We start from the raw sequence: 95,050 nt of genomic DNA, 5'->3' as shown, positions 1-95,050 counted from the left end.
CGTTAGAAACCGAACTAGCCGCGGCGAAAAAACAGTTAGCCGAGCAGCAAGCCGCGCAAAATGCATTGTCAAAACAGTTCACGAGCAGTGAAAAACAGCAGGCGGACTTGCAGGCAAAACTCAGCCAGCAAGAGCAGAATTATGCCACCGCACAGGCGCAGCTGAAGCAAGCCAACGCAGACCTGTTGAAGTTACAAAAAGATGTTGAAAAACAAACAGCGCTAATAGGGCAAGCAAGTGACAAGCAAGTTAAAGAGCTAACAATAGACTTAAATAAACAGATTGCCCTATTGAAGCAAAAAGAATCAGCTTTAGCTAAGTTAGAATCTGAGAAAAAATCAATTAATGATGCCCTTACTGCCCAAGAAAATGAGAAGAGAAAACTTGAGCAGCAAAATCAGCAATTTGTTAAGCAAACTAAGTCTCAAGAAGACAAAATTAGCAAACTTGAAAGTGATATAGCGGCTAAAACAAAGAAACAGTCTGAGGTTGAGCAAAAACTGGCAGACACAAATAAGCTTTTTGGTGATTTAAAAACGACTTCTCAGAAAGAATTAGCATTAGCACAAGAGAAATTGAAAAAATTACAAACAGAGTTAGATTCGCGTAAATCCATTTCGAGTGATGAAACTTTAAAATCACAAATTATGGAGTTGAATCGACTGATAACTCAACTACAAGATGAAAATGATGCATTAAAAGCGAGAAGTGGATCAAAACCGAATACAAGTTTGGCAGGGCGAGTTCCGCCTAGCAAAGATTTAAAAGCGATCGCCGCAGAAAATGCGAAGAAAAACCAAAAGATTATTGAACAAATTACTGCTCAAAAATACAGTAAGCTCGATAACAACACTTACTATAAAATCATGCAAGCAGGCTCACCGATAAAAGACGTCAAAAATAAAGATGTGACTTTTATTATGAGAGAGCAATTAACAGATGGTAAGGTTACAGTATTGTACACCGATCAAAACCCTGTCACATTGCCTTATAATCAGTTACCTGCACCACTAAATTCCTTTGTAGAACGCGCAGGGGAAGGGGGAATGGTTAAAGTCTATATTAAACCTGAAGGTGGATATGGCGTTGAAGGTATACCTGGTGAAGTACCACCAAACTCAATGTCAATTATTGATCTAAAAATAATCAAAGCAAAATAATATCGCTTTTATTTAAGCTTCTCTTAAAGGTAGTTTGTCACTAAAAGGCGGATTACCTTTTTTATGATGCATTAATCTGAAAGAAGTATAAGAAGTATAAGAAGTATAAGAAGTATAAGAAGTATAAGAAGTATAAGAAGTATAAGAAGTATAAGAAGTATAAGAAGTATAAGAAGTTTAGGTGAATACTTAAAAGGAGGAGAGCCGCTTGCCGTTCTGCCAGATTATAGTTAAAGCCTAAACTTCTATAACTGACAGGGCATGAGTTCGAATATTACTGAGCGGTTAAGCTGCTATTCTTGACCGACTCGGAGTGTATCCAAATCGTTTTCGATAAGTTTGAGTGAAGTAGGATTGACTTGAAAAGCCTGCTTCCATTGAAATTTCAACAATGCTCATTGTCGTGTTAATTAATAATTGGTGTGCATACATAATACGTTTTTCACTTATCCATGAACGTGGTGATGTTGCATAAACGGTATTGAACAGTTCTTTAAACGTTGTTAACCCCATACCAAAAGTACGTGCAAACTCACTTAATCTCCACTCTTTAAGGTAATTATTTTCCATAAATAATTGTAAACGCTCTACTTGACGACTACTCAGCTGTCTAAAATTAGATAACAGTAATGCACCTTGTTCACTGTAGCTTAGCAATAATAATAATTCACTCACTCGAAGTGAGAAGATGACGTCAGGGTATTCATTATTGATAAATGCATTTAAGCTTATTTTGATATCGTTAATGAGAGGTGATGTATTAAATTTAATAATATCGCATGATGAGCCTTCATTACGGTCTATTTCGCTTAACTCAGCACCATGGTTGGAGATAAAGTTACGCAAAAATTTATCATCTAAGGGAACCCAAAGTAATTTGCAACTGGTTGTGTCAATGAGCTCTAATGAGTATGCGCCTTGTTTGTGATATAAAATATCGCCTTCATTTAAACGTTGTGAATTAGCAGGCGTTTCTAGTAACACAGAGCCCTGTTCTACGAGCAAAAGCCCTTTGGTTTCTAAATCGATAATGTGATGAGCTGCGTTACTATTAATGTTTATTTGTTTAATCACGTATTGGCTTGGTGAATTTACTACTTGCATGACGATACCTTTATTAATTGTATAAAATATAACTTCAAAATAAAATGTTTAGCAATTTCCATCTGGTGATATAAAGCATGGATGTTATTAGTATGTTTGAAATTATATAAATCGATTAATTATGTGTCACATTGTAATTCTAAATATAAATAAATGTTTCCAAATATACTTTTTTCGATCTTTTTCTGCCAATAGATCGGTATTTTCTGATTTAAAATAACCAATTTTTTTGATTGTACTGATAATTTGTATTTGTTTGGGTTATTATTCTTATATAATAAATTTAGTCGGACATTAATATGTTATCGTTTTTTACGCATGAATCGTGTTTTTTTTCGACTTTTTGCTCACCAGTCATTTTTTGTATAGTAATGTGAATTTTAGCTATGTTAATGGTGATACTAAAATTCGTTAAAACTATCATTTATTAATTATATTAATGTAATTAATAATTATTAACTTGAGTTATTTGTTTTAATAATCGAAGCGATTAATTAAATTAATCAAAGGTGGGTGAAATTGCAGTTTGAATGTGATTTATATCTCATTTCTAAATTGATAGGTTTGTGTGATAGCTCTGATAGGTATTTCAAATATATATTTTGATAAATAGTTCTCATCAGTTATTAATTTTCTCTTGTCGTTATTCAATCTACCCGTGTTTATTATTTCTCCTTATCTTGTATTTTTCCTCTAGTCCCTAGCCTCTAGTAGAGAGTTAAGCTAGGGCAATGGTTTTACCTATTGTGATTCTTGCTTTTGTTCCGCACGCTTATTGACTTTGGCGGGTAAATCAGGGACAGGTTTACGATCATCAAGTAAATGGCGTATAGCGAGTATCGGGTGATGGATTAGCATTTTAGGTCCAGCCCAGCGCATAACTAGTTTCATTTGTTCTCGCATTTTAGGTTGGTAGCAGTGGATTGGACATTGTTTACAGGCAGGTTTCTCTTCTCCATATCGGCATTTTTCTAGCCTATTAACGGCATAGGAAAATAATTTTTGATAAAAATCAGGAGATTCTAGTGGTGCAGGATAGGCTTTCTCATAGATTTTTATCATTTTCTCAATCGTTTTAATTTCACGATGAATGCGTTTGCCAACCATAGAAAGTCCTTAGAGAATTAAAACATATATTTAATATACAATTTTAAGAAGTGAATAGTTAGCTAATGATGATTTATTCGTGTTTTTATTGATGGGGCTCAATAAAATGGTGAATTTTTCGACGCAATAAAAAGAGGGTAATTTTTTACCCTCTTTTATTAGAGTGAAAAACCACTTAGCTAAGACTAAATGAATCAATATAATATCGTCATTTTTAGGATGTTAGCTAAGCTTGTGATTTTCGTTATGTGAGAAAAACACCTGATACCGTTATCGTGATAAGCTATTGACTCGAGAGCATTATCTTTCGCATTTCATCTTTAAGATGTAATTTTTCTTTTTTTAGCTTAGCGACATGCTCATTGTAACCAGCTCCAGAAGGGCCTTCTAATTTACTGATTTCTTTGTCGAGTTGATGGTGTTTTTCATAAAGAGTCTGAAAACGGGGATGTGTAGAGATTAATTTTGAAACTAAATCTTGATCTGCTGATAACATACTACCTCCTCAGAATGTATTAAGCCTCAGATTCAGTATAAACAGTGCGTACATTTTGTACATCCAAATAGCTTGTAATTTACATAATTTTTATTAGTTTTATGATCCTTCTACTAGAATTAAGTCGTATTACATTGCTTTACCTGAGTTATCTCTATTTTTGTAATTAAGAATCATCTATAGTGATAATGACGATGTAAATGACTTAATATGTATAAAAGTCTGGTTTTAAAAATTAGTTTTATGTTCTTAAATAGGAATAAATAATGAAAAAAGCGATTTTATCTGTCATGGCAGCGGCACTAATTTCATCTTGTGCAGTAGCAACGGAAGATTTGGAAAAGATCGCGCCATATCCAAAAGCTGAATCGGGTATGACTCGTCATGTAATTGAATTAACCAAGCAACAAAATGAAAATGACTTTATGGTTGAGCTAGTTATTGGAAAAACGATCAAAGCAGATTGTAACCGCCAATGGTTTATGGGTGACCTAGACAAAAAGACATTAGAAGGTTGGGGTTATGATTATTATAAACTCGACGAAGTAAAAGGCCCTGCGTCTACCATGATGGGGTGTTCTGAGCCGGCAAAAGACCGTTTTGTGACAACTCAGTTAGGTGATGATGCATTTGTGCGTTATAACAGCAAGCTACCAATTGTGGTTTACGCTCCGAAAGATATGCAAGTGAAATATCGTATCTGGTCTACAGACGATAAATTAATTGATTCAGTTAATAAATAAATATTCAGGAAAATGCCGCATCTAGCGGCATTTTTTATAGAAACTAATTTAGCGAATAACAAATACGGATGTTTTCGCATGGCGCACAATAGCGGATGCTGTGGAGCCTAATAGGTAGGTTGAAGTGCTTGGGTGATGAGAGCCCACAACTATCAGGTCTGCACCAATTTCTTGCGCATAATCCAAAATTTCGTCTTTGGCGGAACCAATACCCACTTTGCAGTTAATGCGTTCATCAGCAACTTTAATGTCTTTAATGACCTCTTCTAATGCACGCATTGCGAGCACTGAGCGTTCTGCTGAATCTTTGTTGCTTTCTGGTAAGGCAGCAATTTCAATACCAAAAAATAATTCAAGACTTGGAATAACGGATAGAAAATGAATTTCGGCTGAGCTTAGTTGCGCTAGTGCCTCAACGTGTTTGATGATCTCTTGGTTCAACTCATCTTCTAACAAATCAATAGGAACTAGGATTTTTTTATACATAGCGACCTCATTTTCGTGTTATTTGAAATTAATTACAAAGGCTTATCTTCAATATATCATAAGTTAAATGGAAAGTAATAAATGCTATAACGTGCGCATTTATCACTTGGAGTTAAGGTGAATATAATTAATTATCTGAAAACAAAGAACAATTATTATCAAGCCACCTTTTGTTTACAATTATTAGTGAGACTTTTAACAGGAACTATGCGATTATTGAGTTTGACTGTCATTAACCAATTGATTTAAAAGGTTTATTTGAATGATAATTATTTTGTTTTTCATTAAAGAATACATCATATGAATATGAATAATGCCTCGACCAAGAAAAAAAGTGAGTTCGAGTTACAGCAAATAAAATTTAATGCAGCGAAAAAAAGTACACTCATCAGTGTCGTTGTTAATACACTCTTATCCATTTGGCAGATAATTATTGGTGTTATTTCGCATTCTTCTGGATTGATTGCTGATGGTATCCATACCTTGTCTGATTTAATTGCAGATTTTGTTGTATTAATCGCGAATAAAAAAAGTCATAAAAAACCTGATGAAGATCACCCCTATGGCCATTTTCGTTATGAAAATGGTGCCTCATTAATATTAGGAATAATTTTATTAATTGTTGGTGTGGGGATGGTTTGGTCTGCTATTGAAAAGCTACTGAACCCTGACTTAATTCCTGAGGTACATACTATTGCTTTGGTCGCTGCATTGATCGCTTTAGTGGCAAAAGAAGGTTTATTTAGATATATGCTGCATGTTGCGAACAAAGTGAATTCGAGTATGTTAGTTGCAAATGCTTGGCATGCGCGCTCTGATGCCGCTTCTTCATTAGTTGTTGCCATTGGTATTATTGGGAGTTTATGCGGTTTACGTATTTTTGACCCTATTGCAGCCCTTATTGTGGGGACTTTTGTTTTTCGCATGGGGTTCAAATTTACGAATCAATCGATGCAAGACTTAATGGATAAAGGTGCGAATGAGGAAACCTTGCAGGAAATTCGTTCTATTTTAGATAATATCGGTGAGTTATCGGGATATCACGATTTAAAAACGCGTAAGTCCGGTGATTTTTTGTTAGTAGACGTGCATCTAGAGTTGGATGGAAATATGAGTATTACTGTTGGTCATGAGATTGCGGTGAATGTACGTAAAAAGTTGATGGAAAACCCATTAATTTTAGATGTTATGACTCACCTTGACCCGTATGACAAAGACGTTAAGCATTAATTATACGCTTATTGTATTTTTCGATTAGCACCGAGCTTAAACGTGGCTCGGTTTTTTATTGCAAGTTATTATGCAAAATCGACTCATTAATTATTGCACCCAGTTGATAACAAGGCGAAAATTAATTACTGTTTCAAGATGGCACAATGTAGTATTTGTTCAAAGCATAGGACAAATGTAGCAAACTCAACAAATTGCTCTCTAGTGATTATTGAATGATTGAGGAAAAAATGCGGTTAACTCAAGAACAATGTCAGACATTTCGTGCTCCAAAGGTAATTGCCCTTACGAATCAAAATGGTATGAAGGTTATTCTCAGTAGCTTAGGAGCTAGTTGGCTTAGCTGTATACTTCCATTAACAACAGGAAAGCGAGATGTTGTTTTGGGTTCACCCAATATGGCGAAACAGATGGAGCAAGGGGTATACCTTGGTTCGATAGTCGAGCGAGTAGCTAATCGTATAAATAACTCTCAATTTACGCTAAATAAGCAACATTATCAGGTAAAAGGTAACCAAAGCGTACATTGCCTTTATGGTGAAAAACATAATTTTAGCCACCGTATATGGGGTATTTTTCAACCAACTCCACAGAAAGCTATTTTTTCTTTGGCGTCCCCTGCTGGCGAACAAGGTTTTCCGAGCCCGCTAGACGTTGAAGTGAGTTATGAACTTACAGAAGATAATCAAATCGTTATCCATCATAACTACCAAGCTACCGAGGCTTGCCCTGTTAACCTTGCGAATCACATCTATTTTAACTTAGCAGGGGAGGATTCGGTCAGAACGGCTTTAGAGCATGATTTATATATTGATGCAGACCAATATTTGCCAACAGATATAGACGGTATTCCAACGGGGGAATGGCATAATGTTGCAGAAACAAATTTTGATTTTCGCCAAAGTAAGCGAATTGGCCGAGATTTTTTACAAGATGATGTACAGCGCCATGTTGGGGGTTATGACCATGCGTTTATATTGAACAACGCATTAACTGATGGTGAGCAGACAGTCGCAACCCTCAGCGCACCAAGTGGTGATGTGTGCCTCAATATCGCCACCACGCAGCCTGCATTACATGTGTACAGCGGAAATAATCTGTTTGCAACGCCGGGGAAAACTCGAACGTATGTCCCTTATTCAGGGGTAGTGATGGCAACTCAACTTCCAATAGACGCCATTAATCATCCGGAGTGGGGTACGCGATACAGCTCGATTGCGCTTCCTCAGCAAGTGTATCGAAGCCAAACTCGTTACCAATTTATTTTCTAATCTAGCTGGTGAATATTCAGCGCCTCTATATCAAGGCGCTGAATTGAATCACTGGTTAATAATTGTTTTAGACTTAAATAACAAACAAATCCAGATATTCATTGACGGGCATTTTTTCGAGCATGGGTTTATCGAGAGAGGCTTTTAGAATTCGAATTTGTTGGGCTTCCGGGAATTGTCTTGCTAAATTAATTCTAAACTTATTCAATAACAATGGCATACCTTCTTTGCGGCGGCGTTTGTGGCCAACAGGGTATTCGATAACAACTTCATCAAGCACTTGCCCATCTTTCAATGTGATGGTTAACCCATTGCTAATCGAACGTTTTTCAGGGTCATGATAATCTCGAGTAAACTGTGCATCTTCGGTGCAATGCATTTTTGCACGTAATGCATCAATACGCGCATCTTTGGCAATATTGTCTTCATAATCAGCAGCGGTTAAACGACCAAAAATTAATGGAATAGCAACCATATATTGGATGCAATGATCCCTATCTGCCGGGTTATTTAATGGGCCTTTTTTATCAATGATACGAATGCAAGCCTCATGGGTACGAATGGCAATAGACTCAATATCTTGTGCCGATTTCCCTAATTTTTCAAGGGTTTGATAGAGTTGTAAAGCTGCTTCCACCGCTGTTTGGGAATGAAACTCAGCAGGGAAAGAAATCTTAAACAACACATTTTCCATGACGTATGAACCATAAGGGCGTTGAAAACGCAGTGGTTGTCCATTAAATAAAACATCGTAGAAGCCCCAAGTTTTGGCGGTTAGCGCCGTTGGGTAGCCCATTTCTCCTTTTTGAGCCATTAAAGCCAACCGCACCGCTCGGGATGTGGCATCTCCGGCTGCCCATGATTTACGAGACCCTGTATTGGGGCTGTGGCGGTAAGTACGCAAGCTGTGGCCATCAATCCATGCTTGGGAAACGGCACTGAGAATTTGCTCTCTCTCCAGCCCTAATAAGTGTGCAACAACTGCAGTTGAGGCTACTTTGACTAAAATGACATGATCGAGCCCAACTTGGTTAAAGGCGTTTTCTAACGCAATACAACCTTGAATTTCATGTGCTTTAATTAATGCGGTCAAAACATCTCTAATGACTAGTGGTGGTTTTCCTTTAGCAATGTTTTCACGTGAAAGCCAGTCAGCCGTCGCCAAAATACCGCCAAGGTTATCAGATGGATGGCCCCATTCGGCAGCAAGCCAAGTGTCATTAAAATCGAGCCAGCGGCACATGGTGCCAAGATTAAAAGCACCTTGCACAGGATCTAATTGAAATTGTGTGCCTGGGATTTTTGTGCCATTTGGCACAATTGTTCCTGGCACAATAGGCCCTAATAATTTTTTACATGCAGGGTATTCAAGGGATTCCATACCGCAACCCAGCGTGTCGAGCAGGCAATGATAAGCTGTATCATAGGCGAGGTCAGAAATAATCGGGTAATCCATTACATAATCAACAATATCGCTGATCACTTTATCAAATTCAATTTGTTGCGAACGCACGGTTTGTGTTGTCATTAGGCTACCTTTTAACGCTGTTTTATAGGAGTAAACAATTGATTTTCAGGGCCAATATAGTTGGCTGAAGGGCGAATAATTTTGTTATCTTGTCGCTGCTCAATAATATGAGCTGACCAGCCAGCAGTACGTGCCATAACAAATAACGGGGTAAACATAGCGGTGGGGATGCCCATCAGGTGATAAGCCACAGCAGAAAACCAATCTAAGTTGGGAAACATGTTTTTTTCACGTTTCATCACGGACTCAATGCGATCCGCAACGGTATAAAGATGCCGGTTTAAGCTTTGTTCTGATAACTGTAAAGCAACAGATTTGATAATCGGATGGCGAGGGTCTGCGAGGGTATAAACTGGGTGGCCAAAACCAATGATAACCTCACTATTTTTAATACGTGCTGTAATATCGTGTTCCGCTTCGTCCATCGAGGCATAACGTTGCTGAATTTCTAATGAAACTTCATTTGCACCGCCATGTTTTGGACCACGCAGCGCGGCAATTGCCCCTGTCATCGCTGAGTAAAAATCCGTACCTGTCCCAGCAATAACCCTTGCTGCAAATGTGGATGCGTTAAATTCATGTTCCGCATATAAAATTGCCGTAATATGCATGAATTTTTCCCATTGAGCAGGGGGTTTTTTACCGTGTAATAGGTGTAAGAAATGCGCGCCAATCGAATCATCATCTGTTTGGGTTTCAATACGTCGTCCATGGTGGCTAAAGTGGTACCAGTACAACAATATCGACCCTAATGACGCTAATAGGCGATCAGCGATATCTCTAGCGCCAGAAAAAGGATGCGATTCTTTTTCTGGTAAAACACAGCCCATCATTGATACGCCCGTACGCATGACATCCATCGGGTGCGCGTTAGCGGGTATTGATTCTAACGTCTGCTTAACGCTTGCCGGTAACCCTCTAAAGGATTGCAGTTTTTCTTTGTATGCAACGAGTTCAGTTGCCGTAGGGAGCCTTTCATGGATGAGCAAATGTGCGATTTCTTCAAATTCACATTGTGTCGCTAAGTCATGAATATCAAACCCGCGATAATGCAGGTCATTACCATTACGCCCAACGGTACAAAGTGCCGTGTTTCCAGCAGCTACACCAGAAAGTGCAACTGATTTTTTAGGTTTAAATTGAGGTGCTTCAGTGCGACTAAGTTGTTCATTCATCATTTATTCCTTGTAGGGGACTGAGGTAATGCAACTTTTGATAATAATAAGTAATTAAAAAATTAAGGTTTTTTCTGCGAAAATAATGCATCCAATTTTTGCTCATAATCGTAATAATGAATACTTTGATACAGCTCTTCTCGAGTTTGCATCAGCGGAATGACACTTTTTTGCGTGCCTTCTTTACGTAATGTTGTATAAACCTGTTCAGCCGCTTTATTCATGGCGCGAAATGCAGAAAGTGGATATAGCGCGATGGCAATGCCAACACTGCGTAATTCATCAAGAGTAAATAGTGGGGTTTGGCCAAATTCGGTTAAATTGGCCAGTACGGGAGCAGAGGTGTTGCTTGTAAATTTTTGATACATAGAGAGTTCTGTAATAGCTTCTGGGAAAAGCATGTCCGCACCTGCGTCTAAGTAAGCTTGTGCGCGTTCCAGTGCGGCATCAATGCCTTCTACCGCTAATGCATCAGTTCGAGCCATAATGACAAAACTGTCATCGGTTCGTGCATCAACAGCTGCTTTGATGCGGTCGACCATTTCTTGTGTCGAAACAATTTCTTTATTAGGGCGATGACCACAACGTTTGGCACCCACTTGGTCTTCAATATGTAACCCTGCAGCACCTGCTTTACAAAAGGATTTCACGGTACGGGCAACGTTAAAAGCGGAAGGGCCAAAGCCAATATCGGCGTCAACCATTAGCGGTAAGTCACAGACGTCGGTAATGCGTCGAATATCAATTAAAACATCATCTAACGTTGAAATACCTAAGTCAGGCATACCTAATGACCCTGCGGCGACGCCACCTCCAGATAAATAAATAGCTTTATAGCCAGCTTGTTTTGCAAGGAGTGCGTGGTTGGCATTGATAGTTCCAACAAGCTGCAATGGAGACTCTTGCTTGATAGCCTCGCGAAATTTGTGTCCTGCACTAAATGATGACATAGCGGCCTCATAAAATGTTAATCAGTTGTAATGAGATTAGGGTAGCAATAGCCATATAGCAATTGGCGTGCCAACCTTAAATTAAGAGATGCAGGAATATAAATATATTAAAAATCAATTAGATATTTATTTTCCTGATTTGTGATAGAAAAAACAAAGCTAAAATAATCAGTTGGAATGTTTCAATGAAACAATATATTGTTAAGTGAAACTGAAATGAAACATGGTGAGAAGGTATGGCGATGATGGAAAAACCGATTATTTGGACGGTTTCAGTGTCCCGATTATTTACACTATTTCGAGATATCAGCCCTGAATTTAGTGAACAAGCTGACATCACGCCACTTAATCTTGGTTTTGAGCAGGCGGTAGAGGCCGTTCGCCAGCGCTTACAGGATGGGCACTGTGACGCTATTATAAGTGCGGGCTCTAATGGGGCTTATTTAAAAAGCCATGTTTCAGTGCCGGTTATTATCGTGAAAATCAGCGGGTTTGATGTTATGCAAGCATTAGCCAAAGCACGTGAAATTAGCGATAAAATTGGGATCATCAATTATAAAAAGCCACTTTCATCATTAGATGAATTTCAGCAGCGTTTTGGTTTGCAAATTGAACAGCGTAGCTATATTACCGCAGAGGATGCGAAAGCTCAGCTTAAAGCTCTGAAAGCTTTGGGGATCTCCGTTGTGGTGGGCGCTGGGTTAATCATGGACTTAGCAGATGAAATGGGTATGACAGGGGTTTTTGTCTATTCCACACAAACCATACGGCAAGCATTTTCAGATGCTATCGAATTAAGCCAGATGCAGAGGCGTGAAAACCATTCGCAAGACAAATATCTCCCCCCTAACTCTGCAAAAGTTCGTTATACCATTAATGATCTGATTGGTTCGTCGTTACAGATGGAGCGTGTTAGGCAAACCATTATGTTGTATGCGCGCTCTGATGCAACGGTATTGGTTCAAGGTGCGAGTGGAACAGGGAAAGAGATGGTGGCGCAAGCAACTCATCACGAATACACCTTATTTAATCAACATAAGCGCAGCAAACAACAAATGCCTTTTGTGGCTGTGAACTGCGGGGCGATACCTGAAACATTATTAGAAGCCGAATTATTTGGCTATGAAGAAGGTGCCTTTACGGGTTCTCGCCGTGGTGGCCGAGCCGGGTTGTTTGAACTAGCGAATGGGGGAACACTATTTTTAGATGAAATTGGTGAAATGCCTATCGCATTACAAACAAAGTTATTACGAGTGCTCGAAGAGCGTTCGGTAGTGCGAGTTGGCGGCTATAAACCGTTACAAGTGAATGTTCGGGTCATTTGCGCAACCCACTGCGATTTAGACTGTTGGGTAAAAGAAGGGCGCTTTCGAGCTGATCTATTTTATCGGCTCGGCGTGCTAAGAATGCGAGTACCAGCGCTAAATGAACGTGGCGATGATATTTTTGTATTAGCAGAGCGGCTGCTTAAATTAGCTTTTGCAGGCTTAAGGTTACCGTTACCATCCTTTCGTGTACAACAACTTATTGAATGTAAAAATTTTTTTCTTGAGTATTCATGGCCCGGTAATGTTCGAGAACTCAGAAACTTAATGGAGCGAGTTGCGCTGTATTGCAGTGCTTACCCAGAAAAAGCGATTACAACACAAATGCTAATAAGTTTATCCCCAGAAAGGCAGGGTAGTGACCACGAGGACGTCGTAATAAAAGATAAATCACATGAATCGTTAGAAGACGTAATGGCAAGATTTAATGGGGACCGTAAAGCGGTGGCCGAGTATTTAGGGATTAGCAGGACTACGCTGTGGCGCCGACTTTCTTCCCATTCTTCCAGACCAAATTCTCGTATTGAACCAAGGATGAGTAAGAATTGATATTTTTACGCATTTTCCTAATTCGATTTAGGGTGTATTTTCATGAAGCTTTAATGAATCCCCATTAATTTTTAAATAAAAAGAAAAAATAAGGGGTAACAAACAAAAAAAGTGAAATAAATTGTTTTAGTAAATTGAGCAAGGCGAATTTGCTTCATCAATCAGCTTATGCAGCAGGAGAAAACAATAAATAATTTTTTTTGTGATTAAGTACTTTTTAGGTGTCTTGTATTTAGTTTAAGTTGTGTCTAAAAGTAACAGAGGTAATTTTACTTTTTGTTTTTATAACTAATTGTTTTTTAAATGATTAGTTCGTTTTTCTTGCCATTTTTGATCTGGATTCGTCTACGTGAGAAATGTGATTTTTCTCACATAAATTATTTTGTTAGTCACCATTAGATTTTCTCATTTTAACTTCGTGATTGAACGTTCTATATTGCGCTCAAATTAGTCTTATCTTTGTTTTTTTACTACTGCACTAATCGCCGAAATGTGTTCTTTTTTAGGAACACAATGTTGTCGTATTCTACGATGTAGTTGCAGCGCATATTATTTATTTTGTTAGTTGGAGAGTGGGGCGTGAATCAGTCCACTACTATCATGCGCAAACGCGACAATGCATTCGTTCCTGTTGCAGGGTTAACGATTTTTGCTATTGCATCGGGTTATTTAATGAGCTTAATCCCATTATCGATGGGAAGCTTTGGTATTGATACCCAATATGCCGGCTGGTTAGCGAGCGCGTATTATATTGGTTTATTAATTGGCTCAATGTTAATTGAACCTATTATTGCCAAAATAGGCCATCGTCTTGCATTTATTGGTTTTTTATTGATGCTTGCCGCAACAGTTATCGTACTGCCATGGACGCCAACCATTGAAGCTTGGTTGCCAAACCGCTTAATTGCAGGGGTTGCGGTGGCGGGTATTTTTGTGGTTGTCGAGTCTTGGTTATTGATTGGCGATAATCCGAAAGAGCGTGCTAAACGTTTAAGTTTTTATATGACGTCATTGTATGGCGGAACAACACTTGGTCAGCTTGCTATTGGTGTCATTGGAACCCATGGTGCCTATCCATTTATGGTGGTATTAGGGTTATTATTATTAGCGGTAATGCCACCATTATTAGTACGCCAAGGTCAGCCAGAAAGTGGTTCTCATCAGAAACTCTCATTGAAAAAAATTGCTCGTTTAAGTAAACCTGCAATTATTGGCTGTATGGTTTCTGGTATTACCATGGGAACTATCTATGGGTTAATGCCGTTATCATTGAAAAAAGACCAATTCACCACTGACCAAGTCGGTGTGTTGATGGCTTCAATTATTCTTGGTGGGATGTTAATACAGCCAGTTGTTAGCAAATTATCTATCTTAATGAGTAAAACCTTGTTGCTTGCAATGGTTTCATTATTAGGTGTTTTTGCGATGGGTGTTATTTATATTTCGAGTGATTATTTGGTGATGATCGTCGCTTTAGCGTTACTCGGTATGTCAACTTTTGCCTTATACCCGGTAGCGATAACGTTGGCGTGTGATAGCCTAGATTCCTCCTATATTGTTGCTGCAACTCAGGTGATGCTGTTTAGTTATAGTATCGGTTCAGCAATGGGGCCTATCGCCGCTGGGACATTTTTAGGCCAACATAATGGTTTAGTGAATTTCTTCTTTATTGTGCTGTTAGTAACTGCAATTTATATGTTAATTGCCAGCTTACGTCGTAAAGCCAGTGTGTTAGCAAATTAATTTTATCAACAAATAAAACCAATAAATAAAAGGCTCTGTGAATTATCGCAGAGCCTTTTTTGTATTCTAATTATTTCTTTTTATGCACGGTTGAAGGTGCCAGTTGTGCTTCAATGGGGGAATGCCTAGTGTTACGTACAATACGTTGTTCCCAAAGCTCCCCTAATTTGAAATCCCATGACAGCGGTGATATTTCTGTTCTACCTGCATTTGGGGCGAAAGTGAGTTCACTGAAATACAACGTATTTTCATCAGACATCAAAAAATCAGCTCGGCAATAATCAAAAGGCGTGACGAGTATTTCTGCTAACCGTAACATTTCTTTGAATAATGGTGGTTCAGATACGGGTTCTAACATGTTTGGGTAACCAAAAGTCACGGGTTGTAACTGCCAGTTGATATCATAAACATTAATAAATTCATTACCGAGTTCATCGGTGTAGTCAATTTCGGCATAGACAGGCTTACCGGAAAAACAATGGATCCTACATGTTTCTGGTACTAATTTGCGGTTTTTATTCGTAAATAAATCAATATATTCCTCGCAAATAATCTGTGGTGGAATATTTTTATAATGACGTTCACGAGTAATATAATAGAGATTTTTAATTAAATGAAAATCCAATTTATTTTTGGCTTTTTGCCAGTCAAACTGATCTTTGTCTGTACAAATAATACTACTACCACTGTCATGGCTGCATTTTAAAACAAAGCGTTCCGGTAAGTTATTGATATTTATTTCATCAGTATTTTTATATGTTTTGATAATAGGAACTAAATATTCATTACCTATAGTTCGAGCAATATAATCCCTAACCGCAATTTTATCTGCAAATTGGGTGTAATAAGGATTCTTATCACGCAACATTCTAAAATTTACCTTTTCATTAAAGCTTTTTGGAACTTTAAAGTCAGGGCGGTAATTGAGTTTTTTAGTAAATTTATTAGTGAGATATGTTTTGTCACTCATAATAAGTGTACGTAATTTTTTTATAAAATACTCTGCTTTTTTCATGCGAGCGCCAACCATTCTAAAATTGTAGTGTGTAAATGAAATCTAATTTTTATTTGATTATATTTTTTATAACTTAAATAAAGCATCAATAAATGTGATGGCCAATTTAATAATTCCTTAATAAATAAAAAGTAAACAGAAGATAAATAATGCTCATTTTGTTAATAATAGCCGGATACCTGTCCGTTTTTATATCAATAATTAAATCAATCGTTTTAATTATTCGTCATTAATATTAAGGGTATTGCTTATTTAAAGTGTAACAAAGACAAGGGAGATAGACCTTAAGGGTTTATTTAGATCATTGCCTCTAAACCAATGGGTTTAGAGGCTGTATTTGAGAAGGTTGCTATTTTTTAAATTACGAAGATTGTTATTGTAGTGGTGGCTGTCCCATTTGTTTTAAAAATCGTATTTGAGCTGCAACGAGTTGTTTGTAATCAATACAACGGTATGGCATATCATACTGTTGGGCCAATTTGGCTAAGATGTGTGCTAGAGCAGGGTAATGGCGATGGTGCCAATTAGGGAAAAGATGATGTGTAAGGTGGTAATTTAATCCCCCAGTTAAGCGCCATAAAAAATGGGGGGTTGGTAGCCAGTCACAAGCCGTGACAAAATTATGGTGGTACCAGCCATGCTTAATTTGTTTATCCTCAGGTGCAGTAAAAAACTGTGTCTCTGCCCAATGTGTTCCTAATAATAAATAAATTACAAAAATGGAAGCAACCATTTGGCTCAACAAGTACGTAATAAATATTGCAGTTAAGCTGATCCCATGATGGTGAGCCACTATCAATGGGATACCAAGCATCAATATTAAGTGGCCTATCTTGCTACCTAAAAATAACCCCCAACCCAGTTTACCTTCTAAAACTTTCTGTGTTTTTAAGCGTGTTTTCCCCGTTCGATCAGACCAATCAAACACCAGAGCTATCCATGTGAGTGACAATGATGCGACGAAAGGCCAGTAAATATGCTGATATTTCATAAAAGGTCGCCAACGCTGAAAGGGTGTTTGGCGGAATATGCCATTTTCTTCAGTGTCTAAATCATAGTGTTCGATGTTGGCATAATGATGGTGATAATGAACGTGGCGTGTGCGCCAAAATTCCGGTTCTAATCCTAAGGGTAATGTAACTAAACGGCCAAATAACCGATTTTTCCAGCTGGATTTAAATAAGGTATTATGGCAGGCGTCATGTTGGCCAATCACATTTAATAGCATGATGAATAAGACAAATACAAAATAGGACAATATATAAACTGTGGTAGATGTTGTAATGAGAATTGGAAGATAACTCAGAACAGCAACAATAAACAAGACTCCAATTGCAGCAAGGTCAGCTAGGCTGGCATACATGTGGTCGTGCTTAGTTTGCAGATATTCCTGACTTGCTTGTTTTAATGCGGTATGAAATTGTTGTTCGTTAGCATTGGCGAACTTGAGTTCGAATTTGGTGTGATGCATGCGATTCTCATTTGAGGTTATCTTTTTTATATTCAAAGAGTATATCTTTACTCAGTAAACCGTCGTAAACAAATATGAAAGGAGGTGGGAGTTTAGGCTTATTCTGAATCAGATATTATCGAAAAAATTAAATCTCGAAAATTTAAATGAGTCTTTTTGATGAAAATAGGTAGAAATTAACATTAATGCGGATAAACGATTAAATATGAGATATGGATTAATTAAATTGATATGTTGTTCTATGAAGCATCTTGTAATAATACGTATTGTTTACCTGATGAAGTATGGAAACTGGCTACATCCTTGTAGAATAATCCTTTGATATTAAAGTATCAGGGAAAAATGTGTCTGTCTGTAATAAATCATGTAAAAAAATATTATTAACTTAATACTCATCATTAATAATAAATGATTGTTATCATTTTAGGCAGGTTTGTTTTAATTACTCGTTATATTTGTTTCACCTAAGCCAAATTAGGAGCTTACCTATATTAATAATGTGCCAAAATGATGAAATAGTCATAGGTAAATTATTTTTTGAATTAGGAATTTGACATGAAAAAAATACTGTTAATAATTTTATCAACACTGATTATTCCAGTATCCGCTCAAGCAGGTTATAAATATTATGGTTGTGATAAAAAATCTATCAATTAGAAAAACAGCTAAAATATGCCAAAATGCACGGTAACCAAAATAGAGTCATGGGGTTAGAGCGTGCTATTTCAAATGTACAAAATAACTGCTATGACCATTATTCCGGAGCCACAGGCCCAACTAAATTAAATCACCGATATAGTTTTACTGAAACGGATCATTTAGAGCAGCAGATAGAAGCGTTACAAGATGAAATTGAGCGTTTAAAAGCCGCAAAAAACTAGCTTAATAAGTAATATTAAAATCAAATATTATTTGTAAACGAAAACCGTATTGGATGAATTTAGCGCTATTGCCACTTGTCATCATTATTGTGATATTTACTTTAATTGTTGTTTGGCTATAGCGCATTGAATTAATTAATGAAATAATAAGTTAATGTCGTTATCTTAATACAATATGTCTTCTTATGGTTATTCGTCCTCATCAGCACTGGTTTTTTCGGTTATTCGACTGGCATGGTTCTGTGCTGTCAAAAATAACATTTCGGCTTTCTCTAAATATAATGATATCTATCGTAGCAGTACTCAGTTTTCAATGGTACGAACGATTAGGTATACATTTAACGATTGCCCCTTTTAGCTTACTGGGGATTGCCATCGCAATCTTCCTCGGTTTTCGTAATAATGCCTGTTACAGCCGCTTGATTGAGGCGCGAACGCTTTGGGCTTCGTTATTAATTAATCAAAGAAATATTTTAAGGAATATTAAAGGGTTGTTGCCTAATGACCAGTCAGCTCAAAAGGAGTTTGCGAATCTGTTGATTGCTTTTGGTTGGAGCCTTAAACATGAACTAAGAAAAACCAGTCCAATCATTGACTTGTACCGGTTATTACCTCGAAATATTTTTGATGAGGTTATCCGAAGTCCGTTTCCCACTAGCCGAATATTGTTGCAGATTGGCCTAAAGGTGGGGGAATTACGTGATAAAAAAGTCATCAGCGATGTACTCTTTCAAGCCATTAATAAAGATATTAATGCATTATCGGACGTACTTGGTGGCTGTGAACGTATTTCGAATACGCCGATCCCGTTTGCGTATACGTTAATTTTACAGCGAACAGTCTATCTATTTTGTTCGTTACTTCCTTTTGCATTAGTCGTAGACCTACATTTTATGACGCCATTTGTTTCTGTTTTTATTTCTTATACCTTCTTAGCGTGGGATGCATTAGCAGAAGAACTCGAAGATCCTTTTGGGATTGCTGCAAATGATTTACCGCTTAATGCTATTTGTAATAGTATTGAACGTAATGCATTGGATATGTTAGATATTCAACCACTTCCCCCTCAATATCAGCCAGATAGATACTTTAACTTGTTGTAGCGTAAATCTATTTCTTATTGAAGACAGTAGAGCGTGATATTCACGTTTTACTGTTTAACCTTTCTACCTAATATTATTTTGTCTTTTTTGGTCATGAAAATAAGCAATTCTGTACAGATAATCCTATAGATACTATACTCCCCCTATGTATGCTAAAGAGGCTTAAATATGCCACATTCCCCAAAGGAAAAAAAAGCAGTTCTTACTCGGGTTAGAAAGCTGAAAGGGCAATTGCTTGCCTTGGAGTCGGCTTTAGAAGATGAAGTTGAATGTGCTGCCATTTTACAACAAATTGCTGCTATTCGTGGTGCAGTTAATGGTTTGATGGCAGGGGTATTAGAAAGTCATTTACGAGAAGGGCTTCAAGAGTCTGCGACAACACAGTTGCAAAAAGACTCAGTAGACGATGCTATCTCATTAATTCGTACCTATTTGCGGTAAATAAGGAAGGAATAACGATGAAATCACGTGCAGCAGTCGCATTTGGCCCAGGTGAGCCATTAAAAATTGTCGAAATTGATGTGATGCCACCAAAAGCTGGGGAAGTGTTAGTTAAAATTAGCCATACGGGTGTTTGTCATACTGATGCTTTTACATTGTCAGGAGATGACCCGGAAGGTTTGTTTCCTGTGGTATTAGGGCATGAAGGTGCAGGTGTTGTTGTCGAAGTCGGTGAAGGTGTTACCAGTGTTAGTGTGGGTGATCATGTCATTCCACTTTATACGGCAGAATGTGGGAAATGTGTTTTTTGCGAATCAGGTAAAACAAACTTGTGTGTCTCTGTCAGAGAAACACAAGGTAAAGGTGTGATGCCAGATGGAACAACACGTTTTTCTTATAATGGCCAGCCAGTTTATCATTACATGGGCTGCTCAACATTCAGTGAATATACCGTTGTTGCCGAAGTCTCTTTGGCAAAAATTAACCCTCAAGCCAACCATGAAGAAGTTTGTTTATTAGGCTGTGGTGTGACAACCGGCATTGGCGCGGTACATAATACAGCTAAAGTACAAGAAGGTGACTCAGTTGCTGTTTTTGGACTCGGTGGTATTGGTCTGGCAGTTATTCAAGGGGCAAGGCAAGCAAAAGCTGGCCGTATTATTGCTATCGATACTAACCCCTCTAAGTTTGAATTAGCACGTCAATTTGGTGCAACAGAGTGTTTGAACCCTAATGATTTTGATAAGCCGATTCAACAGGTTCTGATTGAGAAAACCCAGTGGGGTGTTGACCATACCTTTGAATGTATTGGTAATGTGAATGTTATGCGTGCCGCACTTGAAAGTGCACATCGCGGATGGGGCCAATCGATTATCATTGGTGTCGCAGGAGCAGGGCAAGAAATTTCAACTCGTCCATTCCAATTAGTGACAGGGCGTTCATGGCGCGGTACGGCATTTGGTGGTGTGAAAGGCCGTAGCCAATTGCCAAAAATGGTTGAAGATGCCATGAAGGGGGATATTGAACTGTCTCCGTTTGTGACGCATACATTGCCATTAGACAGTATTAATGACGCATTTGATTTAATGCATGAAGGTAAATCAATCCGCACCGTTATTCACTACGATTAAGGAGTCTTTGATGGAGAGAATTGAACGCCATGCGTGTTTTGGGGGCTGGCAGGATGTTTATCAACATCAATCTACTGTGCTTGGCTGTGAAATGAAATTCGCAGCCTATCTACCGCCACAAGCGAAAACAGTCAACTGCCCAGTGATTTATTGGTTATCAGGGTTAACCTGTAATGAGCAAAATTTTATCACTAAGGCGGGAGCCCAACAATTTGCGGCAAAATATGGCGTGATCCTTATTGCACCGGATACCAGCCCTCGCGGTACTGAGGTCGCTGATGACGAGGCCTATGATTTAGGGCAAGGTGCAGGTTTTTATGTGAATGCGCAGGAAGCTCCGTGGAGTAATCATTACAAAATGTATGATTATATTGTGTCTGAGCTACCTGATTTAGTCGAAACACATTTACCTGTATCAGAAAAACGCTCTATTTTTGGCCATTCCATGGGTGGGCACGGGGCTTTAATGATTGGCCTACGCAATACTGGTCGATATTGTAGTTTATCTGCATTTTCTCCGATTGTTGCTCCAACCCAGGTTCCTTGGGGACAAAAAGCGTTTATGGCTTATTTGGGTGAAGATACTATGGGTTGGTCTCAATATGACACCGTTGAATTGCTCGAAAAGGCTGAGGCTATTCCACCTATTTTAGTGGATGTCGGTACTGCAGATCCTTTTTATCAAGAGCAACTAAAACCCGAGTTATTTGCGGATATTTGTGATAAAAAACAATTTGAATATTGTTTGAATCTGCGTGATGGGTATGATCACAGTTACTACTTTATTAGTAGTTTCATTGGTGAACATATTGCATTTCATGCACTATATTTAAGCGATAATAACTAAATATCATAAAGTGAGGCCACTAATTGGTTTCACTTTGCTATTTCCATTATTTTATCGTAATAATGCTCAAGTCACTATTCGACCACCCCATGAGAGAGCTTGCTGATTGCTTTAATCGCGCTGATTGCGACATCTTTATTTGGGTCATTACATAATTCAAGTAGGCGGTTAATCGTAATATGTTGTTTCAGCCGTATTTTGCAATCACCTAAAGCGGATATAGCAGCTATTTTTACATCATCATTTTTTCTTTTTGTTAAATCAAGTAATGTATTTATAACTTTGTTATCCATTTATTATCCTGCTAATAGGTATTAATAAATGAATTAAAACTCATTTATTTTTAAGAGGTTAATTTCAATGTTTAAGATGCTACTAGAAGAAGGTGTTTATTAATATCAAAAAACACAACTAATCTGGGTATGGTGTGGTTGAGCTAGCGTATGAATAGGTAGTAAACATTATTACCTATTCATATTTAGTGACTAGAGAGATAGAGAAAGTTAAATAAGTTTAATTAATAAACTTTATTTTAAGAAGAATATTGATAAAAAGATATTGTTTATATATTAAAAATGGTCGGAGAGTTTACTTAGCGCTTTTATTGCAGACACTGCGACATCTTTATTTGGGTCTTTACAGAGTTCAAGTAAGCGGTTGATTGCATTTTGTTGTTCAACGGTTACTTTATAATCTCCTAAGGCAGAAATAGCTGCAATTTTAACATCATCATTTCCACGATGCGTTAACTCAATTAATGTTTCGATAATATTGTTTTCCATGTAAACCCTTTGAAATACCTGCGCGATGCTTAGGTATTCTAAGTGAAATTACTTGAGATTTATTTTTGAAATTTACGAATTTATTAACAGATTATATAGATTTTACACTTTTTTGGGCTAATAACTATTTTATTAACTGAAGTGCATCAAGAGAGTAATTACTATTAAAAGACATTGATAACATATTAAAATAGGTATGATTTAATAATTCTTTATTAAGGTAAGAATATTAAAGTACTTTACCCTTAAAGTGCGTTGAATAAAGTACTTTTTAGATCTTAGTTAGTGACGTAAATAAACGTGAGGTGTGTTATTTTCTGGGTGTTGAGTAACACCTAGGTCAGCTTGATACCATTGAGTTAAATTTTCAGTTGTTAAAACTTCAATAGGGGAACCTTGAGCAACAAGCTTTCCATCATGAATTAATAACACTTTATCTGCATACAGAGCGGTTAAGTTAAGGTCATGCAATACACAGCAAACACCTAATGGTCGTTGACGCGTCAGTTGATGCAGTAACCGCAAGCTATGCTGTTGGTGGTATAAATCAAGTGCTGAAGTGGGTTCATCAAGAAATAAACAAGCGGGTTGAGCTGTCGGTTGCCATAATTGTGCTAATACTCGTGCTAATTGAACGCGTTGTTGCTCCCCCCCTGAAAGTTGGCGGTAATCCCGCTGCCGTAGTGATTGGCAACTGGTTTGTGTTAACGCTTCATCAATGGCAGTATTTTTATATTCAGAACCGTAAGGGGTTCTCCCCATAGCAACGACATCTTCAACAGTAAAAGCAAATTGTAAATGGCTATGTTGCTTCATGACGGCACGTTTTCGCGCTAATTCGTTATGATCCCAGTCAATCATCGCTCGGCCTTCAATAAAGCACGAGCCATGAGTTGGGGTGTTATAACCAGTTAGTAATTTTAATAGGCTGGATTTCCCTGCGCCATTTGGCCCAATGATCGCGACAAATTCCCCTTGCTCAATAGATAAACTCACATTATCTATCAGTGTCTTTTCACTGATTTTATAAGATAAATTTTGTGCTTCTAACAATAACGGTTTGGTTTGCATATTTAGATCCTCCCTGCAGGCTGTCGCAAAATGAGCCATAAGAAGTAGGGGCCACCAATCAAGCCTGTCAGCAAGCCAACAGGGATTTCAGCAGGTGCAACTGCAGTCCTCGCTACTGTATCAGCGATCAATAATAACCCCGCACCGACGATAGCTGAACCAGGAATGAGCCAACGATGGTCTGGACCGAGTGTCATACGAATAAGATGCGGAACGACGAGACCCACAAAACCAATAACCCCGCTCATCGCAACAGCACAACCGACTAACATAGCGCTGAGGAATAATAAAATAAATTTGGTTCGTTCAACATTAAGCCCAAGGTAATGTGCATCTTCATCCCCTAATTGCAGAATGTTGAGCTTATTTCCCTGCATTAGGCAGATAACACAAATAGGAAGAATAACTGAAGCGGCAATAGTCAGTGACGTCCAGTCAACATTACCGAGTGTACCCATCATCCATAAACTAAATGTTCTTAGCTGTTGATCATTGCTGATATAACTAAGAACACCGATGAATGACATGCACAGTGCATTGATTGCGATACCCGCGAGAAGTAATTTTGCGAGGTTGCCATTTGATGAACGATTTAAGCTAAAAATAATAAAAGAAACGGTTAGGCTACCAATAAAAGCAGCGGCAACATGGCCATAACCTTGCATCACAGTCGGTAATGAAACAGAGAAAACGATAAATGCAGCAACGGATAAAGCTGCACCACTACTGATACCGAGTAAGCTAGGGTCGGCAAGTGGATTACGAAATAACCCTTGCATAATGGCACCAGACACTGCCAAGGCAAGGCCAACTAAGATGGCAATTAACACTCGAGGAAGGCGAATATTCAGCCATATCTGCCAATCCGAGTCTGTGGCAGAAGCCTGCCACAGTGCTTTTAATGAAAAGTTCATTGCGCCTGCATTCGACGCGATGAGAACTAAACCACCAAGTGCTAACAATAAAACGATAATCACCAAAAATGGGTTTTTAAAGCGACTCATTGGGATTTTTCTAATGCCTCACGTAGTTGTTGCATGACTTTAGGCGTACCTAAACTGAAGGTGAGCATACCGACATCATCAACAACCAAAAGCGCTTTATTTTTCCCTGCGGGGGTCATTGACATTCCTTGTAAGTTCCACACTTTTTCTATCCCGCCTAATGATTTAACCCCTTCCTGAGTAAAAATGATTAAATCAGGCTGGCTTGATAGCAAACCCTCTTGGGATAAAGGACGGTAGCTGTTGAAGCTGCTCATGGCATTTTTTGCACCGATTGCGTTAATCACGCTATCTGCTGCAGTGTGCTTTCCTGCGGCTAATGGTAGAACGCCGCCATGGCTCATAATGAACAGGACTTTTTTATCGATAGGTGCCGTATTTATTTGGCTAAGTTGTTGGTTAAATTGATTAACCAATTGTTTTCCTTGCTCTGTTTTACCAACTACATTAGCGATAGTGGTAATTTTTTCTGGAATGGCTTCTAAACTGGGTTTCCCTGTCACCTTAATAATTTTTACGCCACTTTTTTCGATTTGCGAGAGAGCCATTGAGGGTTTAGCTAACTCACTCGCAAGTACTAAAGTCGGACGCATTGACAACACGCCTTCCGCATTAAGCATACGCATATAGCCCACGTCAGGGAGCTTGGTCGCTTGCTCAGGATGAAGACTGGTGCTGTCACGGGCAACGAGCTGTTCTTGTGCTCCGAGTGCATACACAATTTCAGTCACATCACCACCTAAGGTAACGATACGTTCTGCTGCATAAGAACTAACAGAGATAAACAGCGTTGATAAGATTAGAAGCCATTGTTTCATAATAAGTTACCTAGGTTTAAATGCGTGGTAATGCGGTGACTTGTTGGCGCCATTGCTCTTGCTCTGGAGTCCCTTCCGTACGCTGCCCATACATTTGTGCAATTTGATTTCCTTGGTTATCGAAGACTTCAAGGCTTGTCACATGGCCATCTTGCGTTGGCTTACGTGTAACCCAGCATTCGGCGATACCATTTTCAATCATGTGCAAGGTGAAATCAGGATTGAAAATATTTAGCCACTTTAAGTCTGAACCTTCACTTTGATATGGCATGATTTTTTTGATTTCACCAGTGAAAATTTGCACACATCCGCGGTTGCCCACAAAAATCATAATTTCGTTTTGATCTTTGAACGCAGTGTTAATCAGCTGATTGAAGGAATCATTAGGCACTTTCCAAGCCAAATCATCACTGACCGCGGCGAAAACTTGCTGGCGGCTGAGGTTATTTTTCTTCAGGAGAACAAAAAATTGGTGAACATCTGTCATGTTGCGCCATTGTTGTTCTAGCTGTTGTTTTAGCTCTTCACTAACGGGTTGGTTGGTAAATGGAGTGGCTGCTTCATGGATGAGTTCCGGGTTATTCTGGGTAGCATATTTTTCAATCAGTGCTTGCCATGCCGCCATATCCGTTTCATCGGTGGTGTAAACTTTATGTAGTGCATCACCTTGTTTATCAAAGAATTGAATACTATGGCGTTCACCGTGTTTGCTGTCTTCGGTTAACGCAAAAATGGCATCCCAATGACTAAAGAACATCCGTAAATCAAGGGCGCGTGGGTTTAAAATTAAGCCGCCATGTGGGCTAAATGTCGCATTGTCATAACGGCCAACTTGCTCATGAACAACATATTCGTTGCGTGTAATCGCTTTCACTTTTCCAACAGTAGCTAATTCTGTCAATAAAGTGGGGGCGTCGACGTTTAAACGAACAGCTTTGTCGTGACCAACACGACTATGCAGCAGTTGAGCTTCAGATACATTTAAATAGGCGGCGAGATCGCGAGCGTATTTGGCTTTGTTCTCTGTTTTTGCTTGTTGGTAACGCTCGTAAAGTGCTGAATTCACGTTTATCTCCTTAATATTGTGTGAATTACCATTGGAAGCTGACAAGCAGCTTGGCATTACGTCCATCTTGAGGAATGCCTTGTGATGAGTAATATTCTTTGTCAAAGGCATTACCTAATACGACACTGGTTCCTAACCCTTTGAGCTGCCCGTCACCTTGGTAGCTGACGTAGAAGTCATGTACGGCATAGCCGGCTTGTTGTTCAGCTTTAGAGGCTTTATTGAAGTCAGTATGGCGCGTAAACTCGCCTAACCAGCCCACTGAAAAACCGCTATTGGCAACAGGAATAGAGAGGTTACTGGTGAATGACTCTGGTTTGATGGAAGTGATTGATTCACCGTTATATTCGTTTTTGCCCGTGGTACGGTTATAGGCTAAGTTCCATCTGAAATAGTCTGTTTTATAATCCAAAGATGCATCTACGCCCCAAATTTTGGCGCGTTTTGTGTTGATTGATGTGGTGTAATTGTTTTCTGGATTTCTAAAATCAGGCTCAGGGGTGACATAGGTATTGATATAGTCTTTGGCTTTGGTATCAAAGTAGCTGGCTTTGAATTGCAGGTTGTCTCTTTCCATTAATAAGTCATTGAAACGCAGGCCAAATCCATATTCCGCAGTACGGGTGCTTTCAGGTTTTAAATTTGGATTTGGACGCCATTTATTAAAGATTGGCCCTATTGGGAAATGGACTTCATCGTTGTACATCTCCATCATGGTTGGCGCGCGGAAGGCTTCAGAGTACGATGCAAACAACATTGACCACTCTGTTGGTGTGATGCTGACCGCCCCTTTAGATGACCATTTGCCTTCTTTGGTTTCATCATTACCTTTGGCTTTCGATTTGTAATGGTCATAGCGCGTGCCGACAATAAATGAAACAGGCAAATCTTTTAGGCTAATTTCATCTTGTAAAAATCCAGATGCAAAGGTGATTTCTGCATCAGGGAACTGGGTTGTGTTGGCATAAGGTGTCTGTTTTTGCTGATAAGCTTCACTGCCATACGTTAAGTTATGGGCAGCGAGAGGGAAATCATAGAAATTGGTTTTGTTATCAACCTTCATCCCATAAGTTTTCTGTGTCCTGCCCTCGTAAGGGGTGCCTTGACCTTTAGCCGTAATATTGACCTCAGAATAATAGGGCGTCACTGTCAGGTTAAGCCAATCTTGCGAAGATGGCTTTAAGTTGTAAGTGGCTTGCGCATCGCGTTGACGCGTTGTGCGGTTCACTTTTAAGTTTTTACTGGTACTGGTGATTTGTTGTGGGTTTTTCGGCTCATTGGCATCGTTATTATAATAACGCACTTGGCCAGAAAGCTTTTGTGCATCATCGATTTGCCATGTACCTTTCGCCAGCAGGTTACCGATGGTTTCTTTGTTTTTCATGTCATCGCCATTACTCATGCGGACATTACCAGTTTCTTTTGTCACAAAGCTGAATAACCCATCAAGGTCATCACTACGGCCAAATGCGGTACCACCGAAACCGAAGCTATGATCGCTTGTAGCGGCTTCGGTAAAGACACGGAAACCATGGTCTTGGCCTTCACGCAACAAGTCTTTGGCATCAACCGTTTCCCAAGCAATCACACCACCCATAGCACCGCTGCCATAAAGCAAGGCTGAAGGGCCACGGATGATTTCAACTTGCTTAATCAGAGCCGGGTCGATAAACGTGCCATTAACATGGCCTGTATCTGTGCCTTGGCGAATACCATCAACTAAAGTCAAAATGCCGCGTCGATCAAACCCGCGCATATAAATATCTTGCCCATTCGCTCGGCTGGTACCGGTGACGCCAATTCCAGGGACTTTGCGTAAAATATCATTGACCGTGCTGGCCGTTTTTGTTTCAGGTGAATCGTTTTTAATCACGGTAACCATCATCGGAGTTTCGAAGCTGTCACGTTCGCTACCTGTGGCATAGACGGTCATCACATCATGATGATTTTTTTTTGGTGTTGGTTCTGTTGTTTGTGCTTGAGCACTTGCTATCACGCCTAAAATGGCACTGGTCAGGACTGACATTCGCAAAACAGGGGACATAATTGTGATACTCCATATAGTTTTTATCTGTATTAAGCAGAGTGAATTCGCATTAATTGATGACGATGCGTTGGTCTGGAGGACCTGAATTCGGTATGACACAGGAAAAATTGCATGTAAGCAGTGTCTGAACATAGCAAGAGGAGTGAACACATAATGAAAGTATAAAGCTGAGGTAATAGCAGACTACTGGTTTGTGTTCAGCAGGGCTATTTGGGATTTTGCACATGAAAGCGACCGCTGTGCGATAGTAAAGTATCGAGTGACTATCCTTGCTAATTCGATATTTAGCGGTACAAATGTGGAATACAGACGTCAGTTTAAACTCCATAAGAAACCTTTTCCTATGTTTAGATTAAGCTGGCTGCCTGGATAATTGACCTAGGTGGCTTGCGAATTAAGTTTTGGTGCGACTTACTTTGGGTTCGGTTTTACTTAGTTAAGATCAACTTACCTGTACGCGTTTGTCTCAATTGATAAAGTTCGCCATTATGTTGAATTGAGACCTTACCGGCAGGGCCCAATAACTGTTGGCTTTCTATCACGTCAGTTTTAACGGTTTGCTTTGCCGTTTCGACGGTATTTTCTGCAACTGGGGCTGTCATATTATTTACCATACTCAGTTTGTTGATAATCGAAATGATATTGAGAATGATTATCTTTAGAATGATTACTAATATCAAGCAATTTTCACAATCAAACAACAAAAGAACCACAAACAACTGAGTTCGTACGAAAAAACAGCATTAATCTAGTGGAACCCCACTGACAAGGCTATAATTGAATTTCTCCATTCATTGCATGGGTGAATAAAATGAAAATATTACTGTTAGGCGCGACAGGGCTTGTGGGAAGTCATGTTTTATCATTGGCTCTGGCAGACTCTCGTGTGACTCAGGTGATAGCGCCAACACGACATGCATTAGTAAAACATGAGAAATTACAAGCACCTATTGTAGATTTTAATCATTTCCCTGATGGGGCTGGATTATGGGAAGTTGATGCGGTGATTTGTGCGCTGGGTTCAACTCTCAAAGCTGCAGGGTCGAAAGCGGCATTTCGTCAAGTAGACTACACTTATCCTTTAGCCTGTGCAAAGCTGGCCAAAAAATGGCACTGCCCGACATTTGTGTTGACTTCTGCTTTGGGGTCAAATGCGAAGTCACCTTTTTTTTATAGCCGAGTAAAGGGGCAGCTCGAACAAGACTTAATGTCACTGGGTTTTGACTCTTTAACTTTGGTTCGGCCGAATGTGATTAGTGGTGACCGCCAAACAGCGCGTTTGGGTGAAGTCATTGTGATCCGTATTATTTCTTTTCTATCATCTATACTGCCAGCTAGTTGCCAAGTTAGCCCCGCAACAAATATTGCGAAAGCATTATTTGAGGCCGCTGTGGCTCCCTCTAAAGGGGTTCATGTTATTTCATCTAAACAGCTGATATAACACTGAGTCGTTCATTTTTGTTTGGGGTGTTATAGGAAATAGATAAAAATATTTATTTTTTGATGGAGGTAACATTTTGTAATAAAACTGTAACGCAATTGTAATAATTAAGTGTTTTTGCTTATTGTTGCAGCTAAATTATTGTCATATTTTTGCCTGCTTGTACTTTTAGCCGGGGTTGAATATGTCAATATTTAAAGAACAACCAGATATACCAGTAACCATGTCGAAATCTGAAATCGACGCTAAATATAAATACTGGCGATTACACTTAATGATTGTCAGTTATATTGGTTATGCCGTTTTTTATTTCACACGCAAAAGCTTCAATTTTGTAATGCCTGAAATGCTAGTTGATTTAGGGATTACAAAAGCCGATATAGGGATGGTTGGAACTGCATTTTACCTGACTTATGGGGCATCTAAATTCCTTTCTGGCATCATCGGTGACCGTTCAAATCCACGATATTTTATGGGGATCGGTTTGATAGCGACAGGGGTGGTAAACATCCTGTTCGGCTTAACGTCCTCAATCAGTATGTTTATTGTCTTGTGGATGGTGAATGCGTTTTTCCAAGGTTGGGGTTGGCCGCCTTGTGCCAAAATACTTAACACATGGTATTCACGTAATGAACGTGGGCTCTGGTGGGCTATTTGGAATACATCACATAATATTGGAGGTGCAATAATTCCAATTTTATCCGGTGGTGTTGCGTTAGCGCTTGGCTGGCGTTACGGGATGATCATACCAGGAATTATTGCCATTGTGATTGGTATTGGATTATGTATTTTATTACGTGATAGACCACGGACAATGGGGCTGCCTACGGTTGGTGAATGGCGAAATGACCTTGAAGAATTAAAATATGAAGCCAAAGGGGCGGGTTTGCCTTTAGGCAAAATATTGAACGAATATATCTTTAAAAATAAAGTGTTATGGGTTCTCGCTCTTTCTTATGCGGTGATTTATATCGTCAGAACAGGGATAAATGACTGGGCAAACTTGTATTTAATTGAAGAGCACGGTTTTAATTTGTTGTCGGCAAATGCGGTCGTCATGATGTTTGAAATTGGCGGTTTTTTTGGTGCTATTGTTGCAGGATGGGGTTCCGATTTAATCTTTAAAGGCAATCGTGCGCAAATGAATGTCATTTATGCGCTCGGGATTATTATCACTTCATTCTGTTTATGGATAGTTCCAGTTGATAACGAATATGTGTTTTCTTTCTTGTTCTTTATGACAGGATTCTTCATTTTTGGCCCTCAATTTTTGATTGCCATGGCAGCTGCTGAAAATTCACATAAAAATGCCGCTGGGGCTTCAACAGGGTTTGTCAGCTTATTTGCCTATATTGGGGCATCAATCGCAGGGTATCCATTATCAATCGTGATTGAAAAATACCAATGGAATGGTTTTTATTCCTTACTGTTAGCTTTATCTATTTTCTTAATTTTACTGTTAATTATTGCAATGGTAATGACGAAGAAAAAAGTCAGCGTAGAAGGTTGATTCTTCTATAGCGTTATACTAAACCAAGCCTACGATAGTCGGCTTGGTTGCTTGCAAACCTACCTCTGAATTTGTGCTAATAAACCCGATTACTTACATCGCCGCCCATCTAAGGGGCGGCTTTTTACTTAACTTGCAGCCAAATATTATTTTCATACTCAAAATGGATAGCTTTATATTTTTGTGTAAACGTTTACACTAATCGAGATGGATCACAGAATCCTATTGAAACTCGTTGCTATAATTCGTGGTAACGACAGGTTTGAAGGTGAAGTTATGTTTAAGCAGTATTGAGGGAGAAGATAAATGCAACAGGATCAACGATTGATGATAGGGCTGTGGGTGGCTGCGGATAGCAATCAAATATCCCCAATGGTGATGAAGTTGAGGAGACAGATAAGATGAATACAATGCCATTTAACCCTTCTGATTGCCCCCATCGTCGCTATAACCCATTAACGGGCCAATGGGTGTTAGTGTCTCCCCATCGAGCAAAACGTCCATGGAGTGGTAAAGATGAAAAGCCATCAATAGAAGATTTACCTCAGTATGATGCACATTGCTTTCTTTGCCCGGGTAATACAAGGGTTTCAGGGGAGGTCAATCCTAACTACCAAGGGACTTATGTATTCCAAAATGACCATGGTGCGTTATTAGCACAACCCTGTGCCCAGCCTGATAATCAATCTGAGTTGTTTCAATCACAATCGGTTAGTGGTGTTAGCCGAGTAATCTGTTTCTCTCCGGACCACAGTAAAACACTGCCAGAGCTGTCTGTGCCTGAACTTGAAGGTGTCATCGAAACATGGCAGCAACAAATCGTCGAATTAAGTGAACGCTATGCTTGGGTTCAAGTTTTTGAAAATAAAGGGGAAATAATGGGGTGTTCTCAACCTCATCCTCATGGGCAAATTTGGGCGAGTGATTTTTTACCCAATGAAATTGCCCGTAAGGACCACTTCCTCTCGCAATATTATCAACGTCATGGCCGTAATTTATTAATTGATTATATTCAAGCAGAACAACAAGATGGCTCACGGATTGTTGTCGAAACTCAAGAATGGATTGCACTTGTTCCTTATTGGGCGGCTTGGCCATTTGAGACATTGTTACTACCCAAACGACATATTCGCCGCATGGATGAAATGAATGAAGCCATTCGTGCAGACCTTGCTATAGCGCTAAAAAAACTCACAAGTCGCTACGATAACCTATTTCATTGTTCTTTCCCTTATTCAATGGGATGGCACTTTGCGCCTTTTATGAATGAAAGCCAAAGTATCGAACATTGGCAATTACATGCTTTATTTTATCCGCCATTACTGCGTTCAGCGACAGTGAAAAAGTTCATGGTGGGGTATGAAATGTTAGCGGAAACCCAGAGAGACCTCACGCCAGAGCAAGCGGCACAACGTTTACGTGATGTGAGTGACTGCCACTATAAACAAAGTTAAATCGCTAGATAATTTACCAAATTATAATTAACTTGGTTGTTTGCCAGGTTAACCAAATGACGTATTAAGGATAATTAAAAATGGAAACGTTAAAGCAAACTGTTGCCACATCGTTTGAAAAAACCTTTGGTTATCAACCTGAAATATATGTTCAAGCGCCAGGACGAGTAAATATCATCGGCGAGCATACAGACTATAATGATGGTTTTGTTTTGCCTTGTGCGATTGATTACCAAACAATGACTGCAGCGGCAAAACGTGATGATCGCATTATCCGAGTTGTTGCGGCTGACTACCATAATGAGTGCGATGAATTCAGTTTGGATAGTGATATTACATTTTTGCCTGAAAAAATGTGGGCGAACTATATACGTGGTGTAGTGAAGTTTCTCTTACAAAGAGGGTTTTCGTTTAATGGTTGCGATATTGCAGTCAGTGGAAACGTTCCGCAGGGTGCGGGATTAAGCTCTTCAGCCTCACTAGAAGTTGTAATTGGACAAACACTTAAGGCCTTGTATCAATTAGATATTAGTCAACAAGATATCGCGCTGAATGGCCAACAAGCTGAAAACCAATTTGTTGGTTGTAACTGCGGCATTATGGACCAACTGATTTCAGCTTGTGGGGATGCTGGCCATGCTTTACTTATTGATTGCCGCAGTTTGGCGTTATTTCCTATTTCCATACCTGATGATTTGGTTGTGATGATAATCAATTCAAACAAGCAACGAGGCTTAGTTGGGAGTGAATACAATACACGCCGCCAACAATGTGAAGAAGCTGCCAATTTGTTTGGAGTGAAAGCGTTGCGCGATGTCACATTTGATGATTTTTTGCAGCAGCAACACCAATTATCTCCTGTCGTTGCTAAGCGAGCCAAACATGTGATCAGTGAGAACGAGCGTACTTTGGCGGCAGCAAAAGCATTAACGCAAAATGATTTATTGCAACTAAGCGAATTAATGGCGCAGTCACATATTTCCATGCGTGATGATTTTGAAATCACAGTTAAAGAAATTGATACTTTAGTGGATATCGTTAAGTCCGTTTTAGGTGTTCAAGGTGGGGTACGTATGACCGGAGGGGGCTTTGGCGGCTGTGTGGTTGCGGTGATGCAGCAGCAATGTGTTCAACCAGTGATTGACGCGGTAGAAGCGCAATACCAGAAAGCGACAGGTTTACAAGCCGATATTTATGTATGCCAACCTAGCTCAGGTGCGAGTGTGGTGCGTTAAAAGCAAATCAACACATTGAGAAGTTGAAATAACATGATGTTTACTCAAGAAAAAAATCAGACATTAGGTTCACCCAAAGTCGTCGTGTTAACCAACAAAAATGATATGGAAATTACCCTGACAAGTTTAGGGGCAAGTTGGCTAAGTTGTATTTTACCACTAGCGAGTGAGAAGCGAGACGTTATCCTAGGTTCACCAAACATGGATAAACAGAAGGAACAAGACGTGTATTTGGGGGCGACAGTGGGACGCGTGGCTAACCGTATCGCGAATGCACGCTTTTCTATTCATGGTGAAAATTATTTAGTATCAGCCAATCAAGGGGCGAATTGCTTACATGGTGGGAAAGATAATTTTAGCTATCGAGTTTGGGCAATTTCACAGACTAGTGCTCAACAGGTTATTTTTTCACTTATTTCGCCAGATGGTGACCAAGGTTTTCCTGGGGAACTGAACGTTGAGGTGAGTTATGAATTAACGGATGAAAACCAAGTGATTATCCGCTATAAACACCAAACTACAAAGAGCTGCCCTGTGAACCTAAGCAATCATGCTTATTTTAATTTGGCGGGTGAAGGTAGTGAAAAAACAGCTCTAGATCACGCTCTTACGATTTACAGTGATTGTTATTTACCGACAGATAAAACAGGGATCCCCAGTGGAGAGTGGCGTAATGTGACTGGCGGCAATTTTGATTTTCGCCAAAGCAAACTCATTGGCCGTGATTTTATCCAAGATAACGACCAAGTTTCTGCTGGGGGATATGATCACACATTTATTCTCGAAACATCTCGTATTGATGGGCGGCAAACGGTGGCATCGCTGTGTGCTCCTGAAGGGGACGTAAAAATGAATATTTCTACAACAATGCCCTCTATGCAGCTTTATACAGGGAATTATTTGATTTCAGTTGCGGGTAAAACAAAATCGTATACGCCTTTTTCTGGTGTTGCATTTGAAACGCAATTTCCACCCGATGCAGTTAATCACCCTGAATGGGGGGAGCGATACAGCCCGATTTCACAGCCTAATCAAATATATTGTAGTGAAACGTGTTATCAATTTATTTTTTAAGCCTACTGTTGATTAACACCGCTGAAATGCGGTGTTTTGTTTTTCTATACTATGCATTGATGAGTTTTAGCTAAATAATTTTAATATGCGCTACGCCATTGTTTTTAATTCTAGCTCATTGTTTAATAAGCCATCCTAATTGTAGAGGTACACGATGGCGACAATCAAAGATGTGGCAAAAGAAGCAGGTGTTTCTGTTGCAACTGTTTCACGGGTGATTAATCAATCACCTAAGGCAAGCCAAGCTTCTATTGCATCCGTAAAAAAGGCAATGAATAAGCTAGGGTATCGCCCAAATGCGGCGGCTCGCGCGTTAGTGAACCAAAGCTCAAATACAATTGGGGTGCTCGTTAACGATGTGTCAGACCCATTTTTCGGTGTTATGGTTAAAGCTGTTGATGCGGTAGCCCATAAAAATGGTAAACATATCTTGATTTGTAACGGTTATCATAATGCAAAGGAAGAGCGCCAATCTATTGAGCTGTTGATTAACAACCGCTGTGATGCATTGGTCATTCACTCTAAAGCCCTTGATGATGCAGAACTACTCCAATATGCGAACGAAGTCCCGAGTATGGTACTGATCAACCGCCATATTGATGAGATTGCAACCCGCTGTATTTCATTAAATAATTACAAAGGTGCCTATTTAGCGACGGAACACCTCATTCGACATGGGCACACTAAAATTGCGTACATCTCTTCAAATCACCAAATTGAGGATGCGATACAACGTTTGCAAGGCTATCGAGACGCATTAAAAAATAATGGTATTCAACTATCTGATAGCTATGTTGAATATGGTACTCCTTATGGGGAAGGCGGCGAGCAAGCGATGACTAACTTGCTGATAAAATCACTCGAAATCACTGCGGTCGTTGGCTACAACGATTTTATGGCAGCAGGGGCTATTGCGGTATTAGATGAAAATGAAATTCACTCACCAGAACAGGTTTCGGTTATTGGTTTTGACGATGTATTGATTGCCCGCTATATCCATCCACGTTTAACAACGATTCGTTATCCCATTCAAATGATGGCAGAAAAAGCCACTCAGTTAGCACTTTCTTTAGCAAGAGGGGAAAAAACGACAGGTGAAAGTTTAATTTACTCACCGACACTGGTTCAACGTAATTCAGTTAGGCCTTTGCACGCCCAGTGATTTTATAGGCATAAAATTACCGCATTCTGTGTAAACGTTTTCATTGATATTTGATGAGCTTCACGGAACTATCAAAAAATAGATTACTTTCCTGTAATTCGTCTTCGTTCTTCTCTGAAAATTTGCATTAAAATCTGTTATTTAATCCACTAAGTTAACATTATTGAGGATATTGTGAAAATATGTGATTCATTTAACGGTGATATCTTGTGGTAACGTTTACACTTGCTTCGTTATCATTTGGCGAAGGAATTTGATTATGCAAACTGAAGGGGTTGGGTTAAGCACATTAGATTACGGAATATTCATTCTGTATGTGCTTATCATTATTAGTGTGGGTCTTTGGGTTTCTCGAGATAAAAAAGGGCAAAAAAAAGGTACAAAAGACTATTTTCTGGCAGGAAAAACATTACCTTGGTGGGCTATAGGTTCTTCACTGATTGCGGCAAATATCTCTGCAGAGCAATTTATTGGTATGTCTGGCTCTGGATTTTCAATTGGTTTAGCCATCGCATCCTATGAATGGATGGCGGCACTAACACTGATTATTGTCGCAAAATACTTTATGCCCGTATTTATCGATAAAGGTATTTTTACCATTCCAGAATTTGTTGAAAAACGCTTTAATAAAACATTAAAAACGATCTTAGCTGTATTCTGGTTAGCATTATTTATCTTTGTTAATTTAACTTCAGTTCTCTATTTAGGGTCGTTAGCATTACAGACAATCCTAGGTATTCCAATGCATTATGCTATTTTTGGTTTAGCATTATTTGCTGTGATTTATTCTCTTTATGGCGGGCTATCTGCGGTTGCATGGACAGATGTCGTACAAGTTTTCTTTTTAATTTTAGGCGGTTTTTTAACCACAATAATGGCGGTGAGCTATATTGGCGGTGATGCAGGTTTATTCGCGGGGATGAGCCGTATGGCAAGTGAAGCACCTGCACATTTTGAAATGATTTTAAGCCAAGACAACCCGCAATTTAGCAATTTACCCGGTATTGCCGTATTAATTGGCGGACTATGGGTTGCCAATTTATATTACTGGGGCTTCAACCAATATATTATTCAACGTGCATTAGCGGCCAAATCTATTAATGAAGCACAAAAAGGCTTGGTTTTTGCGGCATTTCTCAAACTGATTGTCCCAATCCTTGTTGTTGTACCGGGTATTGCAGCATTTGTGATTGTTTCTGACCCTGCATTACTGGCGGGATTAGGAACGATGGCACAAGAACATATGCCAACACTGGCACAAGCGGACAAAGCTTACCCATGGTTAACACAATTCTTACCTGTCGGCGCTAAAGGGGTCGTATTTGCGGCATTAGCTGCGGCTATTGTCTCTTCTTTAGCTTCTATGCTGAACTCAGTGGCAACTATTTTCACTATGGATATCTACAAAGAATATATTGCTCCGTCAACCGCGGACCATAAATTAGTGAATGTCGGGCGGATCAGCGCGGTTGTTGCGTTAATTGTGGCATGTTTTATCGCACCATTATTAGGTAACATTGGACAGGCTTTCCAATATATTCAAGAGTATACGGGGTTAGTTAGCCCTGGTATTTTAGCGGTATTCTTACTAGGTTTATTTTGGAAGAAAACCAATGCAAAAGGCGCGATTATCGGTGTGCTGCTCTCAATTCCGTTTGCATTATTCTTAAAACTGATGCCGTTAGGTATGCCATTCCTTGACCAAATGATGTACACCTTCTTCTTTACTGCGGTCGTGATTGGTTTAATTAGCCTGACAACGGCAAAAGAAGATGACTGTGAGGGGGCAATTATTTTAACGTCGGAGACCTTTAAAACATCGACAGGTTTCAATATCGCATCCTACGCAATTATGGTTATCTTGTGCGTGTTATATGCGTTGTTCTGGTAGCGCAATATTTCTAACAACCTGATAATTAAATGATAGCACTAGGCGGGAAGGAACACTCCCGCCTTATTTTTTGCATTTATTAACTTAAATAATGAGCTAACATTAATATCGCAATCATTTTCGTTATTCTCGCCTAATAATATCCCTTTCTTATGTATGATTAATTGTGTCTAAATTGATTTTTTTAATAACTATTTGTTATAAGTAAATATGCCAAATTGATTTTAATTTGACTTATTTTTAGGAATAATACTGAGACTTATTATTATTATCATTGGAACTATTTTGTGAAAAATTTAGGTTTATTTCGTTTACATCAGGTTGCCATTTTCACCTTGTTAGCGCTGGCTGTTCAAAACCAATCCATGGCAAATGAACAAAATAGCGACAAACAAGACTCTTTCGTTGTCAGTGCACAAGCACTCAAAGTGAATACTGCGCTGCAAGAAACGCCAAAATCAGTTTCGATTATTACCGAACAAGATTTGACCATACATGCTCCGCAAAAAATTGATGAAGCACTTCGTTATACCTCAGGGGTTGTTGCACAGCCTTATGGAGCTGATAATGATACTGATTGGTTCAAAGTCCGCGGTTTTGATGCTGCAACCTATTTAGATAATAGCCGGTTATATCGAGATGGCTATTATACTTGGTTGCTTGAACCTTATGGGTTGGAAAGTATTGAAGTCGTGAAGGGGTCATCAGCTGTTCTCTTTGGCGAATCCACTCCTGGAGGCGCTGTTAATTTAGTAACGAAAAAACCATCTATTAATGCTAAAAATGAAATATTTTTAGAAGCGGGTAATAACGATCACCAAGCGCTAGGTTTTGATCTTTCTACGGCATCAGCGGATGTAGGTGCCCGCTACCGTTTAGTGGGAACGATGAAAAAATCGGATGGGGAACTCAAAGACACAGATAATAAACGTATTTATCTGGCGCCAAGTGCGGCATTTGACTTGTCTGACCAAACTGTACTTACGTTAATGGGAACGTATCTGCACGATGATGGTACGCCCACGAATCCTTTTTTCCCCGCAGCGGGAACATTAATTCACTCTAATTATGGCAAAATTAAACCATCAACCAATTTAGGTGAGCCTGATTACGATAAATATAAGCGAACTCAGTTTTCAGTGGGTTATTTATTAGAACATCAATTTAATGATGAGTGGCGTTTTGCGCAGCGTGTGAATTACGGTTACAACGACCTAACACTCAGAAGCGTTTACGCCTTCTTTAATGCAGATCCTGCTGTGCAAGAATTGGAGCGAGGTGTTGTTTTTCGCGATGGTAAAAACCAAAGTTTTAGCTTAGATAACAATATTGTCGGTGAATGGGATAGTGAGCGGTTTGAAAATACTTTACTTACGGGTATTGAATTTCAATATCATCAAACCAAAGGTGATGAACAGGATAATTATGCTTTTGGTAAAATTAACCCGTGGAAGCCAGTTTATGGACACTATACCCCACTAGACCCATCTAATAATATTCATCGCACTATTGATAAAACACAAACTAGTATTTATTCACAATACCAAACAAAGCTTGATAGCAAATGGATTGGGGTCATTGGCGCACGTTATGATTGGGTAAAAACTGAAAATAAAGCACATAAAAAAGCAGAAGATGAGTCTAGAAACGATGGGCAGATGAGTTTAAATGCGGGTTTAATGTATATCGCTGACAATGGCATTTCACCTTATTTAAATTACTCTCAATCTTTTGAAGTTCAATCGACGATCGACCCAACCACCCAAAAACTGTATAAACCACTTAAAGGTGAGCAATTTGAAGCAGGTATCAAATATACGCCTTATTTTATGGATGGTTATTGGAATATTGCTTGGTTCGATATCGAACAAAAAAATGCGTTAGTGACCAATCCCAAGACTTTTATTGCAACTCAAACGGGTAAGGTGACTTCACAAGGTATAGAAACAGAGCTCTTCGCAAGTGTTACTGATAATTGGGATATCAAAGCGACATACACTTATACCAATGCGCAAACAGATAATACGGGAGGAAAAGGACGCAAGCAGGCTGGCATTATCCCCAAACATATGGCGACTGCCTGGACTGACTACGAAATTCCAATCATGAGTAACCAGTCGTTAAAACTCGGAACTGGTATTCGCTATTATGGTCAATCAAAAGACAACCCAGCGAGCAGCAACCGTTCTGTTCCTAGTGCGACGCTCTGGGATATGGCCGCGATATATCAATTATCGAATAATTGGCAGTTCCAGTTTAATATGAATAACATCCTCAATAAAGAGTATGTTTCATCTTGTGATTACTGGTGCTACTACGGCCAATCGCGTTCATTTGTGTTACAAACAAAGTACACTTGGTAATTTTAAAAAAGGCATGCTAATAACCTTGGCATGCCTTGAGTCCTTTCTATGTTTCGATTAGCAAATATTAATATCGTTCGTGATCATCGTTCTATTTTATCTATAGATTCGCTAAATATACCGACAACAGAACTCACAGTGGTTCTTGGTCATAATGGTTCAGGAAAATCTACACTGGTTAATCTCCTTTCAGGGCAGATGGCACCGGATAGCGGACAAATCGATTTAAATGGCACGAGTCTTTCTCTATATAAAACGAAAGAATTAGCGCAGAAAATCGCGTATTTACCACAAAAACTGCCAGCCTCAGCGGGGCTGTCTGTGAAAGAACTTGTACGGTTAGGCCGCTTTCCGTGGCGAGGTGCACTTGGTCGCTGGCAAGCTGACGATGAAATTATTATCCAGCAAGCAATGGAAAAAGCGGGGGTTGAGGGGTTTTCTTCGAGCTTAGCGGACAATTTATCTGGTGGAGAGCGCCAGCGCGCATGGGTTGCGATGTTACTTGCTCAACAATCACCGGTTTTAATACTGGATGAACCGACTTCAGCATTAGATATTCACCATCAATACCAGTTAATGAATTTATTGAGTGAGCTTAATATAGTTCATGGGATTGGTGTGATTGTGATCCTTCATGACCTCAACCTTTCTTTACGCTATGCAACACACATAGTGGCATTAAAAAAAGGGAAAATAGAATTTGAGGGAAAAAGTATTCTTCTTCATGATGAAGCAAGGCTATCGTCACTCTACGATACCCCGATTAAGTTAATACCACACCCTAATTTTCCAGAATCAGAACATCATAGGGTTGCTATCGTATGCGCTTAAAAATCAATTTGCTTGGCCTTATTTTATTAACAAGTACATTATTATGCTCATTTTATATACGGGCTTATTCCGTCACGGACAGTCGTGGCATTATCGAATTCAATTCGCCGCCTCAGCGTGTTGTGGTTTTAGATTGGGATTTACTGGAGCAGCTATTAACCCTTGAAGTCACACCTGTTGGGGCCACGGAATTAGAGAGTTACCAGCAATGGGTTGTTGACCCAGTTGTTCCTTCTTCAGTCAAAGAGGTAGGAACCCGGGCTGAGCCTAATTTAGAGCAAATTGCCGCATTGAAACCTGATGTTATTATTGCAAGTAGCGCGCAAGAAGATTTACTGCCTTTATTGGAAAAAATAGCGCCAGTCGTTTATTTATCAAATTTTGCACGCCAAGATGACTCAGGGCTTGTAGCCATTGCGCATTTTAAAACGTTGGCTCACTTATTTAACAAAACCTCTTTTGCCGATGAATATTTAGTGAAAATGGATAAACGTTTTGCTGAATTAAGATCACAGCTTGAACGAGCTTTTTCCACGAAACCAAATGTTGCTGTTATCCGGTTTTCAAGTTTAAGCACTATTTTTCTTTATACTGAGAACTCAACGCTAAATTATGTTCTTGAACAGCTTGCATTAAAGCCCGCTATTTTAGTTCCCGCACGTGCTTGGGGAATAGAACAGAGACGAATAAATTCATTACAGTTTATTAATGATGGGTACGTGTTATATATCAAACCATTTGTAGAAGAAAAAAAACTAAATGATTCTATTTTATGGCAGTCGATGCCCTTTGTTAAACAAGGGCGGATAAATAGTGTTCGTCCCGTTTGGAATTATGGTGGTGTATTTTCCTTGCAATTAATGGCGGAAGCATTAACAGAAAGCTTATTACAGGTTGCTCCTCATAATGACAACTAAACAGTACTCAATACTATTTTTTGTATTAATGGTGTTTGCGCTGATTAATCTTCAGCTCGAACCTGGGGTTATACTCAGTCAGCAATTATTTTTAATTATTCATCCTGCTTCAGCCGATACGTTTGCTGATTATTTTTATTTATATGGCCAATTACCACGCCTTGCTATGGCATTATTAGTGGGCGCGACTTTTGGTTTATTGGGCAGTTTGATGCAGCAATTAACACAAAATAATCTTACTTCACCACTGACATTAGGTTCATCATCCGGTGCTTGGTTAGCATTAGTGGTAGTCAATATTTGGTTTAGTAATGAGATTGGGTTATATCAAACGCTAGCTGCGATGGTGGGAGCATTACTTGCATTTGGGTTGGTAATATTAATTGCAGGTATTCGCAATATGACAGGCATTCCGTTAGTTGTTTCGGGAATGGTCATCAATATTTTGTTTGGTGCTATAGCGACTGCATTAATTACATTAAATTCTCAATTTGCACAAAACATTTTTATGTGGGGAGCTGGAAATCTAGCGCAAGATGGCTGGCAAAAAGTGGTTGGTTTATTACCTTTATTGTTCCCTATCATTATTATTATCTGTTTTGCACCTCGTATTTTGACATTATTGAAATTAGGTCATGAGGGGGCTAAAGCTCGTGGCTTATCCGTTTTACCTACTTTCTTGTTTTTTATTGTTTTAGCATCTTGGTTAGTGGCGGCGACTATTTCAACTGTAGGGGTTATTAGTTTTATTGGTTTATTAGCCCCAAATATAGTACGGCGAATGGGTAATATGAGTGCAAGGCAAGAGTTATTAAACAGTGCAGTTGTAGGCGCTATTTTATTGCTTCTTGCAGACAGCGGGGCTATCGCACTAACAAACTACCTTAATATTGTGGTTCCTACGGGGGTAATGACTGCTGCTATTGGTGCTCCTTTATTGATCTGGTTTAGCCGCCGAGCAATGACAGCCCAAGATCAATTATCGATAGGTCTATTACCAACAAAAATAATACTTTCCAAAACCACGGTATGTATTCTTATTTTATTGTTAGCAAGTGGAGTTGTATTTTCACTTTGCTTACAAACGAATGGTGAACAATATTATTGGCAACTGCCATCAAGTTTTCAATGGGATATTAAATGGCCTCGTTTATTAGCGGCTATATTCTCTGGCTTAGCATTGAGTATTGCAGGCGTTTTATTACAAAGAATTATTTATAACCCGTTGGCCAGCCCAGATATTTTAGGGGTTTCTTCAGGTGCTACAGCGGCACTTGTTCTATTTAGTTTACTATTAGGCACTGCTATTCAAACCTCATTTTGGGGTATTGCTTTAATCGGGAGCCTGATTGTATTAGGGATATTGTTGTACCTAGGTAAGCGACACCAATACGCACCAGCAAGCTTAATTTTGACAGGGATCTGCCTAACGGCAACGTTAGAAGCTTTTGTTCAGTTCTTTTTAGCTCAAGGTACATTGAGTAGCTATCGGATATTATTATGGCTTTCAGGGTCAACTTATCGTGTGGAAGGGCAACAGGCCATTATTTTTTCAATCAGTATTGTTGTGTTAGCTATATTAGCGATCACGTTAAATCGTTGGCTAGTTTTATTATCAATTAGTCGGTCATTTGCACAGGGAAGAGGACTAAATTCACAATTAGCGACTATATTGCTATTAATCTTAGTTGCATTATTGTGTGCTTTTGTCACTTCTACTGTTGGCCCTATTGCATTTCTTGGTTTAGTTGCACCCCATATGGCTTTTTTAGTTGGCGCTAAAAAGGCGAAACAACAACTTATTATTAGTGGGTTGATCGGCAGTATATTAATGGTTTGGGCAGATTGGTTAGGACAAATTATTATTTATCCAACACAGATAGCTGCTGGAATATTTGTCGCCATTTTAGGTGGCGGGTATTTTTTATTGCTGATGGCGATGAATAAAATCAAGTCATAATTTATGGTGTAAATATGGCTAACCAAATCGCTACTCAAAAAGACCTAACTAATATTGATAAGTCAGGTCATATCGCTAGGGCTATAAAAAAAGATAAATACGAAAAGAAAATAGTAGTATTTATCTTATCCGTATTATTTCAATACCACAGCCCCAGAATGGCAGTAAAAAGGTGAGTTAAGTTGAGCCACGCTCAATTAATTGCCATTCGAGGATTTCATGGCTGTCATCGAGTTGCGGGTGCTTAATTTTATTGAGTAGCAGTTGAACGCTACGGATGCCAAATTGATGCATCGGCTGTACAATAGTACTTAATGGCGGCGTGGTTACTTCACCGAAGGGCACGCCATCAAACCCTAACACGGCAATATCATTGGGAATATGCAACCCCTGCTGATGTAAAACACTCATTGCACCGCCTGCGATGACATCAGAAATCGCGAATACAGCATCGGGTTTGGGCGCATTTTGCAGTAACTTTTCCATGGCTTTCGCCCCTGCGGTGTAATCTAATTCTTCTACATACTCGATTTTACAATACTCAAAGCCAAGTTCAGTGAGTGCTTTTCGATACCCTTGTTCCCGTTGTTGCGAATAGAGGTAACGCATATCACTGTTAATTAATGCAATGCGTTGGCAATTTTTCGCTGCTAAATGATAAACGCCAGCGCTAGCGGCTTGTGAATTATCAATAGTAACCGAAGAAGCACGAAATTCTGGATCCCCCTCACCACACTGCACCCACGGAAAATCGCCAATCATATCCGTAAGCCCTGGCAAACAACTCACTGCATCCATAGTGATGACGCCATCAACAACCTTACCTCTGAGTAAACTCAGATAAGCGGATTCACGTGTTGGATTGGATTCAGAATTACATAACAAAATATGATAGCCGTGGCGTTCCGCTTCTTCTTCAATACCTCGTACAACTAGTGAACAAAAGGGGTTAGTGATATTAGACACCAACACCAATAGCATACGACTACGGGAGGTGCGTAGTTGGCGCGCTAATAAATTAGGCTGATAATTACACTGAGCGATGGCGGCGAGAACTTTATCGCGAGTTGCGGGTTTGACAATATGTTGATCATTCAATACCCGTGAAACCGTTGCGGCAGAGACTCCTGCGATTTTCGCCACTTTTTCTATCGACATTGTTCACTTTTCCTTTTGTCTATTGCCATGCACAGTATGCAACATCGTGATGAAAAGTACGATTGATACAAGCAACTTGTGATGCAGATTGCAAATTTATCTTTTAGGTCATTATTGAACCATTCAGCTAGTTGCTGAAAGAAACAATTTGGCTATATTTTATAAATGAAATCGATTTCAGTAAAAATGTAATCGATTTCATTTTGGAATTTAGCTGCCATTTAGCAAAAAGCCTCATTTTATAAACAATAAAACATGAGAGGTAATGAATGGATATACAACTACAGCTTGCGAAATACACTGATCGGAGTGAAGTCGCGCATTTGATTTATCACTCAACGAATGTCTGGTATCAGCAACATGGTTTAGGCGCAATATTTCAGTCTGCGCCTGAAGAGTGCCATTTATTTGTTGATGTATACCAACAACTTGATCCTGACTACCACTGGGTAGCCCGTGATCCACAACTTAATATTCTTGGCTCGTGTTTTTTTCACCCACGAGAAACCCATTTGGGCCTTGGGATTATGAATGTCCATCCCGATGCATTCGGACAGGGTATTGCAAAGAAATTATTGTCCAAAGCGGATGAATTAGCAGGAAATTTACCCATTCGCTTAATTTCAAGTGCTCTGAATTTAGACTCTTATTCTCTTTATCGCCGTGGCGGTTTTACACCTTATGCAATATACCAAGACATGGTGATTTCAGTACCCGAGCAAGGCGTAAATCTCCCTCGTTTGACCGAAGGAATTGTACGAGATGCTCGAACCGAAGACTTACCAGCTATTTTACAATTGGAAGCGGATTTATTAGGTATTAGCCGTCAGCGGGATATTGAATATTTTTTGAATGACACTAGTGGGTTATGGCGAATTGCAGTCTGGGAGCATAACCAGTGCATCGAAGGTTATCTTGCCTCTATCGCACACCCCGCATCGAGGATGCTAGGACCCGGCTGCAGCTATCGTGATGAGGTAGCACTGGATTTACTCGGTTGGATGTTAGACAAACATCATCGTGGTGCGATGCCAGTCGTTTTAGTTCCCGTAGAGCGAAATGCACTGTGCCAAGCACTATTGCGATGGGGCGGTCGAATTTGTGAACTGCATCTTGCGCAAGCCAAAGGTTATGCGCAGAAACCAAGCGGCGTAGTTATGCCGTCCTTTTTACCTGAAAGTGGCTAATAAAAAATAGAAATTATTGGGGGTCTTATGGGTACAAATAGTCTTGCTCAAGGCGGTAAAAATACTGTCCATGTATGGGTAGTACCGCGATTGGCGTTAATGATGTTCCTTCAATTTTTTGTGTGGGGGGCATGGTATGTCACGCTAGGGGTTGTCATGGGGAAATATGGTTTATCAGCAATTATTGGTGATGCCTATTCGACAGGGCCTATCGCCTCTATTTTATCTCCTTTTGTACTAGGGATGGTGGTTGACCGTTTCTTTGCATCACAAAAAGTGCTTGGTGTACTGCATCTCGTCGGTGCCGCTTTATTATGGATGATCCCAAGTTACTTTACGGGGGATCATAGCGGTCTGTTATGGATAATCTTTGGTTATATGCTTTGCTATATGCCAACTATTGCTCTTAGTAACAACGTTGCCTTTTATAGTTTACCGAACAGTGAGAAAGCGTTCCCAGTTGTGCGTGCATTCGGTACATTCGGTTGGATTGTTGCGGGGTTGATTGTCGGTTCAACAGGGTTATCAGATAGTACAGAAATTTTCACCTTGGCGGCAGCGGCTTCGTTGGTACTGGCGATTTACAGCTTTACATTACCACACACGCCAGCACCAGAACGAGGTAAGCCCGTAGCAATGCGCGACTTGTTATGTGCGGATGCGTTTGCCATGCTCAAGCAACGTCATTTTTTAGTTTTCATCATTTGCGCAATGCTGATCTCCATCCCATTGGCGGCTTATTATGCCTATGCGGCGCCATTTGTTGCAGCGACAGGGTTTACTAACGTTGGTGGCGTGATGTCTTTAGGGCAGATGTCAGAACTGTTCTTTATGTTATTGATACCCTTCTTCTTTGCACGTCTTGGCATTAAAGTGATGTTACTCATTGGGATGCTGTCTTGGTGCTTACGTTATGTCATGTTTGCCTTAGGGATCGCTGAAGAACTGCGCTGGATGATTTATATCGGCATTTTCTTACATGGTATGTGTTATGACTTCTTCTTTGTTATTGGTTTTATCTATACAGACAAAGTTGCTGGCGAGAAAGTAAAAGGGCAGGCGCAGAGCTTGCTGGTTTTGTTCACCTATGGCGTGGGGATGTTAATTGGTTCACAAATCAGTGGCATGCTGTTCAATAGCATTGTTACAACAGAAGGTGCAGCGGCTCTGCCACAATGGCAAAGTTTCTGGTGGTACCCAGCGATAGGTGCGTTACTGATAGCCGCATTGTTCTTCTTCACGTTCAATTATAAAGAAAAGCCGGTGGAGGGGAAATAAGATGGCTAATTTACGCGTCTTAGTCGTTGGTTGCGGCAATATGGGAGCCTCTCATGCAGAGGCTTACCACCGAATGGAAGGGGTTGATATCTGCGGGCTGGTGGCTCGTGGCCATTCAAAAAACACTCTCAATGAACATTTAGGTGGTGAATATGCCACGTTTGATAATTACGAACAGGCATTAAAAGCAACGCAACCAGATGCGGTTTGCTTAACGACATACCCTGATACGCATGAAGCTTATGCATTGCTAGCACTCAAGGCTGGCTGTCATGTGTTTATTGAAAAGCCGTTAGCCACTACGGTTGAAGGGGCTAAGCGTGTCATTGCTGCGGCTAAACAAGCCCATCGACAAGTGGTGGTCGGTTATATTTTGCGTCATCACCCATCGTGGCAACAATTCATTCATCTAGCTCATGAGCTGGGTAAGCCATTAGTGATGAGAATGAATTTGAATCAACAAAGCCATGGTCAGATGTGGAATGTACACCGTAACCTGATGCAATCACTATCACCGATAGTTGACTGCGGCGTTCATTATTTAGATGTGATGTGCCAAATGACTCAAGCTCAACCAGTGAGTGTCAGCGCTATTGGCGCAAGATTGACCGATGAATTACCAGACAATATGTATAACTATGGTCAATTACAGGTTCGTTTTGATGATGGCTCAGTGGGTTGGTATGAGGCGGCTTGGGGGCCAATGATCAGCGAAACGGCGTATTTTATCAAAGATGTCATAGGCCCTCGCGGTGCGGTTTCGATAATGGCTCGGCATGGAGAAGGAAATAGTGACAATGTCGATGGGCACACACGCACTGACTCTTTACGTATTCACTATGCAGAGCTTGGTAAAAACAATGCCTTTAAGCATCCTGACCGTTGGGTTGACTGCCAAGACGAACCAGACCATTTGGCGCTGTGCCTAAGTGAACAACATTATTTTATTCAAGCGATTACGGAACAATTTTCATTAGAACAGCATCTACAAGACGCACTCAATAGCTTGCGAATTGTTCTTGCTGCGGATGAAGCTGTGCGTACACAGCGCACCGTGATTTTAGGGAGTGAGTCATGAAAACAATCCAAGGCCCCGGTATCTTTCTGGCACAATTTATTGGCGAAAAAGCCCCTTTTAACTCATTAGAAGGCCTCGCTGAATGGGCATCAAGCCTAGGTTTTACCCATATCCAAGTGCCAACGATCGACCCACATATCTTTGATTTAGATTTGGCAGCCACAAGCCAAACTTATTGCGATGAGCTGGTTGCCATGTTACAGCAATATGGTATTCAGATCAGTGAGTTATCGACTCATATACAAGGCCAATTAATTGCGGTACATCCAGCGTATGACACGGTTTTTGATGGTTTTGCCCCTGTGAGCGTCAGAGGCAATCCTCAAAAGCGCCAGCAATGGGCGGCAGAGCAACTCATCAAAGCGGCAAAAGCCTCGCAGCGCCTAAAACTAACTACGCACGTGACTTTCTCAGGCGCGCTGGCGTGGCCTTATTTTTACCCTTGGCCACCCCACAATGCACAGCTATTTGATGAAGCATTTGCTGAACTTGCGTTGCGTTGGTTGCCTATTCTGAATGTGTTTGACGAGTGTGGCATCGATGTATGTTACGAGTTGCATCCAGGGGAGGACTTACACGACGGCGTGACATTTGAGCGTTTTCTCGGCCTTGTCGATAACCACCCGCGTTGCCATATTCTCTACGATCCAAGCCATTTATTGCTCCAGCAGATGGATTATCTTGCGTTTATTGATTGCTATCACCAACGCATTCGCGCATTTCATGTCAAAGATGCGGAATATTCACCAAATGGCCGAAGCGGTGTCTATGGCGGCTATCAATCATGGGTTGAGCGCGCAGGGCGTTTTCGTTCGTTAGGGGATGGCCAGATTGATTTTGTCTCTATTTTCAGCAAATTAACCCAGTACGGTTTTTCCGGTGTTGCCACAATGGAATGGGAGTGTTGCCTTAAATCTCCAAATGCCGGGGCGAAAGAGGGAGCTGATTTTATCGCCAATCATATTATTCCAGTGGTTGATCATGCTTTTGATGATTTTGCAGCGGTAGATACTAATCTTCAACAAATCAAACTATTACTTGGGATCGTGAGTGATAAATAAAGGATAAGGCGATGAGACTAAAGTTGGGAATGGTTGGAGGCGGCGAAGGTGCATTTATTGGTGCTGTACATCGATTAGCAGCTCGTATGGATGATGAGTTTGAGTTAGTCGCAGGTGCGTTTTCTTCAAACGAGCAAAATTGTCAACGTACAGGGCAACGGCTGCACCTTGCGCCTGAACGATGCTACGCTAGCTATCAGCAAATGGCGCAAAGCGAGGCGGCACGTGATGATGGTATTGATGTGGTTGCGATTGTCGCGCCTAATCACCTGCATGCCCCTATTGCCGTTGAATTTTTGCGTTCAGGTATCGACGTGATCTGTGATAAACCATTGTGTACATCATACTCAGAAGCTTTGCAGCTTGCCGATGTTGTGCGAGAAACGGGTAGGCAACTGATTCTCACACATAATTACAGTGCTTATCCGCTAATTCGCGAAGCGCGCAGCCGGATATTAGCAGGTGAACTAGGCGAAATTCGTTATATTGAAGTGGAGTATTTGCAGCAGTGGCTAGCAACACGATTAGAGGAAACTGAAAACAAGCAGGCGAGCTGGCGTACCGATCCACAAAAAGCGGGAGCGGGCTGTATCGGTGATATCGGTACTCATGCGTGGCAGTTAGCTTCATTTGTCACAGGGATGCTACCAGAGGCCATTTGTGCTGAACTCACATCAATGATCCCTGGAAGAGTGCTAGATGATGATGTGCGTGTGCAAATGCGTTATCACAACGGAGCAAAAGGGCGTCTATGGGCGAGCCAAGTGGCTTGTGGTGAAGAAAACGGGTTGAGACTGCGCATATATGGCAGTCAAGGGAGTCTTACATTTTCCCAAGAAAATCCTAACCAATTATGGTTAAAACCATTTGATTCACCCATGTTTTGTGTGACGCGGGGATCAATGTCTCAATGGGCGGAAAACCGTGCGATGTCAAGGGTTCCGGCCGGGCATCCTGAAGGATATTTAGAAGGTTTTGCTCAGGTTTATCGTGAGGCGGCAACTCGTTTACGCGAGGGTAGCGGTGCATCACCGTTATTACCAGGTATTGAAACTGGCCTACAGGGAATGGCATTTATTGATGCCGCAAAACGTAGCCATGATAACAGCGGCCAATGGATTGATTTTACGCAATATCGTTGCTCATCATAATCTCTGCAATGAATGGTCTGAGGCTAATGAGTTGGTATAATCTCGTTAATTACAGCTACAGCCTCTGTGTAATATCAGAGGCTGTAATAATGATTTTTTTCTTTGTAATACGGATAGGCAAAAGCATCGGGGGGGAGTGAACCGGAAAGCTATACTACGTGATAGCATCAGTTAAAAGGAGAGGCATTCTCTCCTAGTGATGTTACACCACCAGCATGGTGTAACAAAAAGTGTTTCAATGTCGGTATGTATCTTGTTACGTGTGCAACTTAATGTCGTTATTTAATCTATTCTTGTTGAATAATTTCGACACTCAATGAGTAATTGATTTAGAGAACAACTGGATAATAACAATTCCCAGTGCAATGCATGCTAGACCAATTAATGCTGGAAAATCAAGTTTTTGTTTATAAACAAAAAATGATAATGCTGAAACAAGAAATATTCCCGCTCCAGCCCATATCGCATAGGCGATACCAATATTCATACTTTTTACAACTTGGGATAATCCATAAAAAGAAATGGCATAACCAATAACGACAATAATACTGGGTACCAACTTAGTAAACCCATCAGACGCCTTCATCATGGTTGTCGCGGTTGTTTCAGCTATGATAGACACCATTAAGATTGCGTACACTTTCAGCATAAAAACCTCTTTAACTTATTTAGCAAACATTCCAAAATGACAATTTTAAACGATGTTTGAGATAAAAATACCTAATGGCTATGAAACTCTACGCCTAAGTAAGCGTTTATACCAAGGGACTGGAACTGGGTGTACAATAGCCCGCAAAGCACGTGCATAATCCATAATTAATCCAGGGGTCCATGCCATCATCAGTGCACGCCGACGAATTTGAGCCGCAATCCATAATTCTGGCATACAAAGTACATTTAATATTCCGATAAAATCACTTCTCTTTTGCATAGACAAAACACCATCTAATGCAGCTTCTAAACCATATGCAACACTGCTGGAACAGTTTTGGTATGTTAGGTTATAAATAGGATACTGGCGATATTTTTCCCAAAAACTCAATAAAGAAGCATAGTTATAAACATTGAAAACAATCTGTCTGTCAGATTCACACCATTCTGATGCTTCAGCTTGATAATTAGGCAAGAAACGCCCTGGAACGTTATTATCAGCGGTTGCTTTTAGTAGCCTGAAAAATTCTGAAGGAGAGCGATCAATATCTTCTTCAGGGTATAAGCTGATATAGAGGTGCGGATAGAGTTCTAGAGATGCATGCCCCGTAGAGATTACTCCCTCAGAATCAACAGCCGCAATATAACGATTAATAATTGGCCGTGGTACAGGGCGTTGGTTCGCGGAGCCTTCGGGGGTCCAGATATGAACAGTCAAAATAGTATCTTGTTCAGTTTCTCTATTTAAAGGGGAAGATTGTGGGCTCTCTGTTATTGGTCGCATTGCTCCTTTTTTCTTAAACGACACAGGTAAAGGACGCATCAGTTCAAATATGGATGTTCCTCGTTGGATATGACGGGCTCGAAATGCTAACTTCAGGCATCCAAATCCACTTCCTATCATCAAAAAGCCAATGAAAAAAGAAATTGTTGCTTGGTGATGGGTAAACAAAAAAAAAGCAAACAGCATTTCAATGACGCCCCATAATAGGATTAATTGCCATCCAGGAAAACGTACGATCCAAGCTGATGCAACAACAAATAATCCGGTAATAAAAAAAACAAAACCGAACATCGCTGACAATAATACATTGCTATATGTTTGATTAATTAAGATAACCAATGCACAGAACAAAAATAGACCACCTTTAAAGAAAAGTATCGTTTTTTGTGTTCCAATTCCGCTTGAAGCGACACTTAAAGTGATCAGACTTTCAAGTAACAGTAGAATACCAAACAAATGTATTGGAAAAAAAAGAATACCATCAACACCATCAATGAAAATAAATATACCAATAAAACACCAAAGGAGCCCAATCCCCCAGAGGTAATGTGCTTTTCCTCTGATAAATTCGGCACCGAAAAGTAATAATGCAATTTGTAGCATCACTTATCCTTTGTTATTACATCAATTTTAGGATACTTCACCCAAAATAAACCAATTCCCAACAATCATTACTGGCTTGTTATGACTAAAAATAACACTTCCACGATCTTCTATATTCCACCAACGACCTTCTTTATCTTTCAGACAAAAGGTTATTATTGGAAGAGTGGTCTGAGCTTGCTCTTGTTCCCAATGTCGAGCGAGTTTTTCTCGGTCGTCAGGGTGAATAGATTCCATAATTTGCCTTAAATCGGAAAGGGTTATTAAATCAGCCTTCGGATATGAACAATCTGTGCTTCCCCATTCTATAGCACCATTATCTAGATTAAGTTGATATACTAGGTGCTGCGGTTTATAAGCTCCTTGTGTGTCATCAATTCTATGAGTACTTCGAGCGACAACTCGTAAAAAAACCATTAATAATGATATTACGGTCAAATATCCCTGTATTAACCACAGTGACTCATGGCGAAATAGGCCATGAAGATAAAAAGGCCCATGCTGATTACGCGTGTAATAGATTGTAATAGTGGCAAGTATTAATAGTGCTATTGATCCTCCTCTGTTTCCCCACAGCATAGACAGGGTAACAGCAAGCAAAATAGGGATACAGAGTAGCGATAATTTAGCAGTATTACGATGATGATGAAAATAGGAATGGTATACCTGTATCGCAGTATCATTGAATATTAATATAGTGCTAATAATAAGAAGAATAAAAACAATACTTCCCCAAACTATATTAATTTTGAAAGAAGGCACCACCTTTTTGAAATGGGTATTAATTAGCCCCATAATCACTGTTGTCGCAAAGATGTTGCCAGTAATATCAGCAATAAAACCATCCCAAAAAATATCATTAAGTGATGTATTATCAAGCCAATACAAACTGATAGAAAATAGAACTGCATCTGCAAAACTGACAATTATTGTTGCCGATAGCCATAACAATATTAGTTGCAGATCATCTCCTCGCTGAGCATACCTACGGACAATCCAAGCAATAGCAATACAAGAAAGTACTGCTAGAGCGGCATATATAAGTGAAAGGGTGATTTGCTCACTATCAAAGCCATTCAGAATCAAGTTTAATACAATGAAGCCAACCAGTAACGGTAGCCATTGGCGTTTGTGCATACATAAAAAAGCGGTTGTTGCGACCCCCGCAGGAAACCAAACAACAGAAATATCTGAATTCTCTGGTGTAAGTATTTCGGAGATTTCACCTGTTACGTAATAAAGTAATAGCCATCCTATTATTACGATTAACGTGGTTTTATTTGATAGTAAAGATGTTTTCATAGTTTATTTCAGGTTATGCATCATAAAGTTATGTTTGGCCTTATCTTAACGCGTAAAGGTCTACATCATTTCTCTTTTCAAAAAATATCAAAATGATATCTTGAGGTATAGCTATTATTATATTTTTTCCTGTATTTTTAGACACTTTTTATTTTATTATGAGTTCGGCGCTGTAGGTACTTCAATGAACATTACGCACCTAGAAAAAGCCAATAGCACACCTAATCTAAATTTCTTAAAAATAAAACACGGCTTGTTGTTTTCATAGACAGCTATTCGTGAAAGATACCCACGTCATATAAAGCAGTAGCCGAGCAATAATGGCAAAAATTGAGCGTGTCCACCACAATTAAAAATAGCTAACAAGAGTTAGGTATTTTTTAGACATTACCATGAGATAACACTATAAAAATACTAAAATAAGTATCTGACAGCAAATACAACTTCTTGAGATTTAAGGTGTGCTTTTATTTGCTCGTCTTGTAAGCCTCGAGTATTAGCAAATCGGTTCATGCCACTTTCGATTTTACCTAGAGCTACATAACAATACATCGCCGCACATCAAACTGTTAGAGCATACTACCTTAAAAAATCCCGGCAACATCTGATAGCTGCTTGAGCCATTATGGCTGTTAAGTAGGATAATTTCAGTGACTTGTATGCCTGTAATTTGGTCATGTCGCCGAAGTCGTAACATATGTTTGGTGTGCTCTCGGCGGCTGACATCACGCCCCCGAGTTTGGCAAGCAAAGAACGGATAAAAGCCTTCTTTTTGCAGGCTGTCTAACAAGGTGATGGTTGGAATGTAAGTATAACGTTCACTGCAAGAATCGTGTTTTTCTTCAGAAAATACACTCGGTACAGTACGGAATAACTCTTTAAACCTGTTGTCCTATCACTGACCCACCAAATTTGGTGGGCTGGCGGGAGTTGAACCCGCATCTGGAATATCTTAACCTATTGTTATATAAATGATTATTAGATAAATATTACCCTGCGCATGATTTGCGGCTTAACCGTAGTCCTAGCAGTGGCTATTTAATGTCTATTCTCTTTAAAATCGAGGTGTTACCGTCGTACTCTTTTAAGTATGCTCCGTAGTGCCTAAATAGCATTTTAGGGCCTTTATGTCCCATCTGTGAAGCCAGCCAAAATAGGTTAACGCCGTTACTAATATGCTTAATCGCAAATGTGTGTCGCGTTTGGTACGGGTTTCTATATCGTACACCAGCTTTCTTTAATGTTGGTACCCATGCTTTTTTTCGAATTGCATCTGCACCAGCCCATGCTTTATTTGTTTTTGGATCTTCGAAAATGGTTTCATTTTTTAAAAAAGTAAATGACTTTTGATTGTTAAGTGCAGTCATGGCATCTTCGTTCAATTCCACGATCCGCGTTCCTGCTTTTGTTTTTGTACCTTTAATGACTCCAACAACACTAGCTGCTTGTACATGAGCAGTCCTGCCTATGAAATCAATATCGCCCCAGCTAAGCGCACATAATTCAGAACTACGTAGCCCGGTATTAATTGCAAACTGGAATAAATTTTTCCATTGGTCATATCTTACTGCGCTATATATGGCAGTTACTTCCTCTGGCGTTAAAGGATCCACAATGTAGTCACTATCTGATGGACTACTTTTAGATTGATATCTTGATGCTGTTACCATATTTGCAGGATTGGATGTAATTAAACCATCGGTTACAGCTTCATCTAATGCACTACGTAAAAATGACAGCTGGTTTCTAATTGTCTTTAATGATGTTTTTTGTTTTTGGATCCATGTTTTTAATATGCCGGGCGTCAAATCTACCACTGATAAATCATGCAGTGTAGAAAGGGCACTTTTACATTTTTTATAGCCACCAATTGTGGAAGGGGATAAACCTCTGGTTTCACAAATATCTAAATATTCGTCCAGATATTCATTTATATTTCTTCCTTTATGTTTATTTCCAAATATTTTTAATTTTGATGATTTAGGAAAATACTCAACATAAGAAAAAATACCTTTTTCAATTTTGTTATATATTTCTCCTAATAAGCGTTCTGCATATTTTATATTTTTAGGGTTAACTTCAAGATTAGATAGGGGCTCTCTACAGTGAACCCCTTTAAATGTAAATGAAATATTGATTGTTTCCCCTGACTTATGTTTTCGGATCATTACTCCGCGAGGGAGGATTTGTTTTGTCTGGCCCATTTATTGACTTCCTTTATATCAATCCAGCGTTCTTTTACGCCTTCAATTTTCAATACGTGAACTCCCTCATGCCAGACTAGCCTTTGTAACCGCTTATTGATTGCATCTGTTGTTTCGCCAAATAACTCGCAGTACTTTGAAATTGGCAAGCATTCAACTGAAAGGCTTGTATTCATAATTATCTCCACATCTGCCGCATACAGATTTAAAAATTCAACCATAGGCATTCAGTTCGAATACCAGTACCTCTACCTGCAGAAATTCTTGAGTCTTTAGTTACTTTCCTCCACGTTGAGAATTCACTGTTGTATAAATCAGAGTTGTAACCGCTAATTAAAACTTTGCCGTTAATTTGTTTTACTGTATTAATTAGCTCCTGGTGTTGTTCATTGGTCATTTCAAAGTTGTAGTATCGATTTCCTTTTACTCGAGTATCAGAAACGTAAGGTGGATCTAAATAAAACAGTGTGTCATTTGAATCGTGTTGCTTTATTAATTCCACAGCTGTTTTATTTTCAATAATCACACCCTGCAGGCGCTGGCAAACAGCACTTAGATTTTCAGGATATTTGGCCCATAAGTGAGAGGACAGGGCATATTTTCTTTTGCTATCCGAGCGAAAGCCCGATGTACCACCAAGACCAGAAGCAGAGCCAAACCCCATACAGGCACGAACGACCATTCTTCTGGCTTTTTCTACTGGGTCGGTAGTGGGTTCGCTGGCCAGTTTAAATTCGTCACGTGAATAGGGTGTCAATTGGCAAGCTAATTGAAGTTTTTCATTCAGCTCAGTATCACGCAATACAGTGAATAAATTAACTACCTCGCTATCTAGATCATTGTAGACCTCAGCATAACTACGCTCTTTACGCATAAGAACGCTGGCGGCACCACCAAAAGGCTCAACATAGCAACGATGATCTGGAAAGTGGCCTATCACCCAAGGGGCAAGTCGAAACTTGCCGCCGTGGTAGCGAATAACTGGGTGTTTAATGTTGCTCATCTACTTCGTCCCATTCACACCAAGCACACTCTCCATCAGCTTCAACTACACCAGTATGTTTGCAATTTTCACAGGTAACTTTATCTCCAGCGTAAAGCCAATATTCACGCCCATTTTCAGTTTGGACTTGTGCTGATGCATGCCAACACTTTGGACATTCCCCAAGCCATTGGATTTTATTTAAAGTTTTCATATCAGCCACCTACACAATAATTCTGTAAACTGAGTTAACTGTTTGTATATAACCATCAGCAAGATAAGTATCGATATTGATCACCCGGGATGTTTGTATTGTTGCGCCGTTATAGAAACGGTTTTTTTTATCGTTGAATATTTTCCCGTAAGCCCCGTGGCGGTGTATTTCTTCAACATGAAGATCCGCATCGAATTCAGGCATAATTCCAGTTAGTTGGTTATAGCGGTGAATAAACATCGTATGCGCTTGAATGGGTAGCAGAGGATTTACAGCGATAAGGTCACTTGGCGGTACCCCATCTAAAATGGGCCAAAAATTATCGCCATCAACCTCTAGATCTCGACGCTCAGTTGCTAACACTGTTAGGTCTGCATAGTGAACTACATCACTGATAGCTCTTGGTATATCCCATTTGTAGCAAATGACTTTCTGAACATTTTTTTCAATCACTTTATATTCTGGTAACAGAGCTTTTAATGGGCTAGGTAAGTCTTTGCAATAAGCTTCTGATGCATCGTGTAGTAATGCTTCCAGCGCATATTCTGGTGGTACAATTTGACTCACATAAACGGAATGCTGAGCAACAGAATAGAATTGGCTAATTTGCCCGGCAAAACGACATTCATTAGATAAACCCTGAGCAATATCATTAATATCGATATCATCCGCACTTATATTGATAAAATTAAAATGTTTGCCAGTAAAAGTTGAAATATAAGACATAATTACCCCACACAATAAATAGCGCCACCAGTTCAGCGGCGCATAAATTAATTAAGCTGAAAAATTACCAATGAATGTTTCGATCTGAGAGCCTTCAAATTTAGAAGCAAGTAGATCACGAAATTCCTGCGCCATTTGCTCTTCTAAATTTTCAAGTTGAACAATACGAAGAACTAATGCTGGCGTATCGTGTGAAGTTAAAATGCTATAGCGAAGTTTAATTGCGCGTTCTTGCAATTCTTCATATGGAGTACATTTGAACTCAAAAGCAGCTGGCATAATGTCTTTGCTTTTTGCTTCGACGTTTTCCATAATTGATTTCTTAGCCGAAAAATCGCTATCTTCATGATCGGATGAACGGCTTGATTCAATAGTAATTCGACGAACAGCACCAATAGCCTGCTTAATATCGAGAACATTACCTTCAGCGTCGAAAGCCAATAGGAAATCGCGCCAATCTTCCAACCACTCAGCAAGTTCTTTTTGTCCTTGTTTACGCCCATTAATGGATAGAACAGCGGAAAAAGGGGATGTTTTTTTCAGGCCAATTACAGCAGAGTTATCTGCGTGACCAGGAGCTGCAATAGTACCGAGATTAAAGATAGTTTTTGCACTCATATCTTCAGCATTGATAAAACAACGAACACCAGGAGTATCAGCATAACCAACGCTATATTTTACGAAGTCGCTAATGCTTGTGGTTTTTAGTGCACCACGGAAGCGATAACGGCCTACTTGATAGCTTTCTAGGCTAACAATTTCAAGCCCATCAGGTTTGGCAACAGCAGGGCAAGGCATATTTTCCACAACACCCAAACGAACACCCGAAATAGCTAGTTCTGTAATTTGGGAAATAGCATCACCATTTAATTGAGACATAAAAGCTCCTACTTATTTAATAAAGTATTTTTAAAGATTGAGTTTTAAATAAAAAAGAAATTAATTAACTTGTTTTAATTTCCCGTCAGGTTCGCCTTTAATTGAAAAAAGCTGTCCCTGATCTTCTTGCATAATCGAAAGCTTGCCGCCTTTATTTACGTACATAGGCGTTTCAGTAGTATCCTCTTCCGATCTTTTACCCTTTGGTGTTGGTGCAGTAAACTTAAGTTTATGTTGGATTAATACTCGCTTTTCTTCGATTGAATTATTCATTCGAGAGATATCCATTTCAATAATAACTTTTCCTTTCCCTGCGTGATTTATAACACCTAGTGCAACATCATTTAATACAGCTGCAACTTTATTTTCAAATATCCCTGCATCTAACTCACCTAAAAATTCAGGTATATTTGTTTTCCTATCTTCACTCATGAGTAGATCCTCATAATTAGGTTATTACTCCACAAATAAGACCGCTAATAATAATTAAAACATATTACCTAGTATGGACTGATTAAATATCAGCGGTCTTATGTGTGATGTAAAAAGGGTGGCTACTGAATAGAACATTATCATCAACCTCGTAGTGTGGAAGATTCAGGTCGCCACCAAAACAATCAATAACTACTTACTAGCACTGGCATTATTTCTTTCAGCTAAAATACGTTGATAAATTTCTTCACGATGTACTGATACATCTTCGGGGGCAGCGACACCAATCCGCACTTGGTTTCCTTTGACCCCTAAGATTTTAATTTTAATATCATCGCCGATCATGACTTCTTCACTGACTCGGCGGGTTAAAATAAGCATTCCCATACTAAGCACTCCACACAATAAGTTGATTAGTTGGCAGTAACTAAGCCAAGGCCCGCATTGCAGATTTCAGTTTGCTCGTAAATATCATCTTCGGTTTTTTCAAGCTTACTTTTCAATTCAGCGTAGTAAGAATTAAGTTCTTCAAGCTTTTTAAGTGCAGCGGCCTTCTCCAAAATCCACGCGTGAATTTCCTCAGTAGACATTGGATTGTTAAAAGTGATGATTGGATTGGTTGAATTGGCTTGCATTGAATACCCCCTAAGTTGTCTTTGATATAAATCTAATCCAGCTTAGGGGTTGTGTCAATTAAAAAACTAAATAATCTTAGATTTTTTGCTTGGGAGGGTTAGAGTTCAAACTGAACACTTCTGACGACACCTACTATTTCACAGTTTCCATTGATAGGGATACTTGGATATCTGGGGTTTAAAGGAAGTAAAAATCTGCTCGGACCATCTATTACTAATTTCTTAACGGTTACTTCATTAGAGCCTGATAATCTTGCAACAACAAACTTTCCACTAATAGGTTCTACGTTCGGGTCAACAATAATATGTGCTCCCTCCGGTATTGATGGCATCCCTAATGGGTTGGTCATCGAATCACCCTTTACTATTAACGAAAACGCCATAGGCGATACCTTCATGCTAGTTTCAATATATTCTAGGTCGTCATTAAATATTTCTTCTGGTGGGTAATCAGTAAACATCCCAGCTTGAACGTAAGAAAGCACAGGTATTCTTTGGATTGTAGTAACTATAGCATCAGCATCTCTGGTTGGTATGCCATATAGTATGTAAGCTTCTGATGTATTAAAATATTTTGCCAGCTTAATTAATGCTTCTCCATTGGGTAAGTTAAGATCTCTTTCCCAGTAACCAACAGCTACGTCAGAGACACCACAAAACTTCCCTAAATCTTTCTGGGATGTTTTGGATATTTTTCTCATTTTTTTAATTCTTTCTCCTACCGTTTCCATTAGCTCTCCATTAGTCATTAAAAACCTAAGTTATCTTATTTTTTATTGACCAACATAAAATTCGGCTTTATTATCTAAGTATTCTTAGTGTAAGGGGGTCGTATGACAACAAATCAAGTTGAAAAATATTTCGGAAGCGGGACTAAATGTGGGGAGGTGATCAATCTTGCACTATTTGAAAAGGGATTGAGACAGGCTGGACGCCTTGAGATTACTGAGTTGGCGAGGATTTATTGATTTTGCACTAAAGAATACAGATTGATTTATTTTATGTTTTTTTGCATTCTATTCTGCATGGTAATGATCATATTTTATGAGAGTTTAAACATCGTTTAAATAACATTAAAAGTATTCACCAGGCAAGATAACGCATCACCCAACCTGGTTTTTTATCGGATTAGTTACGATGTCTTCCTGACTCCCATCAGAAGCCCCCTCTCTAATTTGCTTGGCTAAGCGGATGGCTCTATCAAATTCACTTGGCGATAAATTGGCAAACTCAAAAATCAATTCAAGTGTGGATTCAACCCCTTTTCTGGCAAGTACTACAGCTAAGCGCGCTCTCTCTTCGTTAGTTAAAAATGATAACATTTCATGCAGTTGGTCATTTTCTGGTGTTTTTGGTATTTCATCTGTTAATTTATCACTCTTTCCTAATAACCATTCTATTGTCACTCCTTCATTGTTAGCTATCCTCTGCAACACGCTATCACGAGGTGTTGGTGGGTTCTCAACATTCTTAAAATAACTATTAAGAGTATTCACATTTATCCCCCAAGCTCTAGCAGCGGCGCTTCTGGATGGATGACCTTTGATTAACTGAGCGATACGTTCAATAGTTGGTTCTTTTCCTTTTTCGTGAAAAGTACCTTCTGGTTCTTTTTTCATTATTGGTTCTTTCCTTTTTAATGCATTGATAAATAAAGAAATTATAAATAACACTAATAAATCACCAAAAATACCTTGATTTGGTATTTTTGGTGATCAATAATCTATCCATACAGATACTCGTGTGAATGTTCGCACGGATAACTTTATAGGGTAATTCAATGATGAAAAAAAATGAAGTGAAACAATCTGATTGGCACCCTGCGGATATCAAAGCTGAAATTTCAAAGCGTGGGTTTACTTTTCGTGATTTGTCTATCGCGGCAGGTTATGCGCCAGATTCATTAAAAGGCGTTTTAAGAGCACCAAGTGTTCCTTATGAAAAAATCATTTCAGATGTTATCGGGGTTCCGGCTGAGGAAATCTGGCCTAGCCGTTACGAGTTACGTAAGCGCGGTCAGATGAATAAGGTGTCTTGATATGTACGTTGTCGTAAAGGAATTAATGGGCATACCTGGAATACCTTCGACAGCGAAAGGTATTCGTCAGAACTTAGATAAAGTTGCTAACGGTACTAGCTTAAAGCGTAAGCGTGAAGGCACTAACGCATTTGAATATCACATTGATTGTTTGCCAGAGGCTGCGCAGGAAGTTATCAAACAACGTCATTTTAATGCAGTTCTTGAGCAGAAAAAAACGGATAACGCACTCGAAAAAACGGTATCAAATACCAGTGTTAAACCCGTTGATGAGTTGGCTTTAATGCGCCAGTGCCCTGCATTGTTAGAGCGTGAGGTTTCATCGTTAACCGCAGATCAAAAAAGCATTGCTGACGCGAGAGCGACATTAGCCTTAGAAGTGCTTTCTTTGATTTATGCAGGCGATACACGCATTGGGGCGGTGACACGTATCTCTGAACAGTCCCGAAAAGGTGTTTTGCCTCAGACGTTACAGCAAGCTGCGGATAATGCGAACGCGCGTAAAGGGACAACCCGCCGAGGTGTCAGTGTCCGCTCTTTACAGGAATGGGTCACGTTGTATCAGAGTACCAATAATGGTGATGAGCGATTGGCGTTACTGGCACCCGGTCACCATAAAGAGACACGTCCTGAGCAGGTCTCATGGCTACCGATGTTCTTATCACATCATCGTAATGTGAATGGTCCATCGTTGATGGCAGCGTACCGCACATTCACCGAAGAGTGGCAGGAGCATTATGCAGACCAGCCTACTATGTTGGATGTTATGCCCTCTTATTATGCTGTTCGCCGCGTCATGGATAAATTACCAAAACGCGAACGAGCACGAGGACGCGTGACAGGTTCGGCAGCTCGCGCATTAGAAACTTATCAAAAGCGTGACTGGTCACAGATGCCAGTAAATGGTTGTTGGATATCAGATGGTAAGTCCATGAATATGAAAGTGGCTCATCCTATTCACGGACGCCCATTTACACCTGAATTAACGTTGGTTTTAGATGGTCGGACACGCTTTCTTGTGGGGTGGAGTTTGGACTTATCAGAGAACGTGATCGCCGTTGCATCGGCTTATCGCCACGGTATGAAATACCACGGCAAGCCATTATTTACCTATTCAGATAATGGTGGTGGTGAGAAAAATAAAACGTTAGATGCTGATATCACGGGTATTTTTCCACGCTTAGGTATTAAGCATATGACGGGTATCCCGGGTAATCCACAAGCACGTGGGATTATTGAGCGTCTCAATGCGGTCATCCCCCGTCGAGTTGCTCAGCAGTTTCAAACTTACAATGGATTAGGTGCAGATAGAGAACATGTGCGTATTACCAGCCGTCGTATTGAGTCTGCTGTAAAAGCTATCGAGAGCAATAAAGAACTTAATCCAGTGCAAAAAGGTGCATTAGCTAAGCTTCCAAGTTGGCAGCAGTTACTTGATGCAATTGAGGTCGAAGTACAGCGTTACAACTATGAGCATGAGCACAGCGAGTTACCTAAACGCAACGGTCGCCATTTAACCCCTGCGGCTTACCGCGAAGAAGTGTTAGCTGCTGAAGGCGATGAAATTGAATATCTCACTGAAATTGAATTACGTGAGATGTTTATGCCTGAAGTTATTAGAAAGGCACAGCGCGGTTGGATTGAATTTAATAACAACGAGTATTTTGCCGAAGACTTGATCCTCGTTGATGGCGACGAAGTTCGTGTGGCTTATGACATTCATGATGCGAAAGAAGTCATTATTCGCAAACTGGATGGAACCTATGTCTGCACTGCAATATGGAACGGTAACAAAGTGGCCGCAGTACCAACTACACAAATGGATAAAGCCATTGAAGACCGTCGTAAACGCCGTATGACTCGTGTAGAAGACAAGATACGTGAGATTGAGGCTGAGGCTCGCCCACTAATTGACACTAAGCCTACGCCTGATTTTGGTGGCTTTATTCCTACGGATGAACCTATCACGACACCAAGAAAACCGATTACGTTTTTACAATCTGAATATGAATACTTATCTGCGAAAGCAGGTAACCAATAACGGAGGTTTACGATGTCTATCGTTAATGAACTTACCACGATGATGAATAACAAAGGCTGGTCACAAGCTCAAGCGGCTCGCGGTATAGGAGTCAGTACGGCAGTAATTAATCAGTTTTTGCAAAATAAGTATAACGGCGATGTTAATGCGGTAGAAGAAAAAGTCCGTCAGTTCATATCTCGTGAACAAGAGCGTGATAAATCACGTCGTATTAAGCCTGTCTATGTTGATACGTTAATGGCACGTAAAGGGCGTGATGTTATCCGTATGGCGCACATGGATAGTGATATTAACGTTATCTATGGTGATGCAGGTATGGGTAAAACCATGATTATTCGTCAGTACGCCAAAGAAAATTTAAATGCAGTGCTTATCGAAGCTGACCCAGGTTATACCGCTCGTGTTGTTTTGGAGGAGTTGTGCAACAAATTGGGTTTAAGTAAGCGTGGCAACATGCACGAATTGAGCGAATCCATTATACAAAATCTGCGTGATTCTGGTCGTATTATCTTAGTCGATGAAGCTGAAAACTTACCCTACCGCGCCTTAGAAACCTTGCGCCGTATCCATGATAAATCAGGGGTTGGTATTGTGCTCGCAGGTATGCCTCGCTTGATTCTTAACTTAAAAGGTAAACGCGGAGAGTACAAGCAATTGTACAGCCGTGTGGGTTTTGCTTTACGTATGGGGGAATCACTCCCCGAGGATGATATTACCAACATGATCACCGCGATGTTGCCCGAAGCGTCCGAACCAGAAGTATTAAATGCCCTTTATAAAGCGTGTAAAGGTAATGCTCGCCGTTTGTTTAAGTTCTTACGCGGGATATCTAATGGTAGCCAAATTAGTGGTCAACCTATTGATGTTCAAATGGTTCATGAATTCTCAGAAATGCTGATTAATTAGGTGGCTACATGACTAAATCTATTACTCAAAGGTTAGACAGTGCAATAAGCAGCATTAGCCACTTTAGAGGGCAAGCAAGTTGCACTGCTGAAGAGCGAACCAGTTTTCACGTTTCACATTTAGATGAGTTAATTGATTTATTTACCGAAGCTAAAGCCGAAATTGAAAAGCTTCAATCAGTTAAAAAGCAATGAGGTACTACATGAATATCACTATTACGGCTGAAAACCAATCCATTGTCTCTGACTTGCTACGTGCAGGCTCAGTGGCGCAGAACTTAGAGCAGCAAGGCGTCACCATATTGAGTGTGATCACCCGTCAAGGTAAGCCTTGCATTCACGTAGCCCGAAACAGCTATTGTGATGCACTCATTCAGGAAGGTAAGGCGTCTTACCAATATTTTAATAGTCATAAGGGTAAACAAGGCGTGTTCGATACCGAAGGTTGCCGTGTTTACTGGTCTGAATCAATACATTAGGAGGGATTATGGCTGTACAAATTACAATCAACATTACAGAGAATAACAATGGCACAATGAATTATGAAATTATCGGCAGCCATACAGGGCGTGGCGCAACAGACAATGAAATCGACATTGCAAAAAGAATGTCTCTTGGTATCAAAAAAGCAATCGAAGCAATGAAACTAACAAATAAGGGGAAAAGCAATGCACACTAATCCAAAACAATTTACACAACATGAAGTAATCGAGAACTACTGGCGCGATGCGAAAGGCATTTTAACCCCTATTGATTTAATTAAGCCCATCGATATGCAGCGTGACGCATTGGTTGGTGAATTAGTCACTCAAGCTCAACAAATCAGTGAGTTATTACGTCAATTTAAAATTGCTGCTTTCGGTGATATTGAAGCATTCATCGCACTGTCGGCAGAACAATTCGGCGTTAATGTAGGGGGTAAAAAAGGCAATGTCACACTGTATTCATTCGATGGCCGTTACAAAATCCAACGCGCAATACAAGACCGTATTGCCTTTGATGAACGTTTACAAGCGGCTAAAGCATTGATTGATGAATGCTTAAAGGATTGGGTGCAAGGTGCAAAACCTGAAATCCATTCCATTATTGACCAGGCCTTTGCCGTTGATAAAGAAGGCAATATTAATACAGGTGCTGTGCTTTCATTACGCCGCTTAGATATTAAAGATACGCGCTGGATTGGCGCGATGGAGGCGATTGGGGAAGCGATTCAAGTCGTTGGTAGCCGTCAGTATGTCCGTATTTATGAGCGCGTTGGTGATAGTGATCAGTATGCCCCTATTTCACTTGATATTGCGGGAGTGTGATATGTCATTTATTCATTATGCAACAAGCGCAGCGATTGCAGAACGTAAAGAATTATTTGCTGAAGCACATAAAAATTGGGTTGATGCTGTCCGCCTAGCACGTAAAGAAGTAAATCGCAGATGGGCGGAATGTCGTGCTGATTACTGTCTCAAATCGTCTGGAGGTCATCGTGTCCAAGCTAACAGCCAAACAATTTAATGAAAAATACCTTGTTGGTCACACCTTCATTTATCAACGTAGTCGCTTTTTACGAGGAGGCCCTACAGTGAGAACATTAGGTAGAGCTAAAGATGAAGGCGAAAGAACCATTGTAGAAATCGATATTGAACCTTATTACATCGATATTGATACATTAAACTGCTAAATAATGTAACTCACTAAAAAACTTAACCTTTTAATTAATGGCGTAAACCCGCAGAGGCTGGCTTACGCCTAAATTCAGATAATGAGGTATTTATGCTTAATAATAACGCATCAACTCATAATATGATTCAACCGAAATTCATTATTACAGCAACACCTGTTTGTTATGTTCGTCCATTCACACCATTAACACCACAAATTGATGTTTCAAGAGAGCGCTCCAGTGAGTTTTGTGAGCCACTTTTTATTGCGTTAAGCGCTGATGATATTCAATTATCTAATGACTATATTCGTGAATTACAAGCTCAAGGCGTTGATAAGTTAGCAGAATCGTTACAATCCATTCTCGACTCTCTACCTGATCGTGATTACATGGGAAAGGTAAAGTCGGCATTAAGAGATGAAATTTTCAATTGCCGTGATTTTGCTAAGGAGCTTCGTAATCACATTGCCAAATCAAATCTGTGCGATAGCTGTAATGATTGGCCTCGTGGTGGTTGTTCTTCTACGTGTTCAGCATATGGTAAGGAGTCTCACCATGAGTAATAAAGAGCGTTATTTACAGAAAATCAAAAAGCTACTGAATAAGGCACGAAATAATAGCAGCTCTGAAGAGGCAGCAACCGCACTGCGCATGGCACAAAAAATGATGCAAGAGCACGGATTGAGTGAATCCGATGTGTCATTGAGTGAAGTGACCAAGTGTGAAACCCATAAAGTGCCATCAAGTGCGCAGAAGCCGCCTCGATACATGTCGTATTTACTGCATGTGGTTTGTTATGCGTTCGGTGTACGCCATTACTATAGCTGGCGTGGTTCTCGTCGTGTGGTTGTGTTCTATGGTATTGATGAACGCCCTCAAATTGCAAGTTATGCCTTCGAAGTGCTCTCTCGTCAGATTACCAAAGGCCGTAATGAGTACCGTAATAGTCTACATAAAAACACCAAGCCCAGTAAGAAAACTGACCTTGCTGATACTTGGTGTGAAGCCTGGGTAAATGGTGTTTGGCAAGCGGTATGTGAATTTGCCATCCCTGAAGACGAAGATAAGAAAATGGACGCGTTCCATGAGCGTCTAAAAGAAAAATACAACGCTAGCAGTGTAACTGTGCGTGAAACTCAGAAACACAAACAATCAGACCAAGCCGCATATGACGGCTATCAAGCGGGTAAAAAAGTACGTTTATCTCACGGTGTTGATGGTCACAGTTACCGCTATCAAGGTGAATTACCAAAGGTACTCGGTCATGACTAATTTAAGAGCACCTTCACAAGCAGCGGCGCGTAAGCGTCGCCAGCGTGCTAATCAGCGCAAAGATGGTTTGCACCGCATGGAGTTCACTTTTACTGACTTAGAAAAAGAGGCTCTTGATTATCTTTGCGTAAATCGTAACCCAGGCCGTGAACCTTATGACCGTAACGAATTGGTTTCATTGCTCTTACTGTGCAACCTTGAGCATCTCAAGCGTCAGCAAGCCAAGTTAGGCATTTGTCCGCATTGTAAAGAGCAAATGCCTAACCATTGCAAAGGATTATTTATCGGTCAATCTAATTGCTGGTTAACCCGTGATGCGCGTCAGCTCAACTTAACCAACGTGACTGGTCACGCAAACTTAGAGGAGACAAATTAATGACATTCCCTAATGCAAAGATATTAATTGGTATCATCAAGGCGGCTCAACAGTACCTTAAATTAGATGATGAAACCTATCGCAGTATCCTTGTTCGTATGACAGGTAAAAATTCCGCTAAAAAGCTAACGTTAGATGAATTGAGCCAAGTTCGTGATTATCTCCATGACCAAGGTTATCCGCGCAAAAGTAAGCGTAAATACGGGCGTCGCCCTAATGTCCCCGCAACAAGGGAAGTTATTTTGAGTAAAATTGAGGCGTTACTTTCTGAAGCAAAACGCCCCTGGTCATATGCAGAAGCAATGGCTAAACATATGTTTAAGCGTGAAAAAATAGAGTGGTTAACGTTTGATGAGTTGTCTAACTTAATGAAAGCCTTAATTATTGATGCTAAACGGAGGGCGAAAAATGGATCTCAAAACCGTTGAGCATTTACTCCCTGAAACATTACGGCATATTGCGGGGTTAATTGGGTATCCAGACACACTAAAATTAATCGAAGTCTTTGGCGGGACAACGTTTGTTTTCACGAAGACAACGGATACAGAACGCTTTAAGCAACTATTACATGTTATTGGTGAGCATAATTCAGTCACGCTTCAATCTCATTTTTGTGGTACTGAAATTTATATTCCTAATGCTTCAGCCGCCATGCGTGAATGGCGTAACCAACGATTTATCAGTGAATATAACGCCCTTTTAAAGGGCGGTTTATCTGGGGTTAAAGCCGTTATAAAACTGTGTCCTAAGTTTGGTTTTAGCGATCGCCATGCGTGGGACTTATTATCACGCTATAAACAATCTGCTATCCTAACCGCAAGACAACCGAATTTATTTTAGGAGTTAATCTTTATGAGTAACGGAAGCAATATCGACACATCTAAACTTGGCTATAACTCTAGTCAAAGAAAAAGAGCTATATTGATTGTGATTGTTATTCTTACGTTCTTTGGGGTTGGTTTTTATTATAATTCAACAGTTGGTTCATTACCTAAATGTAATTCCACTAAAGTAATGAATGCGTTAGAAGATATGTTAATACCTGGAACAACTGTTAAAAATCCTGAGCAATATGATTTAGATACTGACAGTGTAACTCGATTTTGTCGAGTTACACTAAATGACCAAATTTATAGTTATAAAGTAAATTGGTATAGTGAAAACAAAGATAAAATCATTGTTAGTTTTCAATAACCACTGAACCCCTTCAACACGTCAAGCCCCAATAAAAATGAAATACTGAACACCTTCCTTTTGGAGGGTGTTTTCATTTTAGGGGGTAACATGCAAACCACGATTGATGAAGCCGAACTTGCACGGCTCGAAACGCTCTTACCAGATTCAGCTAAACAGCTTATTGATGTTATTGGTTATAACGCCACATCACGACTCATTAGCCGCTTTGGTGGTGTTACATTAGCAGGTGTCAGTGGTGAGGCCGCAGAGCGCACGGGGGGCGTTCATCGCCTATTGCGCGAAGTGTTAAGCGAAGACGAATGTATGCAGCTCTTGCATTACATTGGTAAAACAGCATTTTATATCCCACGGTGTGAAGAAGCTTTTCGCCAAATCCGCAATCAACGCTTTATTAAAGAGTTGCTAACGTTGGGCGAACAAGGCCGTTCACGTCGTCAAGCCATGGCGCTATTGTGTCCTAAGTATGGCTTTAGTGATCGCATTGGGTGGAAGCTATTGCGTGACCTTGATGCAGAAGAAGCCGCACAAAACCGTTTATTTGATTGATATTCGAGTGTGATTTATGACACACTAAAAACCCCCTTTCGGGTTTGGTAGCTAACTGCTGAACCCCTTCAAACACTCTCTATTTCCCCATCTCCTTATACTCAAACTCTCTTATTTTTGATTGGGTTTTTCGTCCATTTCCCTCGGTTTTTTGGAGGCTGTTATGTGAGCGTGAGGAGGTTGCCATGAACCCGATCTCTTTCCTTGAAAAGGACAGATGCATGGATGAAAAGATAACCCAGTTCATCACTCAAATATCGTATTGGTTCGCTGGATTGGGTTTATTTTTTAGTGGCTTGTCATTGTATGAGTGGGGATTTCTCATTGGTGTGTTTGCCAGTGTGCTGCTTGGGACATTGACCTACCTATTGAATCGCCGAGAGCAAAAACGCCGAACGCGTATTTTAGAGAACTATTTCTCGAATAAACCCGTTTCTCATGAGGATGCCGAAAAGCTGATTGAAGCATCCATCAAATCCCCCAAGGATTTATAACATGGATATGAAGCAGCGTTATCTGACTGCCGCCGTTGTGGCATTGATTGTGGGTGGAGCCAGTGAAAGCCAGATATTTGACCAGTTTATCAAAGAAAAAGAAGGTAACTTCACCACCGCTTATCAAGATGCAGGCGGAATTTGGACAGTGTGCCAAGGCGTTACTCGTATCGATGGCCGTCCCGTAAAACCTCGTGAAAAGCTGACTGAGGCACAATGCGCACGCTTAAATGCTATTGAGCGAGATAAAGCCATTGCCTGGGTGAAAAAACATGTTCCTGTGTCACTCACACCGCCTCAAATCGCAGGTATTGCTTCATTTTGCCCTTATAACATCGGTGCGGGTAAATGCTTTTCATCCACCTTCTACCGCAAGTTACAGGCGGGTGACATCGAGAGAGCCTGTAAAGAGATCCCACGTTGGGTATTTGATGGTGGGAAAGACTGTCGTAAAACTCAAGGTCAGCCTGGTGGTTGCTACGGCCAAGTTATACGCCGTAACCAAGAAGCTGAACTGTTGTGTTGGGAGTTAATGCAGGTGAATACCGCAGGGGCAACACCATGAACTCAATCACAGAAAACACATTAACCCGCTCATTGAAAATTGCCCTTATTGTGGGGGCGTGGCTGTTATTTGCAGCGGGTGCATTTGCGGGTGTCATGCTGGCGCGTTATCACTACAACACCATTATTCAGACTAACCAAGCGACGCATGCCAGCCAGTTAAAGGCTATCTCGGATGAGGCATCCGCCGCAACACGTCAAGCTATGTTACGCATGGAAGACGCCCAGCGCGAAAAAGCCCGATTAGATACGTATTACACACAGGAGCTAGCTCGTGAAAAAGCCCAATCTCAAGCCTTGCGTGATGATTTGTCTACTGGCCGTCGTCGGTTGCAGTTCGCCCGCGCCGACCTTGCAACCTGTCAGCTCACCGCAAGCCACCATTCCAGCGCCCGCACCGTGGGCGATGGAGCCGAAATCCAATTCTCTGTTGAAGCTGGACTCCTTGTTGAAGATATCCGAGCCGATATCAAACGAGATCAGGACAAACTCGACTACTTACAAGGCTATGTAAAAGACGTCGTTAAAGAGTGCCGCAGAGAGGTCACACCATGAAGATGACACCGTTATTACGGCGCTGTATGCCCGTGTTAGTTGTTGCCGCTCTTCTGGTGTACTTGGTTATTTTCCTGAGTACAGGGTTTTGGTTACGTGTTGTCAGTACCTGTGACCGCGCGCAAGCCCTCAGTAATCGACCCACTTATTTAGACGGCCTTGTTTGCCGTTATCACGATACCCATGAGGCTATCAAGCCTCCATCCTCAAGGAGTTTGCGATGAAAAAACGCCCACAACAGGGACGTAAAAAAGACGTTTTACTGTCCATTAACAGCCAATTAAGTCGGATTGAACATCGAATTGAACGTCAAATGGAAAACATGGATGAACAAATTGATCTCATCCGAGAAGAAGCGACCAATGGGGCTATTCGTCGTGGTTATGTGGCAGGCGCTATTTCAGGTGGTGTCACCGCCTGTGTGGTCAGCACGGCGCTGATTTTAATCCGCGCGAAAATGGGCTTGTAATTATGGCGTATCCGCAAGAGACACGCGATAAGTTACGGCGCGCTTACATCTTTAGCCAGCTTTCTCTGGAAGTCGCAGCGAGTCAAATTGGCGTGGCCTTTGTGACCGCACGACGCTGGAAGAAGGAAGCCCAAGATAAAAATGACGATTGGGACAAAATGCGTGCCGCGCACATGTTAGCAGGTGGTGGTGTCGAAGATGCAGGCCGTGCGGTATTGATGAGCCTTGTTGTGCAATGTCAAGCCGTGACAGAGCAAATCAATACAAACCCTGATATTCCTGCCGAGAAGCGTGTTGAGCTGTTGGCAAGCCTTGCAGATGCCTTTAATAAAGCCACGTCCGCCAGTAAAAAAATACTGCCTGAAACGGATAAATTGGCAACGGCCATCGATGTGATCCAACGGTTCGGGCAGTTTATCAGTGATAAGTACCCACAACACAATGTGGTGTTTGTGGAAATTTTAGAAGCTTTTGCCGAAGAATTGGAGCGTGCATATGGATGAAATTAAAGAACAAATAAAAAACTATCAATATCAAATACGTGGTTTTGTTGCGACGGAAGCAACCGAAGAGGAAAAGCACTTGTTAGCGGAAGCAGAAAAAGAAACACAAGTGTTCATTACTCAGTTACAGGAGCGCTACCCTAATTATTTAGGTTTAATGGGCGGTGCTATTGCGGTTCTTGATACGATGATGAGTTGGGAACAGGCGTAATGGCAAAAAAGGTTTCCTTAAAAGCGTTTAAAGCCTCATTACAGGACTACATCACTGAACTGCGCCAAACCATTGAGGCAGAGTGTTTGGGCTTTGATGCTGACCCCGAGGCGGCTGAGGCAAGGCGGTCGCAAGTGGCGGATGCTGAGAACGGCTACAGTTTCTTTGTGGAAACCTATTTCCCGCATTATGTGCGTCACCACTCCCGCAGTCAGTTGCATGATTATCTTTTTAGTCGTTTACCTGCGATTGTGGCCAGTTCAGATGCCGAAAGTGACGCCATCGCCGCACCGCGTGGTGAGGCTAAATCGACGCTGGTGAGTCAACTCTTCACGCTGTGGTGCATTATTCGTGAGTTGAAAAAATACCCTGTCATCATTATGGACAGTATCGACCAAGCGTACCCCATGCTCGAAGCCATTAAAGCCGAACTGGAATATAACCCACGACTGAAAAATGATTACCCTGATATTTGCGGTCAAGGGCGTACCTGGCAGATGGGGACTATCGTCACACGCAATAATATCAAAGTGACGGTTGCGGGTAGCGGTAAAAAATTGCGGGGGTTGCGACATGGCCCATATCGCCCTGACTTAGTGGTACTCGATGACATCGAAAACGATGAGATGGTGCGTAACCCTGAGCAGCGCGAAAAACTGCATAACTGGTTAAAAAAGACAGTGATGCCACTCGGTGAAGCTGGGGGTAAAACCGACATCGTTTACATCGGAACTATCTTGCACTATGACTCGGTACTTTCTCGTACCCTCAATAATGCCATGTGGCGGACGGCACGGTTTAAAGCCATTCTCCAGATGCCTGCCAATATGAAGTTGTGGGATGAATGGGAAACCTTGATCCACAATAAACAAATTGAGGAAGCTGAGCGCTTCTACCATGAGAATGAACCTTTAATGTTAGAAGGTTCGATAGTCTCTTGGGCGGCACGTCCACTGTTAACCCTCATGAAAATTCGTGCGCGTGATGGTCATGATACGTTTGACTCCGAATACCAAAATGACCCCGTGAGCGGTGAAGATGCGATTTTTGCCAGTTGCATTACCTTTTGGTCTAACCATCTCTCCGATTGGATTTTTTACGGGGCATGTGACCCAAGCCTCGGTAAGCAGAATAAAACCCGTGACCCGTCAGCCTTGCTCGTGGGCGGATTCAATCGCATGACAGGTATCCTTGATGTGGTTGAGGCAGATATCAAACGGCGTTTACCTGACCGTATTATCTCTGATGTGATTGACTATCAGCGCGAATACGGCTGTTTAACGTGGGCGTTTGAGTCCATCGCTTTCCAAGAGTTTTTACGTACCGAATTAGTGAAGCGTTCTGCGATGTTGGGGATACCCGTTCCTGCTATCCCTGTCATTCCAAACAGTGATAAAGCCCTGCGCATTGAGTCATTACAACCTCATATGGTCAATGGGCTTATTCGTTTACACGCAACACAACACACGCTGATTGACCAACTGAGACACTTTCCCAAGGCTGACCATGATGATGGTCCTGATGCCTTACACATGCTTTGGTCTTTGGCGGTTTCTCGTGCAGGTAACACCGATATTCAAACTCGCCCCCGCCGACCTGAAGGCCGACGCTTTGGGTCGGGTGCTTGGTAGGAATTTATTATGTCAAAAATTGTGGATATACACGGTAACCCGCTACAACGTGAAGTTTTTAAAACGTCACAAACCGTAAAATTAGCACGGATGAGTCGCATTTATCCTGATCATCCCTCACGTGGACTCACTATCCGTAAGCTTCCGCGTATCTTACAAGCGGCTGAACGGGGTGACTTGAGTGCGCAGGCCTGCCTGTTTGGGGATATGGTCGAGCGTGACGGCCATATCTTTGCCGAAATGGAAAAGCGCAAGAATGCGTTATTAACGCTGGATTGGTCGATTGAGCCACCGAAAAATGCCACCAAAGCCGAGCTAGACATGACCGCGAACGTGCAAGCCTGGTTTGATGCGATGCCCGAAATTGAAGACATTATCCTCAATGGGATGGAAGCGGTAGGGCATGGGTTTAGTTGCCAAGAATTGGAATGGGATCGCCTTGATAACACGTGGTTACCCAAAGCCTTGCACCTACGCCCCCATTATTGGTTCCGTACCTTGCCTGAGCAACGCGACGAAATTCGCCTTAACACCGATGAAATGAACGGCTCGGAGTTATGGCCGTTTGGTTGGCTGGTGCATCGTCACAATGCCCGAAGTGGGTTTATTGCCACCAGTGGGTTATTCCGCGTTCTCGTCTGGCCGTACCTGTTTAAAAACTTTTCGTTGCGTGATTTTGCCGAATTCTTAGAGATTTATGGCTTGCCTGCACGGATTGCCAAATACCCTGCGGGCACGTCCGATGAGGACAAAGATAAACTGTTAGATGCACTGGTTAACTTGGGACATGACGCGGTTGCAACGGTTCAACAAGGGACAGACATCAACTTTGAGAGCGCCGCAGGGGGTGGCTCTGACCCGTTCATGGAAATGATTGCTTGGGCTGAACGGACACAATCCAAAGTGATTTTAGGAGGGACATTAACCTCACAGGCGGACGGAAAAAGCTCTACCAATGCCCTCGGTAATGTGCATAACGAAGTACGCCACGATTTAAAAACCGCCGATGCTCGCCAGCTTGAAGGCATGTTTCGCCAGCTTATTCAAATGTTATTGGCACTCAATGGCTATCAAGACGTGAATCCGCGTCGTTTACCGCGTTTTGTGTTTGATACCCGTGAAGCGGTTGATTTACCGCAGTTTGCTGATGCGGTGGGTAAGTTGGTAGCCGCAGGTGTGGAGAGTATCCCTGTTTCTTGGGTGCATAAGAAAGCCGCTATTCCGCAAGCCCAAAAGGATGAACCTGTATTGCAAGCGCGCCAAGCCCTGCCGTTGTTACCCACACCATTAAGCTATGGTCGTTCACGTCACGGTTTGGGCGTGCTGAGTCAAACGGTAGAAGCAGACGGAATAGATCCAGCACAAATCACCCTCGATAATGCACCGCCGCAGTCTGACACCATTGGGGCAGCTATGAGCCAACTCTTAACGCCCATGGTCGCCGCACTCAAGCAAGGTCAAAGTGTGGATGAGGCCATGAATATTATTGCGCAAAGTTACCCGCTCTTGGATGACAGCACGCTTCAAACGTTATTGAGCCAGGCTATCTTTGTGGCGGATGTATGGGGACGTCTCCATGCCGACAGCTAAACAAGCGGTAGATTTGCGCTACGCCATGAGCCTCCCCCCTGCGGAGGCGATTGCTTACTTTGAAAGTAAGGGCTATATACTGGGTTATCACCACTATGATATTGAAGCGCAAGCCCACGCCAAAGCGTTTACCGTGGCGGGTGTACTCAAATTGGATATCTTGCACGATATTCGCCAAGCGTTAAACGAAGCCCTTGAAAAGGGGGAGACCTATGCCGACTTTGAACGACGCCTCATCCCCATTCTTGAACAAAAAGGCTGGCTCGGGAAAGGTTTGGTTGCGGATAGGGATACGGGAGAGCTGCACGGCAAGCGTTTAACGCCACGTCGATTAGACACGATATTTCAAACCAATCTGCAATCGTCGTACATGGCAGGACGTTACAAGCAGCAAATGGCAACCGTCGAGGAGCGCCCTTATTGGGAGCGCGTGGGGATTATGGATAATCGTATTCGTCCTTCTCATGCGGCACTCAATGGGTTTATTGCCCGCTATGACGATCCGATTTGGCAAACCATTTATCCGCCCGATGGTTATCGCTGTCGCTGCCGTGTGCGCACGCGCAGTGCTGAAGATGTTGAGCGTTTGGGGTTGATGGTGCAATCCTCTGAGGGGCGCTTGGTAGACGTTGAACAAGAGTATGGCGTACCAGGTGAAACCCGTACCGTCACAGGCTTTAAAAATCCCAAAGACGGGCAAGTGTATACGCCTGACCCTGGTTTTGGTTTTAATCCTGGACAAGTCAGCTATCAACCTGAATTAGATAAATACCCCCCAACGGCCGCGAGTCAATACATCACAGGCTCACTCACAGGCGCGGACTTTCGTTTAGGGTATCAAGAGGCGGTCAATGCCACACAACCTAACCCTGCACAACGTTATCCCATTGCCGCGCGTCCTCAATCTTCCGCACCCAATACAGAGGCATTTTATGTTGATGCGCCCACCATTAAGGCACTCGCCCAACAGGATATCACGCAAGTCGATTACTTATTTGTACAGCAAATTATTGAATCACCTCAAAAAATGCGGTTGGGTGAGGATGGGGTTCAATACTATGCAACGCAACACGAAAAGCGTTGGTGGGTCGTTGAAGTTAAAGATAATCAATTGCAGCGTGTCACCACGCAAACCGACTTTTGAGGTTAATATGATCACCGTCAAAATTGATACACGCGAATACGAAGCCGCACTGCAAAAACTGGTCGAAGGTATCGAAAGTCGCGCACCATTGATGCGCAAATTAGCCGGAATGATGGCGGATGCGGTAGAGGAAAACTTCGCACAAGAAGGTCGCCCCGCGTGGTTGGGGTGGAGTCCCGCTTATGCTCGCCGTCGAGCAGGCGGGAGAATACTGCAAGACAGTGGGCGATTAGCCAGCAGCATCGGTCAATACAGTGATAATGACAGTGCCGTCGTGGGCACCAATGTAAAGTATGCGCGTATCCATCAAGAAGGTGGTGAGATTAATATTCCTGCACGCAGTCAGCAAGCCTATTATCGGCAGCGTAAAGACGGCACCGTCGGTAATCGTTTTGTCCGTAAGTCGCGCAGCAACTTCAGTCAATACCACACGTTACCCGCCTATAAAATCAAAATCCCAGCGCGACCTTTCTTGCAATTGGACGAGTGGGATCAGTACCGTATGACGTTAACAGTGGAAGATTATTTAAGCCGACTGATTGAGTAAGATAAAATAACGCCTGTAAGACGCTGTGAGCCGTTTTAATTGTTTTGAGTGTCATTGTTCGTGGTTGGATGTTTAAAACGTTTTTAAACGGGGTTTAAATGCGTTATCGTAGAGATTGCATTGTAAGCCCTCAGTCATTTTACTTTTCTCGCTTTATCACCGAGTGCTGAACCTCTTCACACACTCCCCCTTATTGGCAGTTGTTATGCTGCCCACATGAAAAAATACATTGCTGCTTGTGTCGCTGAAATTCTCAGCCAAAACCTTAACGAAATCCAGCTCTTCCCCGCTGGCGAGTTTCGTGCTGTCGATGGTCGCCCGTTTGAATGTGACCACTGGCTCATGACCCGTGAACTCGCTGACGTTTTAATTGCGCAAGTCGCAGCCCGTCAAACACCTTACGTGATTGATTATGAACACCAGACGTTGCGTGCCGCGACCAATGGACAGCCTGCGCCCGCAGCGGGTTGGTTTACGGCGTTGGAATGGCGCGAAGGCGATGGGCTGTATGCCATTAATGTGGAATGGACGGACGCGGCAGCAGCGGCCATTACCGCCAAAGAGTACCGCTTTATTTCCCCTGTCTTTAATTACGACAAAAACGGTCATGTGACAGTGCTGCTCCATGCTGCCCTGACTAACACCCCCGCAGTAGATGGTATGGATGAAGTGATGCTTGCCGCTGCTTCTCAGTTTGCTGCACTTTCTCAACCCACCGAAGAGGATCTCACTGTGGATGAAGAACTCATCAAAGAGCTACTCAGTAATCTGCGTTGGATGCTGAATTTGCCAGCTACCGCCACGGCAGAAGACATCAAAACGGAACTGCAAAAAGCGATTGACTTGATTTCAAATGGTCAAGGTACGACCGTCGCTGCCAATCAAAGCCTCGTGGATTTACTCAAAGGCAAAGAAACCTTGATTGCTGACCTGTCCAGTAAAGCCTACGACCCAACCAAACATGTACCACTTGCAGGCTATCTTGAACTGCAAGCGAAGTACAACGAAGCGTTGAACGCAGGTCAGCAACAGGAAGTGAGTGGTCTGATCCAGGCCGCGCTCAGTGATGGGCGTCTCAACACGGCCATGAAAGATTGGGCGGAAGACTTAGGGCGTAAAGACCCTGACGCACTTAAAGGTTATCTCGAAAAAGCTACCCCGATTGCGGCATTAACACAACTGCAATCCAAGGGTAAAGCACCCGCAGGCGCAGAGCAAAGTACCACTGTGACCACGGAGCTGACCGAAGACCAGTTGGCGATTTGCAGCCAATTCGGGCTTGACCCCGAAGAATTTAAAAAACAGTTGGGAGAGTAACTCATGACCCAAGATAGAAATACCCCTCACCGTGACGGTGAATTGTTTGCGGTACGTTGCGCTGCTGCCGTGCGTATCTATGGCGGGCACATTGTGTGCGCCAATGCCGACGGGTTTGCTGTCCCTGGTGCACCCGGTTTAACTGTGCTGGGTGTCTCGGATGATTTTGCCGATAACCGCGACGGTGAACAAGGCGATATCAGTGTGATGGTGCGTCGCCAAAAAGCCTTTTGTTTAGGCAACGATACGGCTAAGCCTGTCACGCAAGCCCATGTAGGCAAATTGTGTGATGTGAAAGACTCTGTGACGGTGTGTGAGGCTGGAGAAGCCACGACTACCCCTGCGGGTCGTGTGTTGGAAGTCACCGAAGATGGTGTCTGGGTCACGATGGGTTAATTAGGAAAATACTATGATTGTGAATAAAGCCAATATCAGCGCGTTATTTGTCAGTATTAATATGACATTTAACAATGCATTAAAGGATGCGCCTTCAACCTGGCAAAAAATCGCCATGAAAGTGCCGTCTACGGGGAAATCGGAAGATTACAGCTGGTTATCCAACTTCCCTGCGATGAAACGTTGGGTCGGTGAAAAAGTGATTAAATCACTCTCCGCCCATAAATACACCATCGAAAATGACGACTGGGAAGCCACGATTGAGGTCGACCGTAACGACATTGAAGATGACAGTACAGGTAAATACGCGGTTCAAGCCAAAGGTGCGGGTCGCTCTGCGGGCATGTTGGCTGACGAAATTGTCTATGAAGTGCTTAACCTCGGTTTTGAACGCCCGTGTTATGACGGCCAATACTTCTTTGATACTGACCACCCTGTAGGTAAAAACTCGGTTTCCAATAAAGGGACGAAAAAACTCTCCATTACAACACAGGCAGCCGCCATGGCGTCTTATGGTGCAGCACGAACCGCTTTGCGTAACATGAAAGACGACGAAGGTCGCCCACTGGATGTGAACCCGAATATTTTACTGGTTCCCCCTGCGCTGGAAGATATTGCAAACGCCCTCATGACGGCTGACCGTTTGGAAGATGGCAAGGTCAATATCTACAAAGGTACTGCTGAAGTCGTGGTCTCGGCGCGTATCACCTCAGATACGGCATGGTTCTTACTGGATACCACCCAAGCCGTTTTACCGATTATCTACCAAGAGCGCAAAGCGCCTGTGCTGGTTGAGCAAACCGACATGAACAGTGACGGCGTCTTTAAGCGCAAAAAATTCCTGTTCGGTGCCGAAGCACGTGCCGCAGGGGGCTATGGTTTTTGGCAATTAGCCTACGGCTCAACAGGGAGTGATGCGTAATGCCGATTATTATTACTGCAAAAGTGAATGGGTTTCGTCGCTGTGGGATTGCGCACAGTGACACTGCAACGGAGTACCCAGACGACCACTTCACCAAAGACCAGCTAAACGTGCTGCAATCTGAACCGATGCTCGTGGTCTCAGTAGGTGAAGTGGGTACAGAAAAAAAGCAGCCTGATGCTGGCGCGGAGAAGCAAATTGCGGCACTGCAAGCGGAAGTGAAGCGCCTGACTGAGGAAAATCAAGCCTTACACGCAGAGCTTGCTCTCTTAAAAACGCCTAATGCGTCCGCAGAGCCATCCGAAAATAAAAAATCGGATGATAAAGCCGCACCGAAAGGCAAGTAAGGGAGCCTGCTATGTACGCCACACAAGATGACATGCTGAAAGCGTTTGGTGAGCGTGAGTGCGTGAGCCTCACTGATGAAGCCATGACAGGACAAATCAATGCTGAGGTGATGGTTTATGCGCTGGAACGCGCGAGCAGTGAAATTGACGGTTATCTTGTGGGGCGTTATGTGCTCCCCTTTGCTGATGGTGCTCGTATATTAACAGGGCGATGCTGTGACATTGCCCGTTACCATCTGGCAACAACGTATAAGATGTCCAGGCCTGAAATCCAGACTCGCTATGACGATGCTATTCGTTTTTTTGAACGCGTGGCCGAAGGTAAAATTAGTCTGGGGCGTTCCGATAACGGTCAAGTGATCAAGTCGTCTTCACAAATGAAATTTGGAAGCAGTCAACGTCAGTTTGGCCGTGACTCAACGCGCGGAGGTGCATTTTGATCACTCAAATCGAAAGCAGCATCATTCAACGTCTAACACTTGGCATGGGGCGTATGTTACGTGAAGTTGCCAGCTACAGCGGTGAACTCGATGTGGATATGGGCAATATCATCCGTGCGTTTCCGGCAGCTTGGGTGACGTTCGGCGGGATCACAAACAGCAAATACACCAGTACCAGCCGTCAGAAAGTGATTGTGACAGGTAAATTTGTGGTCATGGTGGGTGATTATAACACGCGCAGTGACGCTGCAAGCCGGACAGGTGGTGTCAACCTCAATGAGGTTGGCACGTATCGACATATACACGGTGTTCGTCGCTTGTTAACCGGGCAGGATTTAGGGCTGACCATCGACCCATTGATGCCTGGTGTTGTCAGGACGCTTTACAACACGCAAGTCAATGAGCGTGCGCTGTCAATTTTTGCGTGTGAGTTTGAAACCCGTTGGCATGAGCAGGTTCTCGCGAATGGCGCTTGGCCTGAATTTACCAGCAACCCTGACGAAGCCGATAACCTTTTTAATCTTTATCGCGGCAAGCTTCAACAGCCCGACCCTGATTTGTTGCGTGTCGGATTGCACTATGACCCACCGGGTGTTGGCAGTGCTGAAGCGCCTGCGGACTTAGTGCCGACAAGGAAACCCACACCATGAATACACTGTTAGTGAAAGCCGCACCCACGTTACGGGTGTCATTTGAATATCAGCACCGTCGCTATATTACCGATGGTGAGGCGGTCTCTGTGCCAGACACCGCTTATTACCGCCGCCTACTGACTAACGGTGATTTAGTCTTGGTGAGCAAGAAAGCCACAAACAAAGGACAAAAATCATGACGGTAACCTTTGATACCATTCCGGGTAGCATTCGCAAACCTGGGAAATATTTTGAATTTAATACGCGTATGGCAACGCGCACGCTGCCAGGCAACCCCCAAACGCTTTTAATCATTGCGTCAATGTTATCGACGGCGCAGGCATCGCCATTAATGCCCCTTGATATCTATGATGATGACGCGGCCGCCGTTGCCTTTGGCGCGGGTTCGTTAGCGCACATCATGGCAAAAGCCGCGATTGATGCAAACCCCTATTTACAATTGCAGGTCATTGGTATTGAAGAGGCGGCCGCAGGTAAAAAAGCCAGTGCCACCTTGACTATCACCGCGCCTGCCACACGGGGTGGCACGCTCTCACTGTTCGTGTGTGGTGAACGCCTCGATATCCCTGTTGAAACAGCAGATACGGTATCTGTGCTTAATCAGGCGGTTGTAGATATTGTCAATGCGAATACTCACTTGCCTGTGGTCGCTGCGCTGACAGGCGAAGCCAATGGCACCGTGACGCTCACAGCACGTCAATCGGGTGATTGGGGTAATGATATTGTCATTGATGTGCAATCGACGGCCAAAGGGGTTACGGCTGCGGTCACCGCGATGGTCGGCGGTGAAAATAATGCCGATATTCAACCTGCACTTGATGCCGTATTTGCGGCAGGTCATAACATTATTTCTATTCCATTTAGTGATAAAGCCTCGCTGTTAAAATTACGTACCCATTTAGAAAAAGTCAGTGGTGCCATGGAGCAACGCGGCGCAATTGGTACGGCTGGCTGGACAGGCACGCTCAGTACAGGAACCACTCTCGCCAGTGATATTAATGATGGTCGGACATCAATCGCATGGTATCCAGGCTCGGTAAAATTACCGTGTCAAATCAGTGCAGCGTATGGTGCTGTGATTGCTTCGGAAGAAGACCCAGCGCGTCCACTCAATACCCTTGAATTGAAAGGGTTAGATATTGCCCCTGTGACCAAACGCGCGGGACGCAATGAGCAAGAAAACGCCTTACATAACGGCTTAACCCCACTTGAAGTGGGCGCAGGTAACCGAGTGCAGATTGTGCGCGCCATTACTACGTATACCCGCAATGTGGAAGGCGTTGAAGATACCGCGCTACTGGATTTAACCACTATTCGCACCTTGGATTATACCCGTAAAGCGTGCCGTGAGCGCATTTCGCAACGCTTTCCACGCGACAAGCTCAATGAGCGCACGCGCGTAAAAGTCCGCTCTGAGCTGTTGGATGTGCTGATTAAACTCGAAGAGGAAGAAATCCTCGAAAATGTGGAAGAAAACAAAGGGCTATTGTTGGTTGAGCGTGACGGTAAAGACCCTAACCGCCTGAATGCCGCTATCCCTGCCGATGTTGTCAATGGCTTGCATGTGTTTGCGGGTCGCATTGACTTGTTCGTCTAAGGAGAACACTGATGTTAGAAGAATATGCAGGTGCGATTGTTTTAGAAATTGACGGCCGCGAAGTGGAAGTTACCGACATGGATGTGCAAGAAGTCACAGGTCGCAAACTTGTCAAAACCATGAACAAAACAGGACGTGCCAAGGGTTTTATGCGCGGTATAGCTACCTATGAACTGTCTATTTCTGTTGTGATCCCTTTAAACGGTGATATGGATTGGGGCGCGATTGAAGGCTCGAAGCTGACCCAATACCCGATTAGTGGCTCTGGGGGTAAGCGTATCTCATACCTTGACTGTTTTGTGACAGAGGTCGGGGAAAAATATTCCACCGATAACGAAGCAAAACGTGACTTAAAACTGAATGCATTGCGTAAGGTGATTGAATAATGGCAGAGGTAAAACCCCTGATGTTACTGGATGGGATTGACCACGACGGTAGGCGTCACTTGAACTTTGCCGTCAAAATCCCTGTCATGCGTGACGTTTATGATGCGCTTGATGAAACTGAGGAGGCCTGTGGTTCAACAGAAACCAAAGGCGCTGACCTCTATTATCGCATGGCACTCACTAAACGCGCACTCACCCAACTGGGCGATATCTCATTGGAGGATATCACCACGGATTTCCTACTGGATAACCTCACCAGTATGGATTATGACGTGATTGACAGTGCGATTGATGATGCAAAAAAAAAGCGGAGAACCGAGAACAGCGACGAGACAGCTTCCGAACCGTTGTCTTAGCCCTCGGTAAGTACGGCTTTACTGAGCAACAATGCCTTTCTATGAGCCGTCCTGCCTTGGACGGCTATCTCAATGCTTTAAACCGCCTGCATGGTGGCAAGTCAACATCAACAAAATCGAAAACGACACGCGTCAAGTCTCGCCGTCAACGTAAGCAAAAATCCAAACGAGGTTAACCATGGCGAAAGAATTTAAGTTATCAATGGTGCTGTCTGCGCGTGATGCGGCATCTAAAGTGATCACAAAATTGATGCGCGACAGCACCAAAGAGAGCCAGAATGCTGAAAAAGCCCAAGAGAAGCTCGGTAAGCGTCAACGCACCACCGCCGAAGAAGGCATACGCCAAAATCGGGCATTAGGGGAAGAAGTCAGACGCCAAAACCGTGCCCGTGAAACTCTTGGTATCCGTGCAGAGCGCGCCATACAGCGCGAAATTCAACAAACAGTTGCAGCTTATAACCGCCTTGCCCGTAGTGGCACACTCTCCATTGATGAGCAATCCCGTGCTTATTCACGTATGCGACAACGTGTAGGTGAGCTAAAAACCGAAATGCAAGGTATGAATAAACTGGCTCGCTTATCTGATATTGGTGGTAGCTTGACTCAAATCGGTGGAGCGATGATTGCGGGTGGAGTGGCCTATGCTAGACCCGTAGAAAACAGAATGTCATATGAAGAGCGTTTAGCTTATATGAGTAATACAGCTTTCAGTGATCGTGATGCTAAAGGGCGAGTCGCGGGTATCAATGAGCTTGACCAATTGGTAAGGGTAGCAGTAACAGAAGGTGGAGGCACGAAAGAAAGTGCAGCTGACTTACTCGATAAAATGTTAGCTAAAGGCGTTTTTAGTCAAGATGATATTGTTAGGCTCCTTCCTGACTTACAAGCCTATGCCACAATGTCACAAGTTAATGGTGAAGAGCTATCTACTGTTATTGAAGCGTTAAAAGACTATGGTATTAGTGACCCTGACCAAGTTATTAAAGCCTTAGATATGAGCATCAAAGCAGGTCAAGAAGGTGCTTTTGAATTTACTAATATGGCAAGGTGGCTTCCGAAGCAGCTCGCCAGTGCTAAGGTTCTTGGGTATGGAGGTTTAGATGATTACGCTAAGTTACTGTCATATAACCAAGGCGCCATGGCAACCGCAGGCTCTCAAGATGAAGCGGGAAATAACTTATCTAATCTCTTATCTAAATTAATTAGCAGTGACTTAGTAAGCACGGCCAAAGGCATTAAAGTTGATGGTTATGGTATCGATATCACCAAAACACTTTTAAACGCAAAGGAAAAAGGTATTGACCCAGTGACTGCGGTAGTTAGGTTAACTGATAAAATTGCAGCACAAAATCCAGAGTTTAGTCGCCTTCAAGCGGAAATAGCTAAAACCAAAGATAATTCTCCAGAACGAAAAATCTTACTTGAAGCTCAGAATCGTATACTTGAAGGCTCCGCCGTTGGTCAATTAATTACTGACCAACAGGCTAGAATGGCGCTTCTTGCTATGCGATCACGTCAAGCTTATGTCAAAGAGGTCGAAACTGAAGTCAATAAACAGCAATATGCAGCTCCTGGTCAAGGAGAAGGTGCAATACAAAAAGAAGTATTATTTAGTTTAAACTCATTTAGGTTACAACAAGCAAAAAACCAAGCAGAATTTGCGGAAATAGACTCAGTAAAACCAGTTACTGATGCGTTAGGTAATTTAGCTGATAAGTTTACTGATTTTAGCAAAGAATTTCCTACCTTAACGACCGCAGCTATGGGAGCTAAAACGGCTATTGAAGCCATGACGCAAGCCGCTGTTGCTTTTGCTGCATTAAAATTTTTATTTGGTGGTGGGTCAGGCTTGGGCGGGGTCTTAGGTGGCAAAGGAACACCTAAGCCTGGCATGTTTAATCCTATTGGTGGCGCGGGAACAGGTGGGCTTCCTGTGCATGTTACCAACTGGCGAGAGAGTGGTTTTAATTCTCAAGATAAAAGCTTATTGGCTAAATTTGGAACTTATGCAACTGCAATAATTGATATAGAAAATAGTGATATTGTTAAAGAAAATTTAAAATCACTACAAGATAAACATGCAAAGCAGTTCGCAGATGAAGGTTTAGAGGGGGCGAAATATCCTTATTTACCTGCGGGTATCGATATTTGGCTACAAAAACGTGATCAACGTTTAGAAGATAATCCAATCAAAGTTAGCCCATACTTAACTGGGGAATCCGCGTCACCTTTTATTAAGAATGAGCGAGCTATCGATAAAGATGTGATCACCTTTGACACCTTAGAAAAATCTGGTGTGCTTCAACCTTTACTCGATTTAACACAAGCCCTCAAAAATCCACCGCCACCACCCGTGATAGAAGTGCGCAGCGTGGTTGAACTTGACGGCCAGCAAGTGGCAGAGTCGGTCAACCGTGTCAATGGTCAAGATGCAGGGCGCACTACGGGAGGCATGTTCCCATGAGTTGGCAAACCGATTTACAAAACGCCTCATTTCGTGGGGTGACCTTTGATGTGTACAACACCAAAGACAGCATATCCCGTGAGGTTGCAACCCATGAATACCCCTTTATTGATGGCGGTGATGTCATGGATTTGGGGCGCAAACCGCGTAATTTTCGCATCAGTGCCGTATTTTGGGGCGACAATTATAAACGCGATATGGATAACCTCATTGCGGTGCTCGATGAGTCAGGCAAAGGCGAGTTAATTCATCCTGTCCACGGCTCTATTCCGCAGGCTCAATGCATTGAGTACAGTATCGGTCATGAGGCTGAAAATGTGGATAGCTGTAGCCTAGAGTTAGTTTTCCTCGAAGGGAACACTGGTACACAACTCGCACAAGCGCACCCTGAGCAGCTTGGTGATGATATTTTTGACAAAATCAATCAACTCTCCGAGCGCATGAGTGACCTGTTTGAGCAAGTGATGGCTCCCGTGAATAAAGGTGTTAGGTATCTTGCAAAAGGTAAAGCTGCATTGTCTGGCATGATGAATACGTTAATTATCATGCGCGGTGATTTTAATGGCGCATTCAGTGACGGCGTGAATTATCTCAGTTATCCACGCGCTTTTATCAATGATTTGCAATCAGTTTTAGACGTTCGCACCAGTGCCGTAGGCGATTTGCTTAATTTAAAATTCCCGGGTGTGATTAATACTCAGCAATCCAATGGCTATAAAGGCTATAGCTCGCCGTTTATGACCTCAAATACCCCACAAAATGGCTATCTTCCCAATGCCTCGCAGACCATCAATGTGGAGCAAGGGGTAAATGCGACCACGTTATTATCGGCATGGAGTGATAGCGTTGCGGTGGTTGATGAATTGGTCAGTTTACCTGTTGCATTAGTGCAAGAAGAACGCGCGGCCACCGTCCCCATGCCAAGTAATGCACAGCCTGCCGATGTGCAGGATTTGGTGGTGCTCTATCAAGTGATGGCCGTAGCTGAAATTGCGGCCATTACCACACAAGTGCTTGCAGACCCTGTCCAACCTAACCAAATGTCACCTGCTGATATTGAGTTGATGGTCAATGAGGTAAGGACATTAGCATTACAAGCTATCATCACGCTACGCACGGATTACCAACCTCGCACACAATCGGTCAGCTCTGATGCCGAGCCTATCGGTTTATTGTGGCAAGGCGTCGTGTCATCCCTCAAAGAGGTTGCGCTAGGGGTACAAACCTTGGGGCTACGTGTTATTGAGAAACGCCCACCATTGACCCGTAAGACCCTCACTGCGCCTGCTAACTTTCATTTACTCGCCCACACCTGGTATGGCGATTATCGTCGCGCTACCGAACTGCACCGTTTAAATCCACAGGTTCGCAATCCAAACTTCCTGCAAGTCGGAGATATCATCAATGCCTACGCCCGATAATACCGAGTTAAAAGATAAAATTACCCTGCTAATTGGGGGCACATCACACAGTGATTGGCAAAACTACCGCATTGACAGTGATTTTTTAAAAGCGGCCGATGCCTGGCAATTATCCCTTGGGTTACCCGAGGGGAATTTTCCTGCGGATGCGGTAAGAGGTGCGCCCGTTAAAGTGAAAATTAATGATGATGTGGTGCTATCAGGCCGTGTTGATACCGTAGCACGTGATGTTTCCCGTCGTGGTGTGACGTTAAGCCTATCGGGTCGTGATGATTCCGCGATTTTAGTCGATTGCGCTGCGCCTATCTTTAGCGCTCGTCAATTGAGTCTCGATGAGGTGATTGCCAGCATTGTACGGCCATTAGGGATTAAAAAAATCCGTATTCAAGCCGATGGTGTCACCCGTAATGACCGCGTGCATATTGAACCTGGCGAGCGTGCGTGGGATTCACTCATGAAAGCGGCGGCAGGACGCGGTTTACATCCGTGGTTCGATCCAGATGGAACCTTGGTCATAGGTGGCCCTGATTATAATCAACCGCCTGTTGCAGACCTCATCATGCGCCGTGATGGACAAGGTAATAACCTGATATCACTGTCCGATAGCCGCAATATTCAAGGCTGTTTTTCAGAGTTAATGGTATTGGCTCAAAGCCATGCAACCACGACTAGCAATAAAAAATTACCGATTAGACCTGTTGATGTGAGTCGGTCTGCTCCCCAAGCCTTTTCTGTCAGTGTTGATGCCTCAGATGATACTGATGACACGGCGGCCGTTTCGAGCACATCGGGTCAACACAGTATGAAAATTAAGTTTTCCGATCCAACCGTACCGTATTATCGCCCGCAAATTTTGACCTCGGGCGATGTTGATAATCAAGAGCAGCTCCAGTACCGCGCCAAAAAAGCCATGGCTGATGCTCGCTTATCGGGTCTTGATATTGTGGCGGAGGTGTATGGTCACCGCACTCCGAATGGTGAGTTATGGACACCAGGGCAACGCGTACACATTCAAAGTGAGTTACACGGTATTGATGATATCTTTTTTTTAATGGGTCGCACGTTTATTGGGGGGCGCCCAGGTGGTGCAGTAACGCAATTGCGCTTTAAAGAAGATGCAGTCTGGATCCCCGACGCTTTCCCGAAACAGAAAAAAGGTAAAAAAGGCAGTAAAAAGAAAGGAAAAGACCAAATTAGACCTGTTGATGTTAGTGGAGGTCAATAAATGATGTGGAGCCAAATTAATCAACGTATTAACCAAGCCTTAAACGGCATTCGAATGGCGTTTAGAGCGGTATTAAATGCCACGGATAGTGAAGGCAAAGTCCAAACCATGCAAGGTGAAGGTTTATCGGGTGAATCATTACAAGGTCAGGAAATCTTTCAACATTATGGCTTTACCTCTCGCCCTCTACCAGGCACAGAAGCCATTATACTGCCATTAGGTGGACGTTCCTCTCATGGTATTGTCATTGCCACTGAGCATGGCGCTTATCGCCTTGCGGGGCTGGAATCGGGCGAAGTTGCCTTGTATACCGACGAAGGGGCTAAAATTGTGTTAAAACGGGGGCGTATTATTGATGTTGAATGCGACCTTTATCGGGTTAACTGCAAACAGTATGAAGTCAATGCAGAAGATAAAGCTGATTTTAACACTCCTATGGTCACCACCAGTGAGCAGCTTACCGCCATGCAACAAATCACGGGCAATGGCGGTATGGCAATTAAAGGTGGTAAAGGGGCTAACTTTGAGGGTAATATCACGCAGACGTCAGGCAACTATCAAACTGACGGTGATGTTCAAGCCGGTGACATTTCTCTGACTGGTCATAAACATCCAAATGGCAATAATGGTGCCGATACGGGTAAATCAAAACCCTAACTCCCCTCATATAAAGTGCTGAACCTCTTCACACACTAATCATTTACCCATGCTGCGATACTGCGCAGCATGGACAGAGCACTCGATACATCAACTGGCGATTACGCTGGAACCCGAACCAATACCCTCTCTAATGCCGTTTACTTGCGTCTAATGACCCCACTCGGCAGTTGGTGGGCTGACCGTTCCTTGGGTTCCCGATTACATGAATTGACGCGTGAAAAAGATGTTTCTCGCGTGTATGTACTCGCTCGTCAATATGCCGAACAAGCGTTGCAGCCCTTACTTGATGATGGCCGTGCGCTTTCGATTCAGGTGACCGTCCATCGTGATGGCCTAAAACGGGCAGTATTGTGGATTGAGATCATCGATGCAGGTAACCAAACTCAAAACTTTAAACATACAGTGAGGATTGCCTAATGTTTATTACGCCTACATTTGAGCAAATCCGCGATACCTTACTCAATGACCTCAAAAACCAGCTTCCCGATGCGGATATTGGCACGGATAGCGATTATTTTGTGCGTGCCTCTTCCGTTGCCAGTGTTGCTGAGGGAATTTATCAGCACCAAAGCTGGATTGTGCGCCAAATCTTTCCTGATACAGCGGATAGCGACTATTTAGAACTTCATGCACGGACACGTAATTTAACCCGTAAACCTGCAACAACCGCAAAAGGGATAGCTGTGATCACAGGCGCACAAGGTGCGGTATTGCCTGCGGGGAGTCAAATTCGGGGCGATAATGTGTCTTGTTTTACAACCGCAGAGGTCACTTTACCTGAAAATGCTCAGGCTACCGTCACTATCCAAGCCAGTCAATCAGGCACAATCAGTAATTTATCCAAGCCCACCACAGGCGAACTGGTCAATGCACCGATGGGCGTTAACAGTTTAGTGGCAATTAATCAGCTCTCGGGTGGTACAGATATTGAGGCTGACGCCAGTCTATTAGCGCGTTTACTCGATATTATTCGACGTCCACCCGCAGGGGGCAATAAATACGACTATCGTCGTTGGGCGCTAGAAGTACCTGGTGTCACAAATGCGTTTGTTTATCCTCTACGTCGTGGCTTGGGAACGGTTGATATTGCGATCACCTCTGCCGACGGTCTGCCTTCTCGTGACATTATCGAAGCGACCCAAGCCCATATTGATGATGTTCGACCCGTCACGGCCAAAAATTCCTATGTGGTAGCACCTACACTACGAAACGTCGATTTTGAGGTTGAGGTCACCCTCGAAGGCATCAGCTTAGAAGCTGCGATTGCGCAAGTTGATAGCGAAATTCAAGCCGTAATGAGCCGTATTGCCCCAGGTCAGCGTTTAATTCGCAGTGAAGTCGAAACGGCTATTTCATTAATACCAGGCATTACTGACCGTGTCATTATCAAGCCTACAGGCAATGTGATCGCCCTGGTCGATGAAACGCATCTTGAGTGGCTACGACCAGGCAATATTGTGGTGAGGTTACCGCAATGAAATCATTATTAAAGCAGCTCTTACCCCCTGTTAGCTATTCTCTGGATGCGCCTCGACTGGATTCCGAACTCGACGCTGAAGCAAAACGGTTTGATCTCACCCTAGAAAGTGCTGACCGTGCCCGAAATGGTGTTACGCCATACTTTGCTGAAAGCCTGCTTCCTGATTGGGAACGGGTTTTAGACTTAACGCCTGATGCCAAATTAAGTTATCAGCAGCGCCTTGAGTTGGTTCTCGTCAAGCTCGCTGAAACAGGCGGTCTATCCATCCCTTATTTTGTTCAACTTGCTAAAAAGCTCGGTTATGACATTACCATTGATGAGTTAGATCCCTTTCAGGCTGGTGTAAGCCGTGCAGGTGATAGGCTAACGCACCCTGGTATTTTATGGGTATGGGTCGTTAATATTTTTGGTTCAAAAGCACAATTTTATCGCTTTCGTGCAGGTGGCTCCATTGCAGGTGAGCGCCTTTCATTTTGGGCGGATTCAGTCATTGAAACGGTATTTAATGACTTAAAACCCGCGCATACATTCTGTTATTTTACTTATCAGGAGTCTTGATATGCAGGACTTAATGCCCCCCATTAATACCCCAGACAGTGCCTTTCATGATGGTGACCCCACCACGGGGCAATTAGGCACGATTGTCACCGCACTCTGGCTCAATAACGCGCAGTCAGCTATGCGTGACGTCCAGTTAGAAATCAAAAATGTGCTAGCTAAAGCGGGTATTCAACCCGACCCTAAAAAAACTAATCAGCTTGCAGAAGCAATCAGTCAAATCATTGGTAGTGGTAATTATGCCTCAACGGCATATGTCGATAATGGCCTTAATAAGAAAATCGATAAAGCGAGCATTTCAGGCCAGAAAGGCAACGATAACGACAAAGTCCCTAGCCTGAATTTGTTTACGACTGAGATTGGTAAGTTACAACCTAAAGGTGAATATGCTCTGAAAGGGGATAGCTATTCTAAAACAGAGTCAGATACTAAATTTCAACCCAAAGGCAACTACGCTCCAACTGGTAATTATGCTGACGGTAATTTGTTTAGAGTTGGCCAAGGAGGGTCTGAGTCATGGGTATACACTCCAGATAAATCAAAAGTTTTTAACGTTAATAACTCAGGTCTCTCTGGCGTTTATGATTGGAGTACAAATCGTTATCTGTGGGGTTTTGACTCAAATGGAATGATGAGTTCAGGTTTGATTCCTGTGGCGTTTGGTGGGACTGGGGCACGAAATGCAACTGAGGCTAGAAAGAATTTAAATGCGGTGGGTGTTGGTGATTTCGGGATAGGTTTGACGCCAACGGCTGCGAATGGGCATAGAACAATAAATTATGATAGTTGGGAGTTGCCAACTGGATTTCATACCATACCTTCAAATGGAGCAATCGGCACACCGCCTAACGGGTGGTCTGGAAGCGGATTTATCATACTTGTGGGCATTTACGGAACAGCATCACAAACAGCTTATGTCACACAAACAGCTTTTTTTCTTTCAGATAGAAACTCAGAAACATATCGACGTTCTTTTAATCCACTGACGAAAAAATGGACGGGTTGGTCTAAATTAATGAGTCAACAAGATGTTGTTGATATCACGATGGGGATAAAACAAAACTGGAAAGATGTGCTTGCACAGAGAAACGTGAATACAAACTACACAAACTCAGCTGCAAAAGCAATTATGTTAAAAATCACAGGGACAGTAAGTGCTAACGGAGCTGTAAAAGCTGTTTTATTTGTCGATGGGGTTTCGCTTGATGGCATAAATGGGGGCGTGGCCACAGGAATTCCCTTATCTATTTCTGCAATTATCCCACCAGGTTCATCGTACAAAATTGAACATGCAGGAAACGTGAGAATTGATAGCTGGGCGGAGATGTACTAATGAAATACTTTAAAGATAAAAATTCCGAAGTATATGCATACGCATTAACAGATATAAAGCAAGTAGATAGAATTTCCGTGCTTGAGCAATTGATAGCCGAAAAAGAACCGGTATTTTTAGATAGTAAACAGCAAGTTGAGGATGCAGAAAAAGCACTTAACGAAGCAAAAAAGGAATATGAGTTTGCTCTCAATAACTTAAAAAGAAGCGGCGAAGAGGAAATGTCATTTGAAGACAGTGAAGAAATTCAACGCATTTCGTTATTGATAGAAATTGAAACGGATAAATACAATGAAGCATTAATAATATTCACGCCAATAGAATTAGAGTACAAACAACTTAAAAGTGAGTACGCTGAAATTTTACCTGTTTTTTTTGATATTAGGGAAAACTTGAAATCACTAAAAAAAATGACAGCAGAAGAGGTTGATGCGCATTTAAACCCTCCGATATCAAAAGAGCAATTAATCGCAGAAGCGGAACAGCAAAAGCACTCATTGTTAGCTGAAGTGAATAATGCGATTGCACCCCTTCAATATGCTGAAAATTTAGGTATTGCAACGGCCGAAGAATCCGCATTATTAGTTGATTGGCAAAAATACAGTGTTTATCTCAATCGTGTTGATACTTCGCTAGCACCGGATATCGAATGGCCTGAAAAACCATAACATCCACGGCAAGCTGCAAAGCTTGCCAAATTTCCTTTATTAGTTATTTCTATCAATTCTGCACAGTGTAAAACCCGCCTTTATTATATCTTGCGATGGTGCAAAATTGCCCGTCAATTAGTGCAAATTAATTCGCCGCGCTACATAAAGCTGCCGATTTTTTCGGTATTAGCCCAGAAGCTTTTTATCAATGGAAAAAAAGGCCTAACCAATTGATACCCAAAGGTAGGGCTATCGAAGCTGATTACAGAACTAAAGGTGGGCTTAAGTTTAATCCAGCGCTCTATTAAAAAGTACCAAAACCAACCAACAGAGTTAACTACCAACAAAACAACGGAATTGTAGATATGTGCAAACAAACATTAAAAGAAGTCGTGAAAGAGA

General features: G+C 41.8%; 106 protein-coding genes and 2 pseudogenes. 75 read left to right on the top strand and 33 right to left on the bottom strand.

Going from position 1 to position 95,050, the window contains the following annotated elements; translation table 11 throughout:
* On the top strand, positions 1-1,160 hold a 1,160-nt coding region (locus PSF28_RS20290; protein ID WP_272685566.1), incomplete at its 5' end, for a hypothetical protein.
* Positions 1,161-1,445: 285 nt separating this feature from the next.
* Here the strand turns inward: PSF28_RS20290 and PSF28_RS20285 are convergent.
* From PSF28_RS20285 to PSF28_RS20275, 3 genes are all read right to left on the bottom strand, one after another.
* Positions 1,446-2,264, bottom strand: a complete 819-nt coding sequence (locus PSF28_RS20285) for a helix-turn-helix transcriptional regulator (protein WP_210838609.1) — start codon at positions 2,262-2,264, stop codon at positions 1,446-1,448.
* 741 nt (positions 2,265-3,005) lie between these two features.
* A complete protein-coding gene (locus PSF28_RS20280; protein WP_210838607.1) occupies positions 3,006-3,371 on the bottom strand; it encodes a nitrous oxide-stimulated promoter family protein in 366 nt (121 codons plus the stop codon).
* A gap of 283 nt (positions 3,372-3,654) precedes the next feature.
* Positions 3,655-3,867 carry a DUF465 domain-containing protein gene (locus PSF28_RS20275; RefSeq protein WP_210838605.1) on the bottom strand — a complete coding sequence of 71 codons (213 nt, stop codon included), beginning with the start codon at positions 3,865-3,867 and terminating at the stop codon, positions 3,655-3,657.
* 266 nt (positions 3,868-4,133) lie between these two features.
* On the opposite strand from PSF28_RS20275, the gene eco reads away from it, so the two are divergent.
* The gene (gene eco, locus PSF28_RS20270; RefSeq protein ID WP_004913002.1) at positions 4,134-4,610 is read left to right on the top strand and encodes a serine protease inhibitor ecotin; all 477 of its coding nucleotides are present in this window, start codon (positions 4,134-4,136) and stop codon (positions 4,608-4,610) included.
* Between the two features lie 48 nt (positions 4,611-4,658).
* Here eco and PSF28_RS20265 read toward each other — a convergent pair whose 3' ends face one another.
* Positions 4,659-5,096: a universal stress protein gene (locus PSF28_RS20265; RefSeq protein WP_004912997.1), complete on the bottom strand. Its 438-nt coding sequence runs from the start codon at positions 5,094-5,096 to the stop codon at positions 4,659-4,661.
* A 300-nt stretch (positions 5,097-5,396) separates the two neighbouring features.
* Between PSF28_RS20265 and PSF28_RS20260 the strand changes: the two genes are divergently transcribed.
* Together PSF28_RS20260 and PSF28_RS20255 are read left to right on the top strand one after the other, a co-directional pair.
* Positions 5,397-6,326 carry a cation diffusion facilitator family transporter gene (locus PSF28_RS20260; RefSeq protein ID WP_210838603.1) on the top strand — a complete coding sequence of 310 codons (930 nt, stop codon included), beginning with the start codon at positions 5,397-5,399 and terminating at the stop codon, positions 6,324-6,326.
* A 230-nt stretch (positions 6,327-6,556) separates the two neighbouring features.
* Positions 6,557-7,597, top strand: a complete 1,041-nt coding sequence (locus PSF28_RS20255; RefSeq protein ID WP_210838615.1) for a galactose-1-epimerase — start codon at positions 6,557-6,559, stop codon at positions 7,595-7,597.
* Between the two features lie 73 nt (positions 7,598-7,670).
* On the opposite strand, the gene PSF28_RS20250 is transcribed toward PSF28_RS20255, so the two are convergent.
* From PSF28_RS20250 to prpB, 3 genes are all read right to left on the bottom strand, one after another.
* Entirely contained in the window at positions 7,671-9,125 is a 1,455-nt protein-coding gene (locus PSF28_RS20250; RefSeq protein ID WP_210838600.1) for a bifunctional 2-methylcitrate dehydratase/aconitate hydratase, read from the bottom strand.
* An 11-nt stretch (positions 9,126-9,136) separates the two neighbouring features.
* Positions 9,137-10,300 (bottom strand): bifunctional 2-methylcitrate synthase/citrate synthase, encoded by a 1,164-nt coding sequence (prpC, locus tag PSF28_RS20245; protein ID WP_272685565.1) that lies wholly within the window; start codon positions 10,298-10,300, stop codon positions 9,137-9,139.
* 62 nt (positions 10,301-10,362) lie between these two features.
* Positions 10,363-11,250, bottom strand: coding sequence for a methylisocitrate lyase (gene prpB, locus PSF28_RS20240; protein ID WP_210838596.1), 888 nt, complete (start codon positions 11,248-11,250; stop codon positions 10,363-10,365).
* Between the two features lie 245 nt (positions 11,251-11,495).
* Between prpB and prpR the strand changes: the two genes are divergently transcribed.
* Complete coding sequence (gene prpR / locus PSF28_RS20235; RefSeq protein WP_272685569.1) at positions 11,496-13,124, top strand: propionate catabolism operon regulatory protein PrpR; 1,629 nt, start codon at positions 11,496-11,498, stop codon at positions 13,122-13,124.
* A gap of 600 nt (positions 13,125-13,724) precedes the next feature.
* Complete coding sequence (locus PSF28_RS20230; RefSeq protein ID WP_004912983.1) at positions 13,725-14,867, top strand: MFS transporter; 1,143 nt, start codon at positions 13,725-13,727, stop codon at positions 14,865-14,867.
* Positions 14,868-14,937: 70 nt separating this feature from the next.
* Here PSF28_RS20230 and PSF28_RS20225 read toward each other — a convergent pair whose 3' ends face one another.
* On the bottom strand, positions 14,938-15,882 hold the full coding sequence (locus PSF28_RS20225) for an ATP-grasp fold amidoligase family protein (protein WP_210838611.1): 945 nt from the start codon (positions 15,880-15,882) through the stop codon (positions 14,938-14,940).
* 373 nt (positions 15,883-16,255) lie between these two features.
* Complete coding sequence (locus PSF28_RS20220) at positions 16,256-17,353, bottom strand: fatty acid desaturase family protein (protein WP_210836045.1); 1,098 nt, start codon at positions 17,351-17,353, stop codon at positions 16,256-16,258.
* Positions 17,354-18,033: 680 nt separating this feature from the next.
* Between PSF28_RS20220 and PSF28_RS20215 the strand changes: the two genes are divergently transcribed.
* From PSF28_RS20215 to fghA, 5 genes are all read left to right on the top strand, one after another.
* Complete coding sequence (locus PSF28_RS20215; protein ID WP_272685564.1) at positions 18,034-18,234, top strand: hypothetical protein; 201 nt, start codon at positions 18,034-18,036, stop codon at positions 18,232-18,234.
* Positions 18,235-18,419: 185 nt separating this feature from the next.
* On the top strand, positions 18,420-19,337 hold the full coding sequence (locus tag PSF28_RS20210; protein WP_210836043.1) for a bestrophin family protein: 918 nt from the start codon (positions 18,420-18,422) through the stop codon (positions 19,335-19,337).
* 168 nt (positions 19,338-19,505) lie between these two features.
* Positions 19,506-19,778: a formaldehyde-responsive transcriptional repressor FrmR gene (gene frmR, locus PSF28_RS20205; protein ID WP_004261729.1), complete on the top strand. Its 273-nt coding sequence runs from the start codon at positions 19,506-19,508 to the stop codon at positions 19,776-19,778.
* Between the two features lie 17 nt (positions 19,779-19,795).
* A complete protein-coding gene (locus PSF28_RS20200) occupies positions 19,796-20,908 on the top strand; it encodes an S-(hydroxymethyl)glutathione dehydrogenase/class III alcohol dehydrogenase (protein WP_004912967.1) in 1,113 nt (370 codons plus the stop codon).
* A gap of 10 nt (positions 20,909-20,918) precedes the next feature.
* Positions 20,919-21,755, top strand: coding sequence for an S-formylglutathione hydrolase (gene fghA / locus PSF28_RS20195; RefSeq protein WP_272685563.1), 837 nt, complete (start codon positions 20,919-20,921; stop codon positions 21,753-21,755).
* A 74-nt stretch (positions 21,756-21,829) separates the two neighbouring features.
* On the opposite strand, the gene PSF28_RS20190 is transcribed toward fghA, so the two are convergent.
* The 8 genes from PSF28_RS20190 to hemP all read right to left on the bottom strand — a co-directional run bounded on the left by PSF28_RS20190 (position 21,830) and on the right by hemP (position 29,145).
* A complete protein-coding gene (locus tag PSF28_RS20190) occupies positions 21,830-22,048 on the bottom strand; it encodes a HEAT repeat domain-containing protein (RefSeq protein ID WP_210836041.1) in 219 nt (72 codons plus the stop codon).
* Positions 22,049-22,324: 276 nt separating this feature from the next.
* Positions 22,325-22,537: a HEAT repeat domain-containing protein gene (locus tag PSF28_RS20185; RefSeq protein WP_004912957.1), complete on the bottom strand. Its 213-nt coding sequence runs from the start codon at positions 22,535-22,537 to the stop codon at positions 22,325-22,327.
* Between the two features lie 282 nt (positions 22,538-22,819).
* The gene (locus PSF28_RS20180; RefSeq protein ID WP_247605259.1) at positions 22,820-23,608 is read right to left on the bottom strand and encodes a heme ABC transporter ATP-binding protein; all 789 of its coding nucleotides are present in this window, start codon (positions 23,606-23,608) and stop codon (positions 22,820-22,822) included.
* A 2-nt stretch (positions 23,609-23,610) separates the two neighbouring features.
* The gene (locus PSF28_RS20175; RefSeq protein WP_210836037.1) at positions 23,611-24,612 is read right to left on the bottom strand and encodes a FecCD family ABC transporter permease; all 1,002 of its coding nucleotides are present in this window, start codon (positions 24,610-24,612) and stop codon (positions 23,611-23,613) included.
* Entirely contained in the window at positions 24,609-25,430 is an 822-nt protein-coding gene (locus PSF28_RS20170; protein ID WP_272685562.1) for a heme/hemin ABC transporter substrate-binding protein, read from the bottom strand. The genes PSF28_RS20175 and PSF28_RS20170 overlap by 4 nt, the downstream gene beginning before the upstream one ends.
* 16 nt (positions 25,431-25,446) lie before the next feature.
* The gene (locus PSF28_RS20165) at positions 25,447-26,496 is read right to left on the bottom strand and encodes a hemin-degrading factor (RefSeq protein WP_272685561.1); all 1,050 of its coding nucleotides are present in this window, start codon (positions 26,494-26,496) and stop codon (positions 25,447-25,449) included.
* Between the two features lie 25 nt (positions 26,497-26,521).
* The gene (locus tag PSF28_RS20160; RefSeq protein ID WP_210836033.1) at positions 26,522-28,540 is read right to left on the bottom strand and encodes a TonB-dependent hemoglobin/transferrin/lactoferrin family receptor; all 2,019 of its coding nucleotides are present in this window, start codon (positions 28,538-28,540) and stop codon (positions 26,522-26,524) included.
* 431 nt (positions 28,541-28,971) lie between these two features.
* Positions 28,972-29,145 (bottom strand): hemin uptake protein HemP, encoded by a 174-nt coding sequence (gene hemP / locus PSF28_RS20155; protein WP_004912942.1) that lies wholly within the window; start codon positions 29,143-29,145, stop codon positions 28,972-28,974.
* 209 nt (positions 29,146-29,354) lie between these two features.
* On the opposite strand from hemP, the gene PSF28_RS20150 reads away from it, so the two are divergent.
* The 12 genes from PSF28_RS20150 to PSF28_RS20095 all read left to right on the top strand — a co-directional run bounded on the left by PSF28_RS20150 (position 29,355) and on the right by PSF28_RS20095 (position 44,557).
* The gene (locus tag PSF28_RS20150) at positions 29,355-29,984 is read left to right on the top strand and encodes an NAD(P)H-binding protein (protein ID WP_210836031.1); all 630 of its coding nucleotides are present in this window, start codon (positions 29,355-29,357) and stop codon (positions 29,982-29,984) included.
* 184 nt (positions 29,985-30,168) lie between these two features.
* The gene (uhpC, locus tag PSF28_RS20145) at positions 30,169-31,494 is read left to right on the top strand and encodes an MFS transporter family glucose-6-phosphate receptor UhpC (RefSeq protein ID WP_210836029.1); all 1,326 of its coding nucleotides are present in this window, start codon (positions 30,169-30,171) and stop codon (positions 31,492-31,494) included.
* A 401-nt stretch (positions 31,495-31,895) separates the two neighbouring features.
* The gene (locus PSF28_RS20140) at positions 31,896-32,948 is read left to right on the top strand and encodes a UDP-glucose--hexose-1-phosphate uridylyltransferase (protein ID WP_210836027.1); all 1,053 of its coding nucleotides are present in this window, start codon (positions 31,896-31,898) and stop codon (positions 32,946-32,948) included.
* A gap of 80 nt (positions 32,949-33,028) precedes the next feature.
* On the top strand, positions 33,029-34,183 hold the full coding sequence (gene galK / locus PSF28_RS20135) for a galactokinase (protein ID WP_210836025.1): 1,155 nt from the start codon (positions 33,029-33,031) through the stop codon (positions 34,181-34,183).
* Positions 34,184-34,216: 33 nt separating this feature from the next.
* A complete protein-coding gene (gene galM, locus PSF28_RS20130; RefSeq protein WP_272685560.1) occupies positions 34,217-35,257 on the top strand; it encodes a galactose-1-epimerase in 1,041 nt (346 codons plus the stop codon).
* A gap of 154 nt (positions 35,258-35,411) precedes the next feature.
* Positions 35,412-36,419 carry a substrate-binding domain-containing protein gene (locus PSF28_RS20125; RefSeq protein WP_210836021.1) on the top strand — a complete coding sequence of 336 codons (1,008 nt, stop codon included), beginning with the start codon at positions 35,412-35,414 and terminating at the stop codon, positions 36,417-36,419.
* Between the two features lie 259 nt (positions 36,420-36,678).
* The gene (locus tag PSF28_RS20120; RefSeq protein WP_036958441.1) at positions 36,679-38,310 is read left to right on the top strand and encodes a sodium/sugar symporter; all 1,632 of its coding nucleotides are present in this window, start codon (positions 36,679-36,681) and stop codon (positions 38,308-38,310) included.
* 287 nt (positions 38,311-38,597) lie between these two features.
* Positions 38,598-40,673: a TonB-dependent siderophore receptor gene (locus PSF28_RS20115; protein ID WP_272685559.1), complete on the top strand. Its 2,076-nt coding sequence runs from the start codon at positions 38,598-38,600 to the stop codon at positions 40,671-40,673.
* 48 nt (positions 40,674-40,721) lie between these two features.
* On the top strand, positions 40,722-41,504 hold the full coding sequence (locus PSF28_RS20110; RefSeq protein WP_272685558.1) for an ABC transporter ATP-binding protein: 783 nt from the start codon (positions 40,722-40,724) through the stop codon (positions 41,502-41,504).
* Positions 41,495-42,421 carry an ABC transporter substrate-binding protein gene (locus PSF28_RS20105; protein WP_210836009.1) on the top strand — a complete coding sequence of 309 codons (927 nt, stop codon included), beginning with the start codon at positions 41,495-41,497 and terminating at the stop codon, positions 42,419-42,421. The genes PSF28_RS20110 and PSF28_RS20105 overlap by 10 nt, the downstream gene beginning before the upstream one ends.
* A complete protein-coding gene (gene fhuB, locus PSF28_RS20100) occupies positions 42,411-44,381 on the top strand; it encodes a Fe(3+)-hydroxamate ABC transporter permease FhuB (RefSeq protein WP_213942753.1) in 1,971 nt (656 codons plus the stop codon). Before PSF28_RS20105 ends, fhuB begins: the two co-directional genes overlap by 11 nt.
* Positions 44,382-44,395: 14 nt before the next feature.
* Complete coding sequence (locus PSF28_RS20095; protein WP_210836005.1) at positions 44,396-44,557, top strand: hypothetical protein; 162 nt, start codon at positions 44,396-44,398, stop codon at positions 44,555-44,557.
* A 1-nt stretch (position 44,558) separates the two neighbouring features.
* On the opposite strand, the gene PSF28_RS20090 is transcribed toward PSF28_RS20095, so the two are convergent.
* Positions 44,559-45,539 (bottom strand): LacI family DNA-binding transcriptional regulator, encoded by a 981-nt coding sequence (locus PSF28_RS20090; protein WP_210836003.1) that lies wholly within the window; start codon positions 45,537-45,539, stop codon positions 44,559-44,561.
* A gap of 269 nt (positions 45,540-45,808) precedes the next feature.
* Between PSF28_RS20090 and PSF28_RS20085 the strand changes: the two genes are divergently transcribed.
* From PSF28_RS20085 to PSF28_RS20065, 5 genes are read left to right on the top strand one after another with little or no spacing between them, the layout of a single operon-like run.
* Positions 45,809-46,726, top strand: coding sequence for a GNAT family N-acetyltransferase (locus PSF28_RS20085; protein ID WP_210835997.1), 918 nt, complete (start codon positions 45,809-45,811; stop codon positions 46,724-46,726).
* Positions 46,727-46,753: 27 nt separating this feature from the next.
* Positions 46,754-48,004 carry an MFS transporter gene (locus tag PSF28_RS20080; protein ID WP_272685557.1) on the top strand — a complete coding sequence of 417 codons (1,251 nt, stop codon included), beginning with the start codon at positions 46,754-46,756 and terminating at the stop codon, positions 48,002-48,004.
* Position 48,005: 1 nt separating this feature from the next.
* Positions 48,006-49,082, top strand: coding sequence for a Gfo/Idh/MocA family protein (locus PSF28_RS20075; protein WP_210835995.1), 1,077 nt, complete (start codon positions 48,006-48,008; stop codon positions 49,080-49,082).
* Positions 49,079-50,143 (top strand): sugar phosphate isomerase/epimerase family protein, encoded by a 1,065-nt coding sequence (locus PSF28_RS20070; RefSeq protein ID WP_272685556.1) that lies wholly within the window; start codon positions 49,079-49,081, stop codon positions 50,141-50,143. The genes PSF28_RS20075 and PSF28_RS20070 overlap by 4 nt, the downstream gene beginning before the upstream one ends.
* Before the next feature lie 11 nt (positions 50,144-50,154).
* The gene (locus tag PSF28_RS20065; RefSeq protein WP_272685555.1) at positions 50,155-51,294 is read left to right on the top strand and encodes a Gfo/Idh/MocA family protein; all 1,140 of its coding nucleotides are present in this window, start codon (positions 50,155-50,157) and stop codon (positions 51,292-51,294) included.
* A 313-nt stretch (positions 51,295-51,607) separates the two neighbouring features.
* Here the strand turns inward: PSF28_RS20065 and PSF28_RS20060 are convergent, their stop codons facing one another.
* From PSF28_RS20060 to PSF28_RS19995, 14 genes and pseudogenes are all read right to left on the bottom strand, one after another.
* Positions 51,608-51,940 (bottom strand): DMT family transporter, encoded by a 333-nt coding sequence (locus PSF28_RS20060; RefSeq protein ID WP_371021498.1) that lies wholly within the window; start codon positions 51,938-51,940, stop codon positions 51,608-51,610.
* A gap of 81 nt (positions 51,941-52,021) precedes the next feature.
* Positions 52,022-53,332: an HdeD family acid-resistance protein gene (locus PSF28_RS20055; RefSeq protein ID WP_210835991.1), complete on the bottom strand. Its 1,311-nt coding sequence runs from the start codon at positions 53,330-53,332 to the stop codon at positions 52,022-52,024.
* A gap of 27 nt (positions 53,333-53,359) precedes the next feature.
* Positions 53,360-54,634, bottom strand: a complete 1,275-nt coding sequence (locus PSF28_RS20050) for an MASE1 domain-containing protein (RefSeq protein ID WP_210835984.1) — start codon at positions 54,632-54,634, stop codon at positions 53,360-53,362.
* A gap of 550 nt (positions 54,635-55,184) precedes the next feature.
* Positions 55,185-55,514 (bottom strand): annotated as a pseudogene (locus PSF28_RS20045) (DUF932 domain-containing protein); the annotation flags it as partial.
* A 154-nt stretch (positions 55,515-55,668) separates the two neighbouring features.
* The gene (locus PSF28_RS20040) at positions 55,669-56,838 is read right to left on the bottom strand and encodes a site-specific integrase (protein ID WP_272685554.1); all 1,170 of its coding nucleotides are present in this window, start codon (positions 56,836-56,838) and stop codon (positions 55,669-55,671) included.
* Positions 56,802-57,014, bottom strand: a complete 213-nt coding sequence (locus PSF28_RS20035) for an excisionase (RefSeq protein WP_125892353.1) — start codon at positions 57,012-57,014, stop codon at positions 56,802-56,804. Before PSF28_RS20035 ends, PSF28_RS20040 begins: the two co-directional genes overlap by 37 nt.
* A gap of 29 nt (positions 57,015-57,043) precedes the next feature.
* Positions 57,044-57,841, bottom strand: coding sequence for a DNA adenine methylase (locus tag PSF28_RS20030; protein ID WP_272685553.1), 798 nt, complete (start codon positions 57,839-57,841; stop codon positions 57,044-57,046).
* Positions 57,828-58,034 carry a hypothetical protein gene (locus tag PSF28_RS20025; RefSeq protein ID WP_272685552.1) on the bottom strand — a complete coding sequence of 69 codons (207 nt, stop codon included), beginning with the start codon at positions 58,032-58,034 and terminating at the stop codon, positions 57,828-57,830. The genes PSF28_RS20030 and PSF28_RS20025 overlap by 14 nt, the downstream gene beginning before the upstream one ends.
* Positions 58,035-58,244: 210 nt before the next feature.
* A pseudogene (locus PSF28_RS20020) lies at positions 58,245-58,760 on the bottom strand (hypothetical protein); the annotation flags it as partial.
* Positions 58,761-58,811: 51 nt separating this feature from the next.
* Entirely contained in the window at positions 58,812-59,639 is an 828-nt protein-coding gene (locus PSF28_RS20015; protein WP_272685551.1) for a YfdQ family protein, read from the bottom strand.
* 60 nt (positions 59,640-59,699) lie between these two features.
* Entirely contained in the window at positions 59,700-60,071 is a 372-nt protein-coding gene (locus PSF28_RS20010) for a hypothetical protein (protein WP_102137758.1), read from the bottom strand.
* 192 nt (positions 60,072-60,263) lie between these two features.
* Entirely contained in the window at positions 60,264-60,452 is a 189-nt protein-coding gene (csrA, locus tag PSF28_RS20005; RefSeq protein WP_264967548.1) for a carbon storage regulator CsrA, read from the bottom strand.
* Positions 60,453-60,484: 32 nt separating this feature from the next.
* Positions 60,485-60,706, bottom strand: coding sequence for a hypothetical protein (locus tag PSF28_RS20000; RefSeq protein ID WP_264967536.1), 222 nt, complete (start codon positions 60,704-60,706; stop codon positions 60,485-60,487).
* 98 nt (positions 60,707-60,804) lie between these two features.
* Positions 60,805-61,437: a LexA family protein gene (locus PSF28_RS19995; RefSeq protein WP_264967535.1), complete on the bottom strand. Its 633-nt coding sequence runs from the start codon at positions 61,435-61,437 to the stop codon at positions 60,805-60,807.
* 102 nt (positions 61,438-61,539) lie between these two features.
* Between PSF28_RS19995 and PSF28_RS19990 the strand changes: the two genes are divergently transcribed.
* On the top strand, positions 61,540-61,674 hold the full coding sequence (locus PSF28_RS19990; RefSeq protein ID WP_272685550.1) for a hypothetical protein: 135 nt from the start codon (positions 61,540-61,542) through the stop codon (positions 61,672-61,674).
* Positions 61,675-61,809: 135 nt separating this feature from the next.
* Here PSF28_RS19990 and PSF28_RS19985 read toward each other — a convergent pair whose 3' ends face one another.
* Entirely contained in the window at positions 61,810-62,325 is a 516-nt protein-coding gene (locus PSF28_RS19985; RefSeq protein WP_272578912.1) for a hypothetical protein, read from the bottom strand.
* 161 nt (positions 62,326-62,486) lie between these two features.
* Here PSF28_RS19985 and PSF28_RS19980 point away from each other — a divergent pair, with 161 nt between their 5' ends.
* From PSF28_RS19980 to PSF28_RS19755, 46 genes are all read left to right on the top strand, one after another.
* Entirely contained in the window at positions 62,487-62,744 is a 258-nt protein-coding gene (locus tag PSF28_RS19980; RefSeq protein WP_326832929.1) for a helix-turn-helix domain-containing protein, read from the top strand.
* A gap of 1 nt (position 62,745) precedes the next feature.
* Positions 62,746-64,785 carry a Mu transposase C-terminal domain-containing protein gene (locus PSF28_RS19975; protein WP_272685549.1) on the top strand — a complete coding sequence of 680 codons (2,040 nt, stop codon included), beginning with the start codon at positions 62,746-62,748 and terminating at the stop codon, positions 64,783-64,785.
* Between the two features lie 12 nt (positions 64,786-64,797).
* Positions 64,798-65,691: an AAA family ATPase gene (locus PSF28_RS19970; RefSeq protein WP_210789050.1), complete on the top strand. Its 894-nt coding sequence runs from the start codon at positions 64,798-64,800 to the stop codon at positions 65,689-65,691.
* 8 nt (positions 65,692-65,699) lie between these two features.
* Positions 65,700-65,885, top strand: a complete 186-nt coding sequence (locus PSF28_RS19965) for a hypothetical protein (protein WP_210789052.1) — start codon at positions 65,700-65,702, stop codon at positions 65,883-65,885.
* Positions 65,886-65,893: 8 nt separating this feature from the next.
* On the top strand, positions 65,894-66,169 hold the full coding sequence (locus PSF28_RS19960) for a hypothetical protein (protein ID WP_272685548.1): 276 nt from the start codon (positions 65,894-65,896) through the stop codon (positions 66,167-66,169).
* A gap of 8 nt (positions 66,170-66,177) precedes the next feature.
* Positions 66,178-66,369, top strand: a complete 192-nt coding sequence (locus PSF28_RS19955) for a hypothetical protein (RefSeq protein ID WP_102140852.1) — start codon at positions 66,178-66,180, stop codon at positions 66,367-66,369.
* The gene (locus PSF28_RS19950) at positions 66,359-66,997 is read left to right on the top strand and encodes a DUF3164 family protein (protein WP_210789058.1); all 639 of its coding nucleotides are present in this window, start codon (positions 66,359-66,361) and stop codon (positions 66,995-66,997) included. Before PSF28_RS19955 ends, PSF28_RS19950 begins: the two co-directional genes overlap by 11 nt.
* A gap of 1 nt (position 66,998) precedes the next feature.
* Entirely contained in the window at positions 66,999-67,196 is a 198-nt protein-coding gene (locus PSF28_RS19945; protein ID WP_196718485.1) for an ANR family transcriptional regulator, read from the top strand.
* Positions 67,168-67,362 carry a hypothetical protein gene (locus PSF28_RS19940; protein ID WP_102140813.1) on the top strand — a complete coding sequence of 65 codons (195 nt, stop codon included), beginning with the start codon at positions 67,168-67,170 and terminating at the stop codon, positions 67,360-67,362. Before PSF28_RS19945 ends, PSF28_RS19940 begins: the two co-directional genes overlap by 29 nt.
* Positions 67,363-67,454: 92 nt before the next feature.
* Positions 67,455-67,907, top strand: a complete 453-nt coding sequence (locus tag PSF28_RS19935) for a hypothetical protein (protein WP_272537050.1) — start codon at positions 67,455-67,457, stop codon at positions 67,905-67,907.
* A complete protein-coding gene (locus PSF28_RS19930; protein ID WP_272685547.1) occupies positions 67,900-68,616 on the top strand; it encodes a DUF2786 domain-containing protein in 717 nt (238 codons plus the stop codon). Before PSF28_RS19935 ends, PSF28_RS19930 begins: the two co-directional genes overlap by 8 nt.
* Positions 68,609-68,992 carry a hypothetical protein gene (locus PSF28_RS19925; protein WP_272685546.1) on the top strand — a complete coding sequence of 128 codons (384 nt, stop codon included), beginning with the start codon at positions 68,609-68,611 and terminating at the stop codon, positions 68,990-68,992. The genes PSF28_RS19930 and PSF28_RS19925 overlap by 8 nt, the downstream gene beginning before the upstream one ends.
* The gene (locus PSF28_RS19920) at positions 68,992-69,420 is read left to right on the top strand and encodes a gp16 family protein (protein WP_272685545.1); all 429 of its coding nucleotides are present in this window, start codon (positions 68,992-68,994) and stop codon (positions 69,418-69,420) included. The genes PSF28_RS19925 and PSF28_RS19920 overlap by 1 nt, the downstream gene beginning before the upstream one ends.
* A complete protein-coding gene (locus PSF28_RS19915; protein ID WP_272685544.1) occupies positions 69,401-69,832 on the top strand; it encodes a Mor transcription activator family protein in 432 nt (143 codons plus the stop codon). Before PSF28_RS19920 ends, PSF28_RS19915 begins: the two co-directional genes overlap by 20 nt.
* 12 nt (positions 69,833-69,844) lie before the next feature.
* Complete coding sequence (locus PSF28_RS19910) at positions 69,845-70,186, top strand: hypothetical protein (RefSeq protein WP_272685543.1); 342 nt, start codon at positions 69,845-69,847, stop codon at positions 70,184-70,186.
* 90 nt (positions 70,187-70,276) lie between these two features.
* Positions 70,277-70,735 (top strand): mor transcription activator family protein, encoded by a 459-nt coding sequence (locus tag PSF28_RS19905; protein WP_272685542.1) that lies wholly within the window; start codon positions 70,277-70,279, stop codon positions 70,733-70,735.
* Positions 70,736-70,920: 185 nt separating this feature from the next.
* Positions 70,921-71,229, top strand: a complete 309-nt coding sequence (locus tag PSF28_RS19900) for a class II holin family protein (protein WP_231136935.1) — start codon at positions 70,921-70,923, stop codon at positions 71,227-71,229.
* A 1-nt stretch (position 71,230) separates the two neighbouring features.
* Positions 71,231-71,794 carry a lysozyme gene (locus PSF28_RS19895; protein ID WP_272685541.1) on the top strand — a complete coding sequence of 188 codons (564 nt, stop codon included), beginning with the start codon at positions 71,231-71,233 and terminating at the stop codon, positions 71,792-71,794.
* Positions 71,791-72,348 (top strand): lysis system i-spanin subunit Rz, encoded by a 558-nt coding sequence (locus PSF28_RS19890; protein ID WP_272685540.1) that lies wholly within the window; start codon positions 71,791-71,793, stop codon positions 72,346-72,348. Before PSF28_RS19895 ends, PSF28_RS19890 begins: the two co-directional genes overlap by 4 nt.
* Positions 72,345-72,572: a hypothetical protein gene (locus PSF28_RS19885; protein ID WP_215954220.1), complete on the top strand. Its 228-nt coding sequence runs from the start codon at positions 72,345-72,347 to the stop codon at positions 72,570-72,572. Before PSF28_RS19890 ends, PSF28_RS19885 begins: the two co-directional genes overlap by 4 nt.
* Complete coding sequence (locus PSF28_RS19880; protein ID WP_140186140.1) at positions 72,569-72,817, top strand: hypothetical protein; 249 nt, start codon at positions 72,569-72,571, stop codon at positions 72,815-72,817. Before PSF28_RS19885 ends, PSF28_RS19880 begins: the two co-directional genes overlap by 4 nt.
* A 2-nt stretch (positions 72,818-72,819) precedes the next feature.
* Positions 72,820-73,320, top strand: a complete 501-nt coding sequence (locus PSF28_RS19875; protein WP_112307074.1) for a DUF1804 family protein — start codon at positions 72,820-72,822, stop codon at positions 73,318-73,320.
* On the top strand, positions 73,313-73,531 hold the full coding sequence (locus PSF28_RS19870; protein WP_140182233.1) for a hypothetical protein: 219 nt from the start codon (positions 73,313-73,315) through the stop codon (positions 73,529-73,531). The genes PSF28_RS19875 and PSF28_RS19870 overlap by 8 nt, the downstream gene beginning before the upstream one ends.
* Positions 73,531-75,162 (top strand): phage terminase large subunit, encoded by a 1,632-nt coding sequence (terL, locus tag PSF28_RS19865; RefSeq protein WP_112307072.1) that lies wholly within the window; start codon positions 73,531-73,533, stop codon positions 75,160-75,162. Before PSF28_RS19870 ends, terL begins: the two co-directional genes overlap by 1 nt.
* Before the next feature lie 9 nt (positions 75,163-75,171).
* A complete protein-coding gene (locus PSF28_RS19860) occupies positions 75,172-76,752 on the top strand; it encodes a DUF935 domain-containing protein (protein WP_272685539.1) in 1,581 nt (526 codons plus the stop codon).
* Positions 76,739-77,896, top strand: a complete 1,158-nt coding sequence (locus PSF28_RS19855; RefSeq protein WP_272685538.1) for a phage head morphogenesis protein — start codon at positions 76,739-76,741, stop codon at positions 77,894-77,896. The genes PSF28_RS19860 and PSF28_RS19855 overlap by 14 nt, the downstream gene beginning before the upstream one ends.
* Positions 77,897-77,903: 7 nt before the next feature.
* A complete protein-coding gene (locus PSF28_RS19850) occupies positions 77,904-78,443 on the top strand; it encodes a phage virion morphogenesis protein (RefSeq protein WP_116672699.1) in 540 nt (179 codons plus the stop codon).
* 216 nt (positions 78,444-78,659) lie between these two features.
* Positions 78,660-79,760: a phage protease gene (locus PSF28_RS19845; RefSeq protein WP_272685537.1), complete on the top strand. Its 1,101-nt coding sequence runs from the start codon at positions 78,660-78,662 to the stop codon at positions 79,758-79,760.
* Positions 79,761-79,763: 3 nt separating this feature from the next.
* Positions 79,764-80,156: a hypothetical protein gene (locus PSF28_RS19840; RefSeq protein ID WP_140186124.1), complete on the top strand. Its 393-nt coding sequence runs from the start codon at positions 79,764-79,766 to the stop codon at positions 80,154-80,156.
* A gap of 13 nt (positions 80,157-80,169) precedes the next feature.
* Positions 80,170-81,078 carry a Mu-like prophage major head subunit gpT family protein gene (locus PSF28_RS19835; protein WP_140186122.1) on the top strand — a complete coding sequence of 303 codons (909 nt, stop codon included), beginning with the start codon at positions 80,170-80,172 and terminating at the stop codon, positions 81,076-81,078.
* On the top strand, positions 81,078-81,425 hold the full coding sequence (locus tag PSF28_RS19830; RefSeq protein WP_272685536.1) for an HI1506-related protein: 348 nt from the start codon (positions 81,078-81,080) through the stop codon (positions 81,423-81,425). The genes PSF28_RS19835 and PSF28_RS19830 overlap by 1 nt, the downstream gene beginning before the upstream one ends.
* An 11-nt stretch (positions 81,426-81,436) precedes the next feature.
* Positions 81,437-81,865, top strand: coding sequence for a gp436 family protein (locus PSF28_RS19825; RefSeq protein ID WP_272685535.1), 429 nt, complete (start codon positions 81,437-81,439; stop codon positions 81,863-81,865).
* Positions 81,862-82,515, top strand: coding sequence for a DUF1834 family protein (locus PSF28_RS19820; protein ID WP_272685534.1), 654 nt, complete (start codon positions 81,862-81,864; stop codon positions 82,513-82,515). The genes PSF28_RS19825 and PSF28_RS19820 overlap by 4 nt, the downstream gene beginning before the upstream one ends.
* Positions 82,512-82,697: a DUF2635 domain-containing protein gene (locus PSF28_RS19815; protein WP_102140764.1), complete on the top strand. Its 186-nt coding sequence runs from the start codon at positions 82,512-82,514 to the stop codon at positions 82,695-82,697. Before PSF28_RS19820 ends, PSF28_RS19815 begins: the two co-directional genes overlap by 4 nt.
* Complete coding sequence (locus PSF28_RS19810) at positions 82,691-84,115, top strand: phage tail sheath C-terminal domain-containing protein (RefSeq protein ID WP_272685568.1); 1,425 nt, start codon at positions 82,691-82,693, stop codon at positions 84,113-84,115. Before PSF28_RS19815 ends, PSF28_RS19810 begins: the two co-directional genes overlap by 7 nt.
* Positions 84,116-84,123: 8 nt before the next feature.
* A complete protein-coding gene (locus PSF28_RS19805) occupies positions 84,124-84,501 on the top strand; it encodes a phage tail protein (RefSeq protein WP_112307064.1) in 378 nt (125 codons plus the stop codon).
* Positions 84,501-84,857, top strand: a complete 357-nt coding sequence (locus PSF28_RS19800) for a hypothetical protein (protein WP_272685533.1) — start codon at positions 84,501-84,503, stop codon at positions 84,855-84,857. Before PSF28_RS19805 ends, PSF28_RS19800 begins: the two co-directional genes overlap by 1 nt.
* A gap of 178 nt (positions 84,858-85,035) precedes the next feature.
* Positions 85,036-87,321: a phage tail tape measure protein gene (locus PSF28_RS19795; RefSeq protein WP_272685532.1), complete on the top strand. Its 2,286-nt coding sequence runs from the start codon at positions 85,036-85,038 to the stop codon at positions 87,319-87,321.
* The gene (locus PSF28_RS19790; protein ID WP_272685531.1) at positions 87,318-88,742 is read left to right on the top strand and encodes a DNA circularization protein; all 1,425 of its coding nucleotides are present in this window, start codon (positions 87,318-87,320) and stop codon (positions 88,740-88,742) included. The genes PSF28_RS19795 and PSF28_RS19790 overlap by 4 nt, the downstream gene beginning before the upstream one ends.
* Entirely contained in the window at positions 88,726-89,967 is a 1,242-nt protein-coding gene (locus PSF28_RS19785; RefSeq protein ID WP_272685530.1) for a phage baseplate assembly protein, read from the top strand. The genes PSF28_RS19790 and PSF28_RS19785 overlap by 17 nt, the downstream gene beginning before the upstream one ends.
* 3 nt (positions 89,968-89,970) lie before the next feature.
* The gene (locus PSF28_RS19780; protein ID WP_272685567.1) at positions 89,971-90,624 is read left to right on the top strand and encodes a phage baseplate assembly protein V; all 654 of its coding nucleotides are present in this window, start codon (positions 89,971-89,973) and stop codon (positions 90,622-90,624) included.
* Positions 90,625-90,693: 69 nt separating this feature from the next.
* Positions 90,694-91,044, top strand: coding sequence for a phage GP46 family protein (locus tag PSF28_RS19775; RefSeq protein WP_102140726.1), 351 nt, complete (start codon positions 90,694-90,696; stop codon positions 91,042-91,044).
* On the top strand, positions 91,044-92,105 hold the full coding sequence (locus tag PSF28_RS19770) for a baseplate J/gp47 family protein (protein WP_272685529.1): 1,062 nt from the start codon (positions 91,044-91,046) through the stop codon (positions 92,103-92,105). The genes PSF28_RS19775 and PSF28_RS19770 overlap by 1 nt, the downstream gene beginning before the upstream one ends.
* Entirely contained in the window at positions 92,102-92,665 is a 564-nt protein-coding gene (locus PSF28_RS19765; RefSeq protein ID WP_272685528.1) for a YmfQ family protein, read from the top strand. The genes PSF28_RS19770 and PSF28_RS19765 overlap by 4 nt, the downstream gene beginning before the upstream one ends.
* Position 92,666: 1 nt before the next feature.
* Positions 92,667-93,998 carry a hypothetical protein gene (locus tag PSF28_RS19760; RefSeq protein WP_272685527.1) on the top strand — a complete coding sequence of 444 codons (1,332 nt, stop codon included), beginning with the start codon at positions 92,667-92,669 and terminating at the stop codon, positions 93,996-93,998.
* The gene (locus tag PSF28_RS19755) at positions 93,998-94,666 is read left to right on the top strand and encodes a tail fiber assembly protein (RefSeq protein WP_272685526.1); all 669 of its coding nucleotides are present in this window, start codon (positions 93,998-94,000) and stop codon (positions 94,664-94,666) included. Before PSF28_RS19760 ends, PSF28_RS19755 begins: the two co-directional genes overlap by 1 nt.
* Positions 94,667-95,050 lie beyond the last annotated feature (384 nt).

Source organism: Providencia sp. PROV130 (assembly GCF_028482225.1).
GTDB classification, from domain to species: Bacteria; Pseudomonadota; Gammaproteobacteria; order Enterobacterales; family Enterobacteriaceae; genus Providencia; species Providencia rettgeri.
The sequence above is the reverse complement of the archived record's forward strand: the minus strand, read 5'-3'. Positions and strand labels throughout refer to the sequence as shown.

Bases quoted from the DNA above. Each gene is read 5' to 3' on its own strand.
- PSF28_RS20285 (WP_210838609.1), bottom strand. From the start codon at position 2,264: ATGCAAGTAGTAAATTCACCAAGCCAATACGTGATTAAACAAATAAAC.
- PSF28_RS20280 (WP_210838607.1), bottom strand. From the start codon at position 3,371: ATGGTTGGCAAACGCATTCATCGTGAAATTAAAACGATTGAGAAAATG.
- PSF28_RS20275 (WP_210838605.1), bottom strand. From the start codon at position 3,867: ATGTTATCAGCAGATCAAGATTTAGTTTCAAAATTAATCTCTACACAT.
- eco (WP_004913002.1), top strand. From the start codon at position 4,134: ATGAAAAAAGCGATTTTATCTGTCATGGCAGCGGCACTAATTTCATCT.
- PSF28_RS20265 (WP_004912997.1), bottom strand. From the start codon at position 5,096: ATGTATAAAAAAATCCTAGTTCCTATTGATTTGTTAGAAGATGAGTTG.
- PSF28_RS20260 (WP_210838603.1), top strand. From the start codon at position 5,397: ATGAATATGAATAATGCCTCGACCAAGAAAAAAAGTGAGTTCGAGTTA.
- PSF28_RS20255 (WP_210838615.1), top strand. From the start codon at position 6,557: ATGCGGTTAACTCAAGAACAATGTCAGACATTTCGTGCTCCAAAGGTA.
- PSF28_RS20250 (WP_210838600.1), bottom strand. From the start codon at position 9,125: ATGACAACACAAACCGTGCGTTCGCAACAAATTGAATTTGATAAAGTG.
- prpC (WP_272685565.1), bottom strand. From the start codon at position 10,300: ATGAATGAACAACTTAGTCGCACTGAAGCACCTCAATTTAAACCTAAA.
- prpB (WP_210838596.1), bottom strand. From the start codon at position 11,250: ATGTCATCATTTAGTGCAGGACACAAATTTCGCGAGGCTATCAAGCAA.
- prpR (WP_272685569.1), top strand. From the start codon at position 11,496: ATGGAAAAACCGATTATTTGGACGGTTTCAGTGTCCCGATTATTTACA.
- PSF28_RS20230 (WP_004912983.1), top strand. From the start codon at position 13,725: ATGCGCAAACGCGACAATGCATTCGTTCCTGTTGCAGGGTTAACGATT.
- PSF28_RS20225 (WP_210838611.1), bottom strand. From the start codon at position 15,882: ATGAAAAAAGCAGAGTATTTTATAAAAAAATTACGTACACTTATTATG.
- PSF28_RS20220 (WP_210836045.1), bottom strand. From the start codon at position 17,353: ATGCATCACACCAAATTCGAACTCAAGTTCGCCAATGCTAACGAACAA.
- PSF28_RS20215 (WP_272685564.1), top strand. From the start codon at position 18,034: ATGCACGGTAACCAAAATAGAGTCATGGGGTTAGAGCGTGCTATTTCA.
- PSF28_RS20210 (WP_210836043.1), top strand. From the start codon at position 18,420: ATGGTTATTCGTCCTCATCAGCACTGGTTTTTTCGGTTATTCGACTGG.
- frmR (WP_004261729.1), top strand. From the start codon at position 19,506: ATGCCACATTCCCCAAAGGAAAAAAAAGCAGTTCTTACTCGGGTTAGA.
- PSF28_RS20200 (WP_004912967.1), top strand. From the start codon at position 19,796: ATGAAATCACGTGCAGCAGTCGCATTTGGCCCAGGTGAGCCATTAAAA.
- fghA (WP_272685563.1), top strand. From the start codon at position 20,919: ATGGAGAGAATTGAACGCCATGCGTGTTTTGGGGGCTGGCAGGATGTT.
- PSF28_RS20190 (WP_210836041.1), bottom strand. From the start codon at position 22,048: ATGGATAACAAAGTTATAAATACATTACTTGATTTAACAAAAAGAAAA.
- PSF28_RS20185 (WP_004912957.1), bottom strand. From the start codon at position 22,537: ATGGAAAACAATATTATCGAAACATTAATTGAGTTAACGCATCGTGGA.
- PSF28_RS20180 (WP_247605259.1), bottom strand. From the start codon at position 23,608: ATGCAAACCAAACCGTTATTGTTAGAAGCACAAAATTTATCTTATAAA.
- PSF28_RS20175 (WP_210836037.1), bottom strand. From the start codon at position 24,612: ATGAGTCGCTTTAAAAACCCATTTTTGGTGATTATCGTTTTATTGTTA.
- PSF28_RS20170 (WP_272685562.1), bottom strand. From the start codon at position 25,430: ATGAAACAATGGCTTCTAATCTTATCAACGCTGTTTATCTCTGTTAGT.
- PSF28_RS20160 (WP_210836033.1), bottom strand. From the start codon at position 28,540: ATGTCCCCTGTTTTGCGAATGTCAGTCCTGACCAGTGCCATTTTAGGC.
- hemP (WP_004912942.1), bottom strand. From the start codon at position 29,145: ATGACAGCCCCAGTTGCAGAAAATACCGTCGAAACGGCAAAGCAAACC.
- PSF28_RS20150 (WP_210836031.1), top strand. From the start codon at position 29,355: ATGAAAATATTACTGTTAGGCGCGACAGGGCTTGTGGGAAGTCATGTT.
- uhpC (WP_210836029.1), top strand. From the start codon at position 30,169: ATGTCAATATTTAAAGAACAACCAGATATACCAGTAACCATGTCGAAA.
- PSF28_RS20140 (WP_210836027.1), top strand. From the start codon at position 31,896: ATGAATACAATGCCATTTAACCCTTCTGATTGCCCCCATCGTCGCTAT.
- galK (WP_210836025.1), top strand. From the start codon at position 33,029: ATGGAAACGTTAAAGCAAACTGTTGCCACATCGTTTGAAAAAACCTTT.
- galM (WP_272685560.1), top strand. From the start codon at position 34,217: ATGATGTTTACTCAAGAAAAAAATCAGACATTAGGTTCACCCAAAGTC.
- PSF28_RS20125 (WP_210836021.1), top strand. From the start codon at position 35,412: ATGGCGACAATCAAAGATGTGGCAAAAGAAGCAGGTGTTTCTGTTGCA.
- PSF28_RS20120 (WP_036958441.1), top strand. From the start codon at position 36,679: ATGCAAACTGAAGGGGTTGGGTTAAGCACATTAGATTACGGAATATTC.
- PSF28_RS20110 (WP_272685558.1), top strand. From the start codon at position 40,722: ATGTTTCGATTAGCAAATATTAATATCGTTCGTGATCATCGTTCTATT.
- PSF28_RS20105 (WP_210836009.1), top strand. From the start codon at position 41,495: ATGCGCTTAAAAATCAATTTGCTTGGCCTTATTTTATTAACAAGTACA.
- fhuB (WP_213942753.1), top strand. From the start codon at position 42,411: ATGACAACTAAACAGTACTCAATACTATTTTTTGTATTAATGGTGTTT.
- PSF28_RS20095 (WP_210836005.1), top strand. From the start codon at position 44,396: ATGGCTAACCAAATCGCTACTCAAAAAGACCTAACTAATATTGATAAG.
- PSF28_RS20090 (WP_210836003.1), bottom strand. From the start codon at position 45,539: ATGTCGATAGAAAAAGTGGCGAAAATCGCAGGAGTCTCTGCCGCAACG.
- PSF28_RS20085 (WP_210835997.1), top strand. From the start codon at position 45,809: ATGGATATACAACTACAGCTTGCGAAATACACTGATCGGAGTGAAGTC.
- PSF28_RS20080 (WP_272685557.1), top strand. From the start codon at position 46,754: ATGGGTACAAATAGTCTTGCTCAAGGCGGTAAAAATACTGTCCATGTA.
- PSF28_RS20075 (WP_210835995.1), top strand. From the start codon at position 48,006: ATGGCTAATTTACGCGTCTTAGTCGTTGGTTGCGGCAATATGGGAGCC.
- PSF28_RS20070 (WP_272685556.1), top strand. From the start codon at position 49,079: ATGAAAACAATCCAAGGCCCCGGTATCTTTCTGGCACAATTTATTGGC.
- PSF28_RS20065 (WP_272685555.1), top strand. From the start codon at position 50,155: ATGAGACTAAAGTTGGGAATGGTTGGAGGCGGCGAAGGTGCATTTATT.
- PSF28_RS20055 (WP_210835991.1), bottom strand. From the start codon at position 53,332: ATGCTACAAATTGCATTATTACTTTTCGGTGCCGAATTTATCAGAGGA.
- PSF28_RS20050 (WP_210835984.1), bottom strand. From the start codon at position 54,634: ATGAAAACATCTTTACTATCAAATAAAACCACGTTAATCGTAATAATA.
- PSF28_RS20040 (WP_272685554.1), bottom strand. From the start codon at position 56,838: ATGGGCCAGACAAAACAAATCCTCCCTCGCGGAGTAATGATCCGAAAA.
- PSF28_RS20035 (WP_125892353.1), bottom strand. From the start codon at position 57,014: ATGAATACAAGCCTTTCAGTTGAATGCTTGCCAATTTCAAAGTACTGC.
- PSF28_RS20030 (WP_272685553.1), bottom strand. From the start codon at position 57,841: ATGAGCAACATTAAACACCCAGTTATTCGCTACCACGGCGGCAAGTTT.
- PSF28_RS20025 (WP_272685552.1), bottom strand. From the start codon at position 58,034: ATGAAAACTTTAAATAAAATCCAATGGCTTGGGGAATGTCCAAAGTGT.
- PSF28_RS20015 (WP_272685551.1), bottom strand. From the start codon at position 59,639: ATGTCTCAATTAAATGGTGATGCTATTTCCCAAATTACAGAACTAGCT.
- PSF28_RS20010 (WP_102137758.1), bottom strand. From the start codon at position 60,071: ATGAGTGAAGATAGGAAAACAAATATACCTGAATTTTTAGGTGAGTTA.
- csrA (WP_264967548.1), bottom strand. From the start codon at position 60,452: ATGCTTATTTTAACCCGCCGAGTCAGTGAAGAAGTCATGATCGGCGAT.
- PSF28_RS20000 (WP_264967536.1), bottom strand. From the start codon at position 60,706: ATGCAAGCCAATTCAACCAATCCAATCATCACTTTTAACAATCCAATG.
- PSF28_RS19995 (WP_264967535.1), bottom strand. From the start codon at position 61,437: ATGGAAACGGTAGGAGAAAGAATTAAAAAAATGAGAAAAATATCCAAA.
- PSF28_RS19990 (WP_272685550.1), top strand. From the start codon at position 61,540: ATGACAACAAATCAAGTTGAAAAATATTTCGGAAGCGGGACTAAATGT.
- PSF28_RS19985 (WP_272578912.1), bottom strand. From the start codon at position 62,325: ATGAAAAAAGAACCAGAAGGTACTTTTCACGAAAAAGGAAAAGAACCA.
- PSF28_RS19980 (WP_326832929.1), top strand. From the start codon at position 62,487: ATGATGAAAAAAAATGAAGTGAAACAATCTGATTGGCACCCTGCGGAT.
- PSF28_RS19975 (WP_272685549.1), top strand. From the start codon at position 62,746: ATGTACGTTGTCGTAAAGGAATTAATGGGCATACCTGGAATACCTTCG.
- PSF28_RS19970 (WP_210789050.1), top strand. From the start codon at position 64,798: ATGTCTATCGTTAATGAACTTACCACGATGATGAATAACAAAGGCTGG.
- PSF28_RS19965 (WP_210789052.1), top strand. From the start codon at position 65,700: ATGACTAAATCTATTACTCAAAGGTTAGACAGTGCAATAAGCAGCATT.
- PSF28_RS19960 (WP_272685548.1), top strand. From the start codon at position 65,894: ATGAATATCACTATTACGGCTGAAAACCAATCCATTGTCTCTGACTTG.
- PSF28_RS19955 (WP_102140852.1), top strand. From the start codon at position 66,178: ATGGCTGTACAAATTACAATCAACATTACAGAGAATAACAATGGCACA.
- PSF28_RS19950 (WP_210789058.1), top strand. From the start codon at position 66,359: ATGCACACTAATCCAAAACAATTTACACAACATGAAGTAATCGAGAAC.
- PSF28_RS19945 (WP_196718485.1), top strand. From the start codon at position 66,999: ATGTCATTTATTCATTATGCAACAAGCGCAGCGATTGCAGAACGTAAA.
- PSF28_RS19935 (WP_272537050.1), top strand. From the start codon at position 67,455: ATGCTTAATAATAACGCATCAACTCATAATATGATTCAACCGAAATTC.
- PSF28_RS19930 (WP_272685547.1), top strand. From the start codon at position 67,900: ATGAGTAATAAAGAGCGTTATTTACAGAAAATCAAAAAGCTACTGAAT.
- PSF28_RS19925 (WP_272685546.1), top strand. From the start codon at position 68,609: ATGACTAATTTAAGAGCACCTTCACAAGCAGCGGCGCGTAAGCGTCGC.
- PSF28_RS19920 (WP_272685545.1), top strand. From the start codon at position 68,992: ATGACATTCCCTAATGCAAAGATATTAATTGGTATCATCAAGGCGGCT.
- PSF28_RS19915 (WP_272685544.1), top strand. From the start codon at position 69,401: ATGGATCTCAAAACCGTTGAGCATTTACTCCCTGAAACATTACGGCAT.
- PSF28_RS19910 (WP_272685543.1), top strand. From the start codon at position 69,845: ATGAGTAACGGAAGCAATATCGACACATCTAAACTTGGCTATAACTCT.
- PSF28_RS19905 (WP_272685542.1), top strand. From the start codon at position 70,277: ATGCAAACCACGATTGATGAAGCCGAACTTGCACGGCTCGAAACGCTC.
- PSF28_RS19900 (WP_231136935.1), top strand. From the start codon at position 70,921: ATGAACCCGATCTCTTTCCTTGAAAAGGACAGATGCATGGATGAAAAG.
- PSF28_RS19895 (WP_272685541.1), top strand. From the start codon at position 71,231: ATGGATATGAAGCAGCGTTATCTGACTGCCGCCGTTGTGGCATTGATT.
- PSF28_RS19890 (WP_272685540.1), top strand. From the start codon at position 71,791: ATGAACTCAATCACAGAAAACACATTAACCCGCTCATTGAAAATTGCC.
- PSF28_RS19885 (WP_215954220.1), top strand. From the start codon at position 72,345: ATGAAGATGACACCGTTATTACGGCGCTGTATGCCCGTGTTAGTTGTT.
- PSF28_RS19880 (WP_140186140.1), top strand. From the start codon at position 72,569: ATGAAAAAACGCCCACAACAGGGACGTAAAAAAGACGTTTTACTGTCC.
- PSF28_RS19875 (WP_112307074.1), top strand. From the start codon at position 72,820: ATGGCGTATCCGCAAGAGACACGCGATAAGTTACGGCGCGCTTACATC.
- PSF28_RS19870 (WP_140182233.1), top strand. From the start codon at position 73,313: ATGGATGAAATTAAAGAACAAATAAAAAACTATCAATATCAAATACGT.
- terL (WP_112307072.1), top strand. From the start codon at position 73,531: ATGGCAAAAAAGGTTTCCTTAAAAGCGTTTAAAGCCTCATTACAGGAC.
- PSF28_RS19860 (WP_272685539.1), top strand. From the start codon at position 75,172: ATGTCAAAAATTGTGGATATACACGGTAACCCGCTACAACGTGAAGTT.
- PSF28_RS19855 (WP_272685538.1), top strand. From the start codon at position 76,739: ATGCCGACAGCTAAACAAGCGGTAGATTTGCGCTACGCCATGAGCCTC.
- PSF28_RS19850 (WP_116672699.1), top strand. From the start codon at position 77,904: ATGATCACCGTCAAAATTGATACACGCGAATACGAAGCCGCACTGCAA.
- PSF28_RS19845 (WP_272685537.1), top strand. From the start codon at position 78,660: ATGAAAAAATACATTGCTGCTTGTGTCGCTGAAATTCTCAGCCAAAAC.
- PSF28_RS19840 (WP_140186124.1), top strand. From the start codon at position 79,764: ATGACCCAAGATAGAAATACCCCTCACCGTGACGGTGAATTGTTTGCG.
- PSF28_RS19835 (WP_140186122.1), top strand. From the start codon at position 80,170: ATGATTGTGAATAAAGCCAATATCAGCGCGTTATTTGTCAGTATTAAT.
- PSF28_RS19830 (WP_272685536.1), top strand. From the start codon at position 81,078: ATGCCGATTATTATTACTGCAAAAGTGAATGGGTTTCGTCGCTGTGGG.
- PSF28_RS19825 (WP_272685535.1), top strand. From the start codon at position 81,437: ATGTACGCCACACAAGATGACATGCTGAAAGCGTTTGGTGAGCGTGAG.
- PSF28_RS19815 (WP_102140764.1), top strand. From the start codon at position 82,512: ATGAATACACTGTTAGTGAAAGCCGCACCCACGTTACGGGTGTCATTT.
- PSF28_RS19800 (WP_272685533.1), top strand. From the start codon at position 84,501: ATGGCAGAGGTAAAACCCCTGATGTTACTGGATGGGATTGACCACGAC.
- PSF28_RS19795 (WP_272685532.1), top strand. From the start codon at position 85,036: ATGGCGAAAGAATTTAAGTTATCAATGGTGCTGTCTGCGCGTGATGCG.
- PSF28_RS19790 (WP_272685531.1), top strand. From the start codon at position 87,318: ATGAGTTGGCAAACCGATTTACAAAACGCCTCATTTCGTGGGGTGACC.
- PSF28_RS19785 (WP_272685530.1), top strand. From the start codon at position 88,726: ATGCCTACGCCCGATAATACCGAGTTAAAAGATAAAATTACCCTGCTA.
- PSF28_RS19780 (WP_272685567.1), top strand. From the start codon at position 89,971: ATGTGGAGCCAAATTAATCAACGTATTAACCAAGCCTTAAACGGCATT.
- PSF28_RS19775 (WP_102140726.1), top strand. From the start codon at position 90,694: ATGGACAGAGCACTCGATACATCAACTGGCGATTACGCTGGAACCCGA.
- PSF28_RS19770 (WP_272685529.1), top strand. From the start codon at position 91,044: ATGTTTATTACGCCTACATTTGAGCAAATCCGCGATACCTTACTCAAT.
- PSF28_RS19765 (WP_272685528.1), top strand. From the start codon at position 92,102: ATGAAATCATTATTAAAGCAGCTCTTACCCCCTGTTAGCTATTCTCTG.
- PSF28_RS19760 (WP_272685527.1), top strand. From the start codon at position 92,667: ATGCAGGACTTAATGCCCCCCATTAATACCCCAGACAGTGCCTTTCAT.
- PSF28_RS19755 (WP_272685526.1), top strand. From the start codon at position 93,998: ATGAAATACTTTAAAGATAAAAATTCCGAAGTATATGCATACGCATTA.